Origin of the sequence: Hymenobacter siberiensis, from assembly GCF_018967845.1 — a bacterium.
Taxonomy (GTDB): Bacteria; Bacteroidota; Bacteroidia; order Cytophagales; family Hymenobacteraceae; genus Hymenobacter; species Hymenobacter siberiensis.
Genome location: NZ_JAHLZZ010000001.1, coordinates 2526543 through 2641885, shown reverse-complemented (window position 1 = coordinate 2641885; position 115343 = coordinate 2526543). Strand labels below are relative to the sequence as shown.

Sequence of the window (115343 nt, the reverse complement as noted above, 5' to 3'; positions counted from 1 at the left end):
TTGAGGACAGCGGCCTCGTGACCTTCGACCTGTTGCGCGGTGGCAGCGGCACCCTCAGCTATAGCACCGCCGTGTGGGACCGCAACCTCGAAAGCTCCCTCACCGTGGTGGCCGAGCGCGGCAGCCTGCGCATCGCGGGCCAGTACATGGACAAGGTGGAGTACTGCCACCTCGAAAAATACGAGATGCCCCCGCTGCCCCCCACCAACGCCGCCAACGACTACGGCCCCTTCCAGGGCTCGGCCGCCAACCATGTGCAGGTCATCGAAAACGTGGTGGATACCGTGCAGCGCCGCAGCTTCGCCACGACCAATGCGCTGGAAGGGCTGAAAGTGGTGGAGATAATTGAGCGGATTTACGCGTTGCGGTAGTAGCTAACCGGGTGTAATTCAAAACTACGCGCTGCCACCACCAAGCAGAAGTTCGGACTGGTGTCATCGGCCCTTAGTGGAGCCCAGAGGCAAGGGCCGATGACTCATGAAAAGGGCAGCGCGTAGTTTTGAATTACACCCCATTCACTCGCTGCACTAAATTCGTCTTCCCCGACCCATTTGCCCCGATAATGATATTCAGTCCCGGCTTGAATTCCACCTTTGCATCCCGAATAGAGCGAAAATCCTTGATGTGGGCGCGCTGCAAATAATAGGGCTGCTCCGAAACGGCAGGGACTTCGGGGGTGGGAGCTTTGGTTTTCTTCGCCATAGGAGTAAGGGAATTCGGGGAGGAAACAAATATAGGGACCGCCGGGGCGGGCATGGCCCCGCCAAAAAGCGCCGGCACCTCCCGGCCCCGGCGCTACTTAGGTAGCAAAAGTTTCAACTCAGCTACTTCTTCGCATCCGCGTAGTTCTTGATGGCGTAGGCGACTCCGATGGTGAGACCCTGCGAATACTGCACGCCGTGGTCCTGGTCGTAGTCGTAGAGGGCGATGCCGTTGAGGGCGACGTTTACGTACTTGCCCACTTTGGCGGTGAGGCTGACGTCGAGACGGTGGTCGATTTCCTGAAAGTTGAGGTGTTCGTAGTTGGCGAAGAGGACGTAGCGGGCCTTTAGGTTGACGTTGGGGCTGATGTTCTTGTCGAATTCGGCCAGCACCTGCGCGGCTAGTACCTCGAAGCGGGTGCTGTGGCCGGGATTGACGCCATAGGGCTTATCGCCGAGGGCCGCCGTGAAGCGCTCGACCCGGTTTACCACCGTGAGGCGCGGGGCGAAGGGCGAGAGGCGCAGGTGGAAATAAGTAGCGGGGTGGTATTCAAACCCATAGGCGGCCGTAATGAAGGCTGGCGCAAAGGAATCGGAGGTGAGCTGGGCGCGGTCGTTGCCGGCGGCATCGGTGTCGTACTTGTAGCCGGGGGCAAATTGCGAGAGCAGGTTCAGCGATAGGAACATATCCCAGCGCTCGGTAAGGGCACGGCCGTATTTGGTATCGAGGTAGAGGCGGTCCTGGCCCTTGCGGTAGCCCAGGCCCCGGGTTTGGGAAAAAGCGAAGAGGAAATCGGCTTCGTTATCAAAGCTGTGCAGGCCGCTTTTGCGGTTGGCCCTGGCATTGAAGGAAGCGTTGAAGCCAATGGTATTGACGCCGCCGCCGCGCCAGTTGGTGCTAAGCAGAGCTTCGTTGAGGCCAAGCCCGGTTTTGATGGATTTGTGCCAGAGCGGGTCGGGTGTGGCCGGCGGGGCGGGGTCGGGGATAACGGCGGGCGTGGTCTGCGCCAGAGCGGGAGCGGCGGCCAGGGCCAGGGCAGCTAATACGAGGTAGAAACGTTGTTTCATGACAAGGCAACGATGGTTTGAGACGGCAAATAACGGCGCTACGGCAGGCTCACGCGCGAGCAAACCGCAAGCTCAACATTACTCAAAATCCGCTATTTGTCTATCTTCCTGATATGAAATCAAGCAGCCATCGTACCATGTATATCGGAGATTCAATGTTTCACCCTTTAGCTGAAGCGCATGAGTTTGTACCAACTTGTTTATCAGAGCCAGTCACTGGTGCCCTTTGAAACCCCGGAGCTTACCGCGCTGCTCACCCAGCACCGCGACTTTGGCGAGTGGCGCATGGACTTCCGCGTGGCGCAGCCGCAGCACTTGCGCACGCTGCTGGGCTACGTAGCCCCCGACTCGCCCGCCCTGTTGGGACCCCGGCCACACACCCGCCCCGAGATGCTGGCCCTGCTGCACGATTTTGTGGCGCAGTGCCAGGCAGCACCCTGGCAGGAACACCCCCTCATATAGCCCAGCCGGCTACCGGCCGGCGTTTGTGCTACTCGCCGGGCTGGTATCTTTACCCCAATGCCTGCCCTGCCCGCCCCCTACCCCACTGCTGCCCCCGCCACGCCGGGCGCAGCCCCGATTTCCTTCCTGGCCAACACCGCCCGCGAGCTGCTGGACCGCTACGGCTCCGGCCCACTCGATGAGCTGTCCGATATTGTGGTGATAGTGCCTACGCGCCGCGCCGTGGTGTATTTGAAGAACGAGCTGGCGCTGGCGCTGCCCGGCGGCGCGCCGCTGTGGGCACCGCGCGTGGCCGCCATGGAAGACTACATGGTGGAGCTGGCCAGCATACAGGTAGAAGAGCCCATTGCCCTGCAATTGCTGCTCTACGACATTCTGAAGGGCATCGACACCGGTCTTGATTTCGACAAATTTGTGGGCTGGGCGAGTATGCTGCTCAGCGACTTTTCCAACCTCGACCAAAACCTGGCAGACACCCACAAGGTGTTCGAATACCTGAGCGAAGCCAAGGCCCTGGAGCGCTGGGACCTGACCGCGCTGCCGCCCAAAAGCCAGGCCGCCGCGCACTCCTTTAGCTTCTGGGACCAGCTGGAGCGGGTGTATCACGAGCTGCAGCGCCGCATGAAGGCCAACCACCTCGCCTACCCCGGCCTGGCCTACCGCCTGGCCGTGGAAAAGCTGGAAAAGATGCTGAAAGACCCGGCGCAGGCTGCGCCGGCCCGCCACGTTTTTGTGGGGCTGGGGAATTTGTCGAGGTCCGAGGAAAAGCTGATTCGCCTGCTGCTGAACGCCGGCCGGGCCGAAGTGCACTTCGACGCCGACCCGTTTTACCTCGAAGCTGGCTCGCCCAACCGCGCCGGCCAGCACCTGCGCCGCTACTTCGAGCAGTGGAAACTGCCGCTCGATAATTTTGGCGGCGGCGTGGAGTGGCTGCGCGGCCAGCCCCACCACATTCGCTACCTGGGCGTGGCCAACCCCAGCATGCAGGGCAAGCTGGCCGGCCAGCTCCTGGCCGAAGCCCGCCAGCGCTACCCCGACGCCACCGTGGCCGTGGTGCTGCCCGACGAAACCCTGCTCCTGCCCGTGCTCCACGGCCTGCCGCCCAACGAGGTGCCCGACTACAACGTGACCATGGGCCTGAGCTTCCAGGCCACGCCGCTGTTCAACCTGGTCGATTTGCTGTTTGAAGTCCACCTCACTGGCATCCGCGAGGGCAGCCAGGAAACCGGCTATGGCGTGCCGCGCTACCACCATCTGGCCGTCAGCAAGCTACTGAGCCATCCCTTCCTGCGCCGCTACCAGCACTGGCAGGACCAGCAGGCCGACCAGCCCCAGTACCACGGTATTCTCGACCAGGTGTGCCGCGAAATTGTGCGCCTGAACGCGGTTTTGTTGCCCGCCGAAGAGCTGCTCAAGCTCGGCGCGCACCATCCGCTCATCGAGGCCCTGTTCAAAACCTGGGACAACTGCGACGACATTATCGCGGCCTGCTACGCCGTTATCGACCTGCTGCGCCAGGTGTACTCGGCCGAAATAGCGGATACGGACCGCGAAACCGGACTCGGGGCCGAATACCTGTACCTGTTCTACACCCTCGTCAAGCAGCTCGATTCGGCCTTCGACTGCCGCGAGCAGCGCCTGTCGGTGCGCTCGTTCCGCCGCTTCCTGTATGAGCAGATGGGCCGCACCCGCCTGCCCTTCTCCGGCGAGCCGCTGGCCGACGTGCAGGTGATGGGCCTGCTCGAAACCCGCGCCCTCGATTTCGACCACCTCATCATCCTCAGCTGCAACGAGGGCGTGCTGCCGGCCCCCAAGCGCCAGCAGTCGCTGTTTCCCTACGACGTTCTCACGGCCGCCGACCTCCCCACTTATGCCGATGCGGAGGCCATCACGGCCTACAATTTCTGGCGCCTGCTGCAACGCGCCCAACGGGTCGATTTAGTACACGTGCTGCCCGGGGCCGAAGGCATGAAAAGCGGCGAGCGCAGCCGGTTCTTACTGCAGCTGCAGAATGACTTACTGCCCCAAAACCCGCAGCTGGTGCTGGAAGATTTAACCGTTTCGGTTCCCTCAACGGAGTTAAGAGTTAGGAGTGAAAAGTTAGGAGTTAAAGCGGCAGCAGCTATTGATTCAACTCCTAACTCTTCACTCCTAACTCTTAGCTCACTCCAAGGCGACCTCGTCCTCGAAAAAGACCCCGAGATGCTGGCCGCCCTGCGTGGCGTGCTCGAACGCAACATCTCGCCCTCCCGCCTCAACGATTTCCTGGCCTGCTCGCTCCGCTTCTACTTCTCGAAAGTGGCCCGCTTCCACGAAAACGATGCCGTGGAAGAAACCCTCGAAGCCAGCAGCTTCGGCACCATGATGCACGAGGCGCTGGAAAATCTGATGCGGCCCTTCGAGCAAGATGCCCGTTCGATTACGGCCGAGGATATTCCCGCGCTTATCAAGCAGGCCCCGGCCGAGGTGCAACGCGCCCTGCGCCAGGAAGAAAGCGAGAAGCACGCCCGCGCCGACGAAGGCCTCAACCACGTGTACGGCCAGGTAGCCACCCGCCTGGTGGTGCGCCTGCTGGAAAGCCTCACCGAGCAGCCCGGCATGCTGCCGTTGCGCCTTTTTGGGCTTGAAAAGGAACTGGCCGCCACCATTTTTGTCGATGTGCCGGGCCAGGCCGAGCCGCTGGCGGTGCGCCTGTTCGGCTACGCCGACCGCGTGGATGAGCTACCCGACGGCCGCCTGCGGGTAGTGGACTACAAGTCGGGGCTCGTGAAAAAGAGCGACCTGCAGCTGCGCGGCTACCGCGACAAGCTCACCGCCGCCGAAGCCACCGACCGCCTCCTGCACGAGCCCAGCACTAGCGCCGACAAGGTGCGCCAGCTCTGGCTCTACCGCCTCATGCTGGCCCACACCGTGAAACGCGAAACGGCCGAAACGGCTATTCTCTCGCTCCGGAACATCGACGAAGGCCTGCTCTCCGCCGACCTCAGCTTCCTCACCGAAGGCGGCGAAGACTTCGTAGCCGTTTCCGAAGACTTGGTGCGCAAAATCGTCCTCCGCATCCTCGACCCCACCGAACCCATCCGCAAAACCGACGACTTCACAAAGTGCGAATACTGCCCCTATAAAGGCATCTGTGCGAGGTGATTGTGGCACGGCGCAGATACTTTCTCAAGGTTCACCATTTTACCGAAGCAGGTTTGGGGCAGTCTGATTATCACAAGAAATACCAGTTCAGCTTACTTTATATGAAGTACCTGTTGGGGCTAATTTGCTTCTTTTTTTGCCTATATGCTTCGGCGCAGCGGCCCTGTTCACCGTTCATTCCATTTCGCTGCCTAAAGAGCTGGAATTTTATGATAATCAGTTTTCCGGGCTGGCAGTCAGCTCCAGTAAGCTGTTTCTACTCTCGGAAAGCCGGCTGCAGGACCGTGCGGAGGCCAAGCTCTATACCCTGAAGCTGGCAGACCTGGACCGCAAGCTGCTCGATACCGCGTACGTTTTGCCTTACCAGAAGCTCCCGCTTAACCAGCTCCCGGCGCTGCGCACCAAAATGCTGACCACAGGGCAGCAGTACGAAGGACTGGAAGCCATACTAATCGACGGAAATGACATCTATTTTTCAGTCGAAACCGCCACCCCTTCCACCAATTGCTATCTGCTAAAAGGGAGCCTGACTGCGAGCGCCGTGGTGATGGATACCACCTTCCTCACCCCGCTGGCCAAGCCATTGACCGCCGATGGCCAGCATATTTACAACGCCGGATTTGAGGCGATGGCGCAGGCAAAAAAGCAGCTGGTTGCGTTCTTCGAATTCAACTCCTTTCCCGGCCAGAACTACGCCTACGCACTTTCCAAGCGCCCTGCCCCTGCCTTGGGTAGCCCGCCCACGCTACCCTTCGCCCCGCTGCCATTCCGCATCACGGACATGACGCCTACGGGCAGCAACCACTTCACTGCAATCAACTACTTCTTCAAAGGGGGCGGCGGCGATGCCGTTTACCGCACCCCCGCCAGCGATACCACCAACACGAAACTCATCACCGACCGCAACGGATTCGAAAGCTACTGCCGGCTGGTCGATGTCGTTTTCAAAGACAACCGCTTCACCTGGCAGCTGCTGTGGGAGTTGCCGGAGCAATACTGGGGCTACAACTGGGAAGGCATCGCGGCCTACAACAACGGCTATTTCATCATCAACGACAAATACACGCCGAGCCGCCCGTACCGCACCACGCTCCTGTATATACAAGCCACCCGCTGATTCCCATTTAATTGGCTACGAAGCTGACCAACAACAGCCGATAAAGCCTTCTTTCCGCTGGGCAACCCCGTCAATCCATCCTCTCAGCAGAATGGGTATCTTGCGCGACGCGCTATCCAAAAGGGCCGTAATTCCCCATCAGCGCAGTTCTTCCCACCCGTACTAGACAACTACTCATCCAATGTCAACCACCAACATTCCCCCCGCCAAAGACGAATTCATGCAAGCCGCCATCGACGAAGCCCGCCTGGGCCGCTCGCAGGGCGGTATTCCCATCGGCTCGGTACTCGTGCGCGATGGCAAAATCATCGGCCAGGGCCACAACAAGCGCGTGCAGGAAGACTCTGCCATCAAGCACGGCGAGATGGATTGCCTGACGAACGCCGGCCGCCAGCGCAGCTACCGCGACACCGTTATCTACACCACGCTGATGCCCTGCTATATGTGCGCCGGCACCATCGTGCAGTTCAAAATTCCCAAGGTGATGGTGGGCGAGTCGCGCACCTTCGGCGAGTCCCGCGCCTTCCTCGAAAGCCACGGCGTGGAGGTGGTCGATATGGACATGCAAGAGTGCGTGGACATGATGAATGAGTTCATCGAAGCCGAACCCGCCCTCTGGAACGAGGATATTATGGAGGAATAAGCCTCTATGCATTAACCCAGTACGTCATGCCTCGGCTACGCTCGGCATGACGTTCTTTTGTCTCCCTCCACTACTTCCGCAGCGCCCGTCGCGTAAAATCCGACAGTACCAGCGTACCGCTGATACCGGCCCGCTCGGTCAGCAGCGTATTCCAATGCTCAGTGCCTTGCCAAAAAACCTCCTTCATGGCCCGCAAAGCATCCGGCGCGTAAGATGCCATTTTAGCAGCGAAAGTGGCTATTGCAGCGTCCAGCGCTACAATATCTTCTACCACTTCGGCGTATAACCCCTTCTCCTTTGCCCAGGCGGCGGAGCGAAATTCGCCCGCATCCAGCGCCAGCTGCTGGAAGGCGGCGGTGCCAATCTTGCGCTCCACGGCCGGCCCCACCACGAAAGGGCCGATGCCTACGGCCAGCTCACTCAGTTTCACGGCGGCCTGCTGGGTGGCAAAGCAATAATCGGTAGCGGCAGCTACGCCCACGCCACCACCCACGGCCTTGCCCTGCACCCGGCCGATGATGATTTTCGGAGCCGTACGGCAGGCATTAATCACCCGCGCAAAGCCAGAGAAGAATTCCAGGCCCTGCTCCTTGGTTTCGATGGTCAGCAGTTCGTCGAAACTGGCCCCGGCGCAGAAGGTGCGCTCGCCCTCACTTTTTAGGACAATGACTTTCGTGGCCTCGTCCTGCCCGGCGTGGGTGATGGCCTGGGCCAAATCATTGAGCACGCGGCTGGGCAGGGAGTTGTGCGAGGGGTGGAAGAATGTGATGGTGGTGATGCCGGCGGCATCGGTTTCGGCCGCGACGTGGCCGGCGGTGAGGGTGTTACTCATGGGGTTGAGGTAGGTGAAAGAAAGTCATGCAGAGCGTAGCGAAGCATCTTTACCGCCATAGTAAATCTGATTACTGCTGCGGTAAAGATGCTTCGCTACGCTCTGCATGACTTTCCTGATTGATTGTTACTCCTGGTTCTTCTTCTTCACCATCGTCAGAATGGTCGCCACGGCCACGGTTTCGCTGGTTTCATCCGTCACCGTCACCAGCCAGCGCACAATGCCTTTGGCGATGTCGGCTTCGTCGCGCTTTTCCTGGCCCACTTTCTCCTTCACCGTCAACTTCACGCCGATGGTGGTGCCGGGGTACACCGGCTTGGTGAAGCGGCATTCGTCCAGGCCGTAGTTCAGCAGCACTGGGCCTTTGCGCGGGTCCACGAACATACCGGCTGCTTTCGAAAGCACATAGTAGCCGTGGGCCACGCGGCCGGTGAAGAGCGTGCCCTCCAGCGAAGTAGCATCGACGTGGGCGTAAAAATTATCGCCTGAAATTCCCGCAAAGGCGCTGATGTCAGCCTCCGTCACGGTATGGTTGTGGGTGGTGTAGGTTTCGCCGATTTCCAGCTCCTCGAAGTACTTCTGAAACGGGTGCTTGTCGTACTCCACCTGCTTCGCACCGGTCTGATACACCTGCGTGATGGCCGTAATCATGCTGGGCGAACCTTGCAGAGCCACGCGCTGCATGAAGTGCTCCACGCCCCGGATGCCGCCCATCTCCTGCCCGCCGCCGGCCCGGCCGGGCCCGCCGTGGATGAGCTGCGGCAGCGGCGAGCCGTGGCCCGTACTTTCCTTCGCCATCTCGCCGTTGATGACCAGAATACGGCCGTGGTGCGTGGCCGCGCCGAGCACGAAATCCTGGGCCACTTGCGGGTCGTTGGTAGCCAGCGAGCACACCAGCGAGCCTTTGCCCATGTTGGCCAGCGTCACGGCCTCCTCCACGTCGTGGTAAGGCATCAGCGTCACCACCGGACCGAAGGCTTCAATTTCGTGGCTGTCGAGGTGCTTGAAGGGCTGCTCATTCAGCAGCACGATGGGCGAGGTGAAGGCGCCCTTGGCGAAGTCGGCGCCCCGGTCCTTGCCCAGCAATACCAGCTCATTGAGGCTGCCGTACACGATGGGCGTGTTCCGAGCCAGGTGCCGCACCCGCTCGCGAAACGTTTCAGCCTGTTCGCGGCCAGCCAGCGCGCCCATGCGCACGCCATCGGCCTGCGGGTGGCCCACCGTGGTTTGGGCCAGCAGCTTGCCGAGGGCAATCTGCACGTCTTCCAGCATATTTGCGGGCACAATGGCACGGCGGATAGCGGTGCATTTCTGCCCGCACTTGGCCGTCATCTCCTTGCGGATTTCCTTCACGAACAGGTCGAATTCCGGCGTGCCGGGCCGCGCATCCGGCCCCAGCACGGCGGCGTTCAGCGAGTCGGCCTCCATCGTAAACGGCACAGCTTCTTGGATGATGCGCGGGTGGGCACGCAGCTTGCGGCCGGTGGCGGCCGAGCCGGTGAAGGTCACCACATCCTGATACGTAACGTGGTCGAGCAGGCCCTGGCCCGAGCCCACCACCAGCTGCAGCACACCCTCGGGCAAAATGCCGGAAGCAATGATTTCGCGTACCACGGCCTCCGTGAGGTAGGCGGCGGGCACGGCGGGCTTCACCACGGCGGGCATGCCGGCCAGCAGGTTCACCGCAATTTTCTCCAGCATGCCCCAGATGGGAAAGTTGTAGGCGTTGATATGCACGGCCACGCCCTCACGCGGCACCATCAGGTGCTGGGCCATGAAGGTGCCGCCCTTGCTCAGGCTCACCGGCTCGCCCTCCACGTAAAACGGCTTGTCCGGAAACTTACGGCGCAGCGAGGCATTGGCAAATAGGTTACCGATGCCGCCCTCAATGTCAATCCACGAATCGGCCCGCGTGGCCCCGCTCCGGTAGCTCAATTCGTAGAACTGCTCCTTCTTGCTATCCAGGTGGAAGGCCAGCGCCTTCAGCATCCGGCCCCGCTCGTGGAAGGTCATTTTGCGTAGCTTGGGGTTGCCCACGCGGCGGCCGTAGTCGAGAATCTGGGCAAAGTCGAAGCCTTCGGTATTAGCCAGGGCGATGACTTCGCCGGTGCTGGCATCGAGCAACTCCTGGGGCGAGCTGCCGCCAGTGGTCCAGCGGCCGAGGGTGTAGTTTTCGAGGGTGGGAGTCATAGCAGGTTGACTTGTAGCGCATGCTTTAGCTTGCGCCGGTAAGGGAGGTTGAGATGAACAAGCTAAAGCGTGTTCTACAGGAATAACTTGCCCTCGCGCACCTTGCGGCGCAGCAGTGGGCTGGCGCGGTACCGGTCTTCGTGGTACTCGGCGTAGAGGTCGTCGAGCGTGGCCAGCACGGTGGCGGGGCCCAGCTCGTCGGCCCAGGCCAGCAGGCCTTTGGGGTAGTTCACGCCACGGGTCATGGCCAGCTCCAGGTCGGCGACCGAGGCCACGTTCAGAGCCAGCGCATCCACGGCTTCGTTGATGAGCATGGCCACGATACGACTTACAATCCGGCGGCCCAGGATTTCGTCGCGGGTGGGCTCGGGAGCTACCACATCGGCGGCATAATTGTAAAAGCCCCGACCCGATTTCCGGCCGTAGTAGCCGGCCTCAAACAACCGCTTTTGCGAGAAAGAAGGCTTGAAGCGTGGGTCGTAGAAAAAGGCAGCGAAGACGGATTCCGTCACCCGGTAGTTCACATCGTGGCCGATAAAATCCATCAGGGCAAACGGGCCCATGCGGAAACCGCCCAGCTCGGTCATGGCCCAGTCGATGGTCGCGAGGTCGGCAATGCCTTCTTCCATGATGCGAATGGCCTCGCCGTAGAACGGCCGCGCCACGCGGTTCACGATGAAGCCCGGTGTGTCCTGCGTGAGCACCGGCAGCTTGTTCCAGCTGGCCACCAGGGCCTTCATTTCCTCGGCCAGGCCCGCCCGCGTCTGCAGGGCCGGTATCACTTCCACCAGCTGCATTATCGGGGCCGGATTGAAGAAGTGGATGCCCACAAACCGCTCCGGCCGCTCACAGGCCGCTGCAATCGACGTGAGCGACAGCGACGACGTATTGCTGGCCAGCACGCAATCGGCCGAAACCACACCTTCGAGCTTGCGAAAAAGCTGCTGCTTCACCCCCAAGTCCTCCACAATGGCTTCAATGACCAGTTCGCAGTCCGCAAAATCCTGCATGTCGGCGGTGGCGTGCAGACGGCTGCCCGCTGCTTCGGCCACTTCGCTCGTCAGCTTGCCTTTCGCGGCCAGCTTCCGCAGGCTATTCTGAATGCCGGAAACGGCCCGCTCCAGCGCACCGGCGTGCTGGTCGAGCAGCCGCACCGTGTGCCCGGCCGTGGCCACTACCTGCGCAATGCCCGCGCCCATGGCCCCGCAACCGATGATTCCGATGGTTCTCATTGGCCGGTGAAAGTTGGTTGGCGTTTTTCGATGAAAGCGGCAACGCCCTCGCGGTAGTCGGTGGTGTTACCGGCGCGAAGCTGGTAGTCGCCCTCGGCGCGCAGCTGCTGGGCCACGTCGTTGGCGAAGGTGCTGTTCAGCAGCTGCTTGGTGTAGGCCAGGCCTTTGGTGGGCATGGCGGCCAGCTTGCGCACCAACGCAGCCACATCCTGCTCGAAGGTTTCATCGGCAAATGCCTTGTAAATCATGCCCATCTGCACGGCTTCGGCGGCGCTCACTTTGTCGCCGGTCATCATCAGGGCGCTGGCCCGCTGCATGCCGATAAGGCGCGGCAGAAAGTACGTCCCGCCGCTGTCCGGAATCAGCCCAATCTTGCTGAACGCCTGAATAAAAGAGGCTGACTCCTTGGCCACTACGATATCGCAGGCCAGGGCAATGTTGGCCCCCGCCCCGGCGGCCACGCCGTTCACGGCCGCTATCACGGGCTTGTCGAGCTCCCGAATCAACATGATGATGGGGTTGTAGTGCTGCTCCACAATGTCGGCCACTTCCGGACTGTCCGGCCCAGTGATTTCGGCCAAATCCTGGCCCGCGCAAAAAGCCCGCCCGGTACCGGTAATGAGCACGGCCCGCACCGAGGCATCGGCCTGGCAGTCGCGCAAATGCTGCTGAAACGCCAGCGCCAGCGGCTTATTCACGCTATTAAAAACCTCGGGCCGGTTGAGGCGAATGGTGGCGATGCCGTTGTCCAGCGAAAAAATCAGGGGGTCGTTTTCAGGCATAATTAAGGAAGTGGAAAGCAGGAATAAATGCCTGTCATCCCGAGCTTGCGAAAGGCCTTATCACGTTCGCATCAGTGGGATTGCGGCAAACTGTTCTTCCGCAATAAGGTCCTTCGCAAGCTCGGGATGACAGATTTGAACATTGAATCAACTATGACATTTGAAGTAATCGAATGGCTCGCGGCAGTCGTCGCACTGGTACAGCGCTTTGCAGGCCGTGGAGCCAAACTGGCTGACCAGATGCGTGTGCTCCGACTTGCAGAGCGGGCAGCGTACGGCCGTTTCTTTCCCAAATAAATTGAGGACGTGGCCACTGGCTGTCCCGTCAATCGGCGGGGCGATGCCGTAGGCTTCCAGCTTCTCGCGGCCGGCTTTAGTCATCCAATCAGTAGTCCAGGCCGGGCTTAGCTGATTGTTGATAGTCAGCTTGGTATAACCTTCCGCCATCAGCCGCAGCCGGATATCGGTGGCAATGGTATTCATGGCCGGGCAGCCCGAATACGTGGGCGTAATGCTCACCGTAATCTGCTCGCCCTCCACGCGCACGGCCCGCACAATGCCCAGGTCCAGAATGCTGAGCACGGGAACTTCAGGGTCGGTCACTTCTTCCAGCAGCTGCCAGATGTGGGCTTCGGCGGGAGGCGCGGGCGCTACCATGTCAGACCGGGAAACGTGCGCTGCATGTATTGCAGCTCGGTCAGAATATAGCCCAGATGCTCGGTGTGGCGGCCGTCCTTGCCGCCAGTCAGCATGAAAATCTGCTGCGGAATGGCAAGCGTGGCTTCCGTCAGCACGCGCTCGGCGTGGGCCGTCATGCTGGCCTGAATATCCTCGTATTCCGGAATCAGGCCCATGGCTTGCAGCGATTTTTCCAGCGCCGTGGGCGTCGTCAGCTCGCCCGAGAAGCGCCACAGCTCCGTAATGGATTTCTCCACGCGGCGGCGGCTTTCCGCCGTGCCGTCGCCCAGCCGGATTATCCACTCTGAGCTCCACTTGAGGTGGTAAGTGGCTTCCTTCAAGGACTTTTCGGCGATGGCAGCTAGCCGCTCATCGGCATTAGTGAGCAGCTGCTTGAGAAAGTGGTAGTGGAAGTTATCGAACAGAAACTGCCGCACCACGGTGTCGGCAAAGTCGCCGTTGGGCTGCTCCACCAGCAGCGGGTTGCGGTATTCAGTGGCGCTGCGCAGGTAGGCGAGGTCGTCTTCGGTGCGCCCCTGCCCTTCCAGCTCGGCGGCGTATTGGTAGAGGCTGCGGGTTTCGCCCAGCAAATCGAGCGCGATGTTGGCCATGGCCAAATCCTGCTCCAGAATGGGCCCGTGCCCGCACCATTCGCTCAGCCGGTGGCCCAGAATCAGGCTGGTATCGGCGAGCTGCAACACGAACTGAAACAGCTGCTGCCGCACCGCCGGCGTGTACGTAGCCAGGGCCGGGTTTTCCGTCGAAGCAAATTGCATATCATCCTGCATTACATGTGTTTAATGGAATCCGGCACCTGGTAGAAAGTGGGGTGTCGATACACTTTATCATTGGCCGGGTCGAAGAAGGCTTCCGCATCATCCGGGTTGGAGGCGTGGACGTGCTTCGACTCCACCACCCAAATACTGATGCCTTCCTGCCGACGCGTGTACACGTCGCGGGCATTCTGGATGGCCATCGCGGCGTCGGCCGCGTGCAGGCTGCCAACGTGCTTGTGGTCAAGCCCCTGCTTGCTGCGGATAAAGACCTCCCACAGAGGCCATTCGGATTGATTCATCTTTATTACTTAGAAAGTAGAACGTCATGCAGAGCGCAGCGAAGCATCTTGCCCGTCACAACTAATCCAAGCGGTTTAATTGCGTTGTGCAGTAACGATGCTTCGCTGCGCTCTGCATGACGCTCTGAAAATTATTGCTTGTAATGCTACGCCGCTACCAACTCTCGCTCAGCGCGCTTGGCCGCGTGCGCCATGGCGGCCTCGCGCACCCAGGCACCTTCCTCGTGGGCCTTCACGCGGGCCCCGAGGCGGTCGCGGTTGCACAGGCCGTTGCCTTTCACCACCGCCCAGAACTCGTCCCAGTTCACCTCGCCGTAGTCATAGGCCTGGCGGACTTCGTTCCACTGCACTTTTTCGTCGGGCACAGTCAGGCCCAGGAATTCGGCCTGGGGCACCATCATATCCACGAATTTCTGGCGCAGCTCGTCGTTGGTGAAGCGCTTGATGCGCCAGTTCATGCTCTGGGCCGTGTTGGGCGAGTCCTCGTCTTTGGGGCCGAACATCATCAGCGTGGGCCACCACCAACGGTTCAGGGCTTCCTGGGCCATGGCTTTCTGCTCGGGTGCGCCTTCGCACAGCGTCTGCATTATCTCGAAGCCCTGGCGCTGGTGGAAGCTTTCCTCCTTGCACACGCGCACCATGGCCCGGGCATAGGGGCCGTAGGATGTGCGGCACAGCGGTACCTGGTTCAAAATGGCGGCACCGTCTACCAGCCAGCCCACGCAGCCCATGTCGGCCCAGCTCAGCGTTGGGTAGTTGAAAATGCTGGAATACTTGGCTTTACCCGAATGCAGGTCGGCCAGCATCTGGTCGCGGGTGGTGCCCAGCGTTTCGGCCGCGCTGTAGAGGTACAGGCCGTGGCCCGCCTCATCCTGCACCTTGGATAGCAGAATGGACTTGCGCTTGAGCGAAGGGGCCCGCGTAATCCAGTTGCCCTCGGGCAGCATCCCAACCAACTCCGAATGAGCATGTTGCGAAATCTGCCGAATCAGCGTCTTGCGGTAGGCATCGGGCATCCAGTCCTTGGGCTCGATGCGCACGTCGGCATCAATGCGGGCCTGGAACTGTTCTTCGGGGGTAAGGTGCTGGGTGGGATTTTCCATAGGAAGTCAACAAATACTAACAAGCGTTAGTTTCTCAAAAGTAGCGAAGAAACCGTTAATATGCGCGGCTCATACTTTAACCGAGTTATCACCCAATATGTCCTGCACATACATCATTTTAGTGAGTACAATGAGGATGGCCATGATGGGCGTGGCCAAAATCAGCCCAAAAATGCCCGCATAGGAGCCGATAACCAACTGCGCAATAAAGATGAGGGCGGGCGGCATCGAAATTAAGCTTTTCTGAGCCAGCGGCGTGAGAATATTGCTCTCTACAGCCTGCACGCCCAGGTAGAGCAGCACAATATAAAGAGCTTCCTGCGGGCCGCCATTAAAGAAAGCCAGCAAAATAGCCGGAACCATAGCCACCAGTGGCCCCAAGTTGGGAATGAAGGTGACGAGGCCGGCAAACAGCGCCAGCGCGCCCACCAGCGGCATGCCCAGCGCCCACAGCCCCAGGGCGGTGAGCACGCCCACCATCGTCATCGAAAAAAGCTGCCCCAGAAACCATTTAATGAGCGTTGAGCTCACTTTATCCAGCACTTCGTTGGCCCGGTCGCGGCCGGCTTTGGGCACCAGCATCACGATGCCGGCCCGGTACAGCTTGGGCTGAATGGCAATGAACAGCGCCAGAAATACCACCACATACACATCAGCCAGCACACCGATAGTAGTCGAAAAGATGCCCGTGGCCCGGCCCAGCCACTCCGAGCCACCCCCCAGAATCTTCTTGTAGCTCAGGTTTTCCTGCGACAGCCATTCGCCCCAGCGGGTGCCCGCAATGCGCTCCTGAAAGCTGCGATAAGCCTCCGGCAGCTGCTCGCGCATCTGGCTGGCCTGCTCGCCAATCCGGGCTGAGAACAGCCAGCCCATGGTGCCCAGCAGGCCCAGCACCAGCAATGCTACCACCGCCAGCGACAGGCCATTTGGTAGCTTGATGCGGCGGTGCAGCCACTCGGCGCCGGCCCGCAGCGGCAGCGCAATGAGCAGCGCCGCCAGCACCCGCAGCAATACGGCGAAGGCCGTGCCCAGCAATCCCGTTATCAGCAGCACCGCCAGGGCAATGCCGACCGTAATGCCCACGCGGCGCACAAAAACATGCTGCGACAATCGGCTAGTAACGGGCGTAAACTGGTCCATCCGGCGGCGTTAAAGCGTTGGCAACTACTGGTCGAAGTCCACCGCTACCGTTTCGGTGGTGGGGCGGGCCTGGCAGGTCAGCACGTAGCCTTTGGCTATTTCTGTATCCGACAAGGAGTAATTTACGTCCATTTCTACCTTGCCGGCCGTCACGCGGGCGCGGCAGGTGCTGCACATGCCGTTTTTGCAGGAATACGGCGCATCCACGCCGGTTTCCAGCAGCGCATCGAGGATGGTATTGCCGTAGTACGACATCTCCAGCACGCGGGTATTGCCGTCGAGCTGCACCGTTACGCGGCTATGCTTGTCGTCTTCGCCCACGGGCGGCAGCTTGGGCTTGGGCGCCCCGGCGGCCCCGGCATTGGCCGAGCCAAACATCTCGAAGTGAATCTTATCCAGCGTCACGCCGGCCTCGGTGAGGGCGGCACGCACGCCGTTTATCATATCCTCCGGCCCGCAGATGAAGCACTCGTCAACCTGGCTGGCGGGCACAATCTTGTCCAGAAACTGCGCGGCCTTGGCCTGGTCGATGCGGCCGAACAACAGGTCCGATTCGCCCTGCTCACGGCTCAGCACATGGTACACGCTGAGCCGGTTCAGGAACCGGTTTTTCAGCCCTTCGATGCCTTCCTTAAAAATGATGGAATTGCGGCCCCGATTGCCGTACACCAGCGTAACCTGGCTGCCCGACTCAGTGAGCAACACGGTTTTGATGATGCTGAACACCGGCGTAATGCCGCTGCCGGCCGCAAAAAACAGGTAGTTTTTGACCTGCTCCGGATGTAAAGAAGTGTGAAAGTGGCCGGCGGGCGGCATCACGTCCAGCTCCTCGCCCACGCGCAAGACATCCACGGCCAACGACGAAAACCGCCCCTGCGGCACCTTCTTGATGGCCACCTGCCACTCGCCTTCCAGCGGGCTGCTGCAAATGGAATACGAGCGCCGCAGCTCCTCGCCATTGTGCTCGCGCCGAAACGTGAGGTACTGCCCCTGCGTGAACGCAAACGTCTCGCGCAGTTCCACCGGCATGTCCAACGATACCACTACGCTGTCCGGGGTTTCCCGCTGAATGCGCTTGATTTTTACTTTATGGAAGCGGCTCATTATTAATTTTTTGCCAGGCCATTCAACAGAATGGTCATGATATCATCTTCCAGCTCCTGCGCCGTGACGCCCCGGCCCGGCCGGTACCATAGCTCCACCCACCGCACCGCCGACAAAATGGTGAACAACGCCACCGAGGCATTCACGGGCCGAAACTCGCCGGCGGCGATGCCGCTTTCAATCAGCGCCGCGAAGCCCTTCTCGTACTGCTTGCGGGCGTCTTTAAATTGCTCCAGCTTGCCGCTGGTCAGGTATTTCCAGTCGTTGTTGGCCACCGACACGGCCGCGCCGTCCTCCAGCATCAGGTTGATGTGCAGGCGCAACAGCTGCTTCAGCTTGTCGCCGTTCGAGCCGGACATCTGCTCCACATCAGCCAGCTGCGCGATGTAGGTATCGGAAACGTGAAAGCAGAGGTGCTCCAGAATCTCATCCTTCGACTTGATGTGGTTGTACATGCTGGCTGCCTCCATGCCCACTTCGCCCGCTAGGTCACGCATCGACGTACCGCCGAAGCCTTTCAGCTTGAATAGCTTAGCGGCCTCGTCCAGAATAATCTGGCGCTTGTTCAGTTTCTTGCTCATGCGCTAAGCGGGCAAGGACAGGGCGTGGCAGTCCGGCTGCAATACAGCGCAAATTGCTCAATATCAGAATTGAGGACCATACAATGAGAAAGCGAAGGGTGGGAATTGGGTAGCTCAAAGGTACAGCCGCCTATTAAACTAACAAATGTTTGTTATTGCCTGGCGCTCATTCCGGCCACCCGCAGGGTTGGGTAAGCGCCAATCATCTCGGCATATTTTGGCAATGCAACCACAGTTTCCCACTACTTTGCAAGTAACATCATATTTTCAATAATTTTATCGTCTTAATTATCAGTCTAGTGAGTGTTCACTTACAGATAGTGAGCTAACACTCATTTTAGAAAACAAAAGCTTCCCTACCTTTGTCTCGCTGCCGAGCAACATCTCACCCATTTGCCAGGCAGCCAAATTCCCACGTTCTGTTTAACCAGATGAACTCCCACCCCGTCTGGAAACATTTGCTGAAAATGACGTTGCCTTCGCGCTAGAGGGTTCCAACAACCAGTTTATCAGCCTATTACAGCCGGCTAAATCGAATACGTTCGATTTAGCCGGCTGTACCTTTTGGGGGTAATCTGAGCCATTGGGGTTTTTAATCCGGATGGCTTAGAGTACCTTACCTAAAACTCGCATTTTCCCAGCCCGAAGCCGTTATTTTGGGCATTCATCTTCTTCATCCGGTCTGGCCAATGACCAGTCATTCTAAAATCGAACAAACGGCCCTGCAGCTCTTCGGTGAGCGCGGGTACGACAATACCTCTACCCTGCTCATCGCAAAGACGGCCGGGGTTTCCGAAGCCTTGTTGTTCAAGTATTTCCTGAGCAAAGAGAAGCTTTTTGAGTACCTGATTAAACAGGGCTTCCAGCGCATTGTGGAAGCCAACCGGGGCATTCTCGCCGAGAAAGACCCCCGGGCGCTGATTGAGAAGACCATCGACCTGCCCTACAAGTTGGTGCACGACGAGCCCGATTTCTGGAAAGTGCAGGACAAGGAGTTTAGCAAGCCACTGGTACAGAAGTATTTTCAGCGCTTCATGAGCCCCATTGATAGCCTCCTGAAACAGGCCTTTGTACAGCTGGGTACTGATGACCCGGAAATGATGACGCTGCGGCTGCTGCTGCTTATCCAGAGCCTGTGGCGCAACCTGCTGTATGAGCACGATGAAAGCCTGCTGCGCGTGGGTGAACACCTCAAAAACACGTATGTGCAGGGACTGCCGCTACCCAAATAAAGCAAGGTTTGATAAAAATTCAGCGTGCTTTTATCAGCAAACAACCAATTGATTGTCAAATAATTAAATAATAAAAACCCCTTACTGAATAAGCTGCTACCCGGGTAGTGAAAGGCCGGCTTCTCAACGTTTACATCTACGGTTCCCAATTTTGCGTTGGTAAAAGTGCCGTTCACTTTTCTTGCCCATGCCCCATCACGCCGTTCACCGCTTGCTGCGCCCGCTATTGCTTTGGCGGGCACGCCACATCAGTGAGCGGATGTATATGCTCATTCTGAGCATGTTGGTGGGTGCGGCGGCGGGCCTCGCGGCAGTGGTACTGAAAAACTCGGTTCACTGGGCCCAGGAGATGCTGCGCATGGGTATTTCGGAGCCCAACCGGGTATTTGCGCTTTCGGTGTACCCGGTTATCGGCATTGCGCTCACGGTTCTTTTCACCAAGCTGTTTCTGGGCGGGCAGCTGGGGCGCGGCATTGCCCCCATCATCTACAACACCGCCCGGGAAGGCAGCGTGGTCCCGCGCTCCAAGCTGTATTCGCAGCTGGTGACGGCCTTTTTTACGGTCACGTTTGGGGGCTCGGCCGGCACCGAGGCCCCAATTTCGGTTACGGGCGCGGCCATTGGCTCCAACGCGGGGCGGATACTGCACCTGGACCGGCGGCGGCGGCGGCTGCTCACGGGCTGCGGGGCGGCGGCGGGCGTGGCGGCCATCTTCAACTCGCCCATCGCGGGGGTGCTGTTTGCGGTCGAAACCATTTTGCTGGAGCTGCCGGCGCAGTATTTCATTCCGCTGCTGATTTCGTCGGCCACGGCCACGGTGATTTCGAAAGCCCTGTACGAAGGCCAGCCATTCGTGCTCATCACCACCAGCTGGCCGGTCGATGCGGTGCCGTTTTACGTGCTGCTGGGGCTGTTCACGGCCTTCTTTTCAGTGTATATGATTCGGACCTACCACTGGTTCGACCGCTTTTTTGAGCGTTGGCCGGGCCTGAACTGGCGCAAGGTACTCGTGGCGGGCAGTGCGCTGGGCGGGCTTATTTTCCTGTTTCCAACGCTGTATGGCGAGGGTTACAACACGGTGGAGCTGCTGCTGCGCGGCCACGCCGACCAAATCACGGATGGCAGTATATTCTCTGTTTATCAGGATAATAACCCCTGGCTGCTGCTAGTACTGGTGCTGTTCAGCATGATGCTGAAGGTGGTAGCCACGAGCATTACGGTGGGCGGCGGCGGCAACGGCGGCATGTTCGGCTCGTCGCTGTTTGCGGGGGCACTGGCGGGGTTTTTCTTTGCCCGGCTCATCAATTTGAGCGGGCTGGTACACATTCCGGAGGTGCATTTTGTGGTGTTGGGCATGGCGGGTACGCTGGCGGGCGTGATTCATGCGCCGCTCACGGCCATTTTTCTCATTGCCGAGATTACCGGCGGCTACGCGCTGTTTGTGCCCCTGATGGTGGTTACCAGCAGCTCCTACCTGATTACCAAATACTTCGAGCCGTATTCGGTGTATACGCGCAAGCTCACGCTGAAGGGCGTGGACGTATATGCCAACCGCGACCGCGGCCTGCTGGCCCAGCTGGACCCGCGCAAGCTGCTCGAAACCGATTTTGTGCCCGTGCGGCCCAAAACGACGCTGGGCGAACTGGTGGATATTTTCCGCCATTCGTCGCGCAATTTGTTTCCGGTGGTGGCAGCCGGGGGGCGGCTGCTGGGCGTGGTCAGCCTCGATTCGGTGCGCGATGCGCTCTTTGATGATGCCCACTACGGCACCACCAGTGTGCGCGAGCTGATGAAGCCCGCCCCGGCCGTAGTAGGCCCCAATGATGACCTGGAACACACCCTCAGCCTGCTCGACCGCCACGGGGCGTGGGCCCTGCCGGTTTGTGAGGAGGACGGCCGCTACCTGGGCTTCATTCTGAAATCGGCTATTCTGGCGCGCTACCGCAAGCAGCTGATTCAGGAAAGTGAGGCTTGATGCTACACTTGAAGTCTGTCTAAATAGGCGCTGAAAAGCACGTTATGCTTCGCTCCGCTCTGCATGACGCCCTATTTGGATAGGTTCTTAATGAGGAATGAAGAATGAGGGATTTACTTTTGTGAGGTTGTTTATTTTCACCTTTCACTCTCAACTCCTCATTCTTAATTCTTCACCAAGCATCGCGATAATCGGTGGCGGCCCGGCGGGCTTGCTGGCTGCTCAGTGGCTGGCCGGGCGCGGCTGGAAAGTGCAGCTTTTTGAAGCGCAGGGCACCGTGGGGCGCAAGTTTCTGGTGGCGGGGCACGGCGGCTTCAACCTAAGCAATTCGGAAGATGCCGCGCATTTTGCTGGGCGCTACGGGGCCGCAAGCACCCGCTTCGGGGCGCTGCTGGAGCACTTCTCGGCGGCTGATTTGCGGGCCTGGGCCGCTGACTTGGGCATTGAAACCTTTGTGGGTACCAGCGGGCGCATCTTTCCGGTAGCGGCGCACAAGCCCGCCGATTTGCTGCGGGCCTGGCTGGGGCAGCTGCGCGAGCTGGGCGTTGAAATCAATACCCGCCACCGCTGGCTAGGCTTTGCGGGCGCTACCGGCCTGCGCCTGCGCGATGAAAGTACCCGAGCCGGGGCCGGCCGCGAATTCATCATCGAGCCCACGGCTACGGTATTGGCGCTGGGCGGCGCAAGCTGGGCCAAAACTGGCTCCGACGGCGCGTGGGTACCGCTGCTGGAGGAAATTGGGGTGCCGGTAGTGCCCTTCGCGCCGGCCAACTGCGGCGCGGAAGTAGGCTGGTCGTCCTTCTTCCAGGAAAAAGTAGGCCGGGCACCGCTCAAAAACATTGCCCTGCGTGTGAACGACGGCCCGGCCGTGCGCGGCGAGCTCATGCTCACCGACTACGGCTTGGAAGGCACGCCGGTGTACGCCCTCACTCCCGGGGTGCGGGCCGCCCGGGCGGCGGGCGGGCCGGCCGTGCTGCACCTCAACCTCAAACCCGACCTCCCCGCTGCCACGCTCCTGCAAAAGCTGCGGCAGCCGCGCGGCAAAGCCTCCTTCCCGGAGTTTTTGAAGAAAACGCTGCACCTGGGGCCACCCGTGCCCACGCTGCTGCGCGAGGTAGCCCCCGAGGCGGCGACTTTGCATCCGGAAGCGTTGGCGGCCTTGCTCACGGCGGTGCCGCTACACGTTGCCGGTCTGCGGCCCCTAGATGAGGCTATTTCTACGGCAGGCGGCGTCGCCTTCGCGGCCGTAGACGAGCACCTGATGCTGCGGCTGCGGCCCGGCACCTTCGTGGCCGGCGAAATGCTGGACTGGGAGGCACCGACTGGCGGCTACCTGCTGCAGGGCTGCTTCAGTACCGGGGCGTGGGTGGCGCGTGGAGTGGCGTTGCGCTTAATGAAGAATGAGGATGATAACCTTCCTTATTCCTGATTAAACACGGAGCTTTTTAGCTTTTTTATCGGCTTCGCGGAGGATTTCGCGGGCTTCGCCAAGCAGGCGGCGGCCGGGATTTAGTTCGTCGCGGGCGATGAGGGCAAACAGCAGGAAGAAAGAAACCAGCGGCAGCAGCCAGCCCAGCGCAAACCATAGCCAGAACGACCGGCCCCGGCTATCGGCGCAGTACCCGGTCAAAATCGGAATAAAAGATATGGCCACCACCACCACAAAAAGCATGTCGATGAAAGGCATAGGCTTGCGGAGTTGGAGAGGTGAGGGCGAGACGGCTACCATAGCCGGCGTGGTACCGAAGATACGGCTTTTGGATAAATGATTTAAGCAGTCAGGCAGGAAATTTGTTTCGGCAGACCACTATCCGGCCATTTTTTGCGTAGTTCGGGCTGAAGTCGGGCCCGCAGCGGGGTTCGGCCGTTCTGTATTTGCCCATGTGGGAACACCAAAGTCTGTTTCGCGTTTCTGCCCAACTCTTTGCCGAGGGGGTTTTTAATCTCCTCGACCGCAATTTGCGGCCCGAGGTTTTCTTGCTGGGATTTGCCTCGGCCAAGGAAGGCGACGAGCCCGATTCCGTAGTGCTGGAGCCGGTTTCCGTGCGCTATTCGCCGGCCGATTTTCGGGACGTGAAATCCAATGCCACGGCCCTCGAAGCCAATAAAGGCCCGCAGGGCTCGGTGTACCACCTGCACCCCAACGACCACGACCGGTTTGAGAAGCAGCACTGGTACGAGCTGATGTGCCAGGCCACCGAAAGCATCCTGCAAAACATTAATACCAGCCGCCACGAAAGCCGCCGCTCGTTTTGCTCTACGCCGGTGAGCCTGCAGGGCTACCTCGTGACGGTGGTGCTGCAGATGTCGGCCGATTGCTACGATAATTACTACGCGCTGCCCAAGCCCGGCGCGGGCCGTCCCGCCAACCTGCCCCACGCGGCCGTGCTGGAATTTCTGCACGACTGCACCCGCGCCCTGCGCGAAGCCGACACCGCCGACAACGACCAGCCCGTCCTCGACCGCGATTACAACGAAGTGCTGCGCTCGGCCGGCCGCCGGCTGATGCTGCGCGTGGCCCCCGCCGGCACCCATGGCCTGTACGACGCCTGCAACGGCGTGGCCGCCCTGCGCCACGAGGGCGACGAAGGCATCGGGACCATGCTGGTGAGCCGCCGCCAGCACCCGGCCGTGGTGCCCGTGCTCACGCTGGAAACGCCCGTGCCCATGCGCGACCACCGCTCCATTCGCAAGCTGCTGGAACTGAGCGAAGGCTATACGGCCCTGATTTCGGATGCCTCGCACGTCTTTGGCCTGGGCCAGCTCGTGCCCGAGTCCGACTCGCAGTTTGAGCCGCTCGTGACGGTGCATTTCACCAACCACTACAGCTGGGAGGTGAGCCACGCCGGCCACGTGCTCATGCGCGTGGTGAGCAACACGCCCCGCCTGCCCCAGGGCCAGGTGGCGGCCGAAAACTTCGCCCGCATCGTGCGAATCGTATTTCCCAGCCTCGACCACGACAGCATTGGCTACCTCTGGGATTTGGCCCAGCAGGCCACCAAGCAGCCCAACGGTACCATCCTGGTTATCACCACCGGAGCGGTCAACGAGGCCAAACGCCTCACCCGCCAAAGCTTCCGCGTGGTGCCGCGCATCATGACGCCCTCCGTGCTGCGCCTCGTCACCAACATCGACGGGGCCGTGCTCATCGAGCCCAACGCCATGTGCCACGCCATCGGCGTCATCCTCGACGGCCTGGCCACCGAAAGAGGCGACTCCTCCCGGGGCTCGCGCTACAACGGGGCCCTGCGCTACGTGAGCAGCAGCAAATACCCCGTGCTGGCCGTGGTGGTGAGCGAGGATGGCTGGATTGATTTGCTACCGAGCTAGGAATCGCCTGTCATTGCGAGGGGGCACGATATTCCGCGAATTAAGCGGCGTCAATCCGTCCTGTCAAAACCAGATGCTTTTTTCAATAACAGAACGCCCCGGCACTACTCAGTACCGGGGCGTTCTGTTATTGAAAAAAGCTTTGTCACATCTCGGAATTGGTTGCATTAGAGCGGTTTCCTATTCCGTGTACAGATTTTCACCTATTTTTCGGTATGAAAGCCTATTCGATTGATTTGCGGGAGCGCGTGGTGGCCGCCTGTGCCCTGCCAGGGGTCCGCATTTATCAGGTGGCGGCCCAATTTAGGGTATCCATCTCCTTTGTGGACAAACTCTTGTGCCGGCAGCGCACCACGGGTTCGGTGGCGGCCTTGCCGCCCAGCGGCGGTCCTGCGCCACGGCTGGACCCGGCGGGCCGGGCGCAGTTGCTCGTCTGCCTGGGCCAGCAGCCCGACGCGACGCTCGACGAGGTGCGGGCGGCTCTGGCGGCGGCCGGCGGGCCGGCCCTGAGTCGCACGGCCGTGTGGCGGGCCGTGGAAAGCATGCGCTGGGGCCGCAAAAAAAAAGCGTTCACGCCGCCGAACGCGATACGGAGCGGGTCGTAGCCTTGCGCCGCTCGTTCGTGGAGGCCGTGCAAGCGGAAGACTGGACGCGCTTCGTGTTCGTGGACGAGACCAGCACCAACCTGACCTATTGCCGCCGCTACGGCCGCGCCCCGCAGGGCCGGCGCGTGGACCAGGCCGTGCCCTTGCACGGCGGCCCCAACGTGACGCTCATCGCCGCGCTCACGCCCAACGGACTCGGGGCCCTGTTAAGCGTGAACGGCGCCGTCAACGGGGACGTGTTTACGGCCTACCTCGACCAGGTGCTGGGTCCCACACTGCGGCCGGGCGACGTGGTCGTGCTCGATAACCTGTCCGTGCACAAGGTAGACGGGCTGGAGCAGGTGGTCCAAAAATACGGGGCGCGGCTGCTATATCTGCCCCCGTATTCCCCCGATTTTAACCCGATTGAATTGGCCTTCAGCAAACTTAAAACCTGGTTGCGCAAGGCCCAGGCCCGCACCCGTGATGCGCTGGAAGAAGCCATTCGCACGGCGGCCGAATGGATAAGCGAGCACGATGCCAAAAACTGGTTTGACCATTGCGGCTATCATGTACACTGAATTGGAAACTGCTCTAAGAGAACGGTTTAGCTATACTTTCCTTCGTTACCATGGCCTGTGCGCTCGCAATGATAGGCCAAAAACTGAACTTGCCGCAGCATTTCACACTACTTATAAAGTCCTTGCTAAACTTCTGTCAGCAACAAAAACCCCGGTACTGCACAGTACCGGGATTTTGTCACATCTCAGGGTTGGTCGCATTCAGAGAACGGATTAGCTACGCTTTCCTTCGGTTGCCACGACCTGCGGCCTCGCAATGTGAGGCATTACCCGTTCACCGAGCCCATCATGGCCTCGGGGTATCGCTGGCCGGCGGCGGCTTTGCCCTTCGGCGCGATTTCATCCAGTTGGGCCAGCTCGTCCTTGGTCAGTTCCACTTCCAGTGCGCCCAGGTTCTCTTCCAAATATTTCACGCGCTTGGTGCCGGGGATGGGCACAATTTCCTCGCCTTGGGCCAGCACCCAGGCCAGGGCCAGCTGGCTAGCGGTGCAATGTTTCTGCTTGGCCAGGTCATTGATTCGGGCCACTAAATCGAGGTTTTTCTGGAAGTTTTCGCCCTGGAAGCGGGGTGTGTGGCGGCGATAGTCATCCTCGGCCAGGTCTTCGAAGCGCTTAATCTGGCCCGTGAGGAAGCCCCGGCCCAGCGGCGAATACGGCACGAAGCCCACGCCCAGCTCGCGCATGGCAGGGAGAATCTCGTCCTCCGGCTCGCGGCTCCAAAGCGAATATTCAGTTTGTAGGGCCGCGATGGGGTGCACGGCTACGGCCCGGCGCACGGTGGCCGGCGCGGCCTCGCTCAGGCCCAGAAAGCGCACTTTGCCCTCCTCCACCAAGCGGCTCATAGCCCCCACAGTTTCCTCGATGGGCGTGTTGGGGTCCACGCGATGCTGGTAGTACAGGTCGATGTGGTCGGTGCCGAGGCGCTTGAGACTGGCCTCGCAGGCTGCTTTCACGTATTCGGGCCGGCCGTTGATACCGCGCCGGGTGGGGTCATTGAGGTCGCGCTGAATGCCGAATTTGGTGGCCAGGATGATGCCGTCACGCTTGCCTTTGAAAGCGCGGCCCACCAGCTCCTCGTTTTTGAAGGGGCCGTACATATCGGCGGTATCGAAGAACGTGACGCCCAGTTCCAGAGCGCGGTGCAGGGTGCGGGTGCTTTCGGCATCGTCCTGACCGGCGTAGAAGTCGGACATGCCCATGCAGCCCAGGCCTAGGGCCGATACAGTAAGGCCGGAGCGGCCCAGTTGGCGGGTTTTCATAAATGGTGATTTGGTGGATTGGTGAATTTAAATCTGTTATCCTGAGCGTAGCGAAGGACCTTATCACCGCTGAGCTGTTTGCATTAATAACAAAAGGCCTCAGCCGTGATAAAGTCCTTCGCTACGCTCAGGATGACAAACTGGTTACTTCCACTTTTGATTTCGCACCTATTCCAATCCCTTGCCTCCCACGCGCCTCACCCTTCCCTCATGGCTACCGGCCGTACCTTTGCCCCGTGAAAAGCTTCCTTAAAAATGCGCTCCGCGCCGCCGTCGTGGCCTCCGTGCCCGTCTTGGCCGCCTGCTCCTCCCCCAATAAGCCCATCAGCGAAAACGGGGCGGCCTCGCCCGCCAGCGCCGCCGAAATGGCCCTCATGGACCAGCACGACTCCCTGATGGCCCAAACCAGCAAGCTCTACGAGTTCAAAGCCAAGCTCTCCGGCTATCACACCGAGGCTGTATCGCCCTACATTCACGGCCTGCTGGCTGCCGATGCCGCCATGATGGGCTGGATGCACCAGTACAAAGCGCCCGATACCACGGCCGCACCCGCCACCCGCCTGGCTTATTTCGAGCAGCAGCGGCAGGTGCTCGATACCGTGCAGCGCCAGTATAAATCGACCCTCGACTCGGCCACCCGCTTCACCACCGAGCACCCCGCCGCCGGCGATGTCCGGCCTTCTTCCAAGTAACTCCCGATGTTCAAACGCCTCCTGCTGCTGGCCCCCCTGGCCGCCACCCTGCTCACCACCGCCTGCACCGAGCCGCCCAAAGAGGCCGTCACGCTGCCCATTATGGGTGAGCGCGACGTGCGCCCCCGCGCCGACGGCGGCCCCGCCGATACCGTGTTTGCCACCGTGCCCCGGTTCCGCCTCGTGGACCAGGCCGGCCAGACCATTACCAACCAAACCTTCGCCGGCCGGGCCTACGTGGCCGATTTCTTCTTCGCCACCTGCCCGGGCATTTGTCCCAAAATGCAGGCTGAGCTGCTGAAAGTGTACGCCAAGTTCGGCCAGGACCCGCGCCTGTCCATCCTGTCGCACACCATCGACCCGGCCCACGACACTATCCCCGTGCTCAAGGACTACGCCCAGCGCCTCGGCATCACGGATGCCAGCCGCTGGCACTTTGCCACCACCGGGGCCCACGGCGAACCCACGGCCAAGGACACGGTATTTCAGCTGGCTAAAGCCTACTTCACCGCCGCCCAGCCCGACCAGCAGGCCCCCGGCGGCTTCGCCCACAACGGTACCTTCGCCCTCGTGGACGACCAGGGCCGTATTCGCGGCCTCTACGACAGCCTCAATCCCAAGGAAGTGACCCGCCTGCTGGCCGAAATCCCGGTGCTGCTGACCGAGATTGACGGGCGCAAAAAGGGCGTGACCGGGAAGTAAGCACGAAGCACGATGTAGGGGCGGGGCTTGTCCCCGCCCGCCATTGAACGGCACCGTTGTAACGATGCGACCGTCCGGGCGGGAACAAGCCCCGCCCCTACATCGGTAACTACGCACCAACCCGAGTTTTTTACTACTCAATGCCCTTTCGCCCCCAATTTCTGCTCCCAGCCTTGCTCCTGCTGCTCTCCGGCTGCTTCAGCAACAACCGCCACCAGGGCGAAAAGCTCTATGCCCAGCACTGCGCCAGCTGCCACGGCGACCAGGGCCAGGGCCTGGCCCGCCTAATCCCGCCGCTGGCCGGGGCCGACTACCTGGTGGACCACCGCGACGAGCTGGCCTGCCTGCTCCGCAATGGGCAGAACGAGGTAATTGTGGTGAACGGCGTTGGCTACCACAACATCATGCCCGGCAACAAGGGCCTGAGCCCCGCCCAGCTCACCAATTTGCTCAACTACATTGAGAGCCACTGGGGCAACGAAGGAGCTCCGCGCACTATTAGTGACGTGCAGGCTCAGATTGATAAGTGCCACTGAGGGGCATTCAGGCGTTTATCATTATTTGTCAATCTGAGCGCGGCGAAGGACCTTATCAAATCTGGACAGCTGCGATAATCCAAACGGGATAAGGTCCTTCGCCGCGCTCAGGATGACAAACGACTGGTTCCGTTTTCCTTATCCGAACACACGCCCAACCCTCATTTCCCCCTCCCCGAACCCGTTTTTCGCCGTAGATTGCACCCCAATCCACCAGCAACTCTGAATTCCCCATGGGCCTCTTCGACTTCCTCAAAAACAAAACCGGCGACGAAACGCCAGCTACTCCTGCTGTTCCCTCCATATCTTCGGCCCCGGCCGAAAAGCCCGCCGGCGGTCCCCGCTACCAGGGTGCCAAGTTCACGGCCCCGGTAGAGGGCGTGCCGGCCGTGCCCACCTTCCAGATGCCCGAGCCGGAGCCTTTCCCCTTCGAACCCCAGAACGTGCTGGAGCAGCTGCTGCTGCTGGCCGCAACGGACGAAAACGCCCGCCCCGCCTTTTATCAGGCGCTGTTGCAGGAAGAAATCCTGATGATTCTGGCGCCCATGGAAGGCATCGGGACCGGCGAGGTCGTGCTCGCCGAAGGCCAGGAAATCCAGCTGCAGATTCTCAACGATGGTAAGCTACCCATCTTCTCCTCACCCCCCCGCCTCACCGATGGCGGCGTGGATAATGGCCTGGTGAGCTACGTCCGCATTCCCGGCCATGCGTTCTTTAACATGGTGCAGGGCCAAGACTGCGTGCTGAACCCCTTCTCGCCCGCCGGCAAGCTCCTGCCCAAGGACGAATTGGCGGCCCTGCTCAACGGCCAGCTCACCGGCCCGCTCTCGCCGGCCGGCGGCGATGCCGAGGTGATGCTGAGCCAGCCCGCCGACTACCCACAGGCCGTGGCCGACGCCATTGCCGCCTGGGCCGTTACCCAGCCCCACATCGAAGCCGCCTTCCTGGCCCAGATGCAGCTGGCCAACAACCCCGAGGTGCCCCGCCTGCTCCTCGCCTTTACCAGCACCGCCGCCGACCCCAGCTTTATGCAGGACCTCGGCCCCGTGCTTCAGGGCCAGACCGACGCCTTCCAGTTTGTGGATTTGATGCTGCTGGATATGAATTCGGAAGAGGGCGTGAACCCGTACTTCCGCACCATTGAGCCGTTTTACAAAGCGGGTTAAGCAGTTACCTGGTCACCGAATGCTCAGAGCGTCATGCTGAGCTTGCCGAAGCATCTCGACCGCAGCAGTAATTAGTTACGCTTCGCGGTCGAAATGCTTCGGCAAGCTCAGCATGACGCTCTTTTTTTGCTTTCTCTTCCCAACTCCTGGCCTACCTTTCCCTTATGAAACTCGCCGCACTCCTCCTGGCCCTCGTGCCCTTCGCCGCTCTCGCCCAAAAGCCCGCCCCGCTCCTGCCCCCCGCCGACCCGGCCATTCAAAAGCTGGTGGATGAAATCTCGGCCAAAAACCTCGAGGCCGATATCCGCAAGCTCGTTTCCTTCGGCACGCGGCATACGCTGAGCGACACGCAGAGCCCCACGCGCGGCATCGGCGCGGCCCGCAACTACGTGCGCGATGAGTTCTTAAAATACAGCAAAGCCGGCGGCGGAAGAATGACCGTCGAGATGGACACCTTTACCATCAAGCCCGACGGCCGCCGCATCAACAAGCCCGTGCTGATGGCCAACGTGCTGGCCACCCTGCCCGGCACCGACCCCACCGACACCCGCATCATCCTGGTGAGCGGCCACATCGACTCCCGCGTTTCGGACGTGATGAACGCCACCGCCGATGCCCCCGGGGCCAACGACGACGGCTCGGGCACCGTGCTGGTGATGGAGCTGGCCCGCGTGCTGGCCGGTCAAAAATTCCCCTGCACCCTCAAATTCGTAGCCGTGCAGGGCGAAGAGCAGGGCCTCTACGGCTCCAGCCACCTGGCCGAGCGCGCCAAGAAAGAAGGCTGGAACCTGGTTGCGATGCTCAACAACGACATCGTGGGCAACTCGCACGGCTTCGACCCCATCATCAACGATGGTACCCAGGTGCGCGTATTCAGCGAAGGCGTGCCGGCCAATGAAACGCCCGAGCAGGCCAAAGTACGCCGCCAGCTCAGCAGCGAGAACGATGCGCCCAGCCGCCAGGTAGCCCGCTATATTCAGCGCACGGCCCAGCTCTATGGCCGGGGCCACAAAGTGGCCCTGGAGTACCGCCCCGACCGCTTCCTGCGCGGCGGCGACCACACGCCCTTCAACCAGCAGGGCTTCGCCGCCGTCCGCTTCACCGAGATGAATGAGGACTACACCCACCAGCACCAGGACCTGCGCACCGAAAAAGACCGCGCCTACGGCGATGTAACCGAGGGCGTGGACTTCGCCTACCTGCGCCGCAATGCCGGCATCAACCTCGCCACCATGGCATCGCTGGCACTGGCCCCCGCCGCCCCGGCCAAGGTTGAAGTCCTCACTGCCAACCTCACCAACCGCACCGAGCTGCGCTGGGAAGCGCCCGCCACGGGCCCCAAGCCCAGCAGCTACGTGGTGCTGGTGCGCGAAACCAGCGCCCCGCAGTGGCAGCAGCGTTTCTCCGTTGCGGGCCTAACGGCTGATTTCCCCATCAGCAAGGATAATTTCATCTTCGGCGTGGTGAGCGTGGATACCGCCGGTCACGAGAGCGTGGCCGTGCTGCCGGTGGTGGGGCGGTAGGGTACACGTACTCTACCCTACTATTTTTCTAGTGAATTGATATCGAGTAATTTGCCAGCAAAACCAGCGCAATACTGTTTCCACCATTCGGGCGAGCTTCTCAGCCGCCCCGGTACCGGGGCGGCTGAGCTGGCGCAGGATATTTAAGCCGTGTCGGCTAAGGCTCATGGCTCGGTAGCCGTGGTTTTTGCGGCCGATGGGCTGGCTTTTCCGGTCGGCTACCGTGCCCACGCCCAGGCAAAAGGCGTACGCCAGACTGACCAGGGCCACGAGCTTGCGCAACTTCAGGTGGCAGCGCAAGTGACTGGCCTCCAGGTTGAAGCCCCGACCTTTGAGGTTCTGAAAGCACTGCTCGATGGTCCAGCGCTTGGCGTAGAGCTGCCCCATGTACGGCAGGCCCACGTTGCCAAAAAGAAAGAGGAAATCCCCGTCCGTCAAGGCCTTGACCCAGACCTGTCCCCAGACCCCGTCGACCTGGCACTGGGCGAAGCGCCGGGTCTGTCCGACGGCCAGGCCCAGGTCCGTAATGGCTTGCCGGCGGCCACTCGGGTGAGTGAGCAGGTGGTGCCGGGGTAGACGCATAACAAAAGGCAGTCCGTTGTCCTTGAGCCATTTGAACCAGGCATGGCCCACGAATTCGCGGTCGCCCAGCACCAGGCCAATCCGGTCTTTGCCCAGCACCTGGACGCAGACCCGGAGCAGGGCGATGCGGTCAGCCGCGTTGGAATTGCCGCTGCGGTTGTCGAGCAGTTCCCAGTAGAGGGGCACGTGAAACGCGCCCTGACCCACGGTCACGAGCAGGATATTGACCTGGCACTGGCCGAAATCCCACTCCGTGCGGTCCAGGCACAGGCGCAGCTTGCCCTGGGCCGGCAGCAGGCCCAGCACTAACTGCGCCAGCACCAGATAGTTCAGGTCCGTTTCGCGGAAAAAATCCTGAATCCGGGTTTCGTTCGAGGCCAACTTGACGGCATCGTTCAAGTGCTGGGCCACCTCGCAGAATTGGACGTTGCGGCTTTTTATCAGCGCGATAATGAACTGGCTCACAAACTTTTGGCGAGCCAGGTTGCGCACCACCGGCAGGTGTTGTAAAACGGTCGTAATTTTGGCGATGAGGCGTTGCTTCATGGGGCGGAACGAGTTGAGCGTGTAGGAACCTCAAAGGTCGGGCCGCCCCGTTTTTTTGCCTTGCCTGACTTTTAGTAGGGTAGAGTAGGGTACACGTATTTATTAAAGGCCGCCTAACATGCAACGATAGTTAGAGCCTACAGGTCAGGTGAGAAACTACTCTACCCTACTATTTTTCAGGTACAAAAACGGGGCAGCCCGACCTTTGGGGTTACGACACCACCAAAAAACCGTTCTGCCCCGTGAAGCAACACTTCGCTGCTAAAATTACGACGCTTTTGCAACAGGCCCCGTTTGTGGGCCACTTGTCCCGCCAAAAGTTTGTGGGCCAGTTCATTCTTGGCCTGATAAAGAGCCGCAACGTGCAATTCGGCGAGGTGGCCCAGCACCTCAATGACGCGGCCAAGCCCGCCTCGAACGAAACGCGCATTCAGGACTTTTTCCGCGAAGTAGACCTCAATTACGTACTGTTGGCCAGGCTTTTACTGAGTTTGTTGCCTGCGCAGGGCAAGCTGCGCTTATGCCTCGACCGCACGGAGTGGGACTTCGGCCAGTGCCAGGTGAACATCCTGCTCGTCACCGTCGGCACGGGCGAGGTCCACGTGCCCCTTTATTGGCACCTGCTCGACAACCGCAGCGGCAACTCCAACGCCGCCGACCGCATCGCGGTGCTCGAAAAGTGCCTGGCCTTGCTGGGCAAAGACCGCATCGGCCTGGTCGTGGGCGACCGGGAATTTGTCGGCCATGCGTGGTTCAAGTGGCTCAAAGACAATGGGCTTAATTTTGTCATGCGCCTGCCCAAGCACCACTGCCTGACCCACGCCGACGGCCGGCGGCAGGCCGTGGCCGACCTGGGCCTGGTGCCGGGGCAGGTGCGCCGCTTCGCCCACGTGCAGGTCGACGGAGTCTGGGGGCAGGTCTGGGTCAAGGCCGTGGCGGCGGACGCGTTTGTCTTCCTGTTTGCCACGGCCGGCCTGAACCACCTCGCGCAACTCTATGCCAAGCGCTGGACGATTGAGCAATGCTTTCAAAATCTGAAAGGGCGGGGCTTTAACCTGGAAGCCACCCACTTGCGCTGTTTCCAAAAGCTGCGCAAGCTCGTGGCCCTGGTCAGCCTGGCCTACGCGTTTTGTCTGGGCGTGGGCGCGGCCGCCCACGGCGGCCGCCAGCCCATTGCCCGCAAAAACCACGGCTACCGGGCCGCCAGCCTGAGCCGCCACGGCCTCAATCTGCTCCGCCAACTCGCCCGCCCGCTGACCCTGCCCGAGGACCCATTGGCCCGCTTGGTTGAAACGCTACTGAACTGGATTACGAGGCAACTTGCTAAAAATCAATTACTAAAAATAGTAGGGTAGAGTAGTGAGAAACAATAAGTCAACATCATGCGTTACTTATTCTCATCCATTCTTTGTTTCGTATTACTTGCGACTGCATGCAAAAAAACGAATCCAACAATCACCACCTTGGACGGAACCTATACAGGCACCTTTCAGCGCCAGCAAGGGAGTGGTGGACTAATTTCACAGGTAAGTCTTACTTTTTCGGGCAATAATTGGAGCGGCTCCAGTCAGTATCCCAAATACCCAGCACTGTGCAGGAGGAACTACACAATTAGTGCGGGAAATAAAACATCATTCGCCAACGCTTGCGCCTAGACTACTGAATTTGACTGGTCGTTGATTCTCGGAAGGGAGTACAATTTGAGTGTAGATGGCAATGCGGTGGTGTTCGCCAAAGATGATGACATTTACAAGCTCAGCAAATAAGCCTAATCCATTAGCTACCAAAGTTAGGCAGTAGTATTACCAGCGATTACACTGGCTCTTTATTGCGGTATTTTTTTTAGGACCAGTGAAATGACATATGCCCGTGTTTGAGCTAACCAAAGAGGGAATGGCAGGCGTAATACATTTTCGCAGCGGGCGATACATCCTCCAAAACCTCACTAAACCCAACCCGCTATGTTGCTGTACATCCTATTACTCGTTGTTGCCCTTCTCCTCACCGGCATTCGCGTGGCGCAGGAATACGAGCGGGCGCTGGTGTTTCGGCTAGGCCGGTTCACGGGGCTGCGCGGGCCGGGGCTGTACTGGATAATCCCGTTTATTGAGCGCCAGCAGACCATTGATATTCGCACCAAAACCGTGGATTTGGAGCAGCAGGAAACCATTACGAAGGACAGCGTGACCATTAAGGTGAACGCCGTGCTGTGGTTCCGGGTGGTGAATCCGGCCGATGCCATTATCAAAGTAGCCAATTTCAACCAGGCAGTTTACCAGCTGGCCGTCACGGCGTTGCGCAACATCATCGGCCAGAACCAATTGGACGAGGTATTGCGCGGCCGCCAGGAAATAAATGCCGCGCTGCTGCACATCGTAGATGCCGCGACCGAAAACTGGGGCGTGAAGATTGAGATGGTGGAAATCAAGGACGTGGAAATTCCGGAATCTATGCAGCGGGCCATGGCGCGCGAAGCCGAGGCCATTCGCGAGAAGCGCGCCCGCATCATCAAGGCCGAGGCCGAATTGGAAGCGTCGATAAAGCTCACGCAGGGCGCGCTGGAAATGGAAAAGAGCCCCATCGCCCTGGAATTGCGCCGCATGCAGATGCTGGCCGAAATCGGCATCGACAACAATACGACGACGGTGGTGCTCATCCCGTCGGAATTCACGAACGCGGCTAAGAGCTTCTCGCAGATGGTGCAGCAACAGGGTGATAGGCCCACTGCTTAACCTGGTTCACCCTGAACAAAACCGGCTCCGCACAAGAATGCGCGGAGCCGGTTTTTTTGTTTGATACCGCGCTATTTCTTCGCGCCAGCAGCAGCCAGCACCTCTTGGTTCAGGCGCGTGTATTCGGTTTTCGACACCTCATTTTTATCGTCCTTCAACAGCGCCAACGACTTATTGGCAGCTTCGATGGCTTCCTTGTTTTTGCCCGCTTTTTGCAGCAGTTTGGCCTTCCAGTAGTAACCGTAATACTCGGTGGGGTTGGCTTTGATGTACTCATCAAACCAGCCGATGGCGGGCGTGAGGTCTTTGCCGGTGCTGTAGTAATACTGCGCAGCCTGCACGTAGGGCTTTTTTTCGCCCTTCATGGCCTGCTCAATCTGGGCCATCACCACGCGGTCGGGGTCGGCGGTGATGGGCAGCGCTACCTGTGTGCGGTCCCAGGCCAGGACGAGGTCGGCGGAGGCGGGGCGGAGGTTTTCCACGGTCAGGCCCATGGTTTCGATGGGCGCGGCCAGCTTGGTGGGTTTAGCTTGCACGCGCACTACGTCGAGGGCCTGCTTGTACTCGTAGGTGCCCCACTGGGCGGTGTCGCGGTTCAGCACGAAGGTCCACTCCTTCGCGTCGGGAATGGCCAGCAGGGCGTAGGCCCCGGCGGGCACCGTCTGGCCCCCTATTTTCACTTCCTCGCCAAAGCGCACTTTGGTGATGGTGTTGGCTCCCAGGCGCCACACCGTGCCGTTGGGCACCACGCCGCCAAACGCCGTGCGGCCGCGCAGTGAGGGCCGCGAATACGTCAGGTCGATGTAGGACGTGGAGAAATTCTGGTGGATGCGCGTGGTCGGGCTCAGGGGCGGAATGGTGAGCCTGGTTTGCGCCTGGGCGGTGGCGGCCAGCAGCAAGCCGGCGGCGAGAAGTTGTGGTGCGTATTTCATAGCATCAAAGATGCGGACGAACGGCCAGTGTTGCAGCTGGCGCGCAGGGCTTTTGGGCGGAGCGGCGAACAACCCGGCGGCGCGGCCGTTCAACTACCGGGCATCGCACGAAGCGTTTTTGGCCCCTAACCTATTCGCGGCATGAAAATCCTCCTCACCGGCGCCACGGGCTATATCGGCCAGCGCCTGCTGCCATTGCTGGCCGCGGCGGGCCACGAGGTGGTGTGCCTCGTGCGCGACCCGCGCCGCTTTTCCCTGCCCGATACGCTGCCCGAAGCCCTGCACGCCCGGGTAACGGTGGCCAAAGGCGACTTGCTACGGCCCAAATCCCTGGCTGCCATGCCCACCGACATCGACGCGGCGTACTACCTGGTGCATTCCATGAGCGGCGGCAACGAGGATTTTTTTCAGCAGGAACAGCAGTCGGCGCAGCATTTTACCGACTACCTCAACACGACTACCGCCCGGCAGGTCATCTATCTTTCCGGCATTGCCAACGACCACGACCTGAGCGTGCACCTGCGTTCGCGCCGCGCCGTAGAAAACGTGCTCACCAAAGCCACCCACGCCAAGCTCACGGTGCTGCGCGCCAGTATCATCATCGGCTCGGGCTCGGCCTCGTTCGAGATTATCCGGGATTTAGTGGAGAAGCTGCCGGTGATGGTGACGCCGCGCTGGCTGAACTCGCGCTGCCAACCCATTGGCATTCGCGATATTATGTTCTACCTAACCGAGGTATTGGACAACCCCGCCTGCTTCGGCCGGGCCTTCGACGTGGGCGGGCCCGATGTGCTCACCTACCGCCAGATGCTGCTGGGCCTGGCCGCCGAGCGCGGCTACAAGCGCTGGATTGTGACGGTACCCGTGCTCACGCCTCGGCTGTCGTCGTGGTGGCTGTACCTGGTCACGAGCACCACGTTTTCATTGGCCCAAAGCCTGGTCGAAAGCCTGAAAAACGATACCGTGTGCGACCCCGGCAAAAGTATCAGCGCCGTGATTCCGCACCAGCCCATGAGCTACCGGGCGGCTCTGGCCCTGGCCTTCACCCGCATCGAGCAGAACGAGGTGGTGAGCAGCTGGAGCGACGCGCTGAGCAGCGGCACCATGCGCCAGAACTACATGGATGCCATTCAAATCCCTAAAAACGGCATGTTCTTCGACCGCCAGCTCATGCCCTTCCGGCGGCCGGTGGCCGAGGTGCTGGACAATATCTGGCGCATCGGCGGCGACCGGGGCTGGTACAAAACCGACTGGCTCTGGCGCATTCGCGGGCTGATGGACAAGGCCGTGGGCGGCGTGGGCCTGCGCCGGGGCCGCCGCTCGCCCAACCGCCTGCGCGCCGGCGACCCGCTCGACTTCTGGCGCGTACTGGTGGCCGACAAGGTTGGCAAGCGCCTCCTGCTGTACGCCGAAATGAAGCTACCCGGCGAGGCCTGGCTGCAGTTCCGCATCCTGGACCAGCCCGATGGCAGCCACGCCGTAGAGCAGCTGGCCGCCTACCGCCCGCGCGGGCTGGCCGGGCGGTTGTACTGGTACGCGGTGCTGCCGTTCCACGGCATCATTTTCAAGGGCATGGTGAAGAACCTGGTGGAGTTTCAGTCCGATTTGAAAAGCCAGAATACACCGGATTAAATCCTTATAAATCAATATATTATTGTATTATTCTCAGCAAATAAACGTCTAATCAATCAACATTTTGGTTGGCGCGAAAGGCGTAGCGGGCCGTTCCTTTGGAGCATCACTTCCCCCTCCCTCTCATTCTGCACGCCATGTTCCGCGTTCCGCTCGGTTTCCGCTACCTTACCACTGTTGCCGCTTTGCTGCCGGCCTTACTGGCTACCGTTCCGGCTCAAGCCCAGGCCGTCGGGTCCGAGCCGGCCCCGCTTGAAATCACCCATGGCGTGGAGCTGCGCGGGGGCTACACCGGCGGCCGGTACTCGCACAGCACCGATGATTTTCATTCCAGCCTAAGCATTTTTAACGGTGGCGGCAACGCACGCACGGGCTCGGCCGTCGAACATCGCTTCGATGGGCTAATGCTCGGGGCCGACTACGTGATAGGTCAGCATCGGCCCGGCCGGCCCACTACTACCACCCTGCGCGTGGGCCTCGACGTACTGGGCGCGGCCGACCGCCTGCGCATCGGCGATGGCCGCCGGGCTACGCTGAACCTGCTGGCCGCGCACCCCCACTTCAGCATCGATGTACAGCGCAACCGCTGGCAGACGCGGGTGGGCGTGGGGGTTCTGGCGGGGCGCGTGAGCTACTATGCGCAGGAAGGCTCCTTCGACCTGCTGAGCACCAACATCACCGTTGATATGGTGCACGCTGTGGCTACCTTCCAGCTGGAGATGAACTGGAACCACTGGTTTCAGTACGAAGTCGGCTACGGCTCCAACGGCCTGCTAGGCATGGCTAACCCGGTATCGTATGGAGGCGTGGGCACGGGGTTCGGGCCGCGCAGTCCGCTGGCGCTGGTGGTGGGCGTGAGCAGCACGGCCTCGCTCGAATACCAAAGCCCGGTGAGCTCCTTTGCCTACTCCCGCGTAGTGCTGGCCCCTACCGGGCGGCCCTGGCAGGCCAGCGCGTTCATCACCTACGGTTCAGAGCTGTACCAGCGCACGGCCCTGCAAGTGGGCTACAAGCTCCCCACCAAAACCAAAAGTAGCACAGGGCGCTAAGCAGTTGTTTGTCAAGTGTAGGCAGCACGGTGTAGAGACGCGACACTTCGCGTCTCTACACCGTGCTGAAGGCGCAACGATATTTTAGGCAAACACCGGTACCACGCGCCCTTCCTCCACCTTTAGCGCGGCATCATACTTATTACCGGTTTTCGCCGAGAGGAAGCCTTTGATTACCCCCGTTTCGCCCTTGCGTAGTAGCTGCTTGAGCTGGGTTTCGGTGAGCTGCTTACCGCCCCACTCGAAGCCCACCCGAAACTGACAGTCTTCGCGGAAGCGCGAGCAGCCGTAAGCCGCCTTGCCCTTGAGCATGGTGCCGAGCTTGCACACTGGGCACGGAATGAGGCCCGAATCGGGGGCCGCGCCGGGCTTGCTGTCGGCCACCTGCAGCAGGATGAGCTGGAAAGCAGTATCAAGGCCAATGGCGGCGTCGAACTTCTGGCCTTCGGCCCCGACAAAGCCTTTCATCACGGGCGTGCGGCCTTTGGCGAGCAGGGCCTTCACCTGCGGGTCGCTGAGCTTCTTGCAATGCACTTCGGCCGGCAGGCGGAAGGTGCAGCCCTCACGGAAACGCACGCAGCCAAAGGCGGTTTTGCCGCGCACGACGTGGCCGGTTTTGCAGGCCGGGCAGTAGCCCAGGCCATTTCCGGGGGGAGGTGGTGAGTTAAGAGTTGAGAGTGAAGAGTTGGTAGTTTTGGTTCTGCTCTTGCCATCTGCAACGCTTAAATCTTCACCCTTACCTTTTAACGCTATTTCCGCGCTGCCGGAGGTCACCATACGGCCACGGTTGTCCTGCTTCACTTCCTGCACCATCTCCTTCACCAGCCCAGAAAGCTCGCCCAGAAAGCCTTCCGATGATAATTCGCCCCGCTCAATCTGGCGCAGCTTGTGCTCCCACTGGCCGGTGAGCTCCGCTGATTTCAATGTGGGGTTGCGAATCAGGCCAATCAGTTCAACCCCCGTGGGTGTGGGGATAATGCGTTTCTTTTCGCGCTTAATGTAGTTGCGCTTAAACAGCGTTTCGATGATGGCGGCGCGGGTGCTGGGGCGGCCGATGCCGTTTTCCTTCATGGCCTGGCGCAGCTCCTCGTCGTCGATGTTGCGACCGGCCGTTTCCATACCACGCAGCAGCGTGGCCTCGGTGTAGTCCTTGGGTGGCTGGGTCATCTTGCTCTCCAGGCGTGGGTCGTGCGGGCCGCTTTCGCCCTGCACGAAGCTGGGCAGCACAGTCGAAACCGCGTCGTCATCTGCTTCGGCTGCGGCCCCGGCGGCTCCCGGCGCGGGGGGGGCTTTGGGGGCGGCCTGCTGGATGGGGTCGCCGTAGACGACGCGCCAGCCGGGGTTCAGAATCTGGCGGCCGCGCACGCGGAAGGGGCGCTCGGCGGCTTCGGCCAGCACGGTGGTGTTACTCACCTCGCAATCGGGGTAAAAGGCGGCGATGAAGCGACGCGTGATGATGTCGTACACGCTGGTTTCCATGCCACCGCCGGGGCCGGCCGCACCCGTTGGAATAATGGCGTGGTGGTCGGTGACTTTATTGTTGTTGAAAACCTTGGGCGTTTTGGGAATCTTGGCGGCCAGCAGCGGCGCCGTCAGCGCCTCGTAGCCCCGGATGCCACGCATAATACCGGGGATTTTCGCGTACTGGTCGTCGGGCAGGAAGGTGGTGTCCACACGCGGGTAGCTCACCGCCTTCTTCTCGTACAGGGCCTGCACGATTTTCAGCGTGTCCTCGGCCGAGAGGCCCAACTGGTTGTTGCACTGCACCTGCAGCGAGGTCAAATCGAAGAGGCGCGGCGGGGATTCGCGGCCTTTCTTAATCTCCACATCGGTCACGCGCAGCGGGGTGGGGCGCACGGCTTCAAGGGCTTCGCGGGCTTCTTCCTCGGTCACGAAGTAACCCATAGCGCGCAGCCGCGACTTCGTGTCGGGCGCGGCGTCGGCGTCTTTGGCCTTGTCGGGCGCGGCCATGTGGCTGAAGAGAGTGCCCCGGTATTCGGTCTTCAGCACCCAATACGGCTCGGAGCGGAAGTTCTGGATTTCGTGCCAGCGCTCGACCAGCAGGGCCAGCGTGGGGGTTTGTACGCGGCCGATGCTCAGCAGCTGCTTGTCCTGGTAGGTGGTGTATTTGAGGGTAAAGAGGCGGGTGGCGTTCAGGCCCAAGAGCCAGTCGCCCACGGCGCGGCTCTTGCCAGCCTGGTAGAGGCTGTCGAACTCCTTGGCCTCGCGCAGGTTGGCGAAGCCCTGGCGGATGGCCTCCTCGGTGAGCGAGGAAATCCAGAGTCGCTTCACGGGCTTGCGGCACTTGGCCTCCATCAGCACCCAGCGCTGAATCACTTCGCCCTCCTGCCCGGCGTCGCCGCAGTTGATGACTTCGGTGGCCTCGCTCACCAGCTTTTTGATGGTATTGAACTGCTTCACCACGCCCTCGTCGCGGCGCATGAGCTTGATGCCGAACGAGTCGGGAATCATGGGCAGGTTGTGCAGGCTCCAGCGCTTCCACTCGGGCTGGTAGTCGTCGGGCTCCTTCAGTTGGCAGAAGTGGCCGAAAGTCCAGGTTACTTGGTAGCCGTTGCCTTCCATATAGCCGTCCATGCGGCGGGTGGCGCCCAGCACGTTGGCAATCTCACGGGCGACGCTGGGCTTTTCGGCAATGCAAACTATCACGGATTCTCGGTTAATTAATCGGAGGGCGCTGATTGATTTCGGCGCGGGGAATTAACAAAGGTAACCGCGAAAAAGGTCGAATTCGGGCAGCTTGCGGCTGATGCCGGCTGGCCCCTGGTGCCCCTGGCGCGAGTTTAACGCAACGCAGTGAAGCGTAACTCGTGCCGATTATGATGGGGAGGCTGGGCCTCCCCTGCCGCGCCAGCAGCCAGCCGGCACTGAGCCGTGCTAGCTGGCCGTTTCATAGGAGGCGCAGCCTCCCCCGTATGGCTGGCACGAGTTACGCTGCGCTAAACTCGCGCCAGAACGGCCAGACCGAGTAGCCCGATGGTGCGGCCGGCCCTACTTATCCAGCACGGCCAGCAGCTCGCGGTGCATCATCTGGGCCATGTAGCGGGCCTCGTCGAGGCGCGACTCGTGGTAACGCCGGGTGTCCTCCGATTCGGGGGCGGGGTCCAGCTGGCGCAGCGCGGCCAGGGTGCCGAGGCGGGTGAGCGACTGCTGCACGGTGGCATCGACGCGGGAGCGCAGGCCCTCTGGCACGGTGAAGCCGGTGGCCTGGGCGGCTTGCAGGCGCAGCAGCTCCTGGGCTACCCGGGCCAGGTCCTTCAGCAGGTCGCCCTCCAAGGGAGTGAGCTGGCGGGGGCGGTGGTCGATGATGCAGAGGCTGCCCAATGACAGGCCTTCGGGCGAGCGCAGGGCCTGCCCGGCGTAGAAACCCATGTTCATTTCCTGCGCCACGAAGGGATTGACGAGGTCACAGGGCTGGGCGACCACGTCGCGAAATTCGGTGAGTTCGTCGCTGAGAATGGCCACCGAGCACATGCTGTCTTCGCGGCCCACCACCAAGGCTTCGGGCAGGCCCTCGTTGCCGATGAATACCACGTCGTCGGCCCGCACCAGGCTCACGAGGGCAATGGGCATGTCGAAGAGCTTGGCCACAATGCTCACAAAATCATTGAACACCTCCTGCCCGGGCGTGCCCAGCACCTGGTAGGGCTGCAGGGCCGCCAGGCGCTCGTGTTCGTAGGAAGGTACAAGGCCCGGGTACTGGTTGGTGTCCATGGATAAGCTGGGGAGTTCAGCTGCCAACTGATTGAGTGATGGAATAGTTTGACAATGCGGGTGGTGGTAAAGGTACCGCACCGGCCCCGAGAAGTTTCATGGGTTGCCGGGTTTGCCACAGAGCACTATTTGAAAAGTCTGAAAATCGCACCACAAGCAGCTGCAAGTCAATGCATTTTATCAATATCATCATATTAACAAGGTCTTATCCGCTCGACTTTCGGTTTGTTAGTGTCGGCGAATGATGCGAATCTTGCAGGAGTAAGTACCTTCCCTTTCACACGCCATGAAAACACTTGCCGCGCTTCGAACGGTATTGCTAAGCTCCGCCCTGCTCAGCAGCAGCGCCTGCAAGAAAACAGACCCCGAAATTGAGGGCCTGTCGTTCGTGGATGATGTACCGTACTATTATTTCACGAATAATGACCGGCTGTGGCTCAGAATCAAATCCGGCGACGAATGGAAGATGGAAAACACGCGGGGCTACCAGCGCGTGTACCGCGCATCGGTTATCATCCACGACATTCAGAAAGCGCTTTACAACAACTCTGTCGGCACCTGCATTACCCCCGCAAAGCCGGAGGCATATCAGGACGTTATGTATATCCGCCTGGCACGTACCGACAGCGTTGCCGGGTTCAGCGAATTACGTTTCTATCGCGAGGCGGCCCAGCGCACCGGATATCCGGCGGGCGGGTTCGACCCCGATAAAAGTGAATTTTATGCGCAGGGCGAGTGAGCTGACTTTGTCGGCAATTCCGACCGCTACGCCAGCACCTACTATTGCCGGGGGCTCAGCATGCCGCACGGTGCCGCGCTGAATGGCCCTTTCCAACAGCTCACCGTGCATGGCCGAACCTATAATGAAGTAGTGGCATTTATTGGGAATTCACGGGGTTCGACCTGTAGCCCAGTGCCCTCTTTCTACATGCAGGAGCTGTACTACGACCGCCAAGTCGGCATGGTGCGGATGGTGAGCGTAGCCGGCGAGGTATGGGACCGGGTGCCTTAGCCGGTTGCAACGCCCATTTCCGTTCGGCCAAGTCCGTTGCAACCGGTTGCAATCCCCATTCGCGTCCGGCGAAGGCCGTTGCAACCGGTTGCAATGCCTGTTTCCGTCCGGCGGAGTCCGCTGCTACTGCTTGCAGTGCCTGGTCCTGGCCGACGAAGCCTACTGCAACCGGTTGCAACATCCATTTTGGCGCGAAAAAGCCCGTTGCAACTGGTTGCAACGGGCTTTTCCTAGTTTCCTCGGCGGCTACTACTTCGCGGGCTTCGGCGTTTTGGGACCGCTGCTTTGGCGGCCGGCATTGCTGAAATCAAAGAACGGGGCCGCCCGCTCGGGCTTGGCGGCGTATTCGAGCAGCAGCGTGAGGTAGACGTTGAACAGGGCCAGGCAAACGGCCTCGCGGCCGTCGTGCAGGTCGATGCGCTGGGTGCCGGCGGTTTTGGCCATGCCATCGGCGCGGCTCAGCGAGGCCGAGAGGACGGCCAGTACCTTGCGGCCCTCCGTGCACTGAGGCGAGGTGAAGACCGTGGGACGAGCATCGAGGGCATCGAGAAAGGCCGTGAAGGCATCCTCCACCTTGGTCTGGGAGCTTTTGGTGAGGGCACTGCGGCCTTTGGGAAAAATGGCCAGCAGGTCGGGGCTGCCCGCTTCGTAGGTGGGATTGATGACTTTGCGCTCCATGCGCTTCACGTAGGCCTTAAAGTCCTCCAGGGCCTGGGCCAGGGTGCTGGTACTGGCCGGGCCCTCGCCCGAGAGCTGGCCGGCGTGGGTGGCGCGGTAGTCGGTGAGGGCCACTTCGAGGGCATCGGCTACGGCGCTGTACTTGCCGCCGGCCTGCTTGAGGGCTTGCAGGGTGAAGGCGGCCATGTCGGCAAACTGGTCGCGGTTGAGGCGCAGGTTCTCAAAGAAATTTTCGAACCGGGCGGCGTATTTGGCTTGGGCCATGCGGTAGATGTGGGGACTTGGTGAATGAATGGGCAAAAGGTAAGACTTATTTGGAAACGACCCAGACCACAACCGGCCCCGAAAGCCGCCGTAGACACCCAACACCTTCTCCCTTTTTGCCATGGCCCGCATCATTGTCGGTTTATTCACCAGCGCTTCCGAAGCTACATTTGCCGCTGCTCAGGCACAGGCTGCCGGCCTCGCCCCCAGCGCCATCAATATTGCCACCCAGGCAAGCCTGCAGGCCCAGCACCTGCCCGATGCCGGCGCATCTGCCGAGCCTTTTTTCGACAGCGTGACGCGGTTTTTCACGGACCTGTTCAGCGGCAATCACCTCGATGATGCCCAGGCGTACATCGCCGCCACCGGCCCCGATACGGCCGTGCTCACCATCGAAACCGCCACTGCCAAAGAAGCCGAGCTAGCCCGCGCCGTCCTCGACCGCAACGGGGCCGTGGATGTGTACAAGCAGCGCCCCCTCGCCCCCACCGCTAGCACGGGCGAGATTCACGGCGAAATTGACCTCGAGGGCGACCTCAGCCGACTGCGCGATGATGATGAGCTGGACGCGAACGGCCTGACCACGCATTGAGGGTTAAGAGTTAAAAACAGGTCCTTCCTAACACTTAACTCTTAACTTTTAACTCTTTATCCCCCCCCTGCGCCAGCCGCAGCTTGCTGTGTTTCTTGCCGTAGCTGAAGTAGATGACCATGCCAATGGCCAGCCACACGATGAGGCGCAGCCACGTTTCCCAGGGCAGCGAGGCCATCATCACCACGCACACCACAATGCCCAGAATGGGCACCACCGGCACCCACGGGGTACGGAACGGGCGCGGCGCATCGGGGTTGGTTTTGCGCATAATCATCACGCCGAGGCACACCATCACGAAGGCCAGCAGCGTGCCAATGCTCGTCATCTCGCCCACCACCGAAATGGGTACGAAGCCCGCAAACAGTGCAATGAAGCACCCTAGCAGCAGCGTGGACTGCGACGGCGTGTTGAACTTAGGATGCAGCCGCGAGAACACCGGCGGCAGCAGCCCATCCTTCGACATCGAAAAGAATACCCGCGACTGCCCCAGCAAATCAACCAATATCACGGAGGTATAGCCAATGAGAATGGCCATAATCACGGCTGAGCTGAGCCAGGCGTAGGGCGTTTTTTCGATGGCAATGGCCACCGGCGCGGCGCTGTTCTTAAACTCCGTGTAGTTGGCCAGGCCAGTCAACACGTGCCCGAACAGCACGAACAACACCGTGCAAACCGCCAGCGAGCCCAGAATGCCGATGGGCATGTTGCGCTGCGGGTTCTTGGTTTCCTGAGCCATGGTGGCCACGATATCGAAGCCGATGAAGACGAAGAAAATAACACCCGCCCCGCGCAGGATGCCGCTTAGGCCGAACTCGCCAAACTTGCCGGTGTTGGCCGGGATGTAGGGTTGGTAGTTGGCTGGGTCGATGTACTTCCAGCCCAGCGCGATGAACACCAGCACCACGGCCACCTTCAGGGCCACTACCAAGGCATTGAACCACGCCGAGCCCTTGGTGCCCCGCGTGACGATGGCCGTAATGGCCAGCACGATGAGCATAGCCGGCACGTTCACGTAGCCGCTCACGGTGCTGCCATCGGCCAGCGTGGCCGACTCGAACGGCGACATCACCAGCCGCGCCGGAATGTGCAGCCCGTACTTGCTCAGAAACTTGATAAGATACTGTGACCAGCTAATGGCCACCGTGGCTGCGCCGACGGAGTATTCGAGCACCAAATCCCAACCGATAATCCAGGCGAATAACTCGCCCATGGTGGCGTAGGAATACGTGTAGGCAGAGCCCGACACCGGCACCAGCGCCGCAAACTCGGCGTAGCATAAGGCCGAAAAAGCGCAACCCACGGCGGCTACCAGGAAAGAAATCGTAACGGCCGGCCCGGCGTTGTTAGCCGCCGCAATGCCGGTTAAGGAGAATAAACCTGCCCCGATAATAACTCCAATCCCAATGGCGATGAGGCTCACGCCATTCAGACTTCGTTTGAGGGTATTGACCCCCGTTTCAGCTGCTTCGGCGCGAAGCAGCTCCAATGATTTTTTAAGCATGTAAATGCGCACAGCTGCGCTTAAAAGAATGTCCGTAAAAACAGTCATGCTGAGCTTGTCGAAGCATTTCTACCGCGCAAGTAGTCATTTACTACTGAGGTAAAGATGCTTCGACAAGCTCAGCATGACGTTCTAGCACTGACGTTCACCATAGAATCAATTTAACTACGCCAGCACCTGAATAACAGATTCCGAAAACCGCTCCATTTCCTCCAGCTGCGGGCTGGCCTGCAGCAAAAAGAAGTCGACTCCCACGTTTTCGAACTCCCCAATCCGGTCCTGAATCTGAGCCGACGTACCGGTGAGGCCCGTCCGCAGGCCCCGGTTCGATACCGAGTAGTCCTGTAGCGAAACCTGCTGTTCAAGCTGGGTACCGGCCAGCCACTGCTGGTAGTTGCCATAGCCCGCCGCCGAAGCTTTCACGTTGGTAATGCGGTCAAGCTCCTTTTTCACGTCCTGCTCGTTGTCGCGCACAATCGTGTAGCCCGCCACCCCGAATTTCATCGGCGGCAGGCCTTTTTGCTCGCGGCGGCGGCGCATGTCGGCAATGCGGGCCCCAATTTGCGCGGGCGAGTCGCCGTGCATCACGTAGCCATCGCACTGCGTCGAAATCAGGTCTTTGGCTGCTTCCGATTCGCCCCCGGCGTAGAGAAACGGTGCCTTGGCGGGCTTGGGCTGCAGCACGTTATCGGCCACCTGGTAGTACTTGCCGTCGTAGCTGAAATGGTCCTGCTTCCACACGTTGGTCACCACATCGAGCCACTCGCGGGTGCGGGCATACCGGTCGTCGTGCTGCTCAAAATGCAGGCCGTACTTCGTGGCCTCATCGCGCCACCAGCTCGACACCACGTTCAGCGACAGGCGGCCGGGGGCAATCAGGTCGATGTTGGCCGCCTGCTTGGCCAGCAGCGCGGGGTGATGAAACGTCGGCCGCACGGCCACCATTATTTCGAGCTGCTCGGTTACGGCCGCCAGCGCCGCGGCCGTGCTCCAGGCCTCCAGCGAAGCCGCCTCCGTGCCTTTTATATCATTGAGATACAGCTCGGCAATGAGCGTGAGGTCGTATCCGAGCGCCTCGCTGCGCTGGGCCAGCTGCTTCACATAGCTCCAGTCGGTGGGCATGTGCTCGTCTTCCACATTGCGCAGCCAACCGCCAAATACGGGCATCCAATATCCAAATTTCATGGCAATGATATTAAGCAGTGACTATTTGATTTTTACTGGCCGCCGGCACTGGCAGCTGCGTTTCGAGGTAGTCCACGAAACGGGCGTAGGGGTCAAATCCCACCACATTCACGGCATCGGCCACGAAGTTGGACAGGGCGTTGATGTCGTAGAACAGTACCTCGCCGCTCCGGTCATCAATCAGGTATTCGATGCCGCCCACGTCGATTTTAGCAGCGGCCACAATGCGCTCCACGGCGGCAATTACCTCGGCTGGCGGCGTAAACGCCTCCACCTGAATCCCCTTCTTCGGCGCTTCCGTCAGGCAGAACTCGGCCGACTGCTCCTCCGGAATCTGGCAGATTTCGGCCGGACACAGGTTGAAGCTTTCGCCGGTGGTAAACACCTTCATGGCGTACAAAAACTTGCCGTCGAGCATCTCGACGCGGTGGATATTACCGCCGCGCGGCGTCACGTACTCCTGCACCAGGGCCGTCTGGTCGATTCCCAGGTCAATCTGGCCAGCCTCCACAGCCGCCTGCAAGCCGGCCAGCGTGTCGAAGCGAATAATACCCGCGCCACTACCGCCGATATTCACCTTCACCACAATCGGAAATTGCAGCTCGCGGGCCGCATCCACCGCCCGCGAAGCGTGGTTAATCACGAACGATTTCGGGTATTTCAAGCCCAGCGACTCGAACAGCGACAGCTGCCGGGCCTTGTTGGTTTCGATGGCCGTGGCCGCCGAACCATTGATAATGCGCGTCCCGATACGCTCCAGGTGCGTGGCAAAGCCGGCGGTGTGAAAAATACCCTGCCCGTGCCCCCGCAGGTAGGCCGAGGAGCTCATCCGGTTCACCACCAAACTGTAGCGGCTTTCAGTTTCAGCCGGGTTGAAGAGGTGGTGCGCGGCATCAATTTTCTCGTAGGGCAGCTCCCGCCGGTCCAGCTCCGCAAACAGCGGCTTGAACCATTCGGGATGCTCGAAATAAATGCCAATAGGTTTTTGAATGGATGACATAAAATGTTCTGAAAGAGTGATATGAAGCCAGAAAAAGGTCAGCGCCGGGTGGGCAAACTGAATTCGGAAACCGGGCCGCTGCAAAGGCAGCAAGGGCAAGAGACATTTCGACAGGACCTGGCACGCTCATTTCTTCGGGTATCGGGTTGGCCGCTCCAACCACACACCAAACGGCATGGTCAGCATCGGCCCGGGCTCCGGCAACGAGCCCCAAACACACCACCCAGAAAATGAGGACGCAGCACATGCTGCAAACACAGCGGCGCACAAAGCCTACCAGCTTGCGCTACCGCCGTCCTACCCGCGAAAAATTACTCGGAGATAGGGTTAAGCCTGGCAACAACAGCAACAACAGCCCATGCCCATGTGGCGCATAGCCGCCACGGGGACAAGAAAAACAGCAGTTTGGGGGGAGAGGTTGTTGGAGGCTTCCACGGCAACTTATTTTTATATGGTCAGGAATTGGCACCGGTCCGCGGGTGCGGGTGGTTGCCGGCGCGTCATCGAGCCTGTCTCTCAGCGCCTCTCTATAAAAAAAATCCTTCCGAAAGAAAGAATTGGTGCTGCAAAGGTAAGCCCGAAAGTCTGAATCCGCCACGCTGGACAGCATTTTACAACCTGGCCACCCCCGGCTGCGCAAGGGCCAACTATTTGGCGGGCACACCTGCTCTGCATATCCGCCACCTGCCTGAGACCATTTTCATGTCCGATACCGTTGTTCACGCCGAGCCCTACGGCAGCCTGCTTTTCTGCCCCGCCGTTCCCTGCTTTATCATTGCCTGGCAGAGCTTTGCTAATAGCGAACAGTTCCGCTTTCTCATGAACAAGGGCTTGGAATTGTACACGGCCGAGGCCGCCCGCACGCAACCACTGGGCTGGCTCGCCGACACGCGCGACGTGCAGGCCGTAAAGCCCGCCGACCAGGAATGGATGCGCGCTGACTGGAATGTTCGCGCCCATAACGCCGGTATCCGCCACGTCAGCTTCGTAGTGCCGGAAACCGTGTTCGGCCAGATTTCGGTGCAGAGCTATTCCCACAACGTGGCCGAAACCAACGAATACGAAATCGAGACCTCCCAGCACCGCACGTTGCAGGAGGCAAAAGAATGGCTGAAAGCGGCGATTCACTAACCGCACCGGCTGGGGAAATCCGAATAAAAAAGAACGTCATGCCAAGCGTAGCCGAGGCATCTCGCGTGCAGTAGTAATCCATTCTATTGAGTTACTATCACAAGCAAGATGCCTCGGCTACGCTCGGCATGACGTTCCTTATTTCCAGCCTACCGCCGCAGCGCCAAGCGCACGCCGGCCATCAGCCAGCGACCGGGCATCTGGGCCCCCAGCAGGTCGGAGTATTTGGCGTCGAACAGGTTCTGGGCCTGGCCCACCACCCACAGGCGCTCGGGCAGCAGGGCCACATCGAGGCGGCCATTGATGACCACGTAATCGGAGGAAAGCGTGAAGTCGCCCACTGGTGGCACCCCGGCGCGCTGCTTGTATACCCCGCCCAGGCTGGCCGTGAAGCGGCGGTGCACCAGGCTCAGATTACCGCTCACGAGCTGCCGGGCCACGTTGCTCAGGTATTGCGATACGATGCTGCCGTCCACGTTCAGGTGGGTGTAGGTGTAGCCCACGCTGCCGTCGAGGCGCAGGCCAGGAGCCAGTTGAGCCCGGGTATTTGCTTCAAATTCGAGGCCCTGCGTGCTCACGGCAAACAGGTTTTGAGCGTAGCGGTAGGTGCTGGCCGGGTTGAGATTGGTGAAGCCGGTGCCGGCCTGCACTTCGCTGCCGGGCGTGGCCACGTAATCAATCAGGTTGCGGCCGTAGCGGTTGAAGTAGGTGCCGCGTAGCGTGAGCGCGGGGCAAACCGTGAAATCGAGGCCACCCTCGTAGCTCCAGGTACGCTCGGCGGCCAGGCCGGGATTGCCTACGTTGAAGCCGTTGGGCACCGTGCCAGGCCGGATGGCCGAGTTGTACTGCTCGGTAAAATTGGCTGCCCGGATGGCGCGACCCACGGCGGCGCGCACGGTCAGCTTCTCGCCCAGCAGCTGGCTGGCCGTGAGCTGGGGCAGTAACTCAGTACCGTAGGCCTGGTCGTGGTCGAGGCGCAGGGCGGCGGTCAGGCTCAGGCCGGCGGCAGGTGTGAGGCCGGCCACGGCAAATGCGCCCTGGTGCCACACGGCGTGGTTGCCGCGGTCGTTGCTGCGCACGCTGCGGCGGTCGGCCTGGCCGCCAAGGGTCAACTGCACCTTATCCGACAGGCGCAACTGATGCTGGCCCTGCACATTGAGGTAGTGCATGAGGTGGTCGCTGGCCGCCGAGGTGGGCGTGTACAGGTAGTAGTCGGTGCTGGACGTGCCCACCAATTGCAGCTCGGTGCGGGCGCGGGCGTTCCAATCGTAGCGCAGCTGGCCCTGGTACCAGTCGCGCGAGGTGGTTTCGCGGGCGCGGTCGCCAGCGTTGGTCGTGTAGAAATTCTGAGCGTTATAGTCGCGCCGGTCGAAGCTGGCACGGGCGGCAGCGCTGAATTTGGGGCTGATTTGATAAGCGCCCGAAAGCGAGTAGGTGTTCAGCTTGAAGTCGTTGCGCCCGCCGCCGGGCAGATTCAGCAGCTGACCGCTGGCGGTGTTGTTGAGGATGCCGCCAGCCAGCCGCAGGCCCTTTTCCTGGCCGTAGAAGCCGGCGTTGGTGGTTTTCAAATCGTACTCACCAGCCATGAACGTGCCGCCGACTTCCACGCCGTCGGGCCGGTGGGTGGCGGCGAAGGTTTTGGTCACGATGTTCACGAAGCCGCCCACGGCATCGGGGCCGTAGAGGGCCGCGCCGGGGCCGCGTACCACTTCAATCTGCTCAATTTCAGCGGGCGTGATGGGCAAATAGCCCGCAAAGTGCCCCGTGAGCGGGTCGTTCAGCCGCATGCCATCGAGCAGAATCAGCACTTGGTTGAAAGTGGAGCCGCGCAGGGTAATATCGGCCTGCGTACCGAAATTGCCCCGGCTCTGCATCTCAATGGCCGGTAATAAGCGCAGCAAATCATCGAGCGATGAAACCGGGTACTGGCTGAGCGTGCGGCCAGGTATCACGGTCACGTAGCGGCCAGTCTGGCCGGCTACCTGGTTCAGGCGGGTGCCATACACGGTCACCTCATTCAGGGCGCGGGTACTATCGACCGGAGTGCTCTGGGCCAAAGCATTAGCGGTAAATAGTGTACAGAAAAGCGGGGTAGCGTAGCGCGTAAGTCGCATTCTTAAGGGGGTTGATGGGGGTGCAAAGCTACGGTAGTGCGAACGCTACGAGTCTGCGTCTCGCTACAGCGCAGCGAATATTCGTTGTTTATTATCGCAGGGGCATTTCGCATTTCCGCATTCGCCGCGTTGCGGCGACACGCGGACTTGCAAAGTCCACGCTACTTTCGTCCCCGCGTCAGGCAACGTCAGCCTCGCACCCGCGTCCTTCGCGCGAAACTCATTTCCCACCATTCGTTTCTCTATGAAGCACCTTTTCGCGCTGGGCCTACTGGGCCTGGCGGCCACCAGCCCGGCTTTCGCGCAGGCTCCCACCCCGCCGGCTGCCAAGCCCGAATCTCCCTACCGCGCCTCGGCCACCAAGGTCAACGACCTGGTACACACCAAGCTCGATGTGCGCTTCGACTATGCCAAGCGCTACCTCTATGGCAAGGAGTGGGTGACCCTCAAACCCCACGGCTACCCCACCGACTCGCTGCGTCTCGATGCCAAAGGCATGGACATCAAAGCCGTGGCCCTGATGAGCGGTGACAAGCAAACCCCGCTCAAGTACGACTACGCCGACGGGATGAACCTGCGCATCAACCTGGGCCGCGTTTTCAAGCCGGGCGAGGAGTACACGGTGTACATCGACTACGTCTCGAAGCCCGACGAGCTGAAGGTGAAAGGCTCGGCCGCCATCACCGATGCCAAGGGCCTGTATTTCATCAACCCCGACTCGGCCGTGGCCGGCAAGCCGGTGCAAATCTGGACGCAGGGCGAGACCGAGGGCTCGTCGGCCTGGTTCCCTACCATCGACCGGCCCAACCAGAAAACGACCGAGGAAATCTCGATGACCGTGCCGGCTAAGTACGTCACGCTCAGCAACGGCCGGATGGTGAGCAGTACCCCCGCCGGCCCCGGCCTGCGCACCGACGTGTGGAAGATGGAGCTGCCCCACGCCCCCTATCTGTTTATGATGGCCGTAGGCGACTTTAAAATCTACAAAGACACCTGGCGCGGCAAGGAGGTGAGCTACTACCTCGAACCCAAGTACGCGCCCTTCGCCAAGCAGATTTTCGGCAACACGCCCGATATGCTGGAGTTTTACTCCAACCGTCTCGGCGTGGAGTATCCGTGGAATAAGTACAGCCAGATTGTGGCCCGTGACTACGTGAGCGGGGCCATGGAAAACACCACCGCCACACTGCACGGCGAGCAGGTGCAAATGACCGACCGCGAGCTACTGGACCGCGAATACGGCTCCGAATCGGTGATTGCGCACGAGCTGTTCCACCAATGGTTTGGCGACTACGTGACGGCCGAAAGCTGGTCCAACATCACCGTAAACGAAACGATGGCCGACTTCTCGGAAGGCCTCTACGCTGAGCACAAATACGGCCGCGATGCCGCCGATGCCCACTACTACCGCTACCTGCGCCGCTACCTGAGCTCGCCGCGCGACGCCGCCAAAACCCTCGTGCGCTTCCACTACGACGAGCAGGAGGAAGTATTTGACCTGGTGAGCTACCAGAAGGGCGGGGCCATCATGGACATGCTGCGCACCTACCTCGGCGACGACGTGTTTTTCTCCGGCCTTCAGAAATACCTGCAGGACAACAAATTCGGCAACGGCGAAGCCCACCAGATGCGCCTGGCGTTTGAGGCCGTATCGGGCCAGGATTTGAACTGGTTCTGGAACCAGTGGTACTTCGCGCCCGGCCACCCCATCGTGAGCATCGACTACGCCTGGGATGCCGCCAAAAAGATGCAGTCCGTGACGGTGAAGCAGACCCAGCCGGGCCAGACGTTCCGCCTGCCCTTCACCATCGACTACTACGTGGGCGGCAAAGTGCTGCACCAGCCCGTGACCATGACGGAGGCCAGCCAGACCTTCACCATGGCCTTGCCCGCCAAGCCCGAGCTCGTGAACGTGGACGCCAACAAGAAAACGCTGTGGCTGAAAACCGATAACAAATCGGCCGCCGAGTACGCCTTCCAGTACGCCCACGCACCCCTGTTCGTGGACCGCCGCGAGGCCATTGACGCCGCTGCCAAGGACCAGACCATTGCCGCCAACCGCGCCACGCTGCTGGCCGCCCTCAACGACAAGTTCTACAACAACCGCCTGGCCGCCGTGGAGGCTTTGAAGCTGGACGACAAAGCCATGGCCAAGGCCGCCGCGCCTGCCCTGCGCAAGCTCGCCGCAACCGAAAAAGAGCCCTGGGTGCAGGCCTCGCTGCTCGGCGCGCTGGCCAAGCTGAAGGACAAGAAGGACGAAGCGTACATCAGCAAGCAGCTCAGCAGCCAGTCGTACAACGTGCAGGGTGCGGCCCTGCGCGCCCTGGCCACCGTGCAACCCACCCAGGCCCTGGCCCGTGCCAAAACCTACGAGGCCAACGCCCAGAGCGCAGTAGCCCAGGCCGTAACCGAAGTATATGCCAAGAACGGCGGCCAGGCTCAATGGGCCTTCGTGCGCGACCGGTTCGACGCGGCCCGCTCCCAGGGCAAGTTCAACATGATGGAGCCGCTGGCCACCATCACCGGCCGCCTCGACGATGCCGCTTCCATCACCGAAGGCATCAACCGCCTCCAGGAAATCGGCGTCAAGTACAAAGCCTACGGAGCCGACCGCCCCATCGTGAACCTGCTGCAAGGCGTGGCCAAAGCGCAGGCCGGCCGGCCGCAGGCCGCCACTACCCAGCAGGCCGTGGAGCAGGCGGTGGCTGCCGTGCAAGCCGCCAAGTAGTACTGGTGGTTATTTAGCAGCGCCGCTTGACGTGCTTCTAAACTAAAAAAGCCCTGTCGCATTGCGCGACAGGGCTTTTTTGTGGGTGGTGGTTGGTTACTATTTGGGGGAAACGGGAAAAAATCTACTCGCCATCGGCTACTCCGGCCGGGGTTAGCTCAGGGGTTTCGTCGGTAGCAGGGTCGTGGTCCTGTACCTCGGTGGCGTAAATGTGCTCCATATCGGTTATCACATCTTCGCCGTCCACATTCAGGTCCTTCAGCACACCATCGGCGATATCGTAAACGAGGCCGTGTAGGCGGGGCGGGTTTTCGCCGCGCATGGCGTTCTGGATGATGTTGGTTTTGGCCAGGTTGCGCACCTGCTCCATCACGTTCAGCTCCACGAGACGGCGCAGGCGGGCCGTGTCGTCCTTCTCGCGCAGGTACTCGGCTTCGTGCAGCCGGATAACGTCGCGGATATTCACCAACCAGTTGTCAATCAGACCATACTGCTTGTTGGCCGCCGCCGCAGCCACGCCGCCGCAGCCGTAGTGCCCGCACACCAGAATGTCTTTCACGCCCAGCACTTCCACGGCATATTGCAGCACGCTCAGCAGGTTCATGTCGGTGTGCACCACCAGGTTGGCAATGTTGCGGTGCACAAACATCTCGCCCGGGCCCGTGCCGGTGATGCCGGAGGCCGGCACCCGCGAATCGGAACAGCCGATGAACAGGTACTTGGGGCTCTGGCCATTGGCCAGGCGCTGGAAAAATTCGGGGTCCTCCGCGTTTCTAGATGCCACCCAATGCTTGTTATTTTCGAGAATTTCGCTGATACCAGCCATAGTTAAAACAGGTAAGTTGATGGCCTGAAACCGCCGAAGCGGCCCACCAGCCCCAGTAAAGCACCAGCGCCCAAGTAGCGCGGTGAAGGGAGGTAAACGCCACGGCAAGGTAGCGCCAATTCGTCGGCGGGAATCCTCCGCCAGGCGCGGCCGCGCCGTTCAGGCACTGCGGCGGCGGTGGCCGTTCAGGCTGCCGCTGGCCGCCCGGTCTGCCACCAGCGGCCGCGTTCCGCGCGAAACCATGAGCCGGGGGGCGGCCGCCGCCGGGTGCGTGGCATAAATTTCGGCCCAGCCGCTGATGGCATCCACGTTCAGGTTGTTCAGCTGGCCGGTAGCCGCTTCGTACACCAGGCCGTGCAGGCGAAGCGTGCGGCCGGCCTGGGTGGCATTCTGGACGAGGTTGGTTTTGGCCAGGTTACGCACTTGCTCCATCACGTTCAACTCCACGAGACGGCGCAGGCGGGCCGCGTCGTCGCCGATGCGCAGCAGCTCCTTTTCGTGCAGCCGCACCACGTCGCGCACCTGCGTAAGCCAGCTATCGAGCAAGCCGTGTTGCTGATGCGCGGCGGCAGCAGCTACCCCGGCGCAATTGTAGCTGCCACACACGATGATGTCTTCGATAGCCGTGTTTTGCACGGCGTACTGTAACACACTGAGCAGGCTCATGTCGGAGTGCGCTACCAGATTGGCCACGTTGCTGTGCGTCAGCACTTCACCGGGCTTCAGGCCCAGCAGCTCGCTGGCAGCCACGCCCAAATCAGAGCAGCCGATGAACAGGTATTTCGGGGCGAAACCGGCCACGCGCCTGGTGAAATAAGCCGGGTCCCGGCTGGCTTTCGCAGCCATCCACCGTTGGTTGTTTTGCAGAAGCTGATTGATGGCGGTCATAATAATGGGAAAAGAATCTGGTCATGCGGCATGCACCGTAATGTTCACCCTACACCTTGCCTACCAATAATTTGATGGGTTTCAGGCAGCTGCACGGAGTAGTGCAGTCATGCAGCTCATCAGCCCAAAAACTGCGCTAGTGCGTGCCCAGCGCTACCTGGCGAATGCCACGCGTCTCCAGCTCGATTCCCCGGGCCGGGGCGGCCTGGCGAAACGCCTCGATGGCTTCGAGCACATCGTGGTCGATAACATCGGAACGGGTGCCATCGAGGATAACGCGGCTGTTGGCGGGCAGCTGCTCTAGCGTGGTCACAATGCTGGCCTTGTTGAGGAACGAAACGTGCTCGGGCAGGCGCAGATGCAGCTGGCGACCATCCTCGCCTTCGGCGGTGTCGGCGGCTTCGTCGCGGCGCAGGTAGGAGCCGGCCTTGGCGTTATCGCGCAGGATAAAGAAGAAGCCCAGCGCCAGCCCAATGCTCACGCCCTTGAGCAAGTCGGTAAAGAGCACGGCCACGATGGTGATAATGAAGGGAATGAACTGCTCGCGGCCCAGCTGCCACTGCTTGCGGTAGAGGGCGGGTGAGGTGAGCTTGAAGCCTACCAGCAGCAGCACCGCCGCCAGCGCCGAGAGCGGAATCATGTTCAGCACCGCACCCAGAAACAGCAGGCTGGTGAGCAGCAACAGGCCGTGAATGAAGGCCGATATTTTGCTTTGCGCACCGGCCGCCACGTTGGCCGATGAGCGCACAATAACCGCCGTAAGCGGCAGGCCGCCTAGCAAGCCGCTGACAAGGTTGCCCGCGCCCTGGGCCAGCAGCTCGCGGTTGGTGGGCGTGTGGCGCTTTTGCGGGTCGAGGTTGTCCACGGCCTCCACGCTGAGCAGCGTTTCGAGCGAGGCCACGATGGCAATGGTGAAGGCCACGCCGTAGGTAGCGGGGTTGCGCAGGGCGCTGAAATCGGGAAGAATCATTTCGCCGGCCAATTGGCCCAGCGACGACAGCACCGGCAGCTTCACGAGGTGCTTGGGCAGCACCTGCCAATCGGGCGCGATGGTTTTCAGCAGCTGATTGAGGCCCACGGCCACCACCACGGCCACCAGAGCGCCCGGCACCAGCCGCGACCACGACTGCCGCCGGATGGGAGCGGTATTCCACAGCAGCAGCAGCGCCAGCGACGCCACGCCCACCAGCACCGAGCCGGCGCTGAGCGCCCGCGCCGCCGCCGCAATGGCCGAGAACGTATTCTGCCCGTTGAATTGCAGAAAGTCCATGTCCTCAAAGTAGTCGGTATCGGCTCCCAGGAAGTGTGGAATCTGCTTCAGAATAAGAATAATGCCAATGGCTGCCAGCATCCCGCGAATCACGGCCGCCGGAAAGTAAAGGGCAATAATGCCGGCCCGGGCCAGCCCCAGCCCCATCTGGATAACGCCGGCCACGGCCGTGGCCGCCAGCACCGCCGGCCACGAGCCCAGCGACGAAATAGCCGACAGCACCACCACCGTGAGGCCGGCAGCCGGCCCGCTCACGCTCACCGCCGAGCCGCTCAACAAGCTCACTACCAGGCCACCCACGATGCCCGCAATCACGCCCGCGAGCAGCGGTGCGCCCGAGGCCAGCGAAATGCCCAGGCACAGCGGCAGCGCCACCAGAAAAACCACTAGCCCCGCTGGTGCATCCTGCCCGATGGTACTGAATAGCGAGGCTTTCGGCCGGGGTTTGCCGGGCGCTACCGGGGCCGCAATAGGAGTACCGGTTTGGGCCGGCGAAGAAATTACCTGGGTCATAACCTTGGGATTGCAGCATCGGCCCACCGTGGGAATCAACGGAGAGGCAGAGTTTGGCACAAGGTTACGCGGGCGCTATTAAGCCCGAATTAAAAGCACATTAAAAGGGAATTAAAACCGGATTCCAGGCTTGAGTCGACGAAAAAGGGCATCATGTCGAGTGTAGCCGGGGCATCTTGCGTGCAGCAGTAAATCAATCGCCGAACGATTTTGCTTACCACCGCAAGCGAGATGCCTCGGCTGCGCTCGGCATGACGCCCTGAACAGATTCCCCTGAAAATCAAATAATCGGCCATTCCAGCCACACCTGCGTGCCCTGGCCGGGCTCGCTTTCCACGCGCACCGTGCCGCTGTGCAGCGCCATGATGCGGGCCGCCAGCGGCAGTCCAATGCCGTGCCCCGGCACTGCCCGCGCCGAGGCCGCCCGGAAAAACGGCACAAACACCTGCTGCAAATCGGCCGCCGACAGCCCGGGGCCTTCGTCGCTCACCAGCAGCGACAGATGCTTGCGGCTGCGGGCCAGCGTGGCCGTGACGGTGCCGCCGGTCTGGCGCGAGAACTTGCAGGCATTGTCCAGAATATTGAGCACGGCCGATAGCAGCAGCGCCTCGTTGCCGTGCACGATAAAGGAGTCGGCCTCGCCAAAATTGAGGTCGACGCGGGAGGTAGGGTAGCGGCGCAGCAGCTGCTCGTGGGCTTGCAGCAGCAGCTCATCGAGGCGCACGGCGGCCATGGGCACCTGCGAGGGGTCGTCGGAGGCGCGGGCAATTTGCAGCAGGCCATTGGTGAGGCTGTTGAGCTGCCGGGCCGAATCGAGGGTGCTTTGCAGCACGCGGCGGTATTCGGCGAGCGGCCGCTCGGCTTGCAGTAATGCTACTTCCAGCTCGCCGATGAGGGCGGTGAGCGGCGTGCGCAGCTCGTGCGAGGCGTCGCGTACGAAGGTGCGCTGGCCCACAAAAGCCGCCTCCAGGCGGTCGAGCAGGCGGTTGAAGCGCTGGGTGAGGCGGCCAATTTCGTCGGTGGCTTCGCCGGTACGGGTCAGGCGCTGGCTCAGGTCCGTGGCCGTAATACCGTCGACCTCCCACACCATGCGACGCAACGGGCGCAGGGCCTGACCGGCAAAAAACCAGCTGCCTACCCCGGCCGCCGCCACCGCTACCAGCAAGCCCAAAGCCAACAGCTGCTGCAGCTCGCGCAGTTGCTGGCGGCTGTCCTCATCTACCGACGAGGCCACCACCACCAGCGGACCCAACTGGGCATCGCGGTAGAGGAGGCCCACGGTTTCATGGTAGTTGGTTTCGGGCTCCAGCACGGCCTGGCCGGTGCGGCGCACCTCGGCCAGCCAAGCCGGTGGCACGGGTTGGGCCGCCCCCTGCCCTTCCCGGAAAACCAGTTGGTTTTTCGCATCATATACCCTACCCTGCTCGGCGGGCAGCGTGCGGTAAAGCTGGCGCAGGTAGCGGCGGTACGACGCCTGCTCGCCCACATCGTCGAGGTCATTCTGCCCGCCCACGTAGGCGTGCCCCACCACCAGCGTGCGCTTAAACAGGGTTTGGGTGAACTGGTTACGGCGCGATTGCTGCGTGGCAAAGTAGATAACCAGCGCAAACAACAACAGCGTCACGGCCAGAATGGACCCGAACTGCAAGGCAAGCCGGAGGCGAATGGACATTATTTAATGATGTGGAGAATGTGAGGAGTGTGATTGATGTGGGAAATGTGGGGGATGTGGAAATGGGAAGAATGCGGTATGGGTAAAAGAAATGCTGTATGTCGAAAGACCATCACGCTGAGCGGACTTAAGCATCAATTTTTAATGGTTTGCCAAATTCATTAAACAGTTTCGCTGTATTCTGCACCCTTCATATTTCCCACATTTCCCACATCAATCACCCCTCATTTTTCATCACGTACCCCATTCCCACCAGCGTATGAATCAGCTTGGGCTCGAACCCCTTGTCCACTTTCTTGCGCAGAAAATTGATGTATACATCAATCACATTCGAGCCGGTATCGAAGCTCAAATCCCAGACGTGCTCCAGCAAATCGGCGCGGGAGACGACGCGGTTTTGGTTGCGCAGCAGGTACTCCAGCAGCGCAAACTCGCGGGCGGTGAGCTGAATGGCCTGTCCGGCGCGCTCCACGCGCTTGGCGCTGGGGTCGAGGCTGAGGTCGGCGAGGTAGAGCACGGCTTTGGGCGCGGGGGCTTCGGTGCGGCGGCGCACAAGGGCGCGCAGGCGGGCCAGCAGCTCATCGAAGGCAAAGGGCTTGACAAGGTAGTCGTCGGCCCCGGCGTCGAGGCCCCGGATTTTATCGTCCGTCTCGCCCAGCGCGGTGAGCATGAGGATGGGCACGCCGGAGTCGTGGGCGCGCACCTGGCGGCACACTTCGAGGCCGCTGAGGCCGGGCAGCATCTGGTCGAGAATCAGGCAGTCGTACCTGTTTTCCTGGGCGCGGCGCAGGCCCAGCAAGCCATCGGCGGCGAGGTCGACGGTGTAGTCCTGCTCCGTCAGGCCCTGGTGCAGGAAGGCCGCCACGGAGGGCTCGTCTTCAACTAAAAGGATTTTCATGGGGCCGGAAGGTAGCGCTGTTTCGGAAAACGAAACGGGGAGCCGGCTGTGGGCAGGCGCATTCATCGTCACGTTTCACCTAGTCAAACCAAGCCGCCAAAGCGTTGCATTCCTAGCAATACAAGCTAGCCTCTTAAAAAATAACTGATAGCTCAAGTTTTAAAGAGGCTGCCAAAATTTCATCTTGTCTTCATTCTTGCTGATTTCTAGAACTATCGCCCTGTCCGGGTGAGATTATTCAGGAGCGGCGCTTAGTGCACGACAACTTTTTATAAAACACGAAAGAAAAGCCGGCCGTATGCGAATAGCAGTACCCGCAACTTTAAGCTATTCGTTTTTATGAGCCAAGTTACCCAAGCTACGCTCGGCCGCCCACCGGTTGCCCTGGCCCCCACCCAGTCCGTCAGCCTGAACATCAACGGCCAGGCGCACACCCTACAGATTGCCCCCTGGACGACGCTGCTCGACGCCCTGCGCGAGTACCTCGACCTCACCGGCACCAAAAAAGGCTGCGACCACGGCCAGTGCGGGGCCTGCACCGTGCTCGTCGATGGCAAGCGCATCAACTCCTGCCTCTCGCTGGCCGTGATGCAGGAAGGCAGCGAAATTCAGACCATCGAAGGCCTCGGCTCGGAAGACCACCTCAGCCCGCTCCAGCAGGCGTTTATCGACCACGATGCCTTTCAGTGCGGCTACTGCACGCCCGGCCAGATTTGCTCGGCGCAGGGCCTCCTCAACGAAGGCAAAGCCAGAACCGAAGCCGAAGTGCGGGAGCTGATGAGCGGCAACGTTTGCCGCTGCGGGGCCTACAGCAACATTCTCAGCGCGGTAATGGAAGTATTAGCGGTGAAATAGAGTGAGCTGGTGAAATGGTGAGTAGATATTTCAAATTCACCCTCACCCGCCTCCTTCAAAGCTCCCTAGCACTCACCAGCTCACTATTTCACTTTATGAACAGTTTCACTTTCACCCAAGCCGCCGCCGTGGCGGGCGCCGTGCAGGATAAAGCCGCGCACGAAGGCTCGGCCTACATCGGGGGCGGCACCAATCTGGTCGATTTGATGAAGGAAAACGTGGCCCGCCCCACGCACCTCATCGGCCTCAAAAAGCTGGGCCTCGACACCATCGAAACCCTGCCTGATGGCGGCCTGCGCCTCGGGGCCCTCGCCAGCAATGCCGATACCGCCTGGCACCCCGAAGTGGAGAAGCGCTACCCGCTGCTGAACCAGGCCATTCTGGCCGGGGCCAGCCCGCAGCTGCGCAACATGGCCACCGACGGCGGCAACCTCATGCAGCGCACCCGCTGCTACTATTTCTACGACTTGGCCACGCCCTGCAACAAGCGCGAGCCGGGCTCGGGCTGCTCGGCCATTGGCGGCTACAACCGCGTGTGCGGCATTCTGGGCACCAGCGACTCCTGTATTGCCACCCACCCTTCGGACATGTGCGTGGCCCTGGCCGCCCTCGACACCACCGTGCGCGTGAGCGGCCCCAACGGCGAGCGCACCATCAAATTTGAGGATTTTCACCGCCTGCCCGGCGACCACCCCGAGCGCGACAACACCCTGGAGCCCGGCGAGCTCATCACCGGCCTCGACTTACCGGAAAAAGGCTTCGCGAAGAACTTCAGCTACCTCAAGCTGCGCGACCGCACCAGCTACGCCTTCGCCCTAGTGAGCGTGGCGGCCGCGCTGGAGCTGGACGGCAATACCATAAAAGATGCGCGCCTGGCCCTGGGCGGCGTGGCCCACAAGCCCTGGCGCGATAAGGAGGCCGAGGCAATGCTCATCGGCCAGCCCGCCACGGCCGACACCTTCCGTCGCGTGGCGGCCAAGGTGCTCGAAAACGCCAAAGGCTACGGGGAAAACACATTCAAGATTGAGCTGGCCAAGCGCGCCATTGTGCGGGCGCTCAAACAGGCGACGGAGATGAATGAAACGGTTGATACCAACGCTTTTTTGAACTCCAACCCGTAAGGGGCGTAGGGGCGGGGTCGTATCCGGTAGGGCTTGACCCCGCCCGTCGTTGCACAAACGCTAGTACCCACATCAGATATCCCCTTGGCCAGTCGTTCAACGACGGGCGGGGACAAGCCCTACCGGGTACGACCCCGCCCCTACTTCTAATCCACTCTTATGACTCTCCAAACCGACTATATCGGCAAGCCCACCAGCCGCGTGGATGGGCCGGCCAAAGTGACTGGCTCCGCCAAATACGCCGCCGAATACAACGTGCCGAACCTGCTGTACGGCTACGTGGTGAGCAGCCCCATTGCGAAGGGTAAAATCATAAAAATCGACGCCGCGCCGGTGCTGGCACTGCCTGGCGTGCAGCAGGTTTTCTCGCACGAGAACGTGCCGCATTATGCCTTGCTCGACCGCAGTTACCAGGACCAGATTGCCCCAGGCGGCTCGCCGTTCCGGCCACTGCACGACGCCGAAATCAAGTACAGCCTGCAGCCGGTGGCGCTGGTGGTGGCCGACACCTTTGAGCTGGCCCGCTATGCCGCAGCCATCCTGCACATCGAGTACGAGGAAGCTCCCCATGAAACCGAGCTGAGCCAGCACATGGACGAGGCCTATGAGCCCGGCAAAGGCAAAGCCGGCTACAAGCCACCAAAGTCGCGCGGCAACTTTGGCAAGGGCTGGCAGGAAGGCGTGGCCCACATGGAGGCGCAGTACTCGCACCACGCCCAGCACCACAACCCCATGGAGATGTTCGCCACTACCGTGGAGTGGCTGGGCGACAAGTACCTGAATATCTACGATAAAACCCAGGGTGCCTTCAACAGCCAGTTGCTCGTGACCAAAGTTTTCGGGCTGAGCAAGGACCAGGCGCGGGTGATTTCGAAGTACACCGGCGGCGGCTTCGGCTCCGGCCTGCGGCCCCAATACCAATTGTTGCTGGCCGTGATGGCTTCGCTACAGCTGGAGCGCTCGGTGCGCGTTTCGCTCACCCGCGAGCAGATGTTCAGCTTCGGCCACCGGGCCGAAACCCTGCAGCACGTAGCCCTGGCCACGGCGGCCGACGGCTCGCTCACCGGCATCAACCACTTCGCCGTGGCCGAAACCTCGCAGTTTGAGGACTTCACCGAAAACGTGGTGGGCTGGAGCGGCATGCTCTACAACTGTAAAAACGTGGCGCTGGGCTACCGCCTGGCCAAGGCCGACATCTACACGCCGCTGGATATGCGCGCCCCCGGAGCGGCCTCGGGCTCCATTGCGCTGGAAATTGCGATGGACGAGATGGCCTACGCCGCCGGCCTCGACCCGCTCGAATTCCGCCTCCGCAACTACTCTGATATCGACCAGGCCCAGGACCTGCCCTACTCCAGCAAGGCCCTGCGCAAGTGCTACCACGAAGGAGCCGCCAAATTTGGCTGGGAGCAGCGCACGCCCGAGCCCGGCTCGATGCGCGACGGCAACCTACTGGTGGGCTGGGGCATGGGCGGCGGCGTCTGGGACGCCTCAAAAATGCCCGCCACCGTTAAAGCCAGCCTCGACGCCGACGGCCACCTCACCGTGAGCAGCGGCACCAACGAAATCGGCACCGGCACCTACACCATTATGACGCAGATTGCGGCCGAAAGCATGGGCCTGCCCATCGAGGCCGTCACCTTCGTACTCGGCGATACCACCCTGCCCCAATCGCCCATTCAGGGCGGCTCCTGGACGGCCGCCTCGGTCGGCAACTCCGTGGTGGAAGCCTGCACCAAGCTGGGCGAAGCCTTGCTCAAACAGGCCCAAAAGATGGACCATCCGGCTTTCAAGGATGCCAAAATAGACGACGTGCAGTTTGTCAACGGCCAAATGCGCCTGCGCTCCGACGACACCCAGGCCGTGGTACTGCGCGATGTGGTGCAGGCCAGCGGCGAGCCCAGCATTGAGGCCGAAAACTCCACCGTACTGGCCAAGCTGGAAATGCTGAAGCCGCCGAAATACTCCATGCACGCCCACAACGCCGTTTTCGCTGAGGTGAAAGTGGACCCCGACCTGATGACCGTGCACGTTACCCGCGTGGTGAATGCCGTGGCCGCCGGCCGCATCATCAACCCCAAAACGGCCCGCAGCCAAGTGCTCGGCTCCGTGGTGTGGGGCCTCGGCATGGCCCTGATGGAAGAATCGGTGATGGACCACCGCTTCGGCCGCTACATGAACCACTCCCTGGCCGAATACCACATTCCCGTGAATGCCGACATTCACGACATCGACGTCGTTTTCGTGAGCGAGGAAGATGACAAAGTCAATCCCCTCGGCATCAAAGGCCTAGGTGAAGTAGGCATGCTGGGCGTGGCCGCCGCCGTGGCCAACGCCATTTACCACGCCACTGGCAAACGCGTGCGCGACATGCCCATCACGATTGACAAGCTGCTGTAGAAACGCCAGCGGCCAGTGCCGCCGAGGTGACATGGAAATGCCCCGCGACTGATTGGTTACGGGGCATTTCCATGTGCAACGGTTTATAACTTGGCAATGGTTGGGCTAAAAATCGGTAGCCCAACTTTTGTGCTGAGGCCAAACTGGAGGCACGTATCCAGAGCTACGAGGTACCCAAGCTGTTGGGCGTTCATAGAGTGCAGCCGAAGCGCTAATATATACTTTGGTTATAAAGTTATAAATAAAATCAATTTTGATTATGATTTCGCACCAATTAAATTTGTAGAAAACGAAGCTGTTTAGAAAGTCCCCGAACGGTCATGCAGCGCCCAGCGAAGCATGACCGTTCGGGGACTTTCTAAACAACTCCAACAACTGTTCCAGTTACTCCATATACTACGGACAGTTTTTTAACTACGCCCAGCAGCCCTTTAATTCATTCAGCTTTATCATAAGGCTATATCAAAACACTTCCAAGATGAGCGCCAACCTGCACGACCTCCCCGCAGACAACTCCATCCTCCACGACCTGAACACGCCCGCCGCCCAATGCCCCTTCAGCAGCGGCGCGGTGAAGCAGACGGCCGGTGGCGGCCGCACCAACCGCGAGTGGTGGCCCAACATGCTCAAGCTGAGCATCCTGCGCCAGCACTCGCCCCTTGTCGACCCCATGGACAAGGACTTCAACTACGCCGAAGAGTTCAAGAAGCTGGACCTGAACGCTGTGAAGCAGGACCTGTTCGAGCTGATGACTAACTCGCAGGACTGGTGGCCGGCTGACTACGGCCACTACGGCCCCTTCTTCATCCGGATGGCCTGGCACAGCGCCGGCACCTACCGCATTGCCGATGGCCGTGGTGGCAGCGGCGCGGGCGCCCAGCGCTTCGCCCCCCTCAACAGCTGGCCCGACAACGCCAACCTCGACAAGGCCCGGCTCCTGCTGTGGCCCATCAAGCAGAAATACGGCAAGAGAATCTCCTGGGCTGACCTCATGATTCTGGCCGGCAACTGCGCTCTCGAATCGATGGATTTCAAGCCCTTCGGCTTCGGCGGCGGCCGCGTCGATACCTGGGAGCCCCAGGAAGACGTGTACTGGGGCCCCGAAACCGAGTGGCTCGGCGACAAGCGCTATGTGGATGACCGGCAGCTGGAAAACCCGCTCGGCGCGGTCCAGATGGGCCTTATCTACGTGAACCCCGAAGGCCCCAACGGCGAACCTGACCCGATTCGCTCGGCACGCGACATCCGCGAAACCTTCGGCCGCATGGCCATGAACGACGAAGAAACCGTAGCCTTGATTGCCGGCGGCCACACCTTCGGAAAAACCCACGGTGCCGCCGACCCCGGCCAGTACGTGGGCAAGGAGCCCGCCGGAGCCAACCTCGAAGAGATGGGCCAGGGCTGGCGCAGCAGCTTCGGCAAGGGCCACTCCGAGCACACTATCACCAGCGGCCTCGAAGGTGCCTGGACGAGCACGCCCGCCAAGTGGAGCAACGACTACTTCAACTTCCTGTTCGGCTACGAGTGGGAGCTGACCAAGAGCCCCGCCGGCGCCCACCAGTGGCGCCCTGTGAACGGCGGTGGTGCCGGTACCATCCCCGATGCCCACGACCCAACCGTAACCCACGCCCCCTTCATGCTCACGACGGACATCGCCCTGCGCGCCGACCCGCTGTATGAGGTGATTTCGCGCCGCTTCCAGCAAAACCCGGACGAGTTTGCCGATGCTTTCGCCCGCGCCTGGTTCAAGCTGACGCACCGCGACATGGGCCCCAAGGAGCGCTATCTCGGCCCCGAGGTGCCCACCGAAGAGCTGCTCTGGCAGGACCCCACCCCCGCCATTACCTACCAGGTAATTGACGACCAGGACGTGGCCGCCCTGAAAGGCAAGATTGCCGATTCCGGCCTCACGGTGCAGCAGCTGGTGTCCACCGGCTGGGCTTCGGCCTCCACCTACCGCGGCTCCGACAAGCGCGGCGGCACCGATGGCGGCCGTCTGCGCCTGGCCCCGCAACGCTACTGGGAAGTGAACAACCCGGCGCAACTCTCCACCGTGCTGAACAAGCTCGGCGGCATTCAGCAGGATTTCAACAGCGCACAAACCGGCGGCAAGCAGGTTTCAATGGCTGACCTCATCGTGCTGGCAGGCGTAGTTGGCATCGAGCAGGCTGCCAAAGCTGCCGGCCACGAGGTGACCGTCCCCTTCACCCCCGGCCGAGCCGATGCCTCGCAGGAACAAACCGACGTGGTATCGTTCGCCGCCCTGGAGCCGGCCGCCGATGGCTTCCGCAACTACCTGAAAACGCACCACCGCGCCGCCGCCGAGGAGCTGCTGATTGACAAGGCCCAGCTGCTCACCCTGACTGCTCCCGAGCTGACGGTGCTGTTTGGTGGCCTGCGCGCCATCAACATCAACTTCGATGGCTCGAACCACGGCGTGTTCACCAGCCACGCCGGCGCGCTCACCAACGACTACTTCCTGAACCTGCTCGACCTGAACACCACTTGGGCCGGCACGTCGGATGCGCAAAACGCCTTCCAGGGCCGCGACCGCAAAACCAACCAGGTGAAGTGGACCGGTACCCGCGTCGACCTGATTTTCGGCTCGAACTCCGAGTTGCGCGCCTTGGCCGAGGTGTACGCCTGCGCCGATTCAAAAGAGAAGTTCGTGAAGGACTTCGTAGCCGTGTGGGCCAAGGTGATGAACCTCGGCCGCTTCGACTTGGCTAAAGCTTAATGCCACCCGCCAGCGCTTCCGCCCCGTGAGGTGCGGATGCAGCTGAAGCCTCAAAAGAAACGCCCCGTAACGAATTCGTTACGGGGCATTTTCTTTTAAAGAAGGTTTTCAATCCTTAATTTTACCAAACTCATAATCATGCAACTTATCCTTTCCTGAATAGCTATTAATAACTTTGAAAGTCTTTGGGTCTGCACCTGCTAATATTTTACTTTTATAAATGACGTGTTGTTTGGTAAGGCCCCAGTCTTTATCAATCGGTTTAAACGAATTAATATCATCAAGAATCAGATTATCACCACCGTGAATAAGCGTGTCACCAGCTTTGGACCATGGATATGAAATCAATTTTATTTTATTCGGATTAACGTCTTTAATAGCACAATCATTTATATCGTAGACTTGTTGCGAGCTATTAATCACAGATTTAAGCTGAAATTCCACAAGCCCGCACACACTCCCAGCACGTCATTGTACAGGTTCAAATTATGCAAACGTAATCGGTCTTCCAAAATTCGATAACGTTTCAATCCGCCAATGCTATGCTCTACGGTAATTCGTTCACTTGCTTGTTTTGTATTTATTTCTCGTTGTTCATCGGTGAGTTCTTTCCCTTTCGGCTTTTTGATAGGAATAAAAACTTTCCGGCAAACGTAGTCTTTCGCGAAGCCCAAAAACCCCAGGTCCAACCGCACCTTGAACTTTTTAAACCACTCTTTATCAACTGGTAAAATGCTTTTTAGCACACTGTAGTCGTGGTGTCTTCCGCCGTAACAACGGCTGATAAAACCAATCCAGCGAATGGTCGTTGAAATAACTATCTCTTTTACGGCGTGTATTTTTTTTTACCGCTATAGTAGTCTTTTTGCATCTCTTTATTTCCTGGTCGTTGCTTGCGTTGCTCTGTTCCATCGACCAATAACGTCTCGTGTTCCTGAAAATAGGCTTCAAATTCGGCCACTGTCGCAAATTCCCGCTTTGGCGCATGCCCGGTTTGCTCCAGCGCTTCTTGGAGCACCGTAATGCCTAATTCCTGGTTGCGTTTCGCGTTGGAACCGTCCATCCCACTGACCAATCCCAACAAATCATACGTCAAGTTTGCTTTGAAGCTGAATAGGGTGAAAAGCAGTAATTCTTCTTCTGTTTTAAGGGCTACTTCATACGGCGCAAAAGCCCCACGTTCAATCATATCTGTTCCATTTAACCGAAAATACGCCTGCTTAAAATGCGCCAAAAGCTGCGCAAAACGCTCCGCCGTGAGTCCCGTGGCAGCACGCCATTTACGCGAAGTAGTGAGGTTTTTTACGGAAAAGTTCATGTTCTAAATTTAAGTACAGTTTGTCGAAAATTCCGCACTTCACTCACTTCGCAACAAGTCTCGTTATAGAAACCAAAGAAATACGCTGATTTATTATCACGAAATATGCAGTTTCCAACAAAATTGAATGTTGCTGGGTCTATGTTCCTCATTGTTTTTCCATCAATATATAAGTGGTTCTTGTCCCTGCCGAATTTGAAGCTACAGTCACAATCAAATTCCAACTCCTCGAATGTTCGGGCGTCAGCATTTGCGATTTTCTTTTTGTTCTGCCCACTCCCTTCGTTCCAATATTCGTAGTACACACCGTCACGCTCTACTTTATACCCAGTGCTACAACCTGTCATTAGAGACAATGCCAAAGCAACATAGGCCCATCTTTTGAAGACAGATATAATTTCAAAATACATACAAAATCATTAATAGTCCACCGTCAGCGTTAAACGCTTACCAAACCCCTCCCACACAATCCGCATGAGCGTGGAGAGGCGAATGTCGCTGGTGTTGTTTTCGATGCGGGAGATGTACGTCTTCGTCGTGCCGCACTTGGCGGCCAGTTGCTCCTGCGTCATGTTGTTTTCCTTGCGCATTTCCTGAAGCATTGCGCCTAGCTTAAAGGCTTCGTAGCCGCGTTCGAAGGTTTCGCGGGCGGCGGTGCCACGGGCACCATATTGGCTGTCGATGAAATCGTCGAGGTCGACCAGCATGCTGGAAATCGTCGGCATAATGCTTTGGGTTATGGCAGTTGCAATAGCAACTTAAGTCGGCTATTCAAATCACTTGTTTCAGTGGTTGAAAGCCGTCCTAGCAGCCCTTTCGCGAGTGCTTTATCCAAGGTTGCAATTTTGCTGGTTCGGATGAGCGAAGGTTTCCGAATGCCGCTGCTTTTGCTGGGCGTCAGCAACACGTCGGTAGCTTCCTGCCAGCCAAGCTGCGTAGTGATAAAGCAAACGGTGAGGTCCAGACTTGTGCTGGCCAGTATCACGGCCGGCCGCAGCTTGCTGCCGCTCAAATCAGTAAACGGAAAGGTGATGAGTACAACGTCGCCTTTAGTCATTGAAGCTGTTTAGAAAGTCAAAGGACTCCCAAAAAAGCGCGAAATTTGAGGTGTAACACTCCTTTTTTCGCATTTTAATGGAAGTCCTGTCCAAAGATATGATTCGCCAATGGATTCTGCCCGCGCTCACCTTCTCCGCCCATGGCCGCCCCTCGGTCGTGGAGCCGGCCGAGTTGGTGGAAGCCATTCTCTACAAACTCAAAAGCGGCTGTCAATGGCGATTATTGCCTGTTAAACAGTTTTTTACGGGCGCATCGCTGACCTGGCAGGGCGTGTACGCCCGCTTTAATGCGTGGCGCAAGGACGGGTCCTGGCAAGGGGTATGGCTCCGCTTGTTGCGCGAAAACGGGGCCCATCTGGACTGTTCCAGCGTCCAACTCGACGGCAGCCACACGCCCGCCAAGAACGGCGGGGAGGCCGTCGGCTATCAGGGCCGCAAGAAAGCCCGTACCACCACAGCCCTCTTCTTGGCCGATAACCGGGGACAGCCGCTGGCCTGCGCCAGCCCGCAGGCGGGCAACCACCACGACACCCACCAGCTCAACGCCTTGTTCGGGGAAATCTGCGCCTCGCTCGAAGCGGCCAATATTCCCGTCGCCGGGCTGTTTCTGAACGCCGACAAAGCCTTTGACACCCAAGGCTTTCGTCAGGAATGCGCCCGGCGCGACATCGAGGCCAACATTCCCCGCAACCGCCGCGCCGCCGACTGGCAGACCGACGACGACACCTTTTTCGACCCCGAACTCTACCGCCGCCGCGTCGTGGTCGAACACGCCAACGCTTGGCTCGACGGCTTTAAAACGTTGCTCGTGCGCTACGAAACCAGCGTCGGCAATTGGCTGGCCTGGCACTGGCTCGCCTTTGTCGTCATCTTTTTGCGAAAAATCAACCAAAAGCCGACTTTCTAAACAGCTTCATTGTACACTTCTTTCAAATCGGCTTCGGTGTACAGGTCTTCCTCGGCGTTCAGGAAATTGAACGCCTTGCTCTCGGCGGCTAGTTGCTGAATTCCTTTCGCCAGTAGCTGCTCTTCGTAGCGCTTGCTCACGAAGTCAGCGAAGTCGGATATTTCTTCGGCCTTGTCGGCGGGAAGCAGGTTGATGGCTTTGATGGTGCGGTCGATAATTGCTTGCTTACTTATCGTCATGGCTATGCGGGCTGGATGAATTAAAGGTAACAGGAAAGGTTTCACTTTCGTCACCAACCTGCCCCACCTCCAGGCCCAAAAGACCCTCTGGACGCGGCAGATGCAGGCGCAAAAATTAATAGCACTCCGGGACACCTTCATTTCCGCTTCATGCCGGCGGGGGGAAGTTTGTACTGTCTTCCCACGATACAAGCTGCGCAGCTTCGCCCCTCCCACCCTGTGATGTGCGCTTTCGGCTTGGTTTGGAGCATGCAGATTTGCCGGTGGCCAAGGGCGTTTTGCTGTTTGAGCGAAGCCTTCCGTGCAGTATGTATACACCCAATCAGGCATCTCCCTCCCCGATGGCTTTTGTGAGATGATTTGCCAATCTCCCCGTGCCAGTGGGCCACGGTGCAGCTTCCCGGTCTGATTCATTACCGGCCAGCCGGCTTTCCCAAGGTATCGCGAACTTAGCCAACTGCCCGGTGCGACTACCTGAATTACCATTCCCTATGCAATACCACCCGCCTGTCACGTTACCCAAGGTTCTTATGAAAAGAGTAATCATGCTGCTGAGCTGCGGCGTTTTGTTCTACACCACCAGCTGCAAGGAAGAGAAGAAGGAAGTAGAAGAGCAGATTAAACTGGTCGCTACCAGCCCCTTGCAGAAGGACACCACCATTACCAAGGAGTACGTGGCCCAGGTGCATTCCTACCAGCGCATCGAGCTGCGGGCCCTGGAGAAAGGCTACCTGGAGAAGATTTTTGTGGACGAAGGCCAGCACGTTTCGCAGGGCCAAACCATGTTTCAGATTAAGCCCACGATATACCAGGCCGAGCTGAAAAAGTCGCAGGCCGAGGCGCACTACGTGCAAATGGAATACCAGAACACCAAGAAGCTGGCCGACAAGAACATCGTATCCAGCAGCGAGCTGGCCCTGGCACAGGCCAAGTACGACAAGGCCAACGCCGACGTATCGCTGGCCCAGACGCACCTGCAATTCACGACCGTGAAAGCGCCGTTCAGCGGTATCATGGACCACTTCCAAGGCCGCCTGGGCAGCCTCGTGGATGAGGGTGATTTGCTGACCACGCTCTCCGACAACAGCAAAATGTGGGTGTACTATAACGTGCCCGAAGCCGAATACCTGGCTTACAAGGAGCACGCCAAAGCCAGCGACAAGGCGGCGCATGTGAAGCTGCGGATGGCCAACAACGAGGTATTTGACCAAACCGGCATCGTGCAAACCATCGAGGCTGATTTCAATAACGAAACCGGCAACATCGCCTTCCGCGCCACCTTCCCCAACCCCGATGGCCTGCTGCGCAACGGCGAAACCGGCAGCGTGCTCATGACCGTGCCGCTGAAAGGGGCGCTGATTATCCCGCAGAAAGCCACCTTCGAGGTTCTGGAGAAAAAGTACGTTTTCGTGGTTGATAAAAACAACGTGGTGCACCAACGCGAAGTGGGCATCGCTTCCGAAATGCCCGACCTGTATGTTATCAAATCCGGCATCACCGCCACCGACCGCATTCTGCTGGAAGGCCTGCGGAAGGTGAAAGACGGCGATAAAATACGCTACGACTTCAAAGCCCCGCAGACGGTCATCTCGCATTTGAAGGTGTACAGCGAGTAACGTCCGCCGGTCGGACCGCCTAGGGCGGTCGGACCGGAGCAGGCGACGCCTTTTCCTACTATCAAACCAGCCAGCAGAATATGTTTAGTAAATTCATTCGTAGGCCAGTATTTGCCATTGTTATTTCAATTGTCATCCTGCTGATGGGCGGGCTGGCTATTATGAAATTGCCCACGTCGCAGTTTCCAGAGATTTCGCCGCCGCTCGTGATGGTGAGCGCGGCCTACCCCGGGGCCAGCGCCAAGGTGCTAACTGAATCGGTACTGATTCCGCTGGAGCAGGCCGTAAACGGCGTGCCGGGCATGAAGTACATGACTTCCGACGCCGTGAGCGCCGGCGAGGCCAACATTCAGATTGTCTTCAACCTGGGCACCGACCCCGACCAGGCCGTGGTGAACGTGAACACCCGCATCGCGCAGGTGCTCAACCGCCTGCCGATACTGGTGCAGCGCGAGGGCGTGATTGTGAACCGCGTGGTGCCTAACATGCTGATGTACGTGAACTTGTACTCAAAAGACAAGAACACGGACATGAAGTACCTGTTCAACTACGCCGGCGTGAACATGATACCCGAGCTGCAGCGCCTGGGCGGCATCGGCCGGGCCAGCATTCTGGGTAGCCGGCAGTACGCCATGCGTATCTGGCTGAAGCCCGACCGGATGCGGGCCTACAACATCTCCGTCGATGACGTGATGAAGGCGCTGGATGAACAATCCGTAATTGGCTCGCCGGGCCGGATTGGCCGCTCCGATGGCGGGCAGGCGCAGTCGCTGGAATACGTGCTCAGCTACAAGGGCCGCTTCAACGAAATAGACGAGTATAAAAACGTGATTCTCAAGGCCAACCCCAACGGGGAAAGCCTGCACCTGAAAGACGTGGCCAACGTGGAGCTGGGCTCGGAATTCTACGACATCTACTCCAACCTGAACCAGTACCCGTCGGCGGCCATCGTGCTGAAGCAGACCTACGGCTCGAACGCTTCGGATGTAATTAAAGAGGTGAAAGGCAAGCTGGAAGAGTTGAAAAAGACCTTCCCGCCGGGCATGGACTACAAAATCACCTACGACGTGTCGAACTTCCTCGACGCCTCGATTGAGAACGTGATTCACACCCTGCGCGACGCCTTTATTCTGGTGGCCCTGGTGGTGTTCCTGTTCCTCGGCGACTGGCGCTCCACGCTGATTCCGGCGCTAGCCGTGCCGGTGTCGCTGGTGGGCTCGTTCATGGCCATGCAAGCGTTTGGCCTCACCATCAACATGATTACGCTGTTTGCGCTGGTGCTTTCCATCGGTATCGTGGTCGATAACGCCATTGTGGTGATTGAGGCCGTGCACGCCAAGATGGAAAAAGACCATCTATCGCCTTACAATGCAGTCAAGCAGGTAGTTGGCGAAATCAGCGGAGCCATTATCGGCATCACCATCATGATGACGGCCGTGTTCATCCCAGTGTCGTTCATGAGCGGCCCGGTGGGCATTTTCTACCGCCAGTTCTCCATTACCATGGCCACGGCCATTGTGATTTCGGGCATCGTGGCCCTGACGCTGACGCCGGTGCTCTGCGCCATGATTCTGAAAAACCACCACGGCCAGCCCAAGAAGCAAACGCCCTTGCAGCGCTTCTTCGACTGGTTCAACCGGGGCTTTGAGAAGCTGACCAATGCCTACACCGGCCTGCTGTCGCGCATTGTGGCCAACCGGCTCATCACCTTCGGGATGCTGATTGCCTTCGGCCTTGGCATCTGGGCCATTGCGGCGAAGCTGCCGGCCGGCTTTATTCCGAGCGAAGACCAGGGCCTGATTTACGCCATTGTGCAGACGCCGCCCGGCACCACACTGGAGCAAACCAACGCCGTATCGCGGCGCCTGGCCGACTTGGCCAAGGACATTCCCGGCGTGGCTAACATCTCCTCGCTGGCCGGCTACGAAGTACTGACCGAAGGCCGGGGCTCGAACGCCGGTACGCTGCTACTCGACTTGAAGCCGTGGTCGGAACGCAAAGAATCAATTGCCGAAATCGTGGAAAACCTGGAGAAAAAGGCCAAGCAAATTCCCGGCGCAACCATCGAATTCTTCGAGCCGCCGGCAGTGCCAGGCTACGGCGCGGCGGGCGGTTTCCAGCTGCAATTGCTGGATAAAACTAACTCGGGCGACTACAAGGCGCTGGAAAAAGTGAACAATGAGTTCATGGTTCAGCTGAAAAAGCGCAAGGAGCTGGCCGGCCTGTTCACCTTCTTCTCGGCTGAATACCCGCAGTACGAGCTGAAAATCGACAACGAGCTGGCCATGCAGAAAGGCGTGAGCATCGGCAACGCCATGAATACACTGAGCATCATGGTGGGCTCGACCTACGAGTTGGGCTTCATCAAGTACCAGCGCTTCTTTAAGGTATACGTGCAGGCTTCGCCCGAATACCGGCGGCTGCCGGAGGACATCCTGAACATGTGGGCCAAAAACGACAAGGGCGAAATGGTGCCATTCTCGGCCTTCATGAAAATCGTGAAGTCGCAGGGGGCCAACGAAATCAACCGCTACAACATGTACACCACGGCCTCCATCCGGGGCGGCGCTGCTGCCGGCTACAGCTCGGGCGAAGCCCTCAAAGCCGTGCAGGAAGTGGCCAAGGGCCTGCCCCACGGCTACGACATCGACTGGGGCGGCCTGTCGAAAGACGAAGTGGGCCGTGGCAACGAATCGACCGTTATTTTCCTGGTCGTGCTGGTGTTTGTGTACCTGGTGCTGGCCGCGCAGTACGAAAGCTTCCTGCTGCCGCTGGCCGTTATTTTCTCGCTGGTGGCCGGGGTGTTCGGGTCGTTCCTGTTCATCAAAATGTTTGGCCTGGCCAACGATATCTACGCCCAGGTGGGCCTGGTCATGCTGGTAGGTCTGCTGGGTAAAAACGCGGTACTTATCGTGGAATTCGCGGCCCTGAAGCACGAGGAAGGCATGTCCGTCCGCGACGCGGCCATTGAAGGAGCCAAAGTGCGATTCCGCCCGATTCTGATGACTTCGTTCGCCTTCATCGCCGGCCTGATTCCGCTGGTGGTGGCCACTGGCGCGGGGGCCATCGGCAACCGCACCATCGGTAGCTCGGCGCTCGGCGGCATGCTGTTCGGCACGGTGTTCGGGGTAATAATCATCCCCGGCCTGTACTACTTCTTCGGCACGCTGGCTGGCGACAGCAAGCTGATTCGCGACGAAAACGAGTCGCCCATCCTCGAAGGTGTAGAGCCCCGCGTGAAGCTCGAGGAAATGGAGCCTTACGCCTAGTGGCATCGGTGCCGATTGAACGATGTAGGGGCGGGGCTTGTCCCCGCCCGGTCGTTGAACGGAATCGTTGAAACTGCGCGAACGTCCGGGCGGGGGCAAGCCCCGCCCCTACATAGCATAATGCCAACCCTTTGCAATAACACGGCAAGCTAAAGCTTACCGCACTAGTATGCTTAAAAAACGAATTTATCAATGCCTCGGCGCGGCCAGCCTGGCCCTCGCCGTGGGGGCCTGCAAAACGCCCGAGCTAGTGGTGAAGAACGAAAGCCGCAACGTGCCGGCCAGCTATTCGACTGCCACCGCCACCTCGGCCGCTTCCCTCGACAGCGCCAACACGGCCAGCGTGCAGTGGAAGCAGTTTTTCACCGACCCCAACCTGCAGGCGCTGATTGGCACCGCCCTGCAAAACAACCAGGAGCTGAACATCACGCTCCAGGAAATCGAGATTGCCAAAAACGAAATCCGCGCCCGCCAGGGCGAGTATTTACCTTTCGTGCGACTCGGGGCCCGGGCCGATGTGGAGAAAGTGGGCAAATACACGCTGCAAGGCGCGACTGAGGAGAAAATCGACATCAAGGAAGGCCGCCGCACGCCCGACCCGCTCACCAACTTCCAGTTGGGCGCGTTTGCCACCTGGGAGGTCGATATCTGGCACAAGCTGCGCAACGCCAGGAAGGCCGCGGCCATCCGCTACCTGGCCACTGTGGAGGGCAAAAACTTCATGGTGACCAACCTGATTGCCGAAATCGCTAACTCGTATTATGAGTTACTTGCCTACGACAATCAGCTGGCCATCGTGCAGCAAAATATTGGCATCCAGAGCAATGCGCTGGAGCTGGTGAAGTTCCAGAAAGAATCGGCCCGCACCACCGAGCTGGCCGTGAAACGCTTCGAGGCCCAGGTGCAGCACACCAAAGCCCTGCAGTTCAAGCTTCAGCAAAGCATCGTCGAAACCGAGAACCGGCTGAACTACCTGGCCGGCCGCTACCCGCAACCGGTGGCACGCAACGCGCAGTCGTTCAACGACCGGCTGCCGGCGACCATCCAGGCCGGCTCGCCCGCGCAGCTGCTGGCCAACCGCCCCGATATCCGGCAGGCCGAGCAGCAGCTCACGGCCGCTAAAATCGATGTGCAGGTGGCCCGCGCCAACTTCTACCCCTCGCTGGGCATCACGGGCGGCGTCGGCCTGGCGGCCTTCACGCCTGGCCTGCTGGTATCCTCGCCCCAGTCGTTGCTCTACGCGCTGGGTGCCGACCTGGCCGGCCCGCTGTTTAATCGTAACGGCATTAAGGCGTTCTACTACAACGCCAACGCCCTGCAAACGCAGGCCGTGTACCGCTACGAAAAGACCGTGCTAAACGCCTACGTCGAAGTATCGAACCAGGTATCTGGCATCAGCAACCTGGCCCAGAGCTACGACGCGAAAGCCAAGGAAGTAGCAGCCCTCAACCAGTCGGTGGAAATTTCCAACAGCCTCTTCCGCTACGCCCGCGCCGACTACACAGAAGTTCTCTTCACCCAGCGCGAAGCCCTGGAATCGAAGTTCGACCTCATCGAAACCCGCATGCAGCAGCTCAACGCCTCGGTGAACGTGTACCGCGCCCTGGGCGGCGGCTGGAAGTAATCAGGCCCCGCAAGTAGCTAAAGCAGCTATTGCCGCATAGAGAAACGCCCCGCAACGAATTCGTTGCGGGGCGTTTTCAGTTTTTGGGGCTTGCGAATGCGCTTTATATTCAATTCCTCTACTAGAAAGGTAAGCCTACATTCTTCTTAAATATTAAACAGAATGCTTCACCGGCTTGTCCATACAGCTTCTCATAACCATCTAGGTTATCTATGTACTCGTTAAGTTGGCAGTTTGTTAATAGACTTGTTGCGAGCTATTAATCAAAGATTTAAGCTGAAATTCCACAAGCCCGCACACACTCCCAGCACGTCATTGTACAGGTTCAAATTATGCAAACGTAATCGGTCTTCCAAAATTCGATAACGTTTCAATCCGCCAATGCTATGCTCTACGGTAATTCGTTCACTTGCTTGTTTTGTATTTATTTCTCGTTGTTCATCGGTGAGTTCTTTCCCTTTCGGCTTTTTGATAGGAATAAAAACTTTCCGGCAAACGTAGTCTTTCGCGAAGCCCAAAAACCCCAGGTCCAACCGCACCTTGAACTTTTTAAACCACTCTTTATCAACTGGTAAAATGCTTTTTAGCACACTGTAGTCGTGGTGTCTTCCGCCGTAACAACGGCTGATAAAACCAATCCAGCGAATGGTCGTTGAAATAACTATCTCTTTTACGGCGTGCATTTTTTTTACCGCTATAGTAGTCTTTTTGCATCTCTTTATTTCCTGGTCGTTGCTTGCGTTGCTCCGTTCCATCGACCAATAACGTCTCGTGTTCCTGAAAATAGGCTTCAAATTCGGCCACTGTCGTAAATTCCCGCTTTGGCGCATGCCCGGTTTGCTCCAGCGCTTCTTGGAGCATCGTAATGCCTAATTCCTGGTTGCGTTTCGCGTTGGAACCGTCCATCCCACTGACCAATCCCAACAAATCATACGTCAAGTTTCCTTTGAAGCTGAATAGGGTGAAAAGCAGTAATTCTTCTTCTGTTTTAAGGACTACTTCATACGGCGCAAAAGCCCCACGTTCAATCATATCTGTTCCATTCAACCGAAAATACGCCTGCTTAAAATGCGCCAAAAGCTGCGCAAAACGCTCCGCCGTGAGTCCCGTGGCAGCACGCCATTTACGCGAAGTAGTGAGGTTTTTTACGGAAAAGTTCATGTTCTAAATTTAAGTACAGTTTGTCGAAAATTCCGCACTTCACTCACTTCGCAACAAGTCTAATATATTCTGACAATACGCCAAATTAGCCGATAATAATACTAGACTTGTTGCGAGCTATTAATCACAGATTTAAGCTGAAATTCCACAAGCCCGCACACACTCCCAGCACGTCATTGTACAGGTTCAAATTATGCAAACGTAATCGGTCTTCCAAAATTCGATAACGTTTCAATCCGCCAATGCTATGCTCTACGGTAATTCGTTCACTTGCTTGTTTTGTATTTATTTCTCGTTGTTCATCGGTGAGTTCTTTCCCTTTCGGCTTTTTGATAGGAATAAAAACTTTCCGGCAAACGTAGTCTTTCGCGAAGCCCAAAAACCCCAGGTCCAACCGCACCTTGAACTTTTTAAACCACTCTTTATCAACTGGTAAAATGCTTTTTAGCACACTGTAGTCGTGGTGTCTTCCGCCGTAACAACGGCTGATAAAACCAATCCAGCGAATGGTCGTTGAAATAACTATCTCTTTTACGGCGTGTATTTTTTTTTACCGCTATAGTAGTCTTTTTGCATCTCTTTATTTCCTGGTCGTTGCTTGCGTTGCTCTGTTCCATCGACCAATAACGTCTCGTGTTCCTGAAAATAGGCTTCAAATTCGGCCACTGTCGCAAATTCCCGCTTTGGCGCATGCCCGGTTTGCTCCAGCGCTTCTTGGAGCACCGTAATGCCTAATTCCTGGTTGCGTTTCGCGTTGGAACCGTCCATCCCACTGACCAATCCCAACAAATCATACGTCAAGTTTGCTTTGAAGCTGAATAGGGTGAAAAGCAGTAATTCTTCTTCTGTTTTAAGGACTACTTCATACGGCGCAAAAGCCCCACGTTCAATCATATCTGTTCCATTTAACCGAAAATACGCCTGCTTAAAATGCGCCAAAAGCTGCGCAAAACGCTCCGCCGTGAGTCCCGTGGCAGCACGCCATTTACGCGAAGTAGTGAGGTTTTTTACGGAAAAGTTCATGTTCTAAATTTAAGTACAGTTTGTCGAAAATTCCGCACTTCACTCACTTCGCAACAAGTCTACTATAAGTGCAGTGGCAATTTGCTTGCTAAACATTTGTGTGTATTTTAAATTTTTTGCACTAATTGATAAACAGTCGCCCCTACCATGAGAATATGTGTATTAAGAGCGAATTATTAGCGGTAATCTACTGATTTTCTGCTGCGCGAACTTCGTTAATACTCAATCGCCTCAATCCCAAGTTGCTTCAGTCGCTCAAGGTGCTCCTTCATGGCGTTGAGTTGTTCGGGGGCGTGTCCCTGCCAATCGGTGACTTTCCCGGTTACCCGGAGCGGGCTTTTGGAACGGTAGGACCTAGTGGGATTGACAGATAGCTCCTCATGCTGGTCCGTCTCCGTGGTCGCCCGATGGTTGGTGCGGCAATTTATCCAACTGTAGCCGAACATCTCGTCTGACAGCTTAAAAACCCGGTGCCGCTGAAGGCCGCCACAAAACCACCCCACCGATACCGGGTTATCATAACCCCGCCCCACTCCCGGGCGTATTTCCGTCAGCCAACGCCTGCCCCATGACCGAACTGCAACGCCTGCTCCTCGCCTACGACCGCCACCGCGCCGAGGCCCGCCCCTGCGCCCTGGCCACGGTGGTCGAGGTGCTGGGCTCGGCCTACCGCCGCCCCGGCGCCCGCATGCTCGTCACCGAAGACGGCGAGCTGACCGGGGCCATCAGCGGCGGCTGCCTGGAGGGCGATGCCCGCCAGCGGGCCCGTCAGGCCATTTTCCGGGGCCAGCCCGCGCTGGTCACCTACGATACCCGCGACGAGGACGACCCGCGCCATGGCCTCGGCCCCGGCTGCCAGGGCGTGGTCCGCATCCTGCTGGAGCCGCTGGATTTTACTGCGCCCGACAACCCCGTGGAACTGCTGCGCGGGTTCGCCCAGCACCCCGAGCCGGCGGTGCTGGCCACGGTGTTCGAAACTGATACTTCGGGCCTGAAGGCGGCGGTGGGGCAGCGGGTGCTGCTTTCGGCGGCCGGCGCGCTGCGCGGCAGCCCTATGCTGGCCGGCCCGCTGGCCGGGGCCGCCCGCGCCACGCTGGCGCAGGGCCTTTCGCAGGTACTTGATATTGAAACCGATGCCGGCCCGGTGCGGGCGCTGCTGGAAGTGCTGGTGCCGCCGCTGCGCCTCGTAGTGTACGGCGCGGGCAACGACGCTCAGCCGCTGGTTCACCTGGCTGCCTCGCTCGGCTGGCACATAACGGTGGTGGATGGCCGCCCCAATCTGGCCACGGCCGCCCGTTTCCCGGAGGCGGCGGAGGTTCGCATTGTGCCCGTGCGCGAGCTGGAAACGCAGGTGCCCGATGCGGGCGCTTACCACGTTCTGCTCAGCCACAACTACGCCTACGATTTGGCCGCGCTGCAAACCCTGCTGCCCACGGCCGCGCCCTACATCGGCCTGCTGGGGCCCCGCGCCAAAGCCGGCCGGCTGCTGGAAGAGATGGAATTGCCTGCAGCTGAAACCGCCGATTTGCTGCAAAACCGCCTGCACAGCCCCATCGGCCTCGATTTGGGCAGCGAAACGCCCGAAGAAATAGCCCTGGCCATCGTGGCCGAAATTCAGGCCCAACGCCACCAGCGCAACGGCCGGCCGCTGCGCGAGCGGGTCGGTACGGTGCATGCCCCGCTGGTACCGCTGATGGCCTCGGCGGCCGGTGCGGCTGGTTAACCTCGATTACCAGCATCGCCTATTCCACTAAAAAGGCCCGCGTCGATGGACGCGGGCCTTTCTGATTTCGGCTCCGATTGAGGTGCTTACTTCACGTTGAACAGCAAGCCCACGTACACCAGCCGGCCAATTTGCGGGCCGCCGATAATCTGGATGTTCGCGTCGTCGAATAGGTTCGAGCCGCCGAGTTGCAGCGTGGTGGCAATTTTGGGCAGGGTGTAGCCCAGGTAGGCATCGGCGGTGCGGTAAGTATGCACCTGGCCGGCGGCGAAGGGCATTTCCTGGTAGTGGCCTTCAATCCAGCGGTAGTTCACCGAGTAGGTCAGGTTTTTCAGCACGGTACCGTTGGCTCCCACGTTGAACTTGTGTTTCGGCGTGTTGAAGAACGTGCGGAAACCATTGGGCAGGTTGCTGCGGTCCAGCACATTCAGCGAGTAGTTGCCGGTCAGGTTCAGGCCACGGTTCAGGTAGTAGGTCAGGGCGAAGGTGGCCCCCTGCGTCCGTACCTCCTGGGCGAAGTTGTAGGAAGCGAAAATGATACGGGCCGACGAGGCCTTGGAATCGGTGAAACCCGACTGCAGGCCGGCATTCACCTGCTGCTCGGTGGGGCGGGTGCCGTCCACGTTGCCCACGAATGCCGTGCCGCCGATAAATTCGTTGTAGCGGCTGTTGAAATAGCTGGCATCAACGTACACATTCGGCAGAATTGCGCCCTTGTAGCCCACTTCCACCGTGTTCACGCGCTCCAGGCGCAGCTTGTCGAACGATACCTGGAAGCCGGCCAGCGGCGTCACGCCCGGCGTGTACGACTGCCCCTGGGCATTGGCGAAGCCGTAGCCCTGAAAGCCATTGCCCACGTTGCCCAGCAGAATGAACGAGCGTTGGTCCGACAATAGGTACTGGTCGGTTTGCGAGGGGCTGCGGAAGGCCTGCCCGTAGCTGGCCCGGAAGTTATGCTGCTTGCGCTCGCCCACCGAGTACACGGCGGCCACGCGGGGCGAAAACGAAGGGTCGAAATTCTTGAAAGCATCGACCCGGCCCGCGAAGGCCAGCTTCAGGCGGTCGTCGAGCAGCGTTTGGGTGAGCTGGGCGTAGCCGCCAAACTCGTGGTTCAGAATGCGCTCCCCATTGGTATCGGCAAAGAGCAAGCCATCGGAGCCCAGCCGGTACTGGCGGTAGGCCCCGCCCACAATCAGGCCGGTGTTGTGGCCGAGCACGAAGTTGTGCTGGGCGCTGGCATCATTCAGGTACGAGTTGAAATTTTGCTGGGCCCCGTAGCCGGGGCGTTTATCATTCACCACCTGGTCGCGCAGCACCGTGTAGCGCGGGTCGGTGCTCTTGAGCTGGGTGGCATCGGCGGCCGTTTTGGCAATGGCCAGGGCTTCGGCCGGGCTTTTGCCCAGGGCAGTGCGGGCCTGCGTGTACACCTGGTTGTAGGTGCCAAAATACTGCTGCGCGTAGTTCAGCGAGCTGCCTTCGGCGGTGGGCAGCGTCAGCATCCGGGCGCTAAGCTGGGTCAGCTCGTAGCTGCTGCCGGTAAAATCCTGGGTCGAGTACAGGCGAATAAAGCCCTTCGAGCTCTTCAGCTCGGCCCGGTACTGGTTCGTACCCAAGCCCTTCACGCGAAATCGACTCAGGTTTTGGTAAGTGGCAGTTCCTTCGCCGCGCTTGGCTTCCACGGTCAGCTTCAGGTCGCTGTTGAAGAGGTACGACACCGCGCCCTGCACCCGGTACGACTTCGTTTTCTGGTCGCCCGCAATCAGCTCCTGCTCCGTGAAGCCGGGCATGTACACAGTTTTGCCGTACAGCTACGGATTCACGATGTAGCCGACCGCCGGCTGGTTCTGGTAGGGCGTGTAGAGATTGCTGAGTTCACCGTAGCGGTTCACGGCATCATAGCCCAGGGGCGAATTCGCGGGGTTAAGCGACGTATTATTGGCCTCGTAGTTGTTGGCAATCCAGTCGTTGGCCTGAAACACGCTGCCGTTTATTTTGAAGGCCAGCTTTTCGCTCAGCTTCTTGGCATAGCGTACCTGCCCATCCAGTAGGTTGCGCTGGCCGCCCCGCAGGCGCAGGCTCAGGCCCTCGTACACAAACGGGTCTTTCGAATTGAAGAGCACCACGCCGCTCAGCGCGTTCGAACCGTACAGAGCCGACGCCGGACCGTGCACAATCTCAATGCTTTCCATGTCCAGCTCCGGGATGCCCACCAGGTTGCCGGGGCTCAGGTTGAGCGACGGCAGGGCCGTATCCATGTAATCCACCAGCTGAATCACGCGCTCCGATTTGGCCGTATTGAAGCCGCGCGTGCTGATGCTGGTAAACAGCATCGAGGCCGAGCTCACATCGATACCCGCCAAGTTGCCCAGGCCCGAGAGCACCTCCGGCGTACTGATGCGCTCTACCTGCTTGGCCGAAACCTTGTCGATGGTTACCGGGGCCCGCATGATATTTTCCTCGACCCGCGAGGCCGAAACCACCGTTTCGCTCAGCATGGTAGCACTCGGCACCATGGCCACATTTATCTGGTCTTCGGGCTTTTGCAGCAATATCGTCTGCGTTTCGTAGCCCACGTAGGCTACCACCAGTTCCACCGGCCCGTTGGCAAACGAGCGGGTCAGGTCGAAATGCCCATCCTGATTGGTGCTCGTGCCAATGTACGTTCCTTTGATAAACACGGTAGCGCCGGGCAGCGGCTCGCCGGCGTTCGTAGTTATCGCCCCGCCAATGTGGCCTTCCACCGGCTCAGGCATCCGGCGTACTTTGGCAGCTTTGGTATTGGTATTGGGGTGATGTGGTAATGGCCCGGGAGTGGGCCGAGCCAGTGCAGTAGCAGGTGCCAAGGCGGTCACCAATAATGCAGCGTATATCTTACTCATTCTGTTTATTAATACTGTTTATTAGAAAAAACAAAATTATGCCTGCCCCGCAGCATGCCCTTTCTATTTTCGCCAAAGTATGGTTATTGGCAGTTAAACAGCATCAAAACGATGACTAACCTTTTTCGATATCCATAACGAATTTGAATAGTTATAAGTAAAATCACTTACAATCGCCTTTAAAAACAACTATTAAACCACCCGCAGCTGTAAAATTTTGCAAATTCGTCATTTGAGCATTTATAACTAATCCCATGATATAGAATTCAAATAGCTAGCAAATCACATTAAAACGCTAAACATCAGCAAGTGCATCACTTGCTATAATGCAATTTGTATCCGCGATTTATCACCCTCAACTACTCACTCGAAATCTCGTCAGGACAGACTAAGCTACTGGGCCGAAACCCGATAGCTCAGCGTCAGACGCAACGTCGTTCCTTTTTCCAGGCGCGGGCTGAGCGGGGTTGGGGCCTGGCCGAGCCCGATGTAGTCGAGGGTAGCGGGCCATTGGTCATCTTTGGCATACACCTCCAGCCGCCGCGTTGCCGCATAGGCGGCAGTGGCCCGCAGCGCCCAATGGGTACTCAAATACGCTTCGGCAAACAGCCCGTAATGCCCCTGCTGGTACTGGAAGTACTGGTCGTTGTTCACCAGCCGGTAGGCCGTGTTGATGCCAATCAGGTTGAAGCCCATATTGACGCGGGGCGTGGCGGCATAGCTGGCCGTGAAGGAGGTGGGCAAGTCGCCAAAAAGCCGCCAGCGCTGCCCCAGCCGCCAGTCGAGACCCAGCAGCAGCACGTACTGCGGCCCAAAGAACTACTGCCGGTAGCCCACCCACCGTGAGGCGATAGGCCCGGCGGGCATTGGCGCGGTAGGCGGCGCGCACCACGCCGCCCCAGGTCACGTCGGCCCCGCGCACCTCGCGCAGGTTGGAGTTGAGGGCGGGCAGCACCAGGGCCGTGAGCTAGGTGCGGGGCGAAAGGCGCTGCCGGCAACCCAGCACCGGCGTGATGCCGTACACATTATACACCTCAAAACCAGGCTTTTTACCACTAAAACGCAATGTTTCGAGATTGAGGCCGGCCTACTCTACCCTACTATTTTTCAGGTACAAAAACGGGGCAGCCCGACCTTTGGGGTTACGACACCACCAAAAAACCGTTCTGCCCCGTGAAGCAACACTTCGCTGCTAAAATTACGACGCTTTTGCAACAGGCCCCGTTTGTGGGCCACTTGTCCCGCCAAAAGTTTGTGGGCCAGTTCATTCTTGGCCTGATAAAGAGCCGCAACGTGCAATTCGGCGAGGTGGCCCAGCACCTCAATGACGCGGCCAAGCCCGCCTCGAACGAAACGCGCATTCAGGACTTTTTCCGCGAAGTAGACCTCAATTACGTACTGTTGGCCAGGCTTTTACTGAGTTTGTTGCCTGCGCAGGGCAAGCTGCGCTTATGCCTCGACCGCACGGAGTGGGACTTCGGCCAGTGCCAGGTGAACATCCTGCTCGTCACCGTCGGCACGGGCGAGGTCCACGTGCCCCTTTATTGGCACCTGCTCGACAACCGCAGCGGCAACTCCAACGCCGCCGACCGCATCGCGGTGCTCGAAAAGTGCCTGGCCTTGCTGGGCAAAGACCGCATCGGCCTGGTCGTGGGCGACCGGGAATTTGTCGGCCATGCGTGGTTCAAGTGGCTCAAAGACAATGGGCTTAATTTTGTCATGCGCGTGCCCAAGCACCACTGCCTGACCCACGCCGACGGCCGCCGGCAGGCCGTGGCCGACCTGGGCCTGGTGCCGGGGCAGGTGCGCCGCTTCGCCCACGTGCAGGTCGACGGGGTCTGGGGACAGGCCTGGGTCAAGGCCGTGGCGGCGGACGCGTTTGTCTTCCTGTTTGCCACGGCCGGCCTGAACCACCTCGCGCAACTCTATGCCAAGCGCTGGACGATTGAGCAATGCTTTCAAAATCTGAAAGGGCGGGGCTTTAACCTGGAAGCCACCCACTTGCGCTGTTTCCAAAAGCTGCGCAAGCTCGTGGCCCTGGTCAGCCTGGCCTACGCGTTTTGTCTGGGCGTGGGCGCGGCCGCCCACGGCGGCCGCCAGCCCATTGCCCGCAAAAACCACGGCTACCGGGCCGCCAGCCTGAGCCGCCACGGCCTCAATCTGCTCCGCCAACTCGCCCGCCCGCTGACCCTGCCCGAGGACCCATTGGCCCGCTTGGTTGAAACGCTACTGAACTGGATTACGAGGCAACTTGCTAAAAATCAATTACTAAAAATAGTAGGGTAGAGTAAGGCCGGCCAATGCCGCGTGCGACGTATCGGCCGCCACGGCCACGGGCACAATGAGGCTGACCCGGAAAACATCGCCCCGGAACGTGTCTCCATTGCCGCTGGCCAGCTTCAGGGGCAGTACCTCATAGCTCAGGCCAATGCCCTCGGCGTAGCCCTGCGCCCGGCCGAGGACCGGAATAAGCAGGCAGGCACTGAGCAGCAGGGCCGGCAGCCGCCGGACAGTAGTAGTGCAGACACGGAGTAATCTGGGTAGAATTCAGCGACAAATAAAAGCGCAATTATCCAATAGCCAGCGCTCTACTTTTACAGCCTGGCTTTTTGCCAGCCCAACCGACTATTCATGCTTTCCAGCATGGCGCATCTGCTACTCATTCATTGCCCCGACAAGCCGGGCCTGTTTATAACGTCACAGGCGTGCCGTTCAAGCACGGCCTCAACATTATCCGCAACGGCGAATTTGTGGAGCGCGACGGCAACCACTTTTCATGCGTACCGAGGTAGCCGGCGCGTTCGACCCGGAGGCACTCCAGGCCGATTTGCGCGCGGCGCTCCCGTCTTCGGCCGTAATCCGCCTCACCACCAACCAGCCCAAAAACATTGTGCTAGCTGAATGCCCGCGTGCTGGCCGTTATCAGCAACTACGAGGTACTCGGCGACCTCACCCGCAAGTTCAATATCCCCTTCCACTACCTGCCCCACGCCGACCGCTCCCGCGAAGCGCACGAGGCCGAAGTACTGGCCGTACTGGCCCAATACCAGCCCGATTTCGTATTGCTGGCCAAGTATATGCGTACCCTGACTTCCAATTTTATGCCGCACTACTCCAACCGGCTTATCAACATTCACCACTCCTTTCTGCCGGCCTTTGTGGGGGCCAGCCCCTATGCGCAGGCCTACGCCCGGGGCATGAAAATTATCGGGGCCACCGCCCATTTCGTCAACGAGCAGTTCGACCAAAGCCCCATCATCGCCCAGAACGTCATTCCCATCGACCACACCCAGAGCGCCCACGAAATGGCCCAGGCCGGCCGCGACGTGGAGAAAATCGTGCTGGCCCGCTCCCTCAGAATGGTATTCGACGAACAGGTATTTGTGCACGGCAACAAAACCGTGATTTTCGACTGAAACCGGTAGCCGGCCCACAGCGCAGGTACTACACCAAACCGGGCTGCCCACTTTCGTGAGCAGCCCGGTTTCTTTATTCCGAATGCCTGACGCAGCGTTATTCGCCCCGGCTACGGCCACCGCCGCCATGGTTACCGCCGCCATTGCCACCACCCCGGTTACCGCCGCCGTAGCTGCCGCCCCGGCGGCCACCATCGTAATGGTAGCTGCCCCGGCCCGACCGGTAGTAAGGCTGGCGATACACCGGCCGCACCACCACCGGACGGGGAGCGTAGTACGGGCGGCCATAGCCGTAGTAGGCCGGGCCGGAAGGATAATAATCGTAGCCGGTACCAACCGAAGCCACGCAGCCACCCAACATGAGCAAACTTATACTGAGTGCGAAAATGATGGATTTAGCTTTCATGGTATAGATACGTGCCGAAGCACGGCGATTGACGGTTAAACGATAAAAACGTATATGCAAAATGCAGGCCATGCTGACAGCCGTCGAGCCTGCTTATTAATAACGCAAACAGCCGTCAATTAGTTAATTGACGGCTGCTAACATGCTGTACAATTGCTTACTCAGCTTCCGCTGGCAATACCGTTTCGCCCGAATACAGGCGGGCTTTGCCAGGCAGCGTTTTGTGGCGCTCCTTACCCAGGGCGGCGCTGGGCTCGGGCACCCAGTGGTGGCGGCCGCCGGCCTTTTCGTCCTCAAACACGGTGGGCGCGGTGCCGGCGGCGGTGCGCTCCTTCCAGGTGAGGTGCTGGGTGCCATCGTCGGTGCGCTCCATGGTAATGCACTGCTCAACGGGGCACACCAGCGAGCACAGGTTGCAGCCCACGCAGTTTTCCTCGATGATTTCGGGTACGCGGGTACCCGCATTGAGCTTAATAGCCTGATGGGCACCGTCTTCGCAGGCCGTGTAGCACAGCTGGCAGCCAATGCACTTATCCTCGTTGATGTTGGCCGTCACCTTGTACTTCATGTTCAGGTCTTCCCAGTGCAGCACGTTAGGCAGGGCCTTGCCCACCATATCGTAAATGGTATTGAAGCCCTTCTCCACCATGTACTGCTCCAGCCCCGAGGTCATTTCCCGAATGATGCCGAAGCCGTAGTGCATGGCCGCCGTGCATACCTGCACGCTGCTGGCGCCCAGCAGAATATGCTCTACCGCATCGCGCCAGGTTTCGATGCCGCCAATGCCCGAAATGGGCAGCTTGATATCGGGGTGCTGGGCGCAGTTTTTCACCATGTTCAGGGCAATGGGCTTCACGGCCGGGCCGCAGTAGCCGCCGTTGCTGCCCTTGCCGTCCACAATCGGGTACGGAGCAAACTGGTCAAGGTCAACGCCCACAATGCTTTGAATGGTGTTGATGAGCGAAATGGCATCGGCCCCGCCGCGCCGGGCGGCCATGGCCGGCTCAGTGATGTCGGAGATATTTGGGGTGAGCTTCACGATGACGGGCTTAGTGGCCACTTCCATCACCCACTCCACAATCATCTGCAGAATCTTGGGCTCCTGCCCTACTGCCGAGCCCATGCCGCGCTCGCACATGCCGTGCGGGCAGCCAAAGTTCAGCTCGAAGCCGTCGGCGCCCGCGTCCTGGCTCTGGCGCACGATGTCGTGCCACTCCTGCCGCGTCTGCACCATGAGCGAGGCGATGACGGCGTGGTTGGGGAAGCGCTTTTTCACTTCCTCAATCTCGCGCAGGTTGTGCGAAAGCGGCCGGTCCGAAATCAGCTCGATGTTATTGAAGCCGATGAGGCGCTTGTCGCGGTAGTTCAGCCCGCCGTAGCGGCTCGAAACGTTCACGACGGGCACACCCAGCGTTTTCCAAACCGCACCGCCCCAGCCGGCATCAAACGCCTTCATGATTTGGTAGCCGGAATTGGTAGGCGGGGCCGAAGCCAGCCAGAAAGGATTCGGCGATTTAATGCCGGCGAAGTTTATGGAGAGGTCAGGCATGGATTGAATAGGCTAATAGAACGTCATGCCGAGCGCAGCCGAGGCCTCTCGCGTGCTTCGTTGCAAGGACTTGATTACTGCTGCACGCGAGAGGCCTCGGCTGCGCTCGGCATGACGCCCTTTTATGTTCGAAGAAAAATTACTTGCTCAGGTAAGCGTGAATACCCCGCGCCGTGAGCTTCGCCTCGGCCGCCGCGTTCACTACTTCGGCGCCGCCATTCCAGGCATCGCCGGAGGCGAAATACTTCGGGTTCGACGTCTGGCCGGTGTGGGCATTGGCGATGATGCGGCCCTTACCATCCAGTTTCAGGCCGGGAATCAGGCCCAAGAACTCCGTCTGCTTAGCCTGACCGGTGGCTTTAATCACCATGTCGCAGGGTTCCACAAACTCAGAGCCGGCAATTTCCAACACCTTGCCATCACTGGTTTCGGTGCGAATAAATTTCACGCCCGCCACGTAGCCGTTGCCCGTAATTTCGATTGGAGCCACGTTGAACAAACCTTTCACCCCCACGCCTTTGGCCAGGTCGTACTCGAACTCGTAAGCCCCCATTTCCTCCTTGGCACGGCGGTAGGCCAGCAGCACCGTTTCTGCACCCAAACGCGACGATTCCGAAGCGGCATCCATGGCAGTGTTGCCGCCACCCAACACAATCACCTTGCGGCCCACCGCAACTTCGTGATGGTGCTGGCGCAATTCAGCGATAAATTCAACGGCACCCGTACAATTGATTTTATCCTCACCGGGCAAACCTAATTCGTTGGTTTTACCAAGGCCAATTCCGAGAAAAACAGCATCGTATTTCTGCTCCAGCTTCTCCAGCTCATCACGCGATTTTATCGGCGAATTAAAGTGGGTATTGTAGCCGAATTGCGCCTGCAAATAAGCCATTTCAGCCAGCGTTTCTTCGTTGGTAATTTTATAGGGTGCGACACCGTATACCGTCAGGCCCGAAGGCTGCGCTTTGGCTTCAAAAACATCGACCGTGTAGCCTAGTGAACGCAATTCGCAAGCGGCAGATATACCAGCCGGGCCAGCTCCAATCACGGCCACTTTCTTCCCATTATCCGCGCCGGGACCGAACAGCTTTTCGCCGCTCTTAATCACCTTGGTAGTAGCGTAGCTCTGGAGGCGGCCAATCTCAATCGGCTTCACTTCCTGCAGGTTGTATACGCAGGCACCTTCGCACAGCACTTCCGTCGGGCACACTTTGCCGCAGGCATTACCGAAGTAGTTAGCCTCGTAAATGGTGCGCGCTGCGCCGGTATCATTACCCGAATTTATCTGGCGAATAAACTGTGGAATATCAATTCCCGACGGGCACGCTTTAATGCACGGCGCATCGAAGCAAAACAGGCAGCGGGAGCTTTCGTAAAGCGCCTCAGTACGGTTCATCACCGGCTTTAACTGCGCGAAATTTTCCGCGAATTCCTGCTCGGTGGTAGGGGTAAAAAATTCGGCCATATGGGCGGATAAATTCGAATATGAAGAAAATGGAACGTCATGCTGAGCGCAGTCGAAGCATCCCTACCGCTTCGTCCGGCTCCCCTCTCCTTTTCGGAGAGGGGCCGGGGGTGAGGCGAACTGTTGAACGATGCGAGCGAGGTGCTTCAACTGCGCTCAGCATGACGTTCTGGTATGCGGACGTAGCCTACAGCTCCACCAGTTTCTCGTAGGTTTCGGGGCGACGGTCGCGAAAAAACTGCCAGGTATTGCGCACTTCCTCAATCATATCGAGGTCGAATTCGGCGATGAGCAATTCGTCCTTGTACTCGTCGGCCTGCGCGATAATCTGGCCGCGCGGGTCCACGAAATAGCTGGTGCCGTAGAAGCGGCCCAGGTTCCAGGGCTTCTCCTCACCAACGCGGTTGATGCAGCCCATGAAATAGCCGTTGGCGGCCGCGTGGGCGGGTTGCTCCAGCTTCCAGAGGTACTGCGAGAGGCCTGCCACGGTGGCCGAGGGGTTGTACACGATTTCGGCCCCGTTCAGGCCCAGGATGCGGGCACCGTCAGGGAAGTGCCGGTCATAGCAGATATACACGCCCACTTTAGCGTATTTGGTCTGGAAAACGGGGTAGCCCAGATTGCCGGGCTTGAAGAAGAATTTCTCCCAGAAGCCGGTGGTGTGGGGAATGTGGTTTTTGCGGTATTTGCCTAGGTAGGTGCCATCGGCATCAATCACGGCGGCGGTGTTGTAGAGAAAACCGGCCTGCTCGCGCTCATACACGGGCACAATCATCACCATGTTGTATTTCTTGGCGTACTCAGCCATGCGGTCCGTCGTCGGGCCGGGCACCGATTCGGCCGAGGCGTACCAGGCTTTATCCTGGCCGGGGCAGAAATACGGGGTATTGAAAATTTCCTGCAAGCAGAGAATCTGCACGCCCTGGCGGCCGGCTTCCTCAATGAGCGGAATGTGCTTGGCTTCCATGGCCTGCATGATTTCGGCAATCGTGCCTTCGCCTTCGGTCATCGGCAGGCTCATCTGGATGAGGCCGGATTTGATTATTCTGGGCATCTGTGGGAGGGTTGAGTTTTGAGTTTTGACTGTTGAATTAGCCCGTCATTCCGAGCATTCTGCGCATTAAGCAGAGTCCGAGGAATCTCGCGTGCTTACACTAATCCATGACGTTGCTACGATTTGATTACTACCACACGCGAGACTCCTCGGACTCTGCTTAATGCGCAGAATGCGCAGAATGCTCGGAATGACGGGCTGATTATTTCGTTCTAAATATTTGTTTTGCCACGCTTGATGAACTGCCCGTAGCCTTTCGAAACTTTCGTTTCGCCAGCATCAACGGCTACTTTGCCGCGCAGCAAAACCGTGTCTATTTTACCGGTCAGCTCCCAGCCTTCGTAGCCGGAATAGTCGCAATTCATGTGGTGCGTTTCAGCCGAGATTTTATGCTTTTTATCAGAGTCAAAAATCACCAAATCTGCATCGGCTCCGATACTGATGGTGCCTTTGCGGGGAAACATGCCGAATATTTTGGCAGCGTTGGTGGAGGTAATTTCCACGAATTTCTGCGGCGTAATCCGACCCTTATTCACGCCTTCGGAAAACAGCAATTCCATGCGGTGCTCAATGGCGGGGTGGCCGTTTGGTATTTTTGAAAAGTCGTCCTTACCCATCAGCTTCTGCTCCCACGTAAAAGGGCAGTGGTCGGTGCCCACCACGTTCACGAGGCCCTGGTTGATGCCGGCCCAGAGGGTGGCCTGGTCCTTTTTCTCGCGTAGCGGCGGCGACATCACCCACTTCGCCCCATTGGCCTCGTCCTCATACAGCGAGGCGTCGAGCAGCAGATATTGGATGCAGGTTTCGACCAGCACGCGCTGGTTGCGCTCGGTGGCGCGGCGTACCTGGTTGAGGGCACCCTCGCAGGTGAGGTGCACGATATAGGCGTTCACGCCCGTGTAGTTGGCGATGTCGGCGAAGCGGCCCGATGCTTCGGCCTCCGTCACTTCGGGCTGCGAGAGGTAGTGGTAGAGCGGGGTGAGCTTGCCGGCCGCCCGGTGCTGGGCGATGAGCGTGTCAATCATGTCGCCGTTAGTGGCGTGGGCGGTCACGAGGCCGCCGTGCTTTTTCACTTCCTGCATCAGGCCCACCATCTGCGCGTCGTCAATCATGAGCGCGCCCTTGTAGGCCATGAAGGTCTTGAAAGAGGTGATGCCCTCGGCAATCATGTCCTTGATTTCCTCCTTGGTATCGGGGTTGAAATCCGTCACGGCCATGTGGAAGCTGTAGTCGCCCACGGCGTTCCCGGTGGCGCGGCCGCTCCACTCCTCGAAGGCCGAGCGCAGCGAGCTGCCCTGCTTTTGCAGAATGAAGTCGATGACGGTGGTGGTGCCGCCGTGCAGGGCGGCGCGGGTGCCGGTTTCGTAGGTATCGGACGAAAACGTGCCCATGAAGGGCATTTCCAGGTGCACGTGCGGGTCGATGCCGCCGGGCATGATGAGCTTGCCGGTGCAGTCAATCACCTCCGCCCCTTCAGCCGACAAATTGCGGCCAATGGAAACGATGATTTCGCCTTCAATCAGAATATCGCAGACGGCGTCCGAATCGGCGGTGACGACGCGGCCGTTTTTGAGGAGAATGGACATTGACTTTTGAATGTATTACTGGCGCGAGTTTAGCGAAGCGTAACTCGTGCCGATGATTCGGGCGAGGCTGTGCCTCGCATCAGAACGACGCTACCGGCGCGGTTCTGGATTATCAGTGTCGCGGCATCGGAACGACGCTACCGGCGCGGTTCCGAATTGCCGCTGGCGCGACAGTGGAGGCACAGCCTCCACCTCATGGCTGGGCACGAGTTACGCTTCGCTAAACTCGCGCCAGTGCTAATGCACGTACTTATCAGCGATGCTGAGGGCTTCCGAAATAATAGCCAACCCTTCGTCAATTTCCTCCTTGGTAATGGTGAGCGGGGGGCAGATAAAGATGTAGCTCCAGCGCACGAAGGTGTACATGCCCAGCTCGCGGATTTTGGCGGCTATCTGGTTCATGATGTCCATTTGGGCGGGCGTGGCGTTCCAGGGGGCCATGGGCTCCTTGGTGTCGCGGTTTTTCACCAGCTCGAGGCAGCCGAAGAGGCCGGTGTTGCGCCAGTCGCCGATGCTGGGGTGATGGCGCTTGAGCTGGGCTACTTGCTGGTCCATGTATTCACCCATCTCAATGGTGTTTTCGATGAGGTTGTCCGACTCATAAATATCGAGCACGGCCACGGCGGCAGCGCAGGAAACCGGGTGCGCCGAATACGTGAGGCCCAGCGGCAGGGGCTTGTCGTCGAAAGATTTGGCGATTTTCTCGTCCACCATCACCGCGCCCAGGGGCAGGTAGCCGGCGGTGATGCCCTTGGCCATGCACATCACATCGACTTTCACCCCGTGGTGGTCCGAGCCGAACCACTTGCCGGTGCGCCCGAAGCCCGACATCACTTCATCAGCAATGAGCAAAATGCCGTGCTTGTCGCAGATTTCGCGGATGCGCGTCCAGTAGCCCGGCGGGTACTTAATGCAGCCCGATGTGCCCGACTCGCCTTCCAGAATAATGGCCGCCACGCTGCCCGGGTTCTCGTAGCCGATAATGCGCTCCATGGCATCGGCGGCGCGCTGGGCGCACTGCTCAGGCGAGTCGGAGTACCAGGGGCAGCGGTAGGAATACGGGTTTTCGACGTGCACTACGCCCGGCATGGCCTGGCTATCCACGGCAAATTTGCGCGGGTCGCCGCCGGCGCTCATGGCCCCGTAGCTGGCCCCGTGAAACGACTGATACAGCGTCACAATCTTGTGGCGACCGGTGTACACCCGCGCCAGCTTGATGGCGTTTTCAATGGCCTCGGCCCCGCCCAGCGTGAAAAACGCTTTGGTGAGGTTGGGCGCGGTAATTTCGGCCAATTTCTTGCCCAAATCGCCGCGCGTTTTGGTAATCATGCCGGGATACACGTAGCTCAGCTCGCGCATCTGGGCGGCTACGGCTTCGGTCACGCGCTGGTCGCCGTGCCCGATGTTCACGTTCATGAGCTGGGCCGAGAAGTCGATATAGCGCTTGCCGTCGCGGTCGTACACGTACACGCCTTCGGCACGCTCGGCGTTGATGGGGTTCAGGCCCGTTTGCTTCGACCACGAGAAGAGCGTGTGGTCGAGGTTGTCGTGCAGGATTTGCGTGGGGTCGGGGGCGAGGGTGGTTTCCATTTTTCGTTGGTTCTATTTGAACGTCATGCCGAGCGCAGCCGAGGCATCTCGCGTGCTGTCGTTGTGGGCAATATCAGCCGCGCCAGGTTTGTAAATCTATCGGTCCCCAATTGGGATTAAGCGTATTGATTAGAAATTCCTTTTTGGCGCGGCTCCAGTTTTTGATTTGCTTTTCACGCGCAATTGCTTGGGTTGCATCAAGACTTATTTCAAACTAGATGAGCAAATTACACTGGTAGCGTCCCGTGAATTTGCCCCACTCCCCTAAGCCCTCACCATGCTCGTAAAGGCGGCGCTCCAGGTTGTTGGTAACGCCGGTATAGAGCACCGTCCGGGCCGGGTTGATGAGGATGTAAACGTAGAAGCTCATCTCATCAGGACGTCATGCCGAGCGCAGCCGAGGCATCTCGCTCGAAATCGTTGAACGGATTGGTTTACTGCTGCACGCGAGATGCCTCGGCTGCGCTCGGCATGACGTTGTTTTTTAGCTCATCCAGTTCACCCGCGACTCCGGGTTCCACTTCGTCGTGGTCTTCTTGAGCTGCGTCCAAAACTCAATCGAGCTCTTCCCGGTGATATCGCAAGCGCCAAATTTCGAGTCGCCCCAGCCCCCAAACGAAAACGGCTCCCTCGGCACGGGCACGCCGATGTTCACGCCAATCATGCCGGCCTGGGCGTGGTCCATTACGTAGCGGGCGCTGCTGCCGCTGCTGGTGAAAACGGCGGCGGCGTTGCCGTAGGGGTTGGCGTTTTCGATGGCCAGGGCCTCGTCCAGCGTGTTGGTGCGCATGATGGCGAGGACCGGGCCGAAGACTTCTTCCTGGGCGATGCGCATGTCGGGCGTCACATAGTCGATGACGGTGGCACCCACGTAGTAGCCGTCTTCGTGGCCGGGCACTACGGCGTTGCGGCCGTCGAGCAGGACTTTGGCGCCGGCGGCTTCGGCTTCGGCGATGTGCTGTTCGATGCGTTCCTTGGCTTCTTTGCTGATGACCGAGCCGAGGTTCTGGCCGGCCACAATCTTGCGGGCTTCTTCCACGATTTTAGCCACGATGCCATCAATCGCCCCCACGCCTACCATGGTGGAGCCGGCCATGCAGCGCTGGCCCGCGCAACCCGACATGCTGGCGGCCACGTTCGAGGCCGTCATTTCGGGGTGGGCGTCGGGCAACACCATCAGGTGGTTTTTGGCGCCGCCTAGGGCTACGCAGCGCTTCAGGTTGCTGGTGGCGCGGATGTAGACGACTTTGGCGATTTTGGTGGAGCCTACGAAGCTCACGGCCTGGATATCGGGGTGGTCGCAGATGGCTTCCACGATTTCCTTGTCGCCGTTCACTACGTTCAGCACGCCGTCGGGCAGGCCGGCTTCTTTCAGCAGCTCGGCGATTTTTACGGCGCTCAGGGGCACTTGCTCCGAGGGCTTCAGAATCATGGTATTGCCGAGGACCAGGGCGTTCGGAATGGTCCAGTGGGGGACCATGTTGGGGAAATTGAACGGGGCGATGCTGGCCACCACGCCCAGCGGCTTGCGCTCGGCGCGGGCTTCCACGCCCTTGCTCACTTCCAGGAATTCGCCCTGGATGAGCTGGGGCATGGAGCAGGCAAACTCAGTCAGCTCGATGGCTTTCTCGACTTCGGCGCGGGCCTCATCATAGGTCTTGCCGTTTTCCTCACGCACGAGGTCGGCCAGGGCTTTCATATCGCGCTCCAGCAGAGTTTTATAGCGATAAAAAATCTGAACCCGCTCCTTAATCGGGGTGGCCGACCACGAAGGAAAGGCGGCCTTGGCGGCCTGCACGGCGGCATCGAGCGCGGCGGCATTGCTGAGTGGCAACGTGGAAATCAACTGCCCGTTGAGGGGGCTGAATACGTCCATGGTGGGCGTAGAGGCACTTTCTACCGACTGGCCCGCCACATAGTTGCGAATGGCCGGATACTTCAATGTTTGAACTTCCATGTTACCTTAATGTTAAGCGGGGTGCAAGCTAAGGGTTTTGTGGGATATGGAGTAATTCCGCAATCGTTTCCGAAGAAATTATTTTCAAAGTAGCTCACATTCAGCCACCTATTTAACCCGGAAAATCCGCCTAAAGTAACCAGGCGCAGGAAGACCACCAATGGTAGCCTGCCTGCGCCTGAATATTTTAGCTGCTTCGGGAGTGATTATTTCACTTTATTTCCTCACCGTCCTTGTTGATAGTGAAGCTGCGGCCGGCTTGTTTCACGCGGGCCTGGCCGTTGGCAAAGTCAGTGGCCTGCTGATAGCGGCCGAAGGGTTTGGTGCCCTGGCCGGGGTCGGCGAGATAATCAGCGGTGATAAAGGTGTAACCATCAGGCAGCTTCACGCGGGCCAGGCCTTCGGCAAATGAGTACGCTTCTTTTAAGGCGATGGGCGGCGTATCGGGCTCGGTGGGGCCGCTGATGTAGTGCCAGCCCCGGTGGTCGAGCACGGCGGCGCGGCCTTCGGCGAAGTCGAGGGCGTTAAAATAATAATGGTCGAATTCCTGGCCGTCTTCGTCGATGAAAGTGTAGGCATCGCCCACCCGGGCGCGGGCGTAGCCGCCGACGTAGGGATTGAGGGCGTCGTAGGCGGCGGGAATTATCTCCTTGCCTTTTTCATCCACGAAGCCATACGCGCCGTCTTTCGCCACTACGGCCTGCCCTTTCTCAAATGGGCTGGCAGCCGTGAACTGGGCCGGAATTACCGGCTGGCCGCTGGCGTCGGCGTAGCCCCAGCGGCCGTTTTCCTGGAAGGGCACGGGCGGCGCGCTGCCCGCATGGCTCAGACCCCAGATGCCCAGGCCGAGCACGGCCACACCGGCCGCTGCCAACATGGCGCGGGGCTGGCTTTGCCCCCACTCCCACGCCTGCCGCAGCCGGGGCCGCAGTACTTCGGCGGCGGCATGCGCCTGGGTGCGCAGGTGCGCAAGGCGATTGGCAAGGGAAACGGCTGGCTGCCCCTCGGCCAATGATGGCCGCACAGCAGTCGCAGTTGGCAGAGCTGCCACGGGGGCCGCACCAACCGAAACCGGAGCTGCTGAAATGCCCGACGGAGCCGCGGCAATCGCCGGGGCAACCGGGGCATTCCGGCTCTCTACAACGTTCTCAGCGGCGGGCAGCGCAGCGGTAACGGGGACCGCGGCAGCAGGCGCTGGCGACACTGCGGCAGCAGGCGCAGCAGCTGCAGAGGCGCTGGCAATCGGACTGGCGTTCAACTGGCCGATTAGCTGACTGAGCTGCTGAATCTTGGCATCCAGCTCCTGGTTGCGGGCGGCCAGCTCGTCGCGGGATGCCTGCATTTCGGCTTCGAGGGCGGCTTTTTCACGGGTTTCGGCCCCGAGGCGTGACACGAGGGCCGTGGCCTTGGCCGCTACGGGAGGGGCCTGGGCCAGCTCGGTGCGAAGCTGGGCAATGCTGCGCTCGCGCTCGGCTTCGCGGGCTTCCAGGGCCTGAAGCTGGGTGCTGAGGTCGGCCTGCATTTGCTGGCGCAGCTGTTCGAGCTGCTGTTTTTCCTCATTGCGGGCGCTCAGGGTGGCGGTATAGCCGTAGGGTAGGTCATCGTCGGGCACGTCATTGGCCCCGAGCCAGCCCCAGAGGGCGCGCGCCTTCTGGCCCAGAAAGGTGCTGCCGCTGGTGGCCATCTGGGCCAGGTCTTGTGCCTGGGTGGCGCTGGCCGGCTCGCTGGCCATGCCTGCACTTTCGGGGGCGGCGGGCTTGGCCACGAAGGCGGCCCATTCGGCGGCCCACTCGGTTATATCAGCGGCCGTTAGGTTGATTTCAGGCGTACCTAAGTCGCGTAAAAGAACGGATACGTCGGCCGGGCTAGTGGCAATGCGGAACCCGGCCGGGGCTTCAGAGAGAGCGGCTTCTACGTCGGGGCCGAATTCAACCAGCGCATCAAAGAGCACGAGGCCGGAAACGCCATTCAAATCGGCCTGCCCGGGGGTGAAACGCGGCTGGAGCCAACCGGCCAGCGCCGCTTTCTGCTCCCGAAACTGCTCGAAAGGATTGTCGAAATCATCGGGACCGGAGAGGGCCACGCCATTGAGCTGCCAGCGGCCGTAGCCTAGCGCGGGAATGCTGAGCCGGCCGCCACGGGGCGCAAATACCAGCACGGTGATGCTGTGCGGGCGCACCACCACGGCATCGAGCGGGGCGGTGCCGTCGGCTAGCACCAGGTTGCCCAGCAGCAGGGTATCGGGGCCGGGGCTGGCTAGCAGCGTGGCTTGCAGGGCTGCAAACTGCCCGGCGCGGACCACATCAATAAAAGGAGAAGCGAGAAAACAATGAACCATGAAATACTGAAATGGGCGGCTGGCCGCTAGTCGTCGCCGTGGCCGTGGCCTTTGCCATGGTGCTTTTTGTGCTTCTTAAACTTTATTTTTCCGGAGCCTTCCTCGTTATCCGAGCCAAATAGCTGGTCTAATAGCGAAGGAGCCGCTTCGGGCACCGCACGGGTGCTGCCAGCGGAGGCCGGAGCCGAGGCGGAGCCCAAAGACAGCGCGCCGTTGGCGGCGGTGCGCATGACTACGGGGCGGCCGCGCAGGTCGCAGCCCTGGCCCTCGCGCAGCTCGGTGCGCTGGCCGGTGGGGCTCACCACGAAGCCGTCTTTGGTGACGGTAGCGCCGGTGGGCAGGTGGGCGTCGCGGGTCATGGGGCGGGGCTGGCCGTTGCGCACCACCTGCATCTGGCCGTTGCGGCGCTGGAAGCCGTCGTTGTTGGGCGTTTGCTGGGCGTGCGCCGGCCCGTGTAGTGCCAGCAGGCTGGTAGTGGCCCAGCAAAGCCGGAAGATGCGCGAAAACATAAGCGAAGTACCCTGAATGGACGAAGCCGCACGGCCCGGAGGCCGGCGGCAGGCCGTATACGTCAAATACGAAGCCAGGCTGCTTCGGGCACCAATATTCTGCACGGGGCTACTGCCCTGGCGAAGCTAGCCGCACTGGTTTCGGGCTGTTACTGAGGGCGCAACAGCACGCGGGCGGGCGCGCCGTCGCTGTCCACAATTTTCAGCGGCAGGCACAGCATCTCGTAATCGCCAGGCGCGATGTGCTGCAAAGCCAACCCCTCAATCACGCAAATTCCGGCATCAAGCAGGGCGTGGTGGGCATCGGCTTTGCCTACGGACAGGTAGTCGACCCCCACGCAAACCACGCCCGCATCGCGCAGAAAAGCGGCCGCATCGCCGTCCAGCGCTACAAAATCGGGCTGAAAAGGCATGGCGTTCCACTCCGAATCCGACATGCGGGTGCGGAACAGCAGGCGGGCTCCGGGCTCAATTTCCAAGTGCTGCACTTCGGCCAGGCTGATGCTTTTGGGGTTGGTGATGGCTACGACGCGGGCCGGGCCCATCAGGCGGGCCAGGTCCAGCGTGGTGCTGTCGCCGGCGTGGGCGGTGAAGTGCAGCGGCGCATCGACGTGGGTGCCAGTGTGGGCGCTCATCGACACTTCGGTGACGTTGGCCGCCGCGCCGGTGGCAATGCTGAGCGTTTTTTTGACGTGGACAGGGGCGTTATCGGGCCAGTGCACCATGCCGTCGTGGATGGGCGTAGTGGCGTCGAGCCAGGGGAAAGGGATAGGCATAATTGGATGTGGAATTGTGTGAAAGTGAAGGAACAAGACCGTCATGCTTCGCTGCGCTCTGCATGACGGTCTTTCTGTTTCGGCTCCCCCCTTCTTCGACTACACCCCGCTTCTCGGCTGCAACAGCTTCGCAATCAGCCCAGTCCAGCCCGTTTGGTGGCTGGCTCCGAGGCCGTGGCCGTTCTCGCCGTTAAAGTATTCGTGAAACCAGAGGTAGTCGCGGAAATTCGGGTCGTTTTGCAGCTGCTTGTCGTCGCCGAAGCAGGTGCGGCGGCCGGTTTCGGGGTCGCGCAGGAAGAGCTGGGTGAGGCGCTGGGTGAGGGCGTCGGCTACTTCGAGCAGGGTAACGGTCTGGCCGGAATTGGTGGGGTATTCCACCTTGAAATCATCGCCGTAGTAGTGGTGGAAGCGTTGCAGCGACTCGATGAGCAGGAAGTTCATGGGCATCCACACGGGGCCGCGCCAGTTGCTGTTGCCCCCAAAGAGGCTGGTCTGCGACTCGGCCGGCTCGTAGTCGACGGTGAACCGGGTTTCGGTGCCCCGGAAGATATATGGGTGGTCCAGATGGTAGCGCGACAGGCTGCGGATGCCGTAGGGCGAGAGGAATTCGGCCTCATCCAACATTCTGGCTAATAACCGCTTCACGCGGTGGCCGCGCAACAGCGAAAGCAGGTGGCGGGCTCCCTTACCGGGCTCCTGCCAGCGCGACACCAGCGAAGCCAGCACGGGCCGGTTATCGAGAAACCAGTTCATGCGGGCCAGAAACTCCGGTGCGCCGGCCAGCAAATCCTCGTCAATCACCTCCACGGCAAAAAGCGGAATCAGGCCCACCAGGCTGCGCACTTTCAGTAGCTCATGGCCGCGGTCGGGCGTGTTCAAGGCATCGTAGTAAAACTCGTCTTCGTCGTCCCAGAGGTCCATATGCTCGTTGGCCACGTTGGTCATGGCCTCGGCGATGTACAGGAAATGCTCGAAGAACTTGCTGGCCAAGTCCTGGTACACCGGGTTGGTCTGGCTGAGCTGCAGGGCGATGCGCATCATATTGAGCGCGTACATGGCCACCCAGGCGGTGCCGTCGGCCTGCTCCAGGAAGCCGCCGAAGGGCAGCGGGGCCGAGCGGTCGAACACCCCAATATTATCCAGCCCCAGAAAGCCGCCCTCGAAAATATTGCGTCCGTCGCGGTCCTTGCGGTTCACCCACCAGGTAAAATTGATGAGCAGGCGGTGGAAGATGGTTTCCAGAAACTTCACGTCGCCGTGGCCGCCGTGGGCTTTCTGGTCCATTTTGAACACGCGCCAGGTGGCGTAGGCGTGCACGGGCGGGTTCACGTCGCTCAGCTTCCACTCGTAGGCGGGCAGCTGGCCGTTGGGGTGCATGTACCAGTCGCGGCACAGCAGCAGCAGCTGGTCCTTGGCAAATTGCGCATCGAGCTGGGCCAGCGGCAGGCAGTGAAAGGCCAGGTCCCAGGCCGCGTACCAGGGGTATTCCCAGGTATCGGGCATCGAGATGACGTGCTGGTTGTTGAGGTGCGTCCAGCCGGTGCCGTTGCGGCCGTCGAGGCGCTCCGGCGGCGGGGGCGGCAGGGCGGGGTCGCCGGCCAGCCAGCGGGCCACGTCGTAATAATAGAACTGCTTGCTCCAGAGCATGCCGGCGAAGGCCTGGCGCTGCACCAGGCGGGCATCGGCGCTGGCCAGGTCGCATTGCAGGGCCTGGTAAAACTGGTCGGCTTCGGCCAGGCGCAGCTTCAGGGTCTGGTCGAAATCGGCGAAGGGATTTTGCAGCTCCGGGGCGGCCAGGCGCAGGCGCACCAGGCGGGTAGCGCCCGGTGCTATGGCCAGCTCGTAGTGGGCGGCGGCTTTGGTGCCGGTGCGGGCGGGGTTCACGGCGTTGGTCTGGCCGTGGAGCAGGTAATCATTGATGCCATCCTTGAAAAAAAGCTCGTTGGAAGGCGCGTTGTAGAGGCGGCCGTTGTTGGTGGCATTTTCGCAGAAAAGCAGGCTGGGCGCTTCGTCGCAGTAAAGGATGAATGCGCCCAAATCGCGGTGCTCGGCGTGGATGTTGTTGTCGGGCGTGGCGGCCAGGTGGGGCCGGTAAGCGTCTTCGCCCCAGGCCCATGTATTGCGAAACCAGAGCTGCGGCAGCAGGTGCAGCTTCGCCTCGGCCGGGCCGCGGTTGATAATGGTGAGCTGAATGAGCACGTCCTCGGCATCGGCCTTGGCGAATTCCACGAACACGTCGAAGTAGCAATTTTCGAGGAAAATGGCGGTGTCCATCAGCTCGAATTCCGGCTTGCTGCGGTCGCGGCGGGCGTTTTCCTGCACCAGCCACTCGTAGGGGAAAGCGTGCTGCGGGTACTTATACAGCATGCGCTGGTAGGAGTGCGTGGGCGTGGCATCGAGGTAGTAATAGACCTCTTTCACGTCTTCGCCGTGGTTGCCCTCCGGCCCGCTCAGCCCAAACAGGCGCTCTTTCAGTATCGCATCCTGCCCGTTCCAGAGGCCCAGGCCGAAGCAGAGGCGCTGCTCGTCGTCGCAGAAACCCGCCAGGGCTTCTTCGCCCCAGCGGTAGGCACGGCTGCGGGCCTGGTCGTGGGTGGTGAAGTCCCAGGCGTCGCCGTTGGCGCTGTAGTCTTCGCGCACGGTGCCCCACTGCCGGTCGGCCACGTAGGGGCCAAACCTGCGCCAGGGCTTGGTGCCGGCGTTGGCTTCGGCGAGGCGGGTTTGTTCGGGGTTCATGTTTGAAGGGTTGAGTTTTGAATGTTGATGGTTGAATTGAGGTTTGAACGGTGCCTGAAGGCTCATTCAACCCTCAAAACTTCCTCAACCGCCCTCCGTGAACCCCGGGTACAGGGTCATGCCGCCGTCCATAAAAATGGTTTGGCCGGTGATGTAGTCGGCTTCGTCCGAAGCCAGCCAGGCGGCGAGGTTGCCCACGTCGTCGGGGTCGCCCACGCGGTTGTAGGGGATGAGGGTGAGCAGGGCTTTTTCCTCCTCGGGGGTATCGCGGGCCGTGAGGTTGATGGGCGTGGCAATGGCGCCCGGCCCGATGCTGTTGGCCCGGATTTTATGCGGGGCCAGCTCCTGGGCCACGCTTTTCATGAGCTGCATAATGCCGCCCTTGCTGGCCGCGTAGTTCACGTGCCCGGCCCACGGAATGACTTCGTGCACCGAGCTCATGCAGATGATTTTGCCGGCCGCTTTCGAAATTTCGGGCTGCACGCCGCGCCGGATAAACTCGCGGGCGGCCTCGCGCAAGCACAGGAACTGGCCGGTCAGGTTCACGTCAATCACCTTCTGCCACTGGGCCAGGGTCATGTCGATGAAAGCCGAATCCTGCTGAATACCGGAATTGGCCACCACAATATGAATGGTGCCGAAGTGCTCGATGGCCTGCTTGAACATGGCCTGCACCTCGGCTTCCTGGCTCACGTCGGCCTTGATGGCCAGGGCCGTACCGCCGGCTGCCTCGATGGCGGCCACGGTAGAATTGGCCCCTTCCTGGTTGTGGGCATAGTTCACCACTACCTTGGCACCGTGGGCGGCCAGGCCCTTGGCCACGGCCACGCCAATGCCGGAACTGGCCCCCGTGACGAGGGCAATTTGATTGGCGAGACGCCGGGGGTCGGGAGTGGCCATGCGGAAAAAGGGGTTGGTGGGGAGAGGATTGAAAAGGCAATGCTACTGGCGCAACCTGTGCTTTCTATGAGGATAGCCGGGCTGCCGAAGAGTTCACCATTGGCATACGCGCCCCATCCGGCGGGGTTTATTCTGCATAAAAACAGCCCGGCCGCCGCAAAGGCAACCGGGCTGTGGTGTGGCACTACTTGGCAACCGGGCTATTTCTTTACCTCGGTGCCGTCGGCGTTGAAAAGCACGTCGCGGTGCTTGCCGTTCTGGGTCACTTCTGCTTCGTAGGTAGTGGTGCCGGTAGCGGCAGTCACGACTTTGGCGGCTTCCGTGATTTTGGCGGTTTTGTAGTTCATCGCCAGGGATTTTTGCACCGGGGCGGGCAATTGGGCCTCGGGCATTTCCGTCTCGGTTTCCATGAGCACGCCGGCGGCGGTGATGACGGCCGACATCTCGGCTTTGCCCATGTCGAAACCGGCTTCGTAGTCGGCTCCCTCCTTCTCCCACTTCACGGCTTTCACGGTGGGGAAGACTTTTTTGAACGTGGCGGTGGCGGCGGCCGGCACCTGCGCGGCAGCCACTTTCTGGGCCTGGGCGGCACCGGCGGTAAGCACGGCCATGGCAAGAGTTAAAAATCCATTTTTCAATGGTTTGCAGAAGGGTTTTGGTGAATAAGCTTCTATCCAAACTTACACAGCCATTCTGGGACTATTCTGTAGCCACCAAACTGATTTCAGCATTTTGCGGCAGGGCTTCGGCGCCCGGTTTCAGCACCACGCGCAGGGTATGGCAGGTGCCTTCCTCCGCCACCGAATACGTAACCCCAAAGCCGTAGTAGCCGCATATTTGCTGCACAATGCTCAGGCCCAGGCCCGGCGACTCAGAAGCAGCGTTGTGCTTGCGGAAACGCTCGAAGAACCGGGCCGGGTCGCCCTCCACGGTCGGGCCGGAGTTGGTCACTTTCAACTCAGTGTTCGACAGGTAAACGGCCAGCTGGCCGCCGCGCACGTTGTGCTTCACGGCATTCTGCAACAGGTTTTGCAGCAGGGAATCGGCCAGGCCGGGGTGCATCTGCACCACCACGGGCACGCTGCTATCGAGGCCGTAGTGCAGCTTGCGGGCTTCAAAAAGGGGTTCGAGCTGGGCCATTTTCTCGGCCAGCAGCTGGTCGAGGCGCACGGGCTGAGCCTGGGCAAACTGCCGGTTTTCGATTTTACTGAGCAGGCTCAGGGCCTGGTGCAGGCGCGAGAGGCGCAGCGTAGCCCCGTAAAGGTCGGCCACGAGCGGCGCCACGGCGGGGTCTTCGGCCAGGGCGGGCACTTGCAGCAGCTGCTCCAGCTGGGCCTGCATGATGGCCAGGGGCGTCTGGGTTTCGTGGGCGGCATTGGCCGTGAACTCCCGCAGGCTCTCATAATCAGCCACCAGGCGCTGACTAAAGCCGTTCAACGCCTGGTTGAGCTCAGCAAATTCAGCCACCGGGGGCGCGGGCAGCGCCAGGGGCCGGTGCTGCTGCAAGTCGTACTGGCGCAGGGCCGCCAGCGTATGCCGGAAGGGCGCCCAGAGCCGGGCCGACAGCCACCGGTTCAGCGCCACCATTCCGCCAAGCAGCAGGGCCAGCACGCTCAGCATCAGGGCCGATACGACGCCCAGCAAGTCTTCGGCCTCCACCAGCGACTTGCGCAACGATACCCACACCGGCCCCTCGCCGCGCACCGTGAGCGGAAACGTGAGCTGCCGGTGCGGCACCAGCACATTCTCGGTCCGGTCGAGCAGTATCGTATCGCGGAAGCCCAGCGGGCGGGGCATGCGGCTGATGTCGAGCAGCACGGCCAGCTGGTCCACGGGCGGCAGTTCGTTGGCGCGGGCTTTGGCCAGCAGCTCCTGGCGGCGGTCGGCCAGCTGCTCGCCCACCTCCGTGCGCAGCGCCCAGTTGATGCCGTAGTACAGGCCCAGGCTGCCCCCCACAAACACAAGCAGAGCCAGTAACAAGTAGTAGCGCGTAGTGGCGTTGAGGAGATTCATGCGAAGAAGCGAGGGAACGGGGGTAGAACGGGCCACTCTCCTCCTTACCAAGGAGGGAATATTTTCATCGTCGGCTACTCGTGGCTCAGCTTGTAGCCCACGCCGTACATGGTGCGGATATAATTGTCGGCCCCTTTTTCCTGGAGCTTTTTGCGCAGGTTTTTGAGGTGGGTGTAGATGAAGTCGAACGAGTCGGCCGCGTCCACGGCATCGCCGCAGAGGTGCTCGGCAATGGCTTCCTTAGTGAGCACCCGGCCGGGGTTGGCGAGCAGGTACAGCAGCAAGTCGTACTCCTTGCGGGTGAGGGTGATGAGCTCGCCGCGCACGTGCACTTCGGCCAGCTCGGGCAGCACCAGCAGGTCGCGGAACACGATTTGCTGCTGGCCGTTGAACTGGCGGCGACGGATAATAGCCCGCACCCGAGCATTGAGCTCGGAAAGGTGAAATGGCTTGATGAGGTAGTCGTCGGCCCCGAGGTCGAGGCCCGCGATTTTGTCGTCGAGCGCATCGCGGGCCGTGATGATGAGCACGCCGGTCGGCGAGCCCCCGGCTTTGAGGGCGCGGAGCAGGTCGAGCCCGGAGCCATCGGGCAGGGTCAGGTCGAGCAGGATGCAATCATACTGATAGAGCATGATTCTTTCGTGGGCCTGGGCGTAGTCGGCCGCGGCTTCGGCCAGGTAGCCCGCCTGCTTCAGCGAGGCCAGCAGGGCCGTGCGCAGGGCCGCTTCGTCTTCAACAAGGAGAATTTTCATGAGCTGGGGGCCAAAGGAATGACGGCCTGGCCGCGAAGGAAGGGCCAAAGTTTGTATATCTTCTGTGAGGTTGTCCGTATGAGGGGCTTTAGCCCGGCAAGTGGCCGATTTTCTTCAGAATTGCCCCGCAGCTTTGTGGCGCTTATCATCCTCCCCCGTCTGTTGTTTGCTCGTTTTTCCTGCCTGATGTGGTGCCTGGCCCTGAGTGGCCTGCCAACGCTGTTTGCCGGCGCGGCCCGTGCCGAGACCGGCCCGGCCGTGCTCGCCCCCCCGCCGGCCGTGCTCGCCCCCCCGCCGGCCGTGCCCGCCGTGCCCGCCAGCCCCCGCCGCCTCGATGAGTTCCTGCTGGTGGCCCGCCAAAGCAGCCCGCTGTTGCACGAAACCGCCAACCAGGTGCGCCAGAACCGCCTCGACAGCCTCGTGCGGGCCCGCCAGAACGGCGTGCAGGTAGGCGGCATTGGCTCGGCGCTCTACTATCCTTCGATTACCAACAGCCAGGGCGAAAGCGTGCTGGGCTACGACAACGCCATTTCCAACGGCGGCAACTACGCGGCCTTCGCCCAAGCCGTCAAGCCCATCCTCAACCGCTTCCAGCTCCAGAACGACTACCAACTGATTGCCAACCAGGGCCAGTTGCTGCGCAATACCGGCCGCCTCTCGGCCCTGGATTTGCGCCGCAACATCACCGACCAGTTCCTGACGGCCTACGCCGCCGAAACCCAGCTCCGCTTCAGTCGCACGCTGCTCACCCAGCTGCGCCGGCAGGATGAGATGCTGCGCCAGCTGGTGAACGGCGGCATTTTCAAGCAAACGCAGTACCTGAGCTTCTACCTTTCGGTGCGCACCCAGGAGGTGACCGTGGAGCAGAACCTGCTGGCCTACCGCCGCGAGCTGGGCACCCTGCGCGCCCTGGCCGGCGTGGCCGACACGGCTTTTGTCACCATTGAAGCGCCGAACCCACCCACCCACCGCCCGCTGGCCGGCCTGCTGGCCCCTGCCCAGCGCCAATACACGCTCGATAGCCTGCGCCTGCTGCTCGACCGCCGCGCCGTGGATGCCAACTACCGCCCCAAAGTGAGTGCCGTGGTGGATGCGGGCCTGCAATCTTCGTCGTACCTGCCGGTGGCGCTGGCCCATAGCCTGGGCATCGGGGGTGGCCTGCAGCTGAGTGTGCCCATTTTCGATGGCCACCAGCGCCAGCTGCAATACCAGCGCATCGAGCTGAGCGAGCGCAGCCGCAGCGGCTATCGCCAGTTCATCACGGTGCAGCGGCGGCAGCAGTACGAGCAGCTCGAAGGCCTGATTCGGGCGTCGGACGCGCTGCTGGGCCGCATTCGGGAGCAGCTGCGGGTGGCCGATGCGCTGGTGGGGGCCGCCCGCCAGCAGCTGGCCACGGGCGACGTGGCCATCCTGGACTACCTCAACCTAGTGACCAGCTACCGAACCTTACAGTTTAGCCTGACGCAGGCCCAGACCGACCAATTAAGGAGCCGGTTCGCGCTCGATTACCTGGCCGAGCAGTAGTAGCGTGGACTCTGCGAGTCCACGCTACATTATTTTACTCCATGAACCTTCTTCGATTTCTCCTGCTCCTCCCCTTCCTCGCGGCCTGCGGCTCGAAAGACCCGGCCGGCGCCGGCGACGCCCCACCCGCCGACGGTAGAGATGAGCCCGCCGTGAAGCCCCGAGCGCTGGTTACCATTGGCACCATTCAGACGGATACGCTGACGGACGTATTGCGCCTGAGCGCCGTATCGGCCTTTCCGGCCAAGGATGCGCTGCGGGCCACCACCACCGGCTACGTGCTACCGCCTACGCCCGTGGTGGGCCAGCTAGTGCGCGCCGGCCAAACGGTGTTCACCATCCAAACCAAGGAATCGCGAACCCTGCATCTGGATAAGCTTACTGGCGACCCGCGCCTGAAATTCAGTGGCATTATTCCGATAAAATCGGGGCGAGCGGGCATCCTGGCCACCGTGGATAAGCTGGCCGGCGACTACGTGCAGGACGGCGAGCAGCTCGGCCTCACGTACGACCGCAGTCGTTTCGGGTTTATTCTCGATGTGCCCGTTACCCAGCTGCGCTACGTGCATACCGGCCAGAGCTGCCGCATTTTCCTGCCCGATGGCCGCATCCTGAACGGCCGCGTGGCCGAGGTGCTGGCCACCGCCGACGTGAGCATTCAGACCCAGCGCTACACCATTCGCCCGGTGGGCACCTTTCCGGATTTGCCCGAAAACCTGGCCGTGCAGGTTGAAATCGATAAGGCCGCGCCGCACCTGGCCAGCACCCTGCCGCGCGGTGCCGTACTCACCGACGAAACGCAAACCAAGTTTTGGGTGATGAGGCTACTCAATGATTCGACGGCCGTGAAAGTGCCGGTGAAAGTGGGCGCGCAGGAAAAAGACCACATCGAAATCAGGTCGCCTGCTTTTAATCCGAAGGACAAAATTCTGCTCAGCGGCAACTTTGGGCTGGATGATACGGCGGCTGTGAAGGTGACGCGGCCAGTGGCGGCAGAGCAGGAGTAAGCAAAAGAACGTCATGCTGAGCGCAGTCGAAGCATCTCGCGTGCCGCCACTACTCCTTTTTCAACGATTTGATTACTACCCCACGCGAGATGTCTCGGCTACGCTCGACATGACGTTCTCTGGTTTTCGATAATATCACAACCCATGCCCAACCGCTCAATCTTTCAAGCCTACAAAGCCCCCATAGCGGTGCTGCTGGCGCTGGCCCTGGCCCTGGGCACGGTGGCTTACCGGCGCATCAACGTGGCGCTGTTTCCGGAGGTGACGTTTCCGAAGGTGAAGGTGATTGCCGAGAACGGCTTGGAGCCTGTGGACCGCATGATGGTGACCGTGACCAAGCCCATGGAAGACGCCATTAAGCGGGTGCCGGGGCTGAAGCTGCTGCGCAGCACCACCAGCCGGGGCAGCTGCGAAATCTCGGCGTTTCTGGACTGGGGCGTGGACGTGGCCAAGAGCCAGACGCTGATTGAGTCGCGCCTGAACCAGATTCGGGGCGACCTGCCGCCCAACGTCAACATCTCCGTAGAGCGCATGAACCCGGCCATTCTACCGGTGATGGGCTACACGCTGGAAGCGCCGGGCCGCTCGGCGCTGGAGCTGCGCAAGCTGGCGCTCTATACCATTAAGCCGTTTTTGTCGCAGGTCGATGGCGTGTCGTCGGTGCAAATCCAGGGCGGACGCACCAAGGAATACCAGGTGCAGCTGCTGCCTGACCAGCTGGCCGCCCTCGGCCTGGGGCCCGACGACATAACCAAGTCATTGACGGCCACCAATTTCGTACAGAGCAACGGCTACCTGAGCGACTACCGTCGCCTCTACCTCACGGTGACAGACGCCACCATCATCCAGAAGGAAGACCTCGAAAACATCGTTCTCCGCAACGACGGCCGCCGCATTGTGCGCCTGGCCGACGTGGCCACCGTGGGCCTGGGCGAACAGCCCGAATACACCCGCATCAACGCCAACGGCTCCGATGCCGTGCTCGTTTCCATCCTGCGCCAGCCCGATGCCAACGTGGTGCTCGTTTCCGATGGCGTGAAAGCCAAAGTAGCGGCCCTGAAATCGGGCCTGCCAAGTGGTGTGCGCATGGCACCGTACTATGACCAGGCCGATTTTGTGGCCGAAGTAGTGAAGTCGGTACAGGACGCGCTGTGGATTGGCCTGGCGCTGGCCCTCGTGGTTACGGCCCTGTTTCTGCGCTCCTTCCGGGCCACGATGACGATTCTGGGGGCCATTCCGGTGGCGCTGGCCCTCACCATCGCGGTGCTGTATTTCGGTCTGGGCTACTCGTTTAATATTATGACGCTGGGGGCCATCGCCGCTGCCATCGGCCTCATGATTGACGATGCTGTGGTGATGGTGGAGCAGCTGCACCGCGTGGGCGAGGAGCACCCCGGCATTACACCCGGCGAGGTGGTGCGCAAGTCGGTAGACCATCTTTTGCCGGCGCTTATTGGGTCGAGCCTGAGCACAATTGTGATTTTCCTGCCGTTTGCGCTGCTGGGCGGCGTGGCGGGGGCGTATTTTAAGGTACTGGCTACTACGATGGTAGTGGCGCTGGTGTGCTCGTTTCTGGTGGCCTGGCTGGGGCTGCCGGTGATTTATCTGCTGCTGAGCCGCAGCCGCAAGGCCGACGTAGTAACTGTTTCGCCCGGCTACCCGGCGGCGGACCAATCGCCTGAAAGCGACACCTACTTCGCCGACGAGACGCACGCTCTGGCCGCCACGCCTGCGGCTCCGGAAGTGACGAGCAAACCCGCTTCCACCCACCACGAAATCCCTTGGGTGAAGGCTGTTATCCGGCACCCGGCTTACTCCATCATCGGCATTCTGGTGCTCATTGGCAGCATGGTGCTCATTATTCCGCGCCTGGCCACCGGCTTCCTGCCCGATATGGACGAAGGCGCCATTGTGCTCGACTACAACTCGCCGCCCGGCACTAGCATCGAGGAAACCGACCGCATGCTGCGCCAGGCCGAAAAGCTCATTGTACGCGTCCCGGAAGTGGCCAGCTACTCGCGCCGCACCGGCACCCAGATGGGCTTTTTCATCACCGAGCCCAACCGGGGCGACTACCTCATCCGCCTGAAAACAAACCGTAAGCGCACCACCGAGGAAGTCATTTCCGACATCCGCACCAAAATTGAGGCGACTCAGCCGGCCCTCACCATCGACTTCGGCCAGGTTATCGGCGACATGCTGGGCGACCTCATGAGCACCGTGCAGCCCATCGAAATAAAGGTTTTCGGCCCCGATGCCACCAAGCGCTACGCCCTGGCCAACCAGGTAACCAAAGTGGTAGAAGGCGTGGCCGGCACCGCCGATGTGTTCGACGGCATCGTGCGGATGGGCCCGGCCATCGACGTGCGGCCCGACCCGCGCCGCCTGGCCCAGTATGGCCTCACGGCCACCGATTTCCAGACCCAGCTGCAAACCCACCTGGCCGGCACCGTAGCCGGCAACGTGCTCGAAGGCGAGCAATTGCTCAACATCCGGATGCGCTACCCCAACGCCACCCAGGCCACCCTGGCCCAGATGCGCGCCGAGCCGGTGTTCCTGCCCAACGGCCAGCGCCACCGCCTCGACGAGCTGGCCACGGTGCGCGTGACGCCCGGCGACGCCGAGCTGGAACGCGAAAACCTCCAGGCCATGACCGCCGTTACGGCCCGCCTCGATGGCCGCGACCTGGGCGGGGCCATGGCCGAAATCCGCCAGAAGCTGGAGCGCGACGTGCCGCTGCCGCCCGGCTACTTCATCCAGTACGGCGGCTCGTATGCCGAGCAGCAGCAGTCGTTTCAGGAGCTGCTTACCATTCTGGGCACGGCGTGTTTGCTGGTATTTGCGGTGGCGCTGTTTCTGTTTCGGGATTTGAAAGCGGCGGGCCTGATTCTGCTTATTGCCATTCTGGGGCCGGCCGGCGGCTCGCTGGCGCTGTACCTCACCAATACGCCGCTGAACGTGGGTTCCTACACCGGCCTGATTATGGTGGTGGGCATCATTGGCGAGAATGCTATTTTCACCTTCCAGCAGTTTTTCGAGGTGCTGGCCGAGGGCAACCCCGTGGAGCAGGCCGTGGGCTACGCCATCGCGGCCCGCCTGCGGCCCAAGCTGATGACGGCCCTCTCGGCCATCGCGGCGCTGGCCCCGCTGGCCCTCGGCATTGGGGCGGGCGCGCAGCTGCACCAGCCGCTGGCCATTGCCGTAATTGGTGGGTTGCTGCTGGCCTTGCCCCTGCTGCTGCTGGTGCTGCCCAGCCTGCTGCGGCTGAGCTACCAGCAGAAGGCCGCTCCCCTCGTAGCATAAGCTTTAACTTATGACGAGCGCGCTGGCGCGAGTTTAGCGCAGCGTAACTCGTGACTTGCCATGATGGGGAAGCTGCGCCTCCCCGGCCGCGCCAGCGGCAAGCCGGTCGCACCGTTCCAACGGGCCGCTCTATGGGAGGCGCAGCCTCCCCCACACAATAAGTCACGAGTTACGCTGCGCTAAACTCGCGCCAGCAGTGATGCTTTTGGTACATCGACGGCCTCCGTCGATAAAACACCCCCTTCCCGTCGATGAAAGCGGCTTTGGCAGGAGGAAGAGGTTAATTTTGCGCCATCAACTCAACAAAGACCCGTGCGCAGGAGTTAAGAGCCCTTGCAGCCGATGCGGCGCACCGGCGGGCCTAGAAAACGGACGATATGTGGATAGTTAGACTGGCGCTGGCGCGTCCCTACACCTTTGTGGTGATGGCGCTGCTAATCCTGGTGGGCGGCGGGCTCACCATTCAGCGGATGGCAGTGGATATTTTTCCCGACATTCCGATTCCCGTGGTAGGTGTGGTATGGGGCTACTCCGGCATTTCGCCCGAGGAGATGAACCAGCGCATCGTGGTGCCGGTGGAGCGCGCCATTACGACGACCGTGAACAACGTGGAGCACCAGGAAAGCCAGAGCCTAAAGGGCGTGGGCTTGATTAAGGTGTTCTTCCAGCCCGGCTCCAACCCTGATGCCGGCGTGGCCCAGCTCACGGCCATCACCCAGACACTGCTGCGCATTCTGCCGCCGGGCATTTCGCCGCCGCTCATCATCCGCTACTCGGCCTCCAACGTGCCAATTGCGCAGACGTCGCTCAGTAGCGAAACCTTGGGCGAGTCGGACCTCTTTGACGCGGCCAACGCCTTTATTCGGCCCGGCCTGGCGGTGGTGCAGGGGGCTTCGGTACTGCTGCCGAACGGCGGCAAGCCCAAGCAGATTATGGTCGACCTTGACCCCGATAAGCTGGCCGGCAAAAACCTGAGCGGCAACGACGTAGTGTCGGCCCTGTTGGCCCAGAACCTTATCATTCCGGCCGGCTCGGCCAAAATCGGCGACCGGGAGTACGACGTGAAGCTGAACTCCAGCCCCGAGGCCATTGCCACGCTCAACGACCTGCCCATCAAGACGGTGGATGGCACCACGGTGTACATCCGCGACGTGGCTTTCGTGCACGAGGGCGCGGCCGTGCAAACCAACATCGTGCGCCAGAACGGCCGCCGTACGGCCATCATCCCCATTCTGAAAAGCGGCGCGGCCAGCACGCTCGACATCATCGACAAAATCAAGAAGGCGCTGCCCAATATCCAGGCCAATGCGCCGCCGGCCCTGAACATCAAGCTGCTGTTTGACCAGTCCTTTTTCGTGCGGGCCAGCATCAAGGGCGTTATCATCGAAGCCTGCATTGCGGCGGCCCTCACGGCGCTAATGATTCTGCTGTTTCTGGGTTCGTGGCGCTCTACGCTGATTATCGCGACGAGTATTCCGCTCAGTATTCTGGTCAGCATCATTATGATGAATATTCTGGGGCAAACCCTGAATATCATGACCTTGGGCGGCCTCTCGCTGGCCGTGGGCATTCTGGTGGATGACGCGACGGTGGAAATCGAGAACATCCACCGCAACATGG

99 protein-coding genes and 1 riboswitch (2 of these 100 cut by a window edge) are annotated in these 115343 nt (G+C 60.1%); of the genes, 40 read left to right on the top strand and 59 right to left on the bottom strand.

What is annotated here, in order from left to right; all coding sequences use genetic code 11:
- Window positions 1-371, top strand: the 3' end of a protein-coding gene (locus tag KQ661_RS11405) for a Gfo/Idh/MocA family protein (protein WP_216727100.1). 658 nt of this gene lie to the left of the window's left edge; only the last 371 of its 1029 coding nucleotides appear in the window; its start codon lies off the left edge, out of view; the stop codon is at window positions 369-371.
- 133 nt (window positions 372-504) lie between these two features.
- On the opposite strand, the gene KQ661_RS11400 is transcribed toward KQ661_RS11405, so the two are convergent.
- Together KQ661_RS11400 and KQ661_RS11395 are read right to left on the bottom strand one after the other, a co-directional pair.
- On the bottom strand, window positions 505-702 hold the full coding sequence (locus tag KQ661_RS11400; RefSeq protein ID WP_216727099.1) for an AAA family ATPase: 198 nt from the start codon (window positions 700-702) through the stop codon (window positions 505-507).
- A 122-nt stretch (window positions 703-824) separates the two neighbouring features.
- A complete protein-coding gene (locus KQ661_RS11395) occupies window positions 825-1769 on the bottom strand; it encodes a DUF3078 domain-containing protein (RefSeq protein ID WP_216688478.1) in 945 nt (314 codons plus the stop codon).
- Between the two features lie 180 nt (window positions 1770-1949).
- Between KQ661_RS11395 and KQ661_RS11390 the strand changes: the two genes are divergently transcribed.
- From KQ661_RS11390 to KQ661_RS11375, 4 genes are all read left to right on the top strand, one after another.
- A complete protein-coding gene (locus KQ661_RS11390; protein ID WP_216727098.1) occupies window positions 1950-2231 on the top strand; it encodes a hypothetical protein in 282 nt (93 codons plus the stop codon).
- 57 nt (window positions 2232-2288) lie between these two features.
- Entirely contained in the window at window positions 2289-5375 is a 3087-nt protein-coding gene (locus KQ661_RS11385; protein ID WP_216727097.1) for a PD-(D/E)XK nuclease family protein, read from the top strand.
- A gap of 136 nt (window positions 5376-5511) precedes the next feature.
- On the top strand, window positions 5512-6492 hold the full coding sequence (locus KQ661_RS11380; RefSeq protein WP_216727096.1) for an esterase-like activity of phytase family protein: 981 nt from the start codon (window positions 5512-5514) through the stop codon (window positions 6490-6492).
- A 181-nt stretch (window positions 6493-6673) separates the two neighbouring features.
- Window positions 6674-7135 carry a nucleoside deaminase gene (locus tag KQ661_RS11375; RefSeq protein WP_216688475.1) on the top strand — a complete coding sequence of 154 codons (462 nt, stop codon included), beginning with the start codon at window positions 6674-6676 and terminating at the stop codon, window positions 7133-7135.
- Between the two features lie 70 nt (window positions 7136-7205).
- On the opposite strand, the gene KQ661_RS11370 is transcribed toward KQ661_RS11375, so the two are convergent.
- The 11 genes from KQ661_RS11370 to KQ661_RS11320 form a co-directional block, all read right to left on the bottom strand.
- Window positions 7206-7967 (bottom strand): enoyl-CoA hydratase/isomerase family protein, encoded by a 762-nt coding sequence (locus KQ661_RS11370; RefSeq protein ID WP_216725937.1) that lies wholly within the window; start codon window positions 7965-7967, stop codon window positions 7206-7208.
- Window positions 7968-8093: 126 nt separating this feature from the next.
- Window positions 8094-10157, bottom strand: coding sequence for a phenylacetic acid degradation bifunctional protein PaaZ (paaZ, locus tag KQ661_RS11365; RefSeq protein ID WP_216727095.1), 2064 nt, complete (start codon window positions 10155-10157; stop codon window positions 8094-8096).
- Between the two features lie 74 nt (window positions 10158-10231).
- Window positions 10232-11389 carry a 3-hydroxyacyl-CoA dehydrogenase NAD-binding domain-containing protein gene (locus KQ661_RS11360; RefSeq protein ID WP_216688472.1) on the bottom strand — a complete coding sequence of 386 codons (1158 nt, stop codon included), beginning with the start codon at window positions 11387-11389 and terminating at the stop codon, window positions 10232-10234.
- Window positions 11386-12171, bottom strand: a complete 786-nt coding sequence (locus KQ661_RS11355; protein ID WP_216688471.1) for an enoyl-CoA hydratase-related protein — start codon at window positions 12169-12171, stop codon at window positions 11386-11388. The genes KQ661_RS11360 and KQ661_RS11355 overlap by 4 nt, the downstream gene beginning before the upstream one ends.
- A gap of 147 nt (window positions 12172-12318) precedes the next feature.
- A complete protein-coding gene (paaD, locus tag KQ661_RS11350; RefSeq protein ID WP_216688470.1) occupies window positions 12319-12828 on the bottom strand; it encodes a 1,2-phenylacetyl-CoA epoxidase subunit PaaD in 510 nt (169 codons plus the stop codon).
- Complete coding sequence (gene paaC, locus KQ661_RS11345) at window positions 12822-13625, bottom strand: 1,2-phenylacetyl-CoA epoxidase subunit PaaC (protein WP_216688469.1); 804 nt, start codon at window positions 13623-13625, stop codon at window positions 12822-12824. The genes paaD and paaC overlap by 7 nt, the downstream gene beginning before the upstream one ends.
- An 11-nt stretch (window positions 13626-13636) precedes the next feature.
- Window positions 13637-13924: a 1,2-phenylacetyl-CoA epoxidase subunit PaaB gene (gene paaB / locus KQ661_RS11340; RefSeq protein WP_168675518.1), complete on the bottom strand. Its 288-nt coding sequence runs from the start codon at window positions 13922-13924 to the stop codon at window positions 13637-13639.
- Between the two features lie 146 nt (window positions 13925-14070).
- Window positions 14071-15027: a 1,2-phenylacetyl-CoA epoxidase subunit PaaA gene (gene paaA / locus KQ661_RS11335; RefSeq protein ID WP_216688468.1), complete on the bottom strand. Its 957-nt coding sequence runs from the start codon at window positions 15025-15027 to the stop codon at window positions 14071-14073.
- A 69-nt stretch (window positions 15028-15096) separates the two neighbouring features.
- Complete coding sequence (locus KQ661_RS11330; RefSeq protein ID WP_235726964.1) at window positions 15097-16137, bottom strand: AI-2E family transporter; 1041 nt, start codon at window positions 16135-16137, stop codon at window positions 15097-15099.
- 54 nt (window positions 16138-16191) lie between these two features.
- On the bottom strand, window positions 16192-17271 hold the full coding sequence (locus KQ661_RS11325; RefSeq protein WP_216727093.1) for a 2Fe-2S iron-sulfur cluster-binding protein: 1080 nt from the start codon (window positions 17269-17271) through the stop codon (window positions 16192-16194).
- Window positions 17272-17273: 2 nt separating this feature from the next.
- On the bottom strand, window positions 17274-17852 hold the full coding sequence (locus KQ661_RS11320; protein ID WP_168673287.1) for a TetR/AcrR family transcriptional regulator: 579 nt from the start codon (window positions 17850-17852) through the stop codon (window positions 17274-17276).
- A gap of 689 nt (window positions 17853-18541) precedes the next feature.
- Here KQ661_RS11320 and KQ661_RS11315 point away from each other — a divergent pair.
- From KQ661_RS11315 to KQ661_RS11305, 3 genes are all read left to right on the top strand, one after another.
- The gene (locus KQ661_RS11315; protein WP_168673288.1) at window positions 18542-19084 is read left to right on the top strand and encodes a TetR/AcrR family transcriptional regulator; all 543 of its coding nucleotides are present in this window, start codon (window positions 18542-18544) and stop codon (window positions 19082-19084) included.
- 187 nt (window positions 19085-19271) lie between these two features.
- Entirely contained in the window at window positions 19272-21059 is a 1788-nt protein-coding gene (locus tag KQ661_RS11310) for a chloride channel protein (protein ID WP_216688465.1), read from the top strand.
- Between the two features lie 127 nt (window positions 21060-21186).
- The gene (locus KQ661_RS11305; protein ID WP_216727092.1) at window positions 21187-22488 is read left to right on the top strand and encodes a BaiN/RdsA family NAD(P)/FAD-dependent oxidoreductase; all 1302 of its coding nucleotides are present in this window, start codon (window positions 21187-21189) and stop codon (window positions 22486-22488) included.
- Here KQ661_RS11305 and KQ661_RS11300 read toward each other — a convergent pair whose 3' ends face one another.
- The gene (locus KQ661_RS11300; RefSeq protein WP_216688463.1) at window positions 22489-22746 is read right to left on the bottom strand and encodes a hypothetical protein; all 258 of its coding nucleotides are present in this window, start codon (window positions 22744-22746) and stop codon (window positions 22489-22491) included.
- Between the two features lie 194 nt (window positions 22747-22940).
- Between KQ661_RS11300 and KQ661_RS11295 the strand changes: the two genes are divergently transcribed.
- The 3 genes from KQ661_RS11295 to KQ661_RS11285 all read left to right on the top strand — a co-directional run bounded on the left by KQ661_RS11295 (window position 22941) and on the right by KQ661_RS11285 (window position 25554).
- Window positions 22941-24389, top strand: coding sequence for a diadenylate cyclase (locus KQ661_RS11295; RefSeq protein WP_216688462.1), 1449 nt, complete (start codon window positions 22941-22943; stop codon window positions 24387-24389).
- 215 nt (window positions 24390-24604) lie between these two features.
- Complete coding sequence (locus KQ661_RS11290; RefSeq protein WP_216690426.1) at window positions 24605-24994, top strand: COG3415 family protein; 390 nt, start codon at window positions 24605-24607, stop codon at window positions 24992-24994.
- Window positions 24913-25554: an IS630 family transposase gene (locus tag KQ661_RS11285; RefSeq protein ID WP_216727091.1), complete on the top strand. Its 642-nt coding sequence runs from the start codon at window positions 24913-24915 to the stop codon at window positions 25552-25554. The genes KQ661_RS11290 and KQ661_RS11285 overlap by 82 nt, the downstream gene beginning before the upstream one ends.
- A 266-nt stretch (window positions 25555-25820) precedes the next feature.
- Here the strand turns inward: KQ661_RS11285 and KQ661_RS11280 are convergent, their stop codons facing one another.
- Window positions 25821-26813 carry an aldo/keto reductase gene (locus tag KQ661_RS11280; protein WP_235726963.1) on the bottom strand — a complete coding sequence of 331 codons (993 nt, stop codon included), beginning with the start codon at window positions 26811-26813 and terminating at the stop codon, window positions 25821-25823.
- Window positions 26814-27049: 236 nt separating this feature from the next.
- Here KQ661_RS11280 and KQ661_RS11275 point away from each other — a divergent pair, with 236 nt between their 5' ends.
- The 5 genes from KQ661_RS11275 (at window position 27050) to KQ661_RS11255 (ending at window position 31432) form a co-directional block, all read left to right on the top strand.
- Window positions 27050-27505 carry a hypothetical protein gene (locus KQ661_RS11275; RefSeq protein WP_216727090.1) on the top strand — a complete coding sequence of 152 codons (456 nt, stop codon included), beginning with the start codon at window positions 27050-27052 and terminating at the stop codon, window positions 27503-27505.
- Window positions 27506-27511: 6 nt separating this feature from the next.
- A complete protein-coding gene (locus KQ661_RS11270; protein ID WP_216727089.1) occupies window positions 27512-28207 on the top strand; it encodes an SCO family protein in 696 nt (231 codons plus the stop codon).
- A 140-nt stretch (window positions 28208-28347) separates the two neighbouring features.
- Window positions 28348-28743 carry a c-type cytochrome gene (locus KQ661_RS11265; protein WP_216725929.1) on the top strand — a complete coding sequence of 132 codons (396 nt, stop codon included), beginning with the start codon at window positions 28348-28350 and terminating at the stop codon, window positions 28741-28743.
- A 233-nt stretch (window positions 28744-28976) separates the two neighbouring features.
- Window positions 28977-29909, top strand: coding sequence for an enhanced serine sensitivity protein SseB C-terminal domain-containing protein (locus KQ661_RS11260; protein ID WP_216727088.1), 933 nt, complete (start codon window positions 28977-28979; stop codon window positions 29907-29909).
- Window positions 29910-30073: 164 nt separating this feature from the next.
- Complete coding sequence (locus KQ661_RS11255; protein WP_216727087.1) at window positions 30074-31432, top strand: M20/M25/M40 family metallo-hydrolase; 1359 nt, start codon at window positions 30074-30076, stop codon at window positions 31430-31432.
- Between the two features lie 12 nt (window positions 31433-31444).
- On the opposite strand, the gene KQ661_RS11250 is transcribed toward KQ661_RS11255, so the two are convergent.
- Window positions 31445-32560, bottom strand: coding sequence for an IS4 family transposase (locus tag KQ661_RS11250; protein ID WP_216685403.1), 1116 nt, complete (start codon window positions 32558-32560; stop codon window positions 31445-31447).
- A 242-nt stretch (window positions 32561-32802) separates the two neighbouring features.
- Between KQ661_RS11250 and KQ661_RS11245 the strand changes: the two genes are divergently transcribed.
- Both KQ661_RS11245 and KQ661_RS11240 read left to right on the top strand, forming a co-directional pair.
- Window positions 32803-33915 (top strand): IS4 family transposase, encoded by a 1113-nt coding sequence (locus tag KQ661_RS11245; protein ID WP_216685412.1) that lies wholly within the window; start codon window positions 32803-32805, stop codon window positions 33913-33915.
- A gap of 606 nt (window positions 33916-34521) precedes the next feature.
- Window positions 34522-35292, top strand: coding sequence for a slipin family protein (locus KQ661_RS11240; protein ID WP_216688455.1), 771 nt, complete (start codon window positions 34522-34524; stop codon window positions 35290-35292).
- A gap of 71 nt (window positions 35293-35363) precedes the next feature.
- Here KQ661_RS11240 and KQ661_RS11235 read toward each other — a convergent pair whose 3' ends face one another.
- Window positions 35364-36224 carry a DUF2911 domain-containing protein gene (locus tag KQ661_RS11235; RefSeq protein WP_216727086.1) on the bottom strand — a complete coding sequence of 287 codons (861 nt, stop codon included), beginning with the start codon at window positions 36222-36224 and terminating at the stop codon, window positions 35364-35366.
- Window positions 36225-36365: 141 nt separating this feature from the next.
- On the opposite strand from KQ661_RS11235, the gene KQ661_RS11230 reads away from it, so the two are divergent.
- Window positions 36366-37856, top strand: a complete 1491-nt coding sequence (locus tag KQ661_RS11230; RefSeq protein WP_216725925.1) for an SDR family oxidoreductase — start codon at window positions 36366-36368, stop codon at window positions 37854-37856.
- Window positions 37857-37993: 137 nt separating this feature from the next.
- Window positions 37994-38905 carry a hypothetical protein gene (locus KQ661_RS11225; protein WP_216727085.1) on the top strand — a complete coding sequence of 304 codons (912 nt, stop codon included), beginning with the start codon at window positions 37994-37996 and terminating at the stop codon, window positions 38903-38905.
- Window positions 38906-38989: 84 nt separating this feature from the next.
- Here KQ661_RS11225 and KQ661_RS11220 read toward each other — a convergent pair whose 3' ends face one another.
- Together KQ661_RS11220 and KQ661_RS11215 are read right to left on the bottom strand one after the other, a co-directional pair.
- Window positions 38990-41572 carry a type IA DNA topoisomerase gene (locus KQ661_RS11220; protein WP_216727084.1) on the bottom strand — a complete coding sequence of 861 codons (2583 nt, stop codon included), beginning with the start codon at window positions 41570-41572 and terminating at the stop codon, window positions 38990-38992.
- 342 nt (window positions 41573-41914) lie between these two features.
- Window positions 41915-42637: a GAF domain-containing protein gene (locus KQ661_RS11215; RefSeq protein WP_216727083.1), complete on the bottom strand. Its 723-nt coding sequence runs from the start codon at window positions 42635-42637 to the stop codon at window positions 41915-41917.
- A gap of 286 nt (window positions 42638-42923) precedes the next feature.
- On the opposite strand from KQ661_RS11215, the gene KQ661_RS11210 reads away from it, so the two are divergent.
- Window positions 42924-43376, top strand: coding sequence for a hypothetical protein (locus tag KQ661_RS11210; protein WP_216727082.1), 453 nt, complete (start codon window positions 42924-42926; stop codon window positions 43374-43376).
- Window positions 43377-43898: 522 nt separating this feature from the next.
- Here the strand turns inward: KQ661_RS11210 and KQ661_RS11205 are convergent.
- The gene (locus KQ661_RS11205; protein WP_216688448.1) at window positions 43899-44591 is read right to left on the bottom strand and encodes a hypothetical protein; all 693 of its coding nucleotides are present in this window, start codon (window positions 44589-44591) and stop codon (window positions 43899-43901) included.
- A gap of 121 nt (window positions 44592-44712) precedes the next feature.
- On the opposite strand from KQ661_RS11205, the gene KQ661_RS11200 reads away from it, so the two are divergent.
- The gene (locus KQ661_RS11200; protein ID WP_216686445.1) at window positions 44713-45183 is read left to right on the top strand and encodes a hypothetical protein; all 471 of its coding nucleotides are present in this window, start codon (window positions 44713-44715) and stop codon (window positions 45181-45183) included.
- Between the two features lie 34 nt (window positions 45184-45217).
- On the opposite strand, the gene KQ661_RS11195 is transcribed toward KQ661_RS11200, so the two are convergent.
- The 3 genes from KQ661_RS11195 to KQ661_RS11185 form a co-directional block, all read right to left on the bottom strand.
- A complete protein-coding gene (locus KQ661_RS11195) occupies window positions 45218-46687 on the bottom strand; it encodes an amino acid permease (protein ID WP_216686444.1) in 1470 nt (489 codons plus the stop codon).
- 165 nt (window positions 46688-46852) lie between these two features.
- Window positions 46853-47872, bottom strand: coding sequence for an LLM class flavin-dependent oxidoreductase (locus tag KQ661_RS11190; protein WP_216686443.1), 1020 nt, complete (start codon window positions 47870-47872; stop codon window positions 46853-46855).
- A 10-nt stretch (window positions 47873-47882) separates the two neighbouring features.
- Window positions 47883-48872, bottom strand: coding sequence for an ATP-grasp domain-containing protein (locus tag KQ661_RS11185; protein ID WP_216686442.1), 990 nt, complete (start codon window positions 48870-48872; stop codon window positions 47883-47885).
- A 444-nt stretch (window positions 48873-49316) separates the two neighbouring features.
- Window positions 49317-49408: riboswitch (SAM riboswitch) on the bottom strand.
- A 166-nt stretch (window positions 49409-49574) separates the two neighbouring features.
- On the opposite strand from KQ661_RS11185, the gene KQ661_RS11180 reads away from it, so the two are divergent.
- On the top strand, window positions 49575-50003 hold the full coding sequence (locus tag KQ661_RS11180; RefSeq protein WP_216686441.1) for a hypothetical protein: 429 nt from the start codon (window positions 49575-49577) through the stop codon (window positions 50001-50003).
- A gap of 149 nt (window positions 50004-50152) precedes the next feature.
- Here KQ661_RS11180 and KQ661_RS11175 read toward each other — a convergent pair whose 3' ends face one another.
- A complete protein-coding gene (locus tag KQ661_RS11175; protein WP_216686440.1) occupies window positions 50153-52060 on the bottom strand; it encodes a TonB-dependent receptor plug domain-containing protein in 1908 nt (635 codons plus the stop codon).
- Window positions 52061-52361: 301 nt separating this feature from the next.
- Between KQ661_RS11175 and KQ661_RS11170 the strand changes: the two genes are divergently transcribed.
- Entirely contained in the window at window positions 52362-54845 is a 2484-nt protein-coding gene (locus KQ661_RS11170) for a M1 family aminopeptidase (protein ID WP_216686439.1), read from the top strand.
- A 124-nt stretch (window positions 54846-54969) separates the two neighbouring features.
- Here the strand turns inward: KQ661_RS11170 and KQ661_RS11165 are convergent, their stop codons facing one another.
- The 5 genes from KQ661_RS11165 to KQ661_RS11145 form a co-directional block, all read right to left on the bottom strand.
- A complete protein-coding gene (locus KQ661_RS11165) occupies window positions 54970-55671 on the bottom strand; it encodes a carbonic anhydrase (RefSeq protein ID WP_226915526.1) in 702 nt (233 codons plus the stop codon).
- A gap of 159 nt (window positions 55672-55830) precedes the next feature.
- The gene (locus KQ661_RS11160) at window positions 55831-56559 is read right to left on the bottom strand and encodes a carbonic anhydrase (protein ID WP_226915525.1); all 729 of its coding nucleotides are present in this window, start codon (window positions 56557-56559) and stop codon (window positions 55831-55833) included.
- Window positions 56560-56695: 136 nt separating this feature from the next.
- Window positions 56696-58342, bottom strand: coding sequence for a SulP family inorganic anion transporter (locus KQ661_RS11155; RefSeq protein WP_216686438.1), 1647 nt, complete (start codon window positions 58340-58342; stop codon window positions 56696-56698).
- A 280-nt stretch (window positions 58343-58622) separates the two neighbouring features.
- Window positions 58623-60014, bottom strand: coding sequence for a sensor histidine kinase (locus KQ661_RS11150; RefSeq protein ID WP_216680684.1), 1392 nt, complete (start codon window positions 60012-60014; stop codon window positions 58623-58625).
- A 217-nt stretch (window positions 60015-60231) separates the two neighbouring features.
- Complete coding sequence (locus tag KQ661_RS11145; RefSeq protein ID WP_216680683.1) at window positions 60232-60912, bottom strand: response regulator transcription factor; 681 nt, start codon at window positions 60910-60912, stop codon at window positions 60232-60234.
- Between the two features lie 339 nt (window positions 60913-61251).
- Here KQ661_RS11145 and KQ661_RS11140 point away from each other — a divergent pair, with 339 nt between their 5' ends.
- The 4 genes from KQ661_RS11140 to katG all read left to right on the top strand — a co-directional run bounded on the left by KQ661_RS11140 (window position 61252) and on the right by katG (window position 68025).
- Window positions 61252-61767: a (2Fe-2S)-binding protein gene (locus tag KQ661_RS11140; RefSeq protein ID WP_216680682.1), complete on the top strand. Its 516-nt coding sequence runs from the start codon at window positions 61252-61254 to the stop codon at window positions 61765-61767.
- A gap of 95 nt (window positions 61768-61862) precedes the next feature.
- Window positions 61863-62888 carry an FAD binding domain-containing protein gene (locus KQ661_RS11135; protein ID WP_216680681.1) on the top strand — a complete coding sequence of 342 codons (1026 nt, stop codon included), beginning with the start codon at window positions 61863-61865 and terminating at the stop codon, window positions 62886-62888.
- Between the two features lie 159 nt (window positions 62889-63047).
- Window positions 63048-65288, top strand: a complete 2241-nt coding sequence (locus KQ661_RS11130; RefSeq protein WP_216686437.1) for a xanthine dehydrogenase family protein molybdopterin-binding subunit — start codon at window positions 63048-63050, stop codon at window positions 65286-65288.
- A gap of 478 nt (window positions 65289-65766) precedes the next feature.
- Complete coding sequence (gene katG, locus KQ661_RS11125; protein ID WP_216686436.1) at window positions 65767-68025, top strand: catalase/peroxidase HPI; 2259 nt, start codon at window positions 65767-65769, stop codon at window positions 68023-68025.
- 108 nt (window positions 68026-68133) lie between these two features.
- Here the strand turns inward: katG and KQ661_RS11120 are convergent, their stop codons facing one another.
- The 6 genes from KQ661_RS11120 to KQ661_RS11095 form a co-directional block, all read right to left on the bottom strand.
- On the bottom strand, window positions 68134-68448 hold the full coding sequence (locus KQ661_RS11120; protein WP_216686435.1) for a DKNYY domain-containing protein: 315 nt from the start codon (window positions 68446-68448) through the stop codon (window positions 68134-68136).
- A complete protein-coding gene (locus KQ661_RS11115; RefSeq protein WP_317196152.1) occupies window positions 68445-68810 on the bottom strand; it encodes a transposase family protein in 366 nt (121 codons plus the stop codon). Before KQ661_RS11115 ends, KQ661_RS11120 begins: the two co-directional genes overlap by 4 nt.
- Before the next feature lie 41 nt (window positions 68811-68851).
- Entirely contained in the window at window positions 68852-69343 is a 492-nt protein-coding gene (locus KQ661_RS11110) for a transposase family protein (RefSeq protein WP_216686216.1), read from the bottom strand.
- Complete coding sequence (locus tag KQ661_RS23060; RefSeq protein WP_394369645.1) at window positions 69340-69690, bottom strand: DKNYY domain-containing protein; 351 nt, start codon at window positions 69688-69690, stop codon at window positions 69340-69342. The genes KQ661_RS11110 and KQ661_RS23060 overlap by 4 nt, the downstream gene beginning before the upstream one ends.
- A 72-nt stretch (window positions 69691-69762) precedes the next feature.
- The gene (locus KQ661_RS11100; RefSeq protein ID WP_216680676.1) at window positions 69763-70068 is read right to left on the bottom strand and encodes a helix-turn-helix domain-containing protein; all 306 of its coding nucleotides are present in this window, start codon (window positions 70066-70068) and stop codon (window positions 69763-69765) included.
- 11 nt (window positions 70069-70079) lie between these two features.
- Window positions 70080-70400 carry a type II toxin-antitoxin system PemK/MazF family toxin gene (locus KQ661_RS11095; protein ID WP_216680675.1) on the bottom strand — a complete coding sequence of 107 codons (321 nt, stop codon included), beginning with the start codon at window positions 70398-70400 and terminating at the stop codon, window positions 70080-70082.
- Window positions 70401-70477: 77 nt separating this feature from the next.
- Here KQ661_RS11095 and KQ661_RS11090 point away from each other — a divergent pair, with 77 nt between their 5' ends.
- Window positions 70478-71308 carry an IS5 family transposase gene (locus KQ661_RS11090; RefSeq protein ID WP_216678791.1) on the top strand — a complete coding sequence of 277 codons (831 nt, stop codon included), beginning with the start codon at window positions 70478-70480 and terminating at the stop codon, window positions 71306-71308.
- Here KQ661_RS11090 and KQ661_RS11085 read toward each other — a convergent pair.
- Window positions 71305-71547: a hypothetical protein gene (locus KQ661_RS11085; RefSeq protein ID WP_226915524.1), complete on the bottom strand. Its 243-nt coding sequence runs from the start codon at window positions 71545-71547 to the stop codon at window positions 71305-71307. The two genes, KQ661_RS11090 and KQ661_RS11085, sit on opposite strands and share 4 nt — an antisense overlap.
- A gap of 530 nt (window positions 71548-72077) precedes the next feature.
- Here KQ661_RS11085 and KQ661_RS11080 point away from each other — a divergent pair.
- From KQ661_RS11080 to KQ661_RS11070, 3 genes are all read left to right on the top strand, one after another.
- A complete protein-coding gene (locus KQ661_RS11080) occupies window positions 72078-73163 on the top strand; it encodes an efflux RND transporter periplasmic adaptor subunit (protein WP_216680674.1) in 1086 nt (361 codons plus the stop codon).
- 80 nt (window positions 73164-73243) lie between these two features.
- Entirely contained in the window at window positions 73244-76432 is a 3189-nt protein-coding gene (locus KQ661_RS11075; RefSeq protein WP_216680673.1) for an efflux RND transporter permease subunit, read from the top strand.
- Between the two features lie 169 nt (window positions 76433-76601).
- The gene (locus KQ661_RS11070; RefSeq protein ID WP_216686433.1) at window positions 76602-78056 is read left to right on the top strand and encodes a TolC family protein; all 1455 of its coding nucleotides are present in this window, start codon (window positions 76602-76604) and stop codon (window positions 78054-78056) included.
- Window positions 78057-78319: 263 nt separating this feature from the next.
- On the opposite strand, the gene KQ661_RS11065 is transcribed toward KQ661_RS11070, so the two are convergent.
- The 4 genes from KQ661_RS11065 to KQ661_RS11050 form a co-directional block, all read right to left on the bottom strand.
- Complete coding sequence (locus KQ661_RS11065; protein ID WP_216680677.1) at window positions 78320-78739, bottom strand: transposase family protein; 420 nt, start codon at window positions 78737-78739, stop codon at window positions 78320-78322.
- On the bottom strand, window positions 78621-79217 hold the full coding sequence (locus KQ661_RS11060) for a transposase family protein (RefSeq protein WP_216686432.1): 597 nt from the start codon (window positions 79215-79217) through the stop codon (window positions 78621-78623). Before KQ661_RS11060 ends, KQ661_RS11065 begins: the two co-directional genes overlap by 119 nt.
- Window positions 79218-79341: 124 nt before the next feature.
- Window positions 79342-79707 (bottom strand): transposase family protein, encoded by a 366-nt coding sequence (locus KQ661_RS11055; RefSeq protein ID WP_317196152.1) that lies wholly within the window; start codon window positions 79705-79707, stop codon window positions 79342-79344.
- A 41-nt stretch (window positions 79708-79748) separates the two neighbouring features.
- Window positions 79749-80240 carry a transposase family protein gene (locus tag KQ661_RS11050; RefSeq protein ID WP_216686431.1) on the bottom strand — a complete coding sequence of 164 codons (492 nt, stop codon included), beginning with the start codon at window positions 80238-80240 and terminating at the stop codon, window positions 79749-79751.
- 568 nt (window positions 80241-80808) lie between these two features.
- Between KQ661_RS11050 and KQ661_RS11045 the strand changes: the two genes are divergently transcribed.
- Window positions 80809-81963 carry an XdhC family protein gene (locus tag KQ661_RS11045; RefSeq protein WP_216686430.1) on the top strand — a complete coding sequence of 385 codons (1155 nt, stop codon included), beginning with the start codon at window positions 80809-80811 and terminating at the stop codon, window positions 81961-81963.
- Between the two features lie 86 nt (window positions 81964-82049).
- On the opposite strand, the gene KQ661_RS11040 is transcribed toward KQ661_RS11045, so the two are convergent.
- From KQ661_RS11040 to KQ661_RS11030, 3 genes are all read right to left on the bottom strand, one after another.
- On the bottom strand, window positions 82050-83750 hold the full coding sequence (locus KQ661_RS11040; protein ID WP_216686429.1) for a TonB-dependent receptor plug domain-containing protein: 1701 nt from the start codon (window positions 83748-83750) through the stop codon (window positions 82050-82052).
- Window positions 83751-83771: 21 nt separating this feature from the next.
- Entirely contained in the window at window positions 83772-84806 is a 1035-nt protein-coding gene (locus KQ661_RS11035; RefSeq protein ID WP_216686428.1) for a carboxypeptidase-like regulatory domain-containing protein, read from the bottom strand.
- A 429-nt stretch (window positions 84807-85235) separates the two neighbouring features.
- Window positions 85236-85643: a hypothetical protein gene (locus KQ661_RS11030; RefSeq protein WP_216686427.1), complete on the bottom strand. Its 408-nt coding sequence runs from the start codon at window positions 85641-85643 to the stop codon at window positions 85236-85238.
- Window positions 85644-86015: 372 nt separating this feature from the next.
- On the opposite strand from KQ661_RS11030, the gene KQ661_RS11025 reads away from it, so the two are divergent.
- The 3 genes from KQ661_RS11025 to KQ661_RS22145 all read left to right on the top strand — a co-directional run bounded on the left by KQ661_RS11025 (window position 86016) and on the right by KQ661_RS22145 (window position 88258).
- Window positions 86016-87128 carry an IS4 family transposase gene (locus KQ661_RS11025; protein ID WP_216686426.1) on the top strand — a complete coding sequence of 371 codons (1113 nt, stop codon included), beginning with the start codon at window positions 86016-86018 and terminating at the stop codon, window positions 87126-87128.
- A 21-nt stretch (window positions 87129-87149) separates the two neighbouring features.
- Window positions 87150-87377: a hypothetical protein gene (locus KQ661_RS11020; protein ID WP_216686425.1), complete on the top strand. Its 228-nt coding sequence runs from the start codon at window positions 87150-87152 to the stop codon at window positions 87375-87377.
- Between the two features lie 374 nt (window positions 87378-87751).
- Entirely contained in the window at window positions 87752-88258 is a 507-nt protein-coding gene (locus tag KQ661_RS22145; RefSeq protein WP_317196096.1) for a formyltetrahydrofolate deformylase, read from the top strand.
- Between the two features lie 97 nt (window positions 88259-88355).
- On the opposite strand, the gene KQ661_RS11010 is transcribed toward KQ661_RS22145, so the two are convergent.
- The 16 genes from KQ661_RS11010 to KQ661_RS10935 form a co-directional block, all read right to left on the bottom strand.
- Entirely contained in the window at window positions 88356-88664 is a 309-nt protein-coding gene (locus KQ661_RS11010; protein WP_216680666.1) for a hypothetical protein, read from the bottom strand.
- A gap of 157 nt (window positions 88665-88821) precedes the next feature.
- A complete protein-coding gene (preA, locus tag KQ661_RS11005; RefSeq protein ID WP_216680665.1) occupies window positions 88822-90213 on the bottom strand; it encodes an NAD-dependent dihydropyrimidine dehydrogenase subunit PreA in 1392 nt (463 codons plus the stop codon).
- Between the two features lie 139 nt (window positions 90214-90352).
- Window positions 90353-91678, bottom strand: coding sequence for an FAD-dependent oxidoreductase (locus KQ661_RS11000; protein WP_216680664.1), 1326 nt, complete (start codon window positions 91676-91678; stop codon window positions 90353-90355).
- A gap of 187 nt (window positions 91679-91865) precedes the next feature.
- Window positions 91866-92732 (bottom strand): nitrilase-related carbon-nitrogen hydrolase, encoded by an 867-nt coding sequence (locus KQ661_RS10995; RefSeq protein ID WP_226915522.1) that lies wholly within the window; start codon window positions 92730-92732, stop codon window positions 91866-91868.
- A gap of 212 nt (window positions 92733-92944) precedes the next feature.
- On the bottom strand, window positions 92945-94318 hold the full coding sequence (gene hydA, locus KQ661_RS10990; RefSeq protein WP_216680663.1) for a dihydropyrimidinase: 1374 nt from the start codon (window positions 94316-94318) through the stop codon (window positions 92945-92947).
- A gap of 237 nt (window positions 94319-94555) precedes the next feature.
- Window positions 94556-95908, bottom strand: a complete 1353-nt coding sequence (locus tag KQ661_RS10985) for an aminotransferase class III-fold pyridoxal phosphate-dependent enzyme (protein WP_216686424.1) — start codon at window positions 95906-95908, stop codon at window positions 94556-94558.
- A gap of 214 nt (window positions 95909-96122) precedes the next feature.
- Window positions 96123-96278 carry a GIY-YIG nuclease family protein gene (locus tag KQ661_RS22850; protein ID WP_317196094.1) on the bottom strand — a complete coding sequence of 52 codons (156 nt, stop codon included), beginning with the start codon at window positions 96276-96278 and terminating at the stop codon, window positions 96123-96125.
- 114 nt (window positions 96279-96392) lie between these two features.
- Window positions 96393-97865 carry a CoA-acylating methylmalonate-semialdehyde dehydrogenase gene (locus KQ661_RS10975; RefSeq protein WP_235726962.1) on the bottom strand — a complete coding sequence of 491 codons (1473 nt, stop codon included), beginning with the start codon at window positions 97863-97865 and terminating at the stop codon, window positions 96393-96395.
- A gap of 211 nt (window positions 97866-98076) precedes the next feature.
- Complete coding sequence (locus KQ661_RS10970; protein ID WP_216686423.1) at window positions 98077-100203, bottom strand: WG repeat-containing protein; 2127 nt, start codon at window positions 100201-100203, stop codon at window positions 98077-98079.
- Window positions 100204-100229: 26 nt separating this feature from the next.
- Window positions 100230-100712 (bottom strand): DUF6799 domain-containing protein, encoded by a 483-nt coding sequence (locus tag KQ661_RS10965; RefSeq protein WP_216680660.1) that lies wholly within the window; start codon window positions 100710-100712, stop codon window positions 100230-100232.
- A 149-nt stretch (window positions 100713-100861) separates the two neighbouring features.
- Window positions 100862-101488, bottom strand: coding sequence for a cyclase family protein (locus KQ661_RS10960; RefSeq protein WP_216680659.1), 627 nt, complete (start codon window positions 101486-101488; stop codon window positions 100862-100864).
- 99 nt (window positions 101489-101587) lie between these two features.
- Window positions 101588-104224 carry an MGH1-like glycoside hydrolase domain-containing protein gene (locus KQ661_RS10955; RefSeq protein WP_216680658.1) on the bottom strand — a complete coding sequence of 879 codons (2637 nt, stop codon included), beginning with the start codon at window positions 104222-104224 and terminating at the stop codon, window positions 101588-101590.
- A gap of 84 nt (window positions 104225-104308) precedes the next feature.
- Window positions 104309-105124 (bottom strand): SDR family oxidoreductase, encoded by an 816-nt coding sequence (locus KQ661_RS10950; protein ID WP_216680657.1) that lies wholly within the window; start codon window positions 105122-105124, stop codon window positions 104309-104311.
- A gap of 200 nt (window positions 105125-105324) precedes the next feature.
- Window positions 105325-105735 (bottom strand): PepSY-like domain-containing protein, encoded by a 411-nt coding sequence (locus KQ661_RS10945; RefSeq protein WP_216680656.1) that lies wholly within the window; start codon window positions 105733-105735, stop codon window positions 105325-105327.
- Between the two features lie 88 nt (window positions 105736-105823).
- On the bottom strand, window positions 105824-107137 hold the full coding sequence (locus tag KQ661_RS10940; protein WP_216686422.1) for a sensor histidine kinase: 1314 nt from the start codon (window positions 107135-107137) through the stop codon (window positions 105824-105826).
- A gap of 74 nt (window positions 107138-107211) precedes the next feature.
- On the bottom strand, window positions 107212-107889 hold the full coding sequence (locus KQ661_RS10935) for a response regulator transcription factor (protein WP_216680654.1): 678 nt from the start codon (window positions 107887-107889) through the stop codon (window positions 107212-107214).
- A 120-nt stretch (window positions 107890-108009) separates the two neighbouring features.
- On the opposite strand from KQ661_RS10935, the gene KQ661_RS10930 reads away from it, so the two are divergent.
- The 4 genes from KQ661_RS10930 to KQ661_RS10915 form a co-directional block, all read left to right on the top strand.
- On the top strand, window positions 108010-109413 hold the full coding sequence (locus tag KQ661_RS10930) for a TolC family protein (RefSeq protein WP_216686421.1): 1404 nt from the start codon (window positions 108010-108012) through the stop codon (window positions 109411-109413).
- 41 nt (window positions 109414-109454) lie between these two features.
- Window positions 109455-110420 carry an efflux RND transporter periplasmic adaptor subunit gene (locus tag KQ661_RS10925; RefSeq protein ID WP_216686420.1) on the top strand — a complete coding sequence of 322 codons (966 nt, stop codon included), beginning with the start codon at window positions 109455-109457 and terminating at the stop codon, window positions 110418-110420.
- A 144-nt stretch (window positions 110421-110564) separates the two neighbouring features.
- On the top strand, window positions 110565-113723 hold the full coding sequence (locus tag KQ661_RS10920) for an efflux RND transporter permease subunit (protein WP_216686419.1): 3159 nt from the start codon (window positions 110565-110567) through the stop codon (window positions 113721-113723).
- Between the two features lie 377 nt (window positions 113724-114100).
- Window positions 114101-115343 carry the 5' end (the start) of an efflux RND transporter permease subunit gene (locus KQ661_RS10915; RefSeq protein WP_216680650.1) on the top strand. It continues 2090 nt past the right edge of the window, so the window shows 1243 of its 3333 coding nt (coding positions 1-1243); its start codon is at window positions 114101-114103; the stop codon falls past the right edge of the window.

Excerpts from the sequence above, each read along its gene's own strand:
- KQ661_RS11070 (WP_216686433.1), top strand. The coding sequence starts at position 76,602 with ATGCTTAAAAAACGAATTTATCAATGCCTCGGCGCGGCCAGCCTGGCC.
- KQ661_RS11370 (WP_216725937.1), bottom strand. The coding sequence starts at position 7,967 with ATGAGTAACACCCTCACCGCCGGCCACGTCGCGGCCGAAACCGATGCC.
- KQ661_RS11325 (WP_216727093.1), bottom strand. The coding sequence starts at position 17,271 with ATGAGCCGCTTCCATAAAGTAAAAATCAAGCGCATTCAGCGGGAAACC.
- KQ661_RS11010 (WP_216680666.1), bottom strand. The coding sequence starts at position 88,664 with ATGAAAGCTAAATCCATCATTTTCGCACTCAGTATAAGTTTGCTCATG.
- paaZ (WP_216727095.1), bottom strand. The coding sequence starts at position 10,157 with ATGACTCCCACCCTCGAAAACTACACCCTCGGCCGCTGGACCACTGGC.
- KQ661_RS11400 (WP_216727099.1), bottom strand. The coding sequence starts at position 702 with ATGGCGAAGAAAACCAAAGCTCCCACCCCCGAAGTCCCTGCCGTTTCG.
- KQ661_RS11290 (WP_216690426.1), top strand. The coding sequence starts at position 24,605 with ATGAAAGCCTATTCGATTGATTTGCGGGAGCGCGTGGTGGCCGCCTGT.
- KQ661_RS11295 (WP_216688462.1), top strand. The coding sequence starts at position 22,941 with ATGTGGGAACACCAAAGTCTGTTTCGCGTTTCTGCCCAACTCTTTGCC.
- KQ661_RS11185 (WP_216686442.1), bottom strand. The coding sequence starts at position 48,872 with ATGTCATCCATTCAAAAACCTATTGGCATTTATTTCGAGCATCCCGAA.
- KQ661_RS11310 (WP_216688465.1), top strand. The coding sequence starts at position 19,272 with ATGCCCCATCACGCCGTTCACCGCTTGCTGCGCCCGCTATTGCTTTGG.
- KQ661_RS11355 (WP_216688471.1), bottom strand. The coding sequence starts at position 12,171 with ATGCCTGAAAACGACCCCCTGATTTTTTCGCTGGACAACGGCATCGCC.
- KQ661_RS11375 (WP_216688475.1), top strand. The coding sequence starts at position 6,674 with ATGTCAACCACCAACATTCCCCCCGCCAAAGACGAATTCATGCAAGCC.
- KQ661_RS10945 (WP_216680656.1), bottom strand. The coding sequence starts at position 105,735 with ATGGCCGTGCTTACCGCCGGTGCCGCCCAGGCCCAGAAAGTGGCTGCC.
- KQ661_RS11165 (WP_226915526.1), bottom strand. The coding sequence starts at position 55,671 with ATGGCTGGTATCAGCGAAATTCTCGAAAATAACAAGCATTGGGTGGCA.
- katG (WP_216686436.1), top strand. The coding sequence starts at position 65,767 with ATGAGCGCCAACCTGCACGACCTCCCCGCAGACAACTCCATCCTCCAC.
- KQ661_RS11110 (WP_216686216.1), bottom strand. The coding sequence starts at position 69,343 with ATGAACTTTTCCGTAAAAAACCTCACTACTTCGCGTAAATGGCGTGCT.
- KQ661_RS11255 (WP_216727087.1), top strand. The coding sequence starts at position 30,074 with ATGAAACTCGCCGCACTCCTCCTGGCCCTCGTGCCCTTCGCCGCTCTC.
- paaB (WP_168675518.1), bottom strand. The coding sequence starts at position 13,924 with ATGAATCAATCCGAATGGCCTCTGTGGGAGGTCTTTATCCGCAGCAAG.
- KQ661_RS10955 (WP_216680658.1), bottom strand. The coding sequence starts at position 104,224 with ATGAACCCCGAACAAACCCGCCTCGCCGAAGCCAACGCCGGCACCAAG.
- KQ661_RS10940 (WP_216686422.1), bottom strand. The coding sequence starts at position 107,137 with ATGAATCTCCTCAACGCCACTACGCGCTACTACTTGTTACTGGCTCTG.
- preA (WP_216680665.1), bottom strand. The coding sequence starts at position 90,213 with ATGCCTGACCTCTCCATAAACTTCGCCGGCATTAAATCGCCGAATCCT.
- KQ661_RS11265 (WP_216725929.1), top strand. The coding sequence starts at position 28,348 with ATGCCCTTTCGCCCCCAATTTCTGCTCCCAGCCTTGCTCCTGCTGCTC.
- KQ661_RS11180 (WP_216686441.1), top strand. The coding sequence starts at position 49,575 with ATGTCCGATACCGTTGTTCACGCCGAGCCCTACGGCAGCCTGCTTTTC.
- KQ661_RS11145 (WP_216680683.1), bottom strand. The coding sequence starts at position 60,912 with ATGAAAATCCTTTTAGTTGAAGACGAGCCCTCCGTGGCGGCCTTCCTG.
- KQ661_RS11230 (WP_216725925.1), top strand. The coding sequence starts at position 36,366 with ATGAAAATCCTCCTCACCGGCGCCACGGGCTATATCGGCCAGCGCCTG.
- KQ661_RS11215 (WP_216727083.1), bottom strand. The coding sequence starts at position 42,637 with ATGGACACCAACCAGTACCCGGGCCTTGTACCTTCCTACGAACACGAG.
- KQ661_RS11280 (WP_235726963.1), bottom strand. The coding sequence starts at position 26,813 with ATGAAAACCCGCCAACTGGGCCGCTCCGGCCTTACTGTATCGGCCCTA.
- KQ661_RS10975 (WP_235726962.1), bottom strand. The coding sequence starts at position 97,865 with ATGGAAGTTCAAACATTGAAGTATCCGGCCATTCGCAACTATGTGGCG.
- KQ661_RS10965 (WP_216680660.1), bottom strand. The coding sequence starts at position 100,712 with ATGTTTTCGCGCATCTTCCGGCTTTGCTGGGCCACTACCAGCCTGCTG.
- hydA (WP_216680663.1), bottom strand. The coding sequence starts at position 94,318 with ATGTCCATTCTCCTCAAAAACGGCCGCGTCGTCACCGCCGATTCGGAC.
- KQ661_RS11390 (WP_216727098.1), top strand. The coding sequence starts at position 1,950 with ATGAGTTTGTACCAACTTGTTTATCAGAGCCAGTCACTGGTGCCCTTT.
- KQ661_RS11240 (WP_216688455.1), top strand. The coding sequence starts at position 34,522 with ATGTTGCTGTACATCCTATTACTCGTTGTTGCCCTTCTCCTCACCGGC.
- KQ661_RS11200 (WP_216686445.1), top strand. The coding sequence starts at position 44,713 with ATGGCCCGCATCATTGTCGGTTTATTCACCAGCGCTTCCGAAGCTACA.
- KQ661_RS11150 (WP_216680684.1), bottom strand. The coding sequence starts at position 60,014 with ATGTCCATTCGCCTCCGGCTTGCCTTGCAGTTCGGGTCCATTCTGGCC.
- KQ661_RS10960 (WP_216680659.1), bottom strand. The coding sequence starts at position 101,488 with ATGCCTATCCCTTTCCCCTGGCTCGACGCCACTACGCCCATCCACGAC.
- KQ661_RS11155 (WP_216686438.1), bottom strand. The coding sequence starts at position 58,342 with ATGACCCAGGTAATTTCTTCGCCGGCCCAAACCGGTACTCCTATTGCG.
- KQ661_RS11260 (WP_216727088.1), top strand. The coding sequence starts at position 28,977 with ATGGGCCTCTTCGACTTCCTCAAAAACAAAACCGGCGACGAAACGCCA.
- KQ661_RS11300 (WP_216688463.1), bottom strand. The coding sequence starts at position 22,746 with ATGCCTTTCATCGACATGCTTTTTGTGGTGGTGGTGGCCATATCTTTT.
- KQ661_RS11250 (WP_216685403.1), bottom strand. The coding sequence starts at position 32,560 with ATGAAGCAACGCCTCATCGCCAAAATTACGACCGTTTTACAACACCTG.
- KQ661_RS11080 (WP_216680674.1), top strand. The coding sequence starts at position 72,078 with ATGAAAAGAGTAATCATGCTGCTGAGCTGCGGCGTTTTGTTCTACACC.
- KQ661_RS11060 (WP_216686432.1), bottom strand. The coding sequence starts at position 79,217 with ATGAACTTTTCCGTAAAAAACCTCACTACTTCGCGTAAATGGCGTGCT.
- KQ661_RS11320 (WP_168673287.1), bottom strand. The coding sequence starts at position 17,852 with ATGAGCAAGAAACTGAACAAGCGCCAGATTATTCTGGACGAGGCCGCT.
- KQ661_RS11395 (WP_216688478.1), bottom strand. The coding sequence starts at position 1,769 with ATGAAACAACGTTTCTACCTCGTATTAGCTGCCCTGGCCCTGGCCGCC.
- KQ661_RS11315 (WP_168673288.1), top strand. The coding sequence starts at position 18,542 with ATGACCAGTCATTCTAAAATCGAACAAACGGCCCTGCAGCTCTTCGGT.
- KQ661_RS11095 (WP_216680675.1), bottom strand. The coding sequence starts at position 70,400 with ATGACTAAAGGCGACGTTGTACTCATCACCTTTCCGTTTACTGATTTG.
- KQ661_RS11205 (WP_216688448.1), bottom strand. The coding sequence starts at position 44,591 with ATGGCCCAAGCCAAATACGCCGCCCGGTTCGAAAATTTCTTTGAGAAC.
- KQ661_RS11140 (WP_216680682.1), top strand. The coding sequence starts at position 61,252 with ATGAGCCAAGTTACCCAAGCTACGCTCGGCCGCCCACCGGTTGCCCTG.
- KQ661_RS11045 (WP_216686430.1), top strand. The coding sequence starts at position 80,809 with ATGACCGAACTGCAACGCCTGCTCCTCGCCTACGACCGCCACCGCGCC.
- KQ661_RS11085 (WP_226915524.1), bottom strand. The coding sequence starts at position 71,547 with ATGACGATAAGTAAGCAAGCAATTATCGACCGCACCATCAAAGCCATC.
- KQ661_RS11075 (WP_216680673.1), top strand. The coding sequence starts at position 73,244 with ATGTTTAGTAAATTCATTCGTAGGCCAGTATTTGCCATTGTTATTTCA.
- KQ661_RS11065 (WP_216680677.1), bottom strand. The coding sequence starts at position 78,739 with ATGCACGCCGTAAAAGAGATAGTTATTTCAACGACCATTCGCTGGATT.
- KQ661_RS10925 (WP_216686420.1), top strand. The coding sequence starts at position 109,455 with ATGAACCTTCTTCGATTTCTCCTGCTCCTCCCCTTCCTCGCGGCCTGC.
- KQ661_RS11190 (WP_216686443.1), bottom strand. The coding sequence starts at position 47,872 with ATGAAATTTGGATATTGGATGCCCGTATTTGGCGGTTGGCTGCGCAAT.
- KQ661_RS11170 (WP_216686439.1), top strand. The coding sequence starts at position 52,362 with ATGAAGCACCTTTTCGCGCTGGGCCTACTGGGCCTGGCGGCCACCAGC.
- paaC (WP_216688469.1), bottom strand. The coding sequence starts at position 13,625 with ATGCAATTTGCTTCGACGGAAAACCCGGCCCTGGCTACGTACACGCCG.
- KQ661_RS11000 (WP_216680664.1), bottom strand. The coding sequence starts at position 91,678 with ATGGCCGAATTTTTTACCCCTACCACCGAGCAGGAATTCGCGGAAAAT.
- KQ661_RS11130 (WP_216686437.1), top strand. The coding sequence starts at position 63,048 with ATGACTCTCCAAACCGACTATATCGGCAAGCCCACCAGCCGCGTGGAT.
- KQ661_RS10935 (WP_216680654.1), bottom strand. The coding sequence starts at position 107,889 with ATGAAAATTCTCCTTGTTGAAGACGAAGCGGCCCTGCGCACGGCCCTG.
- KQ661_RS11100 (WP_216680676.1), bottom strand. The coding sequence starts at position 70,068 with ATGCCGACGATTTCCAGCATGCTGGTCGACCTCGACGATTTCATCGAC.
- KQ661_RS11225 (WP_216727085.1), top strand. The coding sequence starts at position 37,994 with ATGTTCCGCGTTCCGCTCGGTTTCCGCTACCTTACCACTGTTGCCGCT.
- paaA (WP_216688468.1), bottom strand. The coding sequence starts at position 15,027 with ATGGAAAATCCCACCCAGCACCTTACCCCCGAAGAACAGTTCCAGGCC.
- KQ661_RS11210 (WP_216727082.1), top strand. The coding sequence starts at position 42,924 with ATGAAAACACTTGCCGCGCTTCGAACGGTATTGCTAAGCTCCGCCCTG.
- KQ661_RS10995 (WP_226915522.1), bottom strand. The coding sequence starts at position 92,732 with ATGCCCAGAATAATCAAATCCGGCCTCATCCAGATGAGCCTGCCGATG.
- KQ661_RS11360 (WP_216688472.1), bottom strand. The coding sequence starts at position 11,389 with ATGAGAACCATCGGAATCATCGGTTGCGGGGCCATGGGCGCGGGCATT.
- KQ661_RS10985 (WP_216686424.1), bottom strand. The coding sequence starts at position 95,908 with ATGGAAACCACCCTCGCCCCCGACCCCACGCAAATCCTGCACGACAAC.
- KQ661_RS11270 (WP_216727089.1), top strand. The coding sequence starts at position 27,512 with ATGTTCAAACGCCTCCTGCTGCTGGCCCCCCTGGCCGCCACCCTGCTC.
- KQ661_RS10950 (WP_216680657.1), bottom strand. The coding sequence starts at position 105,124 with ATGGCCACTCCCGACCCCCGGCGTCTCGCCAATCAAATTGCCCTCGTC.
- paaD (WP_216688470.1), bottom strand. The coding sequence starts at position 12,828 with ATGGTAGCGCCCGCGCCTCCCGCCGAAGCCCACATCTGGCAGCTGCTG.
- KQ661_RS23060 (WP_394369645.1), bottom strand. The coding sequence starts at position 69,690 with ATGACAGGTTGTAGCACTGGGTATAAAGTAGAGCGTGACGGTGTGTAC.
- KQ661_RS22850 (WP_317196094.1), bottom strand. The coding sequence starts at position 96,278 with ATGAGCTTCTACGTTTACATCCTCATCAACCCGGCCCGGACGGTGCTC.
- KQ661_RS11135 (WP_216680681.1), top strand. The coding sequence starts at position 61,863 with ATGAACAGTTTCACTTTCACCCAAGCCGCCGCCGTGGCGGGCGCCGTG.
- KQ661_RS11195 (WP_216686444.1), bottom strand. The coding sequence starts at position 46,687 with ATGCTTAAAAAATCATTGGAGCTGCTTCGCGCCGAAGCAGCTGAAACG.
- KQ661_RS10970 (WP_216686423.1), bottom strand. The coding sequence starts at position 100,203 with ATGGTTCATTGTTTTCTCGCTTCTCCTTTTATTGATGTGGTCCGCGCC.
- KQ661_RS10920 (WP_216686419.1), top strand. The coding sequence starts at position 110,565 with ATGCCCAACCGCTCAATCTTTCAAGCCTACAAAGCCCCCATAGCGGTG.
- KQ661_RS11385 (WP_216727097.1), top strand. The coding sequence starts at position 2,289 with ATGCCTGCCCTGCCCGCCCCCTACCCCACTGCTGCCCCCGCCACGCCG.
- KQ661_RS11090 (WP_216678791.1), top strand. The coding sequence starts at position 70,478 with ATGGAAGTCCTGTCCAAAGATATGATTCGCCAATGGATTCTGCCCGCG.
- KQ661_RS11040 (WP_216686429.1), bottom strand. The coding sequence starts at position 83,750 with ATGCCCGGCTTCACGGAGCAGGAGCTGATTGCGGGCGACCAGAAAACG.
- KQ661_RS11235 (WP_216727086.1), bottom strand. The coding sequence starts at position 36,224 with ATGAAATACGCACCACAACTTCTCGCCGCCGGCTTGCTGCTGGCCGCC.
- KQ661_RS11050 (WP_216686431.1), bottom strand. The coding sequence starts at position 80,240 with ATGAACTTTTCCGTAAAAAACCTCACTACTTCGCGTAAATGGCGTGCT.
- KQ661_RS11160 (WP_226915525.1), bottom strand. The coding sequence starts at position 56,559 with ATGACCGCCATCAATCAGCTTCTGCAAAACAACCAACGGTGGATGGCT.